The sequence below is a fragment of the Mycobacterium sp. genome, assembly GCF_965229105.1.
GTDB lineage: Bacteria > Actinomycetota > Actinomycetes > Mycobacteriales > Mycobacteriaceae > Mycobacterium.
Window position 1 is genome coordinate 3764715 of sequence record NZ_OZ245858.1, and the last position, 115343, is coordinate 3880057.

Annotated in this window: 87 protein-coding genes and 2 pseudogenes (2 of these 89 cut by a window edge); 51 read left to right on the plus strand and 38 right to left on the minus strand. The window is 62.8% G+C overall.

The annotated features are described in order from the left end of the window. Both ADBZ9O_RS17590 and ADBZ9O_RS17595 read right to left on the minus strand, forming a co-directional pair. Window positions 1–641, minus strand: partial view of a helicase-related protein gene (locus ADBZ9O_RS17590; protein ID WP_526524030.1) — the 5' portion only. It extends 5821 nt beyond the left edge of the window; 641 of the gene's 6462 nt are visible here — the first part of the coding sequence; its start codon is at window positions 639–641; its stop codon lies off the left edge, out of view. Further along, a complete protein-coding gene (locus ADBZ9O_RS17595) occupies window positions 634–5574 on the minus strand; it encodes a RecQ family ATP-dependent DNA helicase (protein ID WP_526524031.1) in 4941 nt (1646 codons plus the stop codon). Before ADBZ9O_RS17595 ends, ADBZ9O_RS17590 begins: the two co-directional genes overlap by 8 nt. Window positions 5575–6320: 746 nt before the next feature. On the opposite strand from ADBZ9O_RS17595, the pseudogene ADBZ9O_RS17600 reads away from it, so the two are divergent. Next, a pseudogene (locus tag ADBZ9O_RS17600) lies at window positions 6321–6481 on the plus strand (integrase core domain-containing protein); the annotation flags it as partial. Between the two features lie 245 nt (window positions 6482–6726). On the opposite strand, the gene ADBZ9O_RS17605 reads toward ADBZ9O_RS17600, so the two are convergent. The 3 genes from ADBZ9O_RS17605 to ADBZ9O_RS17615 all read right to left on the minus strand — a co-directional run bounded on the left by ADBZ9O_RS17605 (window position 6727) and on the right by ADBZ9O_RS17615 (window position 9298). Beyond that, complete coding sequence (locus ADBZ9O_RS17605) at window positions 6727–7149, minus strand: hypothetical protein (RefSeq protein WP_526524033.1); 423 nt, start codon at window positions 7147–7149, stop codon at window positions 6727–6729. Between the two features lie 380 nt (window positions 7150–7529). Beyond that, complete coding sequence (locus ADBZ9O_RS17610; RefSeq protein WP_526524035.1) at window positions 7530–8048, minus strand: hypothetical protein; 519 nt, start codon at window positions 8046–8048, stop codon at window positions 7530–7532. Further along, a complete protein-coding gene (locus ADBZ9O_RS17615; RefSeq protein ID WP_526524036.1) occupies window positions 8045–9298 on the minus strand; it encodes a hypothetical protein in 1254 nt (417 codons plus the stop codon). Before ADBZ9O_RS17615 ends, ADBZ9O_RS17610 begins: the two co-directional genes overlap by 4 nt. A 293-nt stretch (window positions 9299–9591) precedes the next feature. Between ADBZ9O_RS17615 and ADBZ9O_RS17620 the strand changes: the two genes are divergently transcribed. Next, window positions 9592–10035 (plus strand): very short patch repair endonuclease, encoded by a 444-nt coding sequence (locus ADBZ9O_RS17620; protein ID WP_526524038.1) that lies wholly within the window; start codon window positions 9592–9594, stop codon window positions 10033–10035. Here ADBZ9O_RS17620 and ADBZ9O_RS17625 read toward each other — a convergent pair. Beyond that, a complete protein-coding gene (locus ADBZ9O_RS17625) occupies window positions 9984–11096 on the minus strand; it encodes a DNA cytosine methyltransferase (RefSeq protein WP_526524040.1) in 1113 nt (370 codons plus the stop codon). The two genes, ADBZ9O_RS17620 and ADBZ9O_RS17625, sit on opposite strands and share 52 nt — an antisense overlap. Window positions 11097–11306: 210 nt before the next feature. Here ADBZ9O_RS17625 and ADBZ9O_RS17630 point away from each other — a divergent pair, with 210 nt between their 5' ends. The 8 genes from ADBZ9O_RS17630 (at window position 11307) to ADBZ9O_RS17665 (ending at window position 39173) form a co-directional block, all read left to right on the plus strand. After that, window positions 11307–15977 (plus strand): DEAD/DEAH box helicase, encoded by a 4671-nt coding sequence (locus ADBZ9O_RS17630; RefSeq protein ID WP_526524042.1) that lies wholly within the window; start codon window positions 11307–11309, stop codon window positions 15975–15977. 461 nt (window positions 15978–16438) lie between these two features. Then, on the plus strand, window positions 16439–18247 hold the full coding sequence (locus ADBZ9O_RS17635) for a UvrD-helicase domain-containing protein (protein ID WP_526524044.1): 1809 nt from the start codon (window positions 16439–16441) through the stop codon (window positions 18245–18247). 9 nt (window positions 18248–18256) lie between these two features. Further along, window positions 18257–21475 carry a helicase-related protein gene (locus ADBZ9O_RS17640; RefSeq protein ID WP_526524046.1) on the plus strand — a complete coding sequence of 1073 codons (3219 nt, stop codon included), beginning with the start codon at window positions 18257–18259 and terminating at the stop codon, window positions 21473–21475. Further along, window positions 21472–23208 (plus strand): DrmB family protein, encoded by a 1737-nt coding sequence (drmB, locus tag ADBZ9O_RS17645; protein ID WP_526524048.1) that lies wholly within the window; start codon window positions 21472–21474, stop codon window positions 23206–23208. The genes ADBZ9O_RS17640 and drmB overlap by 4 nt, the downstream gene beginning before the upstream one ends. A 356-nt stretch (window positions 23209–23564) precedes the next feature. Then, entirely contained in the window at window positions 23565–26039 is a 2475-nt protein-coding gene (locus ADBZ9O_RS17650) for a DEAD/DEAH box helicase (protein ID WP_526524050.1), read from the plus strand. Next, window positions 26036–30757: an Eco57I restriction-modification methylase domain-containing protein gene (locus tag ADBZ9O_RS17655; RefSeq protein ID WP_526524052.1), complete on the plus strand. Its 4722-nt coding sequence runs from the start codon at window positions 26036–26038 to the stop codon at window positions 30755–30757. Before ADBZ9O_RS17650 ends, ADBZ9O_RS17655 begins: the two co-directional genes overlap by 4 nt. Continuing rightward, window positions 30754–37008 carry a DEAD/DEAH box helicase gene (locus tag ADBZ9O_RS17660; RefSeq protein ID WP_526524054.1) on the plus strand — a complete coding sequence of 2085 codons (6255 nt, stop codon included), beginning with the start codon at window positions 30754–30756 and terminating at the stop codon, window positions 37006–37008. The genes ADBZ9O_RS17655 and ADBZ9O_RS17660 overlap by 4 nt, the downstream gene beginning before the upstream one ends. After that, window positions 37005–39173: a UvrD-helicase domain-containing protein gene (locus ADBZ9O_RS17665; RefSeq protein WP_526524056.1), complete on the plus strand. Its 2169-nt coding sequence runs from the start codon at window positions 37005–37007 to the stop codon at window positions 39171–39173. The genes ADBZ9O_RS17660 and ADBZ9O_RS17665 overlap by 4 nt, the downstream gene beginning before the upstream one ends. On the opposite strand, the gene ADBZ9O_RS17670 is transcribed toward ADBZ9O_RS17665, so the two are convergent. From ADBZ9O_RS17670 to ADBZ9O_RS17710, 9 genes are all read right to left on the minus strand, one after another. Continuing rightward, on the minus strand, window positions 39160–40038 hold the full coding sequence (locus tag ADBZ9O_RS17670) for a hypothetical protein (RefSeq protein WP_526524058.1): 879 nt from the start codon (window positions 40036–40038) through the stop codon (window positions 39160–39162). The two genes, ADBZ9O_RS17665 and ADBZ9O_RS17670, sit on opposite strands and share 14 nt — an antisense overlap. 111 nt (window positions 40039–40149) lie before the next feature. Further along, window positions 40150–41829: a TIGR02391 family protein gene (locus ADBZ9O_RS17675; protein WP_526524060.1), complete on the minus strand. Its 1680-nt coding sequence runs from the start codon at window positions 41827–41829 to the stop codon at window positions 40150–40152. Between the two features lie 135 nt (window positions 41830–41964). Next, on the minus strand, window positions 41965–42186 hold the full coding sequence (locus tag ADBZ9O_RS17680) for a hypothetical protein (RefSeq protein WP_526524062.1): 222 nt from the start codon (window positions 42184–42186) through the stop codon (window positions 41965–41967). A 117-nt stretch (window positions 42187–42303) separates the two neighbouring features. Continuing rightward, window positions 42304–42720, minus strand: coding sequence for a DUF6339 family protein (locus ADBZ9O_RS17685; protein ID WP_526524064.1), 417 nt, complete (start codon window positions 42718–42720; stop codon window positions 42304–42306). Between the two features lie 56 nt (window positions 42721–42776). Further along, window positions 42777–43520 carry a hypothetical protein gene (locus ADBZ9O_RS17690; protein WP_526524066.1) on the minus strand — a complete coding sequence of 248 codons (744 nt, stop codon included), beginning with the start codon at window positions 43518–43520 and terminating at the stop codon, window positions 42777–42779. A 19-nt stretch (window positions 43521–43539) separates the two neighbouring features. Next, window positions 43540–43734, minus strand: coding sequence for a hypothetical protein (locus ADBZ9O_RS17695; protein WP_526524068.1), 195 nt, complete (start codon window positions 43732–43734; stop codon window positions 43540–43542). Next, window positions 43731–45674, minus strand: coding sequence for a hypothetical protein (locus ADBZ9O_RS17700; protein WP_526524070.1), 1944 nt, complete (start codon window positions 45672–45674; stop codon window positions 43731–43733). Before ADBZ9O_RS17700 ends, ADBZ9O_RS17695 begins: the two co-directional genes overlap by 4 nt. Window positions 45675–45726: 52 nt before the next feature. Then, a complete protein-coding gene (locus ADBZ9O_RS17705) occupies window positions 45727–47448 on the minus strand; it encodes a DEAD/DEAH box helicase (RefSeq protein ID WP_526524072.1) in 1722 nt (573 codons plus the stop codon). Between the two features lie 104 nt (window positions 47449–47552). Continuing rightward, window positions 47553–49823 carry a GmrSD restriction endonuclease domain-containing protein gene (locus ADBZ9O_RS17710; RefSeq protein ID WP_526524074.1) on the minus strand — a complete coding sequence of 757 codons (2271 nt, stop codon included), beginning with the start codon at window positions 49821–49823 and terminating at the stop codon, window positions 47553–47555. Window positions 49824–50170: 347 nt separating this feature from the next. Between ADBZ9O_RS17710 and ADBZ9O_RS17715 the strand changes: the two are divergent. Continuing rightward, window positions 50171–51823, plus strand: a pseudogene (locus ADBZ9O_RS17715) (ATP-binding domain-containing protein). Between the two features lie 43 nt (window positions 51824–51866). Here the strand turns inward: ADBZ9O_RS17715 and ADBZ9O_RS17720 are convergent. After that, on the minus strand, window positions 51867–52253 hold the full coding sequence (locus tag ADBZ9O_RS17720; RefSeq protein WP_526524076.1) for a hypothetical protein: 387 nt from the start codon (window positions 52251–52253) through the stop codon (window positions 51867–51869). Between the two features lie 152 nt (window positions 52254–52405). On the opposite strand from ADBZ9O_RS17720, the gene ADBZ9O_RS17725 reads away from it, so the two are divergent. Beyond that, on the plus strand, window positions 52406–52792 hold the full coding sequence (locus ADBZ9O_RS17725) for a hypothetical protein (RefSeq protein ID WP_526524078.1): 387 nt from the start codon (window positions 52406–52408) through the stop codon (window positions 52790–52792). Between the two features lie 62 nt (window positions 52793–52854). Beyond that, window positions 52855–54087: a hypothetical protein gene (locus ADBZ9O_RS17730; protein ID WP_526524080.1), complete on the plus strand. Its 1233-nt coding sequence runs from the start codon at window positions 52855–52857 to the stop codon at window positions 54085–54087. Between the two features lie 33 nt (window positions 54088–54120). Here the strand turns inward: ADBZ9O_RS17730 and ADBZ9O_RS17735 are convergent, their stop codons facing one another. Beyond that, on the minus strand, window positions 54121–55089 hold the full coding sequence (locus ADBZ9O_RS17735) for a metallophosphoesterase (RefSeq protein WP_526524082.1): 969 nt from the start codon (window positions 55087–55089) through the stop codon (window positions 54121–54123). Window positions 55090–55286: 197 nt separating this feature from the next. Between ADBZ9O_RS17735 and ADBZ9O_RS17740 the strand changes: the two genes are divergently transcribed. The 3 genes from ADBZ9O_RS17740 (at window position 55287) to ADBZ9O_RS17750 (ending at window position 58651) form a co-directional block, all read left to right on the plus strand. Continuing rightward, complete coding sequence (locus tag ADBZ9O_RS17740) at window positions 55287–56276, plus strand: hypothetical protein (RefSeq protein ID WP_526524084.1); 990 nt, start codon at window positions 55287–55289, stop codon at window positions 56274–56276. Window positions 56277–56402: 126 nt separating this feature from the next. Continuing rightward, a complete protein-coding gene (locus tag ADBZ9O_RS17745) occupies window positions 56403–57881 on the plus strand; it encodes an amino acid ABC transporter substrate-binding protein/permease (RefSeq protein ID WP_526524086.1) in 1479 nt (492 codons plus the stop codon). Then, window positions 57878–58651: an amino acid ABC transporter ATP-binding protein gene (locus ADBZ9O_RS17750; protein WP_526524088.1), complete on the plus strand. Its 774-nt coding sequence runs from the start codon at window positions 57878–57880 to the stop codon at window positions 58649–58651. The genes ADBZ9O_RS17745 and ADBZ9O_RS17750 overlap by 4 nt, the downstream gene beginning before the upstream one ends. Window positions 58652–58815: 164 nt before the next feature. On the opposite strand, the gene ADBZ9O_RS17755 is transcribed toward ADBZ9O_RS17750, so the two are convergent. The 4 genes from ADBZ9O_RS17755 to ADBZ9O_RS17770 all read right to left on the minus strand — a co-directional run bounded on the left by ADBZ9O_RS17755 (window position 58816) and on the right by ADBZ9O_RS17770 (window position 62854). Beyond that, complete coding sequence (locus tag ADBZ9O_RS17755) at window positions 58816–60258, minus strand: FAD-binding oxidoreductase (RefSeq protein ID WP_526524090.1); 1443 nt, start codon at window positions 60256–60258, stop codon at window positions 58816–58818. A gap of 22 nt (window positions 60259–60280) precedes the next feature. Then, window positions 60281–61495, minus strand: coding sequence for a hypothetical protein (locus tag ADBZ9O_RS17760; protein WP_526524092.1), 1215 nt, complete (start codon window positions 61493–61495; stop codon window positions 60281–60283). Between the two features lie 68 nt (window positions 61496–61563). Further along, complete coding sequence (locus tag ADBZ9O_RS17765) at window positions 61564–61857, minus strand: hypothetical protein (protein ID WP_526524094.1); 294 nt, start codon at window positions 61855–61857, stop codon at window positions 61564–61566. A 70-nt stretch (window positions 61858–61927) separates the two neighbouring features. Further along, window positions 61928–62854 carry a PP2C family protein-serine/threonine phosphatase gene (locus ADBZ9O_RS17770; protein WP_526524096.1) on the minus strand — a complete coding sequence of 309 codons (927 nt, stop codon included), beginning with the start codon at window positions 62852–62854 and terminating at the stop codon, window positions 61928–61930. Between the two features lie 91 nt (window positions 62855–62945). On the opposite strand from ADBZ9O_RS17770, the gene ADBZ9O_RS17775 reads away from it, so the two are divergent. Then, window positions 62946–63422 (plus strand): hypothetical protein, encoded by a 477-nt coding sequence (locus ADBZ9O_RS17775; protein ID WP_526524098.1) that lies wholly within the window; start codon window positions 62946–62948, stop codon window positions 63420–63422. Window positions 63423–63438: 16 nt separating this feature from the next. Then, on the plus strand, window positions 63439–63843 hold the full coding sequence (locus ADBZ9O_RS17780) for a DUF4267 domain-containing protein (RefSeq protein ID WP_526524100.1): 405 nt from the start codon (window positions 63439–63441) through the stop codon (window positions 63841–63843). Here ADBZ9O_RS17780 and ADBZ9O_RS17785 read toward each other — a convergent pair. Beyond that, the gene (locus tag ADBZ9O_RS17785; protein WP_526524102.1) at window positions 63808–64791 is read right to left on the minus strand and encodes a magnesium transporter CorA family protein; all 984 of its coding nucleotides are present in this window, start codon (window positions 64789–64791) and stop codon (window positions 63808–63810) included. The genes ADBZ9O_RS17780 and ADBZ9O_RS17785 overlap by 36 nt on opposite strands. 110 nt (window positions 64792–64901) lie before the next feature. Here ADBZ9O_RS17785 and ADBZ9O_RS17790 point away from each other — a divergent pair, with 110 nt between their 5' ends. Then, window positions 64902–65789 (plus strand): FAD binding domain-containing protein, encoded by an 888-nt coding sequence (locus tag ADBZ9O_RS17790; RefSeq protein WP_526524104.1) that lies wholly within the window; start codon window positions 64902–64904, stop codon window positions 65787–65789. Continuing rightward, complete coding sequence (locus ADBZ9O_RS17795; protein WP_526524106.1) at window positions 65782–66270, plus strand: (2Fe-2S)-binding protein; 489 nt, start codon at window positions 65782–65784, stop codon at window positions 66268–66270. Before ADBZ9O_RS17790 ends, ADBZ9O_RS17795 begins: the two co-directional genes overlap by 8 nt. On the opposite strand, the gene ADBZ9O_RS17800 is transcribed toward ADBZ9O_RS17795, so the two are convergent. Together ADBZ9O_RS17800 and ADBZ9O_RS17805 are read right to left on the minus strand one after the other, a co-directional pair. Then, a complete protein-coding gene (locus ADBZ9O_RS17800; protein ID WP_526524108.1) occupies window positions 66243–66887 on the minus strand; it encodes an SRPBCC family protein in 645 nt (214 codons plus the stop codon). The two genes, ADBZ9O_RS17795 and ADBZ9O_RS17800, sit on opposite strands and share 28 nt — an antisense overlap. Then, complete coding sequence (locus ADBZ9O_RS17805) at window positions 66887–69229, minus strand: xanthine dehydrogenase family protein molybdopterin-binding subunit (RefSeq protein WP_526524110.1); 2343 nt, start codon at window positions 69227–69229, stop codon at window positions 66887–66889. Before ADBZ9O_RS17805 ends, ADBZ9O_RS17800 begins: the two co-directional genes overlap by 1 nt. Before the next feature lie 72 nt (window positions 69230–69301). Between ADBZ9O_RS17805 and ADBZ9O_RS17810 the strand changes: the two genes are divergently transcribed. After that, complete coding sequence (locus tag ADBZ9O_RS17810) at window positions 69302–69760, plus strand: SRPBCC family protein (RefSeq protein ID WP_526524112.1); 459 nt, start codon at window positions 69302–69304, stop codon at window positions 69758–69760. 142 nt (window positions 69761–69902) lie between these two features. Here the strand turns inward: ADBZ9O_RS17810 and ADBZ9O_RS17815 are convergent, their stop codons facing one another. Further along, entirely contained in the window at window positions 69903–70439 is a 537-nt protein-coding gene (locus ADBZ9O_RS17815; RefSeq protein WP_526524114.1) for a TetR/AcrR family transcriptional regulator, read from the minus strand. A 214-nt stretch (window positions 70440–70653) separates the two neighbouring features. Between ADBZ9O_RS17815 and ADBZ9O_RS17820 the strand changes: the two genes are divergently transcribed. The 4 genes from ADBZ9O_RS17820 to ADBZ9O_RS17835 all read left to right on the plus strand — a co-directional run bounded on the left by ADBZ9O_RS17820 (window position 70654) and on the right by ADBZ9O_RS17835 (window position 72867). Further along, window positions 70654–71037 carry an STAS domain-containing protein gene (locus ADBZ9O_RS17820; RefSeq protein WP_526524116.1) on the plus strand — a complete coding sequence of 128 codons (384 nt, stop codon included), beginning with the start codon at window positions 70654–70656 and terminating at the stop codon, window positions 71035–71037. 32 nt (window positions 71038–71069) lie between these two features. Then, a complete protein-coding gene (locus ADBZ9O_RS17825; protein ID WP_526524118.1) occupies window positions 71070–71534 on the plus strand; it encodes an ATP-binding protein in 465 nt (154 codons plus the stop codon). 173 nt (window positions 71535–71707) lie between these two features. Continuing rightward, the gene (locus ADBZ9O_RS17830) at window positions 71708–72409 is read left to right on the plus strand and encodes a dienelactone hydrolase family protein (protein WP_526524120.1); all 702 of its coding nucleotides are present in this window, start codon (window positions 71708–71710) and stop codon (window positions 72407–72409) included. Between the two features lie 104 nt (window positions 72410–72513). Continuing rightward, entirely contained in the window at window positions 72514–72867 is a 354-nt protein-coding gene (locus ADBZ9O_RS17835) for a VOC family protein (RefSeq protein ID WP_526524122.1), read from the plus strand. Between the two features lie 77 nt (window positions 72868–72944). On the opposite strand, the gene ADBZ9O_RS17840 is transcribed toward ADBZ9O_RS17835, so the two are convergent. Together ADBZ9O_RS17840 and ADBZ9O_RS17845 are read right to left on the minus strand one after the other, a co-directional pair. Further along, window positions 72945–73901: an ankyrin repeat domain-containing protein gene (locus ADBZ9O_RS17840; protein WP_526524124.1), complete on the minus strand. Its 957-nt coding sequence runs from the start codon at window positions 73899–73901 to the stop codon at window positions 72945–72947. Window positions 73902–73946: 45 nt separating this feature from the next. Continuing rightward, a complete protein-coding gene (locus tag ADBZ9O_RS17845; protein ID WP_526524126.1) occupies window positions 73947–74597 on the minus strand; it encodes a hypothetical protein in 651 nt (216 codons plus the stop codon). A gap of 60 nt (window positions 74598–74657) precedes the next feature. Here ADBZ9O_RS17845 and ADBZ9O_RS17850 point away from each other — a divergent pair, with 60 nt between their 5' ends. After that, window positions 74658–75539, plus strand: a complete 882-nt coding sequence (locus ADBZ9O_RS17850; RefSeq protein WP_526524128.1) for an SDR family NAD(P)-dependent oxidoreductase — start codon at window positions 74658–74660, stop codon at window positions 75537–75539. 10 nt (window positions 75540–75549) lie between these two features. Continuing rightward, window positions 75550–76869, plus strand: a complete 1320-nt coding sequence (locus tag ADBZ9O_RS17855) for an NAD(P)/FAD-dependent oxidoreductase (RefSeq protein WP_526524130.1) — start codon at window positions 75550–75552, stop codon at window positions 76867–76869. 154 nt (window positions 76870–77023) lie between these two features. Here ADBZ9O_RS17855 and ADBZ9O_RS17860 read toward each other — a convergent pair whose 3' ends face one another. From ADBZ9O_RS17860 to ADBZ9O_RS17870, 3 genes are all read right to left on the minus strand, one after another. Then, complete coding sequence (locus ADBZ9O_RS17860) at window positions 77024–77434, minus strand: hypothetical protein (protein WP_526524132.1); 411 nt, start codon at window positions 77432–77434, stop codon at window positions 77024–77026. 141 nt (window positions 77435–77575) lie between these two features. Beyond that, window positions 77576–79066, minus strand: coding sequence for a serine/threonine-protein kinase (locus ADBZ9O_RS17865; protein WP_526524134.1), 1491 nt, complete (start codon window positions 79064–79066; stop codon window positions 77576–77578). 54 nt (window positions 79067–79120) lie between these two features. After that, entirely contained in the window at window positions 79121–79804 is a 684-nt protein-coding gene (locus ADBZ9O_RS17870; protein WP_526524136.1) for a TetR/AcrR family transcriptional regulator, read from the minus strand. 222 nt (window positions 79805–80026) lie between these two features. Here ADBZ9O_RS17870 and ADBZ9O_RS17875 point away from each other — a divergent pair, with 222 nt between their 5' ends. The 13 genes from ADBZ9O_RS17875 to ADBZ9O_RS17935 are packed head-to-tail and all read left to right on the plus strand — an operon-like array spanning window position 80027 to window position 93771. After that, window positions 80027–82006 (plus strand): dipeptide ABC transporter ATP-binding protein, encoded by a 1980-nt coding sequence (locus tag ADBZ9O_RS17875; protein ID WP_526524138.1) that lies wholly within the window; start codon window positions 80027–80029, stop codon window positions 82004–82006. Next, entirely contained in the window at window positions 82006–82875 is an 870-nt protein-coding gene (locus ADBZ9O_RS17880) for an ABC transporter permease (RefSeq protein WP_526524140.1), read from the plus strand. Before ADBZ9O_RS17875 ends, ADBZ9O_RS17880 begins: the two co-directional genes overlap by 1 nt. An 8-nt stretch (window positions 82876–82883) precedes the next feature. Continuing rightward, window positions 82884–83882: an ABC transporter permease gene (locus tag ADBZ9O_RS17885; RefSeq protein WP_526524142.1), complete on the plus strand. Its 999-nt coding sequence runs from the start codon at window positions 82884–82886 to the stop codon at window positions 83880–83882. Window positions 83883–83926: 44 nt separating this feature from the next. Further along, window positions 83927–84556 carry a cysteine hydrolase family protein gene (locus ADBZ9O_RS17890; protein WP_526524144.1) on the plus strand — a complete coding sequence of 210 codons (630 nt, stop codon included), beginning with the start codon at window positions 83927–83929 and terminating at the stop codon, window positions 84554–84556. Beyond that, window positions 84553–86145, plus strand: coding sequence for an ABC transporter substrate-binding protein (locus tag ADBZ9O_RS17895; RefSeq protein ID WP_526524146.1), 1593 nt, complete (start codon window positions 84553–84555; stop codon window positions 86143–86145). Before ADBZ9O_RS17890 ends, ADBZ9O_RS17895 begins: the two co-directional genes overlap by 4 nt. 2 nt (window positions 86146–86147) lie before the next feature. Then, window positions 86148–86984, plus strand: coding sequence for an N-acyl homoserine lactonase family protein (locus tag ADBZ9O_RS17900; protein ID WP_526524148.1), 837 nt, complete (start codon window positions 86148–86150; stop codon window positions 86982–86984). Further along, window positions 86981–88288, plus strand: coding sequence for an allantoinase AllB (gene allB / locus ADBZ9O_RS17905; RefSeq protein ID WP_526524150.1), 1308 nt, complete (start codon window positions 86981–86983; stop codon window positions 88286–88288). Before ADBZ9O_RS17900 ends, allB begins: the two co-directional genes overlap by 4 nt. Further along, complete coding sequence (locus ADBZ9O_RS17910) at window positions 88285–89037, plus strand: aspartate/glutamate racemase family protein (RefSeq protein WP_526524152.1); 753 nt, start codon at window positions 88285–88287, stop codon at window positions 89035–89037. Before allB ends, ADBZ9O_RS17910 begins: the two co-directional genes overlap by 4 nt. Beyond that, window positions 89034–90068, plus strand: coding sequence for an allantoicase (gene alc, locus ADBZ9O_RS17915; protein ID WP_526524154.1), 1035 nt, complete (start codon window positions 89034–89036; stop codon window positions 90066–90068). Before ADBZ9O_RS17910 ends, alc begins: the two co-directional genes overlap by 4 nt. Beyond that, entirely contained in the window at window positions 90065–90673 is a 609-nt protein-coding gene (locus ADBZ9O_RS17920) for a hypothetical protein (protein WP_526524156.1), read from the plus strand. The genes alc and ADBZ9O_RS17920 overlap by 4 nt, the downstream gene beginning before the upstream one ends. Beyond that, complete coding sequence (locus tag ADBZ9O_RS17925; protein ID WP_526524158.1) at window positions 90670–91707, plus strand: isopenicillin N synthase family dioxygenase; 1038 nt, start codon at window positions 90670–90672, stop codon at window positions 91705–91707. The genes ADBZ9O_RS17920 and ADBZ9O_RS17925 overlap by 4 nt, the downstream gene beginning before the upstream one ends. Before the next feature lie 32 nt (window positions 91708–91739). After that, window positions 91740–92480: an MBL fold metallo-hydrolase gene (locus ADBZ9O_RS17930; protein WP_526524160.1), complete on the plus strand. Its 741-nt coding sequence runs from the start codon at window positions 91740–91742 to the stop codon at window positions 92478–92480. A gap of 10 nt (window positions 92481–92490) precedes the next feature. Then, window positions 92491–93771 (plus strand): DUF222 domain-containing protein, encoded by a 1281-nt coding sequence (locus ADBZ9O_RS17935; RefSeq protein ID WP_526524162.1) that lies wholly within the window; start codon window positions 92491–92493, stop codon window positions 93769–93771. On the opposite strand, the gene malQ is transcribed toward ADBZ9O_RS17935, so the two are convergent. Further along, window positions 93768–95897, minus strand: coding sequence for a 4-alpha-glucanotransferase (malQ, locus tag ADBZ9O_RS17940; RefSeq protein WP_526524164.1), 2130 nt, complete (start codon window positions 95895–95897; stop codon window positions 93768–93770). The genes ADBZ9O_RS17935 and malQ overlap by 4 nt on opposite strands. Window positions 95898–95916: 19 nt before the next feature. Beyond that, window positions 95917–97176, minus strand: coding sequence for a diaminopimelate decarboxylase (gene lysA / locus ADBZ9O_RS17945; RefSeq protein WP_526524166.1), 1260 nt, complete (start codon window positions 97174–97176; stop codon window positions 95917–95919). A 51-nt stretch (window positions 97177–97227) separates the two neighbouring features. Here lysA and ADBZ9O_RS17950 point away from each other — a divergent pair, with 51 nt between their 5' ends. Continuing rightward, the gene (locus ADBZ9O_RS17950) at window positions 97228–98391 is read left to right on the plus strand and encodes an MFS transporter (RefSeq protein ID WP_526524168.1); all 1164 of its coding nucleotides are present in this window, start codon (window positions 97228–97230) and stop codon (window positions 98389–98391) included. On the opposite strand, the gene ADBZ9O_RS17955 is transcribed toward ADBZ9O_RS17950, so the two are convergent. Both ADBZ9O_RS17955 and ADBZ9O_RS17960 read right to left on the minus strand, forming a co-directional pair. Next, window positions 98372–98695, minus strand: coding sequence for a DMT family transporter (locus ADBZ9O_RS17955; protein ID WP_526533254.1), 324 nt, complete (start codon window positions 98693–98695; stop codon window positions 98372–98374). The genes ADBZ9O_RS17950 and ADBZ9O_RS17955 overlap by 20 nt on opposite strands. Continuing rightward, a complete protein-coding gene (locus ADBZ9O_RS17960; protein ID WP_526524170.1) occupies window positions 98695–99042 on the minus strand; it encodes a DMT family transporter in 348 nt (115 codons plus the stop codon). Before ADBZ9O_RS17960 ends, ADBZ9O_RS17955 begins: the two co-directional genes overlap by 1 nt. A gap of 98 nt (window positions 99043–99140) precedes the next feature. Here ADBZ9O_RS17960 and ADBZ9O_RS17965 point away from each other — a divergent pair, with 98 nt between their 5' ends. From ADBZ9O_RS17965 to ADBZ9O_RS17990, 6 genes are all read left to right on the plus strand, one after another. Then, window positions 99141–99758 (plus strand): GIY-YIG nuclease family protein, encoded by a 618-nt coding sequence (locus tag ADBZ9O_RS17965; RefSeq protein WP_526524172.1) that lies wholly within the window; start codon window positions 99141–99143, stop codon window positions 99756–99758. An 81-nt stretch (window positions 99759–99839) separates the two neighbouring features. Further along, window positions 99840–101369 carry a carboxylesterase/lipase family protein gene (locus ADBZ9O_RS17970; protein ID WP_526524174.1) on the plus strand — a complete coding sequence of 510 codons (1530 nt, stop codon included), beginning with the start codon at window positions 99840–99842 and terminating at the stop codon, window positions 101367–101369. A 111-nt stretch (window positions 101370–101480) separates the two neighbouring features. After that, window positions 101481–102350, plus strand: coding sequence for a sterol desaturase family protein (locus ADBZ9O_RS17975; protein WP_526533256.1), 870 nt, complete (start codon window positions 101481–101483; stop codon window positions 102348–102350). A 2-nt stretch (window positions 102351–102352) separates the two neighbouring features. Beyond that, the gene (locus tag ADBZ9O_RS17980) at window positions 102353–103762 is read left to right on the plus strand and encodes an NAD(P)/FAD-dependent oxidoreductase (RefSeq protein WP_526524175.1); all 1410 of its coding nucleotides are present in this window, start codon (window positions 102353–102355) and stop codon (window positions 103760–103762) included. Between the two features lie 83 nt (window positions 103763–103845). Continuing rightward, a complete protein-coding gene (locus tag ADBZ9O_RS17985; RefSeq protein WP_526524177.1) occupies window positions 103846–104466 on the plus strand; it encodes a LysM peptidoglycan-binding domain-containing protein in 621 nt (206 codons plus the stop codon). Window positions 104467–104711: 245 nt separating this feature from the next. Further along, entirely contained in the window at window positions 104712–105386 is a 675-nt protein-coding gene (locus ADBZ9O_RS17990) for an Rv1815 family serine proteinase (protein ID WP_526533258.1), read from the plus strand. A gap of 8 nt (window positions 105387–105394) precedes the next feature. Here the strand turns inward: ADBZ9O_RS17990 and ADBZ9O_RS17995 are convergent, their stop codons facing one another. Continuing rightward, window positions 105395–105835, minus strand: a complete 441-nt coding sequence (locus ADBZ9O_RS17995; protein WP_526524179.1) for a nitroreductase/quinone reductase family protein — start codon at window positions 105833–105835, stop codon at window positions 105395–105397. A gap of 111 nt (window positions 105836–105946) precedes the next feature. Between ADBZ9O_RS17995 and ADBZ9O_RS18000 the strand changes: the two genes are divergently transcribed. Genes ADBZ9O_RS18000 through ADBZ9O_RS18010 form a run of 3 tightly spaced genes read left to right on the plus strand, consistent with a single transcriptional unit; the run spans window position 105947 to window position 108650 of the window. Continuing rightward, window positions 105947–106624, plus strand: coding sequence for a TetR/AcrR family transcriptional regulator (locus ADBZ9O_RS18000; protein ID WP_526524181.1), 678 nt, complete (start codon window positions 105947–105949; stop codon window positions 106622–106624). 44 nt (window positions 106625–106668) lie between these two features. Next, the gene (locus ADBZ9O_RS18005) at window positions 106669–107172 is read left to right on the plus strand and encodes a VOC family protein (protein ID WP_526524183.1); all 504 of its coding nucleotides are present in this window, start codon (window positions 106669–106671) and stop codon (window positions 107170–107172) included. Then, the gene (locus tag ADBZ9O_RS18010; RefSeq protein WP_526524185.1) at window positions 107169–108650 is read left to right on the plus strand and encodes an FAD-binding protein; all 1482 of its coding nucleotides are present in this window, start codon (window positions 107169–107171) and stop codon (window positions 108648–108650) included. Before ADBZ9O_RS18005 ends, ADBZ9O_RS18010 begins: the two co-directional genes overlap by 4 nt. Before the next feature lies 1 nt (window position 108651). Here the strand turns inward: ADBZ9O_RS18010 and ADBZ9O_RS18015 are convergent, their stop codons facing one another. From ADBZ9O_RS18015 to ADBZ9O_RS18025, 3 genes are all read right to left on the minus strand, one after another. Next, window positions 108652–110538: an ABC transporter ATP-binding protein/permease gene (locus ADBZ9O_RS18015; RefSeq protein WP_526524187.1), complete on the minus strand. Its 1887-nt coding sequence runs from the start codon at window positions 110536–110538 to the stop codon at window positions 108652–108654. Window positions 110539–110569: 31 nt separating this feature from the next. Continuing rightward, window positions 110570–112462, minus strand: coding sequence for an ABC transporter ATP-binding protein/permease (locus ADBZ9O_RS18020; RefSeq protein ID WP_526533260.1), 1893 nt, complete (start codon window positions 112460–112462; stop codon window positions 110570–110572). 85 nt (window positions 112463–112547) lie between these two features. Further along, complete coding sequence (locus tag ADBZ9O_RS18025) at window positions 112548–114455, minus strand: ABC transporter ATP-binding protein/permease (protein WP_526524189.1); 1908 nt, start codon at window positions 114453–114455, stop codon at window positions 112548–112550. 159 nt (window positions 114456–114614) lie between these two features. Between ADBZ9O_RS18025 and secA2 the strand changes: the two genes are divergently transcribed. After that, window positions 114615–115343, plus strand: the beginning of a protein-coding gene (gene secA2 / locus ADBZ9O_RS18030; protein WP_526524191.1) for an accessory Sec system translocase SecA2. 1620 nt of this gene lie beyond the right edge of the window; 729 of the gene's 2349 nt are visible here — the first part of the coding sequence; it begins with the start codon at window positions 114615–114617; its stop codon lies beyond the right edge, outside the window.

Consider the following 115343-nt stretch of genomic DNA (forward strand, 5'->3'; position numbering starts at 1 on the left):
GCTCGTCCCCGAAGCCGGGAGAGTACGTGTCGCGCAACCGCTTCTTGGTGCGGCATGCGGTCGACGTTCGCGACGTCGACCGCGAGGAGTTCTTCGAAGTCGTCGAGGGTGGCAAGTTCTTCGCCCTGGAGTCGCAGCTCAACGAGGTCGAGCGTGTCGAAGCCAGCTGCTTTCAGCTGCTCGCCCAGAAGCTTGCGGGCCTCGGAAAGGAACCCAATCGTTCGGTTCTTATCGTCGTTCCAGCGATATTCGTCATCGGTGTGGAACTGGCGGTCGACGGTAGCGCGCCGCTTCATGGCCTTCTGCTTGCTTGTATTTCTGATTATGGTCGGCCTAGGCGGCAGGTTCTCACGGAACTGCGATGCGGTACCTGGCGGGAGCAAATTAAGTCGAAACACGTCGTCGGCTAGTCGAAGTCGGAGCAGCCCGTTCACCTGGCCATAGTCTTGTAAACGTTCGGCAAGGACGTCGCCACTGAGGAGCCGGCTTCGGCCGCTCCACTGGACGCCGAATCGGTCGCCCTCGAGTTCGACCTCGATGGTGGTGCTGTGTTCAGGCAGCCCAAGGCTGGCTCCTTCGAGTTCGGTTAGACCGATCTCACCAGTTTCGAGGAGCTGTTGGGTGATTCGCTTTTCAGTCATTGTGGCCTAGTGGTATTCCGAGGGTTTGCGCACCGATAGGAGTGAGGGTGAGGGACTGGTAGACGCTCAGAGTCTTTTCCCGTTCGACGGTTGTTCGAGCGATGTGTCCGCTGCCGATCAGTTTTGCCAACGCGTCATCCCAGCGTTTGGCGCCGTTACGTACGTGACGGAGTGCGCCGAATTGCGGGCAGCTGAGCACGCCTTGTCCGAGAGGTCGCCCCTGGCCGAGGGATTCATTGCCGAGCACGGCAGCCTTGAGGCTCGACTCTCCGTATCTGCCTTCCCGGTACATCGACGACCATGCCACCGCTTGTAGCACAGTCAGTTCGGCGTTGATGAGGAGTTCTGGATCGGCAACGAGGTGATCGGGTAACGATGACCACGGCACCGGGTCTCCGCCGCAGCGGTCGCACGCCACGATGTCGCGGCTGCGGCAATCCGAGACTTGATCGCCGAAGTGGGAGCCGATTGTCACTCGCCGGCAATCTGTTTCGTTCTCCGCGTAATCGATCATGGCCTTCAGACGGTTGTATTGCCAGGTCTTCCATCGCTTCGCTTCGCTCGCAAGGCGCTGCGCTGGTGCGGTGCGCTCATGAAGATGGACGCGCCGCAGCCTGCGTGAACTTGAGAAGGTAATGAAGCGATCGAGTGTCCAGTCGATGAACTGGCGCTCCACGTCGTCCTGGTTGTACCCGTGTCGATCCTCAAGCTGTTGGAAGTCGACCTGAATCCGGACATTTGGCCGCGCACGGTGGACCTTGTAGAAGATCTCTCGGAATCGTCGGCGTTCCTCTTCGTCCTCGGGTTCGCGAAATCCGACGTCGACGGTCCCGCGAGCCGAGCAATCGAGCTCCTGGCTGAGTACACCCACACGCTCAAGTTGGGCCAAGTGGACGTTCAGTTCGTCGTCATCGATTTGGAGCGAGTCGGCCATCTCTTCGACGTTGAACACACGGCTTTTTCCTCGTTGCGGTGAGTTCCAGAGCACAGCAAGTAGCCGTTGAGCGGTGGCGGCATCGTCGGTCGCGTCGCGCATCTGGATGAGCCGCCGACGGCGGGCGAGATCGCCCTTGGTGTATAGCAACAGGCAATGTCCGGTCATATCAGCACTGCGCGCAGCTCGACCTGACTCTTGTGCGTAGCCGTCGAGTGAGTCGGGAAGGTCGTAGTGAGCAACCCACCCGATATTGGGCTTGTTGATGCCCATACCAAAAGCTTTGGTAGCGACGATGATTCGTGCCGTGTCAGAGTCAAAGTCCTCTTGGACTGCGTCACGCTGCTCGGGAACCATGCCGGCGTGATAGGGGCGAGCCGCATGGCCGGCGCGGCGCAGTAGCGCAGCGACTTCTTCGGCCAGTGCTCTGCGCGTGACGTAGACGATGCCGGGTGTGCTGCCAGACCAGGTGACGAACCGCAATAGTTCTCGCACACGTTCTTTTTCGTCCGAGCATCGGACGACGTGAAATCGCAGGTTGGGTCGGTCGCTGGGCTCGCGCACGATGACCGGGTCCTGCATTTGCAGCGCTGCGGTGATGTCTCGCGCCACTTCTGGGGTGGCGGTGGCCGTCAGCCCAGCGCGGGGCGGTCGGTCATCGAAGGTAGCGACAGACGCGGGTACCTGACGGAACTCGGGGCGGAAATCGTGACCCCACACCGAAACACAATGCGCTTCGTCGACCACCACATGGTTGAGCTGTTGACGGCTCAGTGATCCGCGGAGGACGGGGTCGCGGGCGAGTCGCTCGGGCGACACGTACAACAACCGGACGCGACCCTCGGCAGTATCTCGAAGGATCTCGGTTTGGACGACTCGCGACGTGGTGCCGGTAATTCCCTGCACAGGTCGAATCCCGCGTCGTCCACGGAGGTCATTGACTTGATCTTTGATCAGAGCGACAAGAGGTGAGACGACGACAGTCGCGCGGGCCTCGGGCGCGAGCAACGCCGGCAGTTGGAAGCACAGGGACTTTCCGAAGCCCGTAGGCAGGACCGCGAGGAAGTCCTTTCCCTCGATGAACGCCCGCATCACTTCGAGCTGGCGAGGATGCAGTTGCGTTATGCCAAAGAGCTTTTCGGCAGCTTCCATCAATTTTGCGGTTGGGTCTTCGCCGGGCAGCAATCGCAACGATTCGAGGATCTGGGTGACATCATCGCGGCCGAAGGAAATCGCTGACGAGAGGTCAGGCGCTTCGCCGGTGACAAATTCGATGGCCTGTGTCCACGCGTCGTCACGATCGATCGCTTCGTGAATGCTGGGGTCAGGTAGAGATCCGAGCATCACTCGCTGAGCTTGGGTGGGGGAGTGCAGCCTCCGGTCGCAGATGAAGGCCGCGCCGCGGTCTGATTCCGATCGTATGAGGCGTCCAAACCCTTGGGTGAACTGCATGGCCGTCATGGGCAGTACGTAATCGAGGAAAGGATCGCCTCCGCGTTCGGCGATGGCGCGCTGCCGCGCTGAGGTCAAAGGATCGTCAGGATGTGGGTAGGGTGGCTTTTCGATGAAGAGGTACGAGAGCGTTTCGCCGGGTGCATCGAAACCCTCCCAGTATGAACGTAATCCGTAGAGAACGGTCCCCAGCTCGTTGCGGAAGCGATGCTGGATCTGTGATCGGCCTTGCTCACCCTGCACCATGAGTTCGACGCCACGCTCTGCCAACTCCACGGAGTGCGTCCGCACGCCGGCGGCAACGGATTCCATGCGGTTTCGCGCGGCGAACAGGGTGAGGGTCTTGCCTCCGGACAAAGAAAGGAAGCCAGCTTGGTCGGCTGCCATTTCCTCGCAGAACTCGCGCTGATTCTCTGGGATCGGTATCGGGAGATGATTGGTCAGGATCACCTTCGATTGATTGGCGTAGTCGAACGGTGAGCGAAGCGTCAAACCTCTGAAGATACCGTCGCGTGGTTCCGTATCGACGGCGATACCGAGCCGCGAGGAAAGGTAGTCGAATCGGTGCTGCACCGTGAGGGTGGCGGAGCAGAGAACAGTCGAGTGGGTTCGTTCTACGACCTGTTCAGAGAATTCCGGAAAGACGTGAATCGGGATCCGCTCGTACGTCCACGCCGCGGGATCATCGTCTTCAGTGGCGAGGCGGTAGAGCCACAAGTGGTTGTCCGGTAGATCGTTCAAGGTGTCGAGGAGCGTGATCGCAGTGTCCAACCGTTCGGCGTATCCCCGAAGCCGCTGCTTCTCAGAACCGAGACCGCTTGTCTCGCTGAGCGACTGACGCAGCGCTGATACACCTTTCGCGAGTTGTATCAGTGCATATCTCGTTTTTGCCGCGGCTTGCCGGAGCGCGCGATACTCGGGCCGCCCGGTTACCAATCCCGCTCGTAGCACTGCAGAATCCTGCTTGCCTGAATATTCGTGCAGGTAGGTGACAATTGCGCTCGTGAACACGACTGCGCGAGCTGTCACTTCAACCGCAGCGGTGTTGATGTGGCGGCTCGCATCGGCGATCTTTGGCTCGTGGTTCGACCGGGTTCTGATGCGGCGCATGAGACGGGATCGGCGGCCGAGGACGTTGACGAGGATCTCAAGTTCGATGGCATCGATGCTCTCGGTCCATGCAGCGGTCAAAGTGTCCTCGAGCGCGTGTGCCTCGTCGAACACGATGTCCGTCTTGCCTTGCTCGAGCACATTGCCTGGGGCGTGTCCGCCGTCGCGCTCGACCTTGACCCAACTGGCGATGAGGGCGTGATTGATCGAGACGACCCCCGGGGTCTTATCTAGGCCGCGAAGCTGCTGCATCATCGGGCATACCTTGGCCCACTTGCACTGGGCACGGTCGCATCCGCCTGAGTTGGTGCGTAATCGCGCACGGGTTCGGGCGTAGCGGCCATCTCTGCGTCGTATAGCGTCGTCGGTGACGTCGTCCCACGTGCCGGTCGGCGACGAGGCGAGTGCGCGAATTGCCACCGCGAGAGCAAGAGCAGACGACTCGTGGTCGGCCAGGGCATCTTCGAGTTCGCGGGCACACACATAGTTGCCGACGCCCTGGATCTGCCGAAATGGTGCTCGGAGCAAGCCCTCTTCTTGTAGTCGGGCGGCCTCCTCCCAAAGCTGGCCTTGAAGTGCTTTCGTGGCCGTTGCGACCACGACAGGCTGCTTAGGGCGCGATGCTCGCCCGAGTGCAGGCAGCAAATAAGCCAGAGACTTACCGGTGCCAGTAGGCGCCTCTACTGCCAGACGACCGCCATGGTCGAACACCTCGGCTACCGCATGCGCCATTTCTTGCTGGGCCGGGCGGCTACGAAGACCGCGCCGCTCCTTCAAGTGGGCGAAACCCTCCCGCGTGGCCGACCACGCGTCAGCGGCGCTTGCCCCTGAAGGGTTCAGTAGAGGATCTGCTGCGCGACTGAGGGTTTCAAGATTTGGCGGCTCCGCGAGTTTCGGAAGGATACTGGCGATTGGGCTACTGAACGACTCGAGGACACCGATCGCGAGCGGCCAGCTTGGCTCAGCCATGTCGACTTCGTTCAGTAATGCGCGGGCAATGGCTGCCGTGGCAGTAGCGTCATCCACCGCGCGATGGGCGTGGCCGCGCTCGACGTCGAAGCGCATGGCGAGGTCTGCCAGGGTCCGATTCGGCATCGCGACGTCTACCAGGGTGGCGAGGTGCAAGGTGTCGACGACTGGAGGCAACTTCACGGCAGCGAGGCCGGCGCGACTTGCGACCTTTTCAAGGAACACGGCGTCAAAGGCGACGATGTTGTGGCCGATGACGACCTCGATCGAATCCAGCGCAGCTGCAAGTTGTTGCAATGCCTCGCCGAATGGGACGGCGGTCTCGTTGTCGTCGCCATGAGGCCGTGCGACGCCGTCGGGGAGACGCACCGGGAGATGAGCGATCGTTTGACCATCAAGTCGCACGAGCGCTATTTCCCAGATCAAGTCCTTAGTGACATCGAGGCCGGTGGTCTCGATGTCAAGCACGGCGACACGGTCATTTGGGCACCGCGGACGGTTCGTCGGTCGGAACCAGTCCGGAGCCGACGGATCGTCATCGTCTAACTCGGTTAGGTCGGCGTCGCCAGTGGTGGCCGAAGCGGTGGAGAGACGACCCGCCTCGGTGAGACAGAAGCTGCCTGGAAAACGATCTGGGAGCAGTGCCAGACGGTCGGCCTGCACCACTCTTCCCTCTGACCGGAGCGCGTCAGCGAGATCGTGCGGGTATAAGGGGCCACGCTCTGCGAGCACGCGGTACGCAGCCTCGATCGCGGGCGGCAGCGTCGTATTAGCTGCTGTCATTTACGTAACAGCGGAGCCGCGCTCATGGGCGAGACACAGCAGTAGTTCGCTTGCATACATCCCCCGAACCCTTCGAAACTCATCCCGCAGCGGCGGTGGCCATTGGAACTGGAGGAACCATATGCGGAGGGACTGACAAAGTTAGCCGATTTAGCATTTGACTGCGACAGGTCCTAGCGAAATGGCACGGCAAGGCAGTTGTCAGTCTTGCCGGCGTGGCGTGCTTGTGCCTCAGATCTCTGCACTGGAACAAGAACATCCGCACACGGTCGAGGTCCCTTGCGGCGTGGCACGCCACACAGACTCTGCGCACGCGATGTTGTGCAGACCCGATGCTGGACAGCGGTCCGCTGCCAGCCCCTGCCTGCAGCATGGGGCTGGGGCCGGCGGTCGGATGCGACAGGAGGTGTGCGCCGACGATCGTCACCTCACTCAACTCATGGCGCTTCGACTCGCTGCGCGAACCCGCGTGATCATCGAAGACTGGCGCCGCGATTACAACGCCAACCGGCCTCATTCCGCCCACGGCGAACTCACCCCAGCCGAGTTCGCTCTACCGTGGACCACGACCCGCCAACCCCAAGCCGCATAGCGATTGGACCACCAAACGGGTCCCCCTCAGGTCTGCCCGGCGGGTATTCGTACACTTTTGCTCGGCCGCACAGTGGACTGCCATCACCGTTGAGGTGCCGCCTCCGACGCCGGTCGACCGGGACGTCTACGTAGAGACGCCGGTCTGCCCTGGTTCGCGCTCAGCAACATGAGTCCTGACGCACTTGCCGATGGCACTGGCAGCCGATCCAACGCGATCAGCCGATACCGGTTGCCGGATTTTTCCTAGTCGCAGCTTCCACACATACCGGTGACTGATCGCTCCATCCCACAATCGCAGCGGGTCCCTTCGCGTCGGACATCGCGAGAACGCGGGCCGGGAGGGCGACTTTGATTCAGCGGGTGTTCTACACACCAGGTTCCCTTACGTGAACCGCTCGCTCTACGGTCAGCTTTTTCGCCGGCTACTCGGATAACTTCGTCTTCCGAGTAGAAGCCATTCGTCGCGCCATAGTAGATGTGAAGGTCGCGACCACCATCGCGTCTCGTGGCGATGACATAAGGTTTACCGGGTTGATCGACGAAGCGATACCGTTCAATGCCGACGACCTTCGTGACCTTGCGGATGAACTCGTAATTGCCTAGGGGAATCCCGGCGGCGGACAGTGCTGCGGTGAGTGAGTCCGACACCGGGTCAACAGTAGTCAACGCATGCCTCCTTCTGTTTGAATATTCTTGGTTTTGAGCCCCGATACGGTTGTTACACATGGAGTTGCAGAAAGGCAGTCGTGCTGCATCACTTGCTGCGATGACGAGAGTGGTCGTCGCAGCTCAGCGCTGAGGCATTCGTGCTTGGCGGTTTATCGACCGTCACGGCCGTGGCTGTGGGTTAATTCGAGTTCGCATTCCTTACAGGCTCCCCGCCTTCCCGTACCTGCTCGGCGGCATCGAGCAACGCCGTATGAACGTCATTCACTCCAGTGCCTCCGACAGTGACGGCAGCAGAAGACGCCTTCCACGCGCTGAACACTGCAATCGAAAATCTCGATCTCGGAATTGCAGCGGCGAGAAAGACCGACACCGATACCTCACGTCTTGAGCAGGATTCGTGGGCAAGCGCAGGTCGACGAGTCTCTCGACAAGAATTCGGCGTAGTGCTCAATCGATGCTCTGCACGAGCCAATTCGACGCGCCGTCTCGTGGCCGCCCATATCCCAGACCGCGAGTATCCGAATCTCGTTGAGGCCAGTGATATGAGATGGCATCACCCACTGGTAAGCGGGGTCATAGCTGCCATCGATTCTCAAATTCCAACCCTCGAAGGCGACAGCGAGCAGCCCCTTGTTGATATTGGAACCCGCCCACTGCCATTGCCCCGGTGTGGCTCCAAACTCTTCCAACACTTGTCCGGTTTTGTTCGGATGCGCAGACTCCGGAAGAATCGCGACACAACGCGCTTTGGTGTGAAGTGACATCGCCACGTTCCACTCGACGAGCCGCACTGAGACAGGGTCGCCGGACATACCTGAGACAATCTCACGCACCACCGACAAGAAGTAAGCACCTGCATCGTTGGCTTGGGCTTCAGGGCTGACCACGAAGATCATTCCGAATCACTTTTTGTCGCTTCAACTTTCTCTGTGCGACCCTTTTCTGCGAGGTACTCACCGAAGCGGATCACCCCTTGCCCCGCGGCTCCGACCGCTTTTCGGGCCGAACCGGAAGCGGCGTCGATCGCGGCAGAAGCAGCATCTAACAAGCTGGGAGTGTCGACAGCTTCCCATTCCTCGACTTGATGACGCCGCGCTTCCGCGAAGCGGTCGAGTTCCTCGCGCAACTTGGAGCGCTGTTTCGCGAGTTCCCGGACGGAAAAGAAGCGGAATCCCTCGATTGCCTCTGGCTTTGCGAAGTTGTCGAGTAGCTCTTTCGCGTTGCGATAAAGCTTTCCATCTTCACTTAACTGATGGGCCAGAAGGTTTCGCGCATCATCTATCACGCGTTGAAGGTGTTCGGGCTGCCCGGCCTCAACTCGTGCGAGGCGGAGCCTCTGCCACTGGTAAAGAGAATCTTCCGCGACCACGAGCAAGCTCAGAGTTTCGCCGAGTCGACCGTCGTCGACGGCGTGACGCAACTTCTCCGCTCTTTCCTGAACTGGGAGGTCTGCGTCGAAGGACTCCAGCAACCGGGTGACGTAATTTCGGAGCTGCTCGACGGCGACGTTGAACGCCGGCCCCAGGCTTGCCAGCGCATCCCAGTCTGCGTCCGGGAGCGCACCATGCCTTTCCAGGAAATCCACCGCGCGACGGACTGAAAGGTGGTTGCCGAGTATGTCGCCGGCACGTGAGGCGTCTGCGAGGTGGAGGACAGACTCGACCTTGCCTTCCACACGACGCACCGCTTCCTCGACCTGAGCCATCGCGGCCTTCAGCGCTACCTGCGTGGCGATCAATTGCACAGCCATCATCTGCGGCGGAGCAATTGGCGCCGGCGCCCATTGAAGTTGATCGAGGAACAGGCCGTCTGTCCCTCGGGTCATCATGCGGAAGAAGCCGTCTGTCCCTGGAATCCAATTGCCCACTTTCAGGGCGTTGACACTGTCGGGATGTAGCTGCACAAATCTGCCCGAGTCGGCCAGAAACGCCGCGGCACCTGCCAGAAGTCCCGCTGCATTACTGACCGAAGACGCGTCGACCCCGACGACGCGCATCGACTTGCCTGCGACGACGCTAAGGCGCGACAGATACGAGTCGACGGCGTCGGGATCTCCGCCGATCAGCAGGCCCTCCGAATGCACCGACACCTCTACGTCGTCATCGATCGCACGCGCAGGAAGTCGGCAGCCTTCCTCGTCGCTCATAGATGTCCCCAATCATGTTTCGACCGAGTCTATGCAGAGGAGACGACACCTTCACGTCCGGATCTTCGACCCAAAGCCTCTACCCAAACGTGAATTCGGCACCGCGAATTCGAGATTGCGCCTAAAGCGACGCGCCGTTCGAGTCGCGTGCGAGTCGGCAAAGGACATCAGCCTGCCGTGATCGAGTCGGTGCTGACCGCGAGTGTGCCACTGTGGACGCTGTGATCGAGGAGTTCGCCGCTCGCCCATCGAGTAGCAGGCCGTCCGCCTCCTCGCATTCGGTTCGTTCACGCATGAGCAGGCAACGCCGTCGCGACACTCGTGCCGAGCTTCTCGTCCGACGAATTCTCCATCGACGTGGCATCCGGTACCGCGTGGATGCGAAGCCCGAGTCGGACCTCAGGTGCAAGGCGGACATCGTGTGGAAAGGGCTTCGCCTCGTCGTTTTCATCGACGGGTGCTTCTGGCACGGCTGTCCAGAACACGCGACCAGGCCCAAGTCCAACGAAGAGTGGTGGGCGCAGAAACTCGATGGCAATATTCGACGGGATCGGCGCACCGATGCCGAATTGGCGGTCCGAGGATGGACGGTGCTGCGCTTCTGGGAACACGAGCAGCCAACCGCTGTGGCGGACGCAATCTGCACTCAGCTTGCGGTCCTCCGCAAATCCGCGATTGCCCTCGATCAGTCAGAAGTGCTCACGAGGTCGGCACCTCGTTCTACGGGCTCCGACTGAATAGGGGCGAGTCGCGCCTCGGCCCACGAGGTCTTGACCGTGCGATCTAGCTCTGATCGGTCGAATCGAAGATTGAGGGCCTGTGCCAGCACGTGCACTGCGAGGCGAGGTGGTATCGCGTTACCTATTTGCTGGCCTACGTCATTACCCGACCACGGAAAATCTGACGGAAATGTCTGCAGGACACCGGCTTCGTGATGTGACAGCCGACTCCATCCGCCATTGGCGAGGCGGAGACGATTCCGCATGATCTTGCCCGTGACCGTTGCAGACGGCTCATCGGAGTGGCGCCGCCCTCGATTGCGAGGGTCCCCTCCGCTGCCATAGTTGGAGACGACAGTGAAGCTCGTGTCCCGCATGAGGGCTTGTTTCATCGAAACGCAGGGTTCCAGCCCGAGCACGGTCCGATCAATTTGGCCCTTCTTAAAATTCTGATGAGTGGGGGAAGGGAGGGTGACGTTCGTATCGCCCAGCCGGGCGATCAGGATGGCGCGGCGCCGAGTTTGCGGGACGCCGAATTCTTCGGATCGAAGGATGCCGAGCGCTACCCCATATCCGAACCGCTCGAGTACATCGCCATAGGCCTCCCAAACTGGGAGCACCGCCGGGACCTGCTCGAGGACAATAGCTGAAAACGGGCTCCCCGCCCGGAGTGCAGACAGTGCCCATCTCATCGGTTCGAGGACCAGACCGGTGCGCTCGTCCGAAAACTCACCGATGTAACCCCCGTCTTCGGGGCGATTGGGCATCTCTGTTACGTGACGGATGACGTCATCGAGTGCCCGCCTGCCGGAACCTGCTCCCGCGACTGTGAAGGTCTGACACGGTGGGCCGCCGGTGAGCACCGTTGCCTCGGGAAAGTCAGCGGGCCCATAAGCTCGGACATCGCTGTGCACGGTGTCGAGCCTGGCAGCGGCCCGCGTTGCACAGGCGTTGCCATCTAATTCGATCCCGATAGCGGGAAGTCCGAGCCACGTCGCCCCGACATCGAGTCCGCCAGGACCGGCAAAAAGGTCGATGATCCGCGGCTGACGAGCTGTCGGGGATTGTTCCTGCGGCATGGCAGTGATGCTAGCCGGCGAGTCCGTCAGCGACGATGAGGCACGGCCGTTCGTAGGAAGTCACCGACCTCCAGATTTTGTCGGCGGTGAGTGGTAGAAATCCCGGGTGCGGTTGTTAGTACCGCGAACAGGGGTTTGCTCAAAGTGACTGTGGGGGGCAGAGAAGTGGTATCCAGGGGGTGGGCTGATCCAGATCGTGCTTTGGAAGGATTGGTCGACGAGTTCCGAGATAAGTGCGTTCGGGTCTATAAAGAGGATCCCAACCGGGTCGAGGAAGATGCCGGAAAGGAACGTGGCATCGCTGAGGGCGGATACGGGCGAAAGCAGATCCAAGAGCTGGTCCAGAACGCTGCTGATGCACTGCATGGAGACGCGGGTCGTATCCAGGTGAGCTTGACTGGCGACGCACTTTACGTCGCGAACGAGGGAAAGCCCTTCGAGGATTCGGGTGTTCGGGCCTTGCTATACACCCACCTTTCAAACAAATCCGGCGCCGAGATCGGTCGGTTCGGTCTGGGGTTCAAATCGATCAGCGGTATCTCCGACAGTCCACAGATCTTCAGTCGATCAGTGTCGTTCGAGTTCAGTCGGCAGCAATCGGCCGATCAGCTGTGTAGCGAACTCGAATATCATTATGAGCCAACGGATATCCCTGCACTTCGCCTCGCGTGGCCGCTCAACCCCGCATCGGAATTTCGCGCCGACCCTGTGTTGGCGGACCTCGCTGCGTGGGCGACAACAGTCGTGAAAGTACCGCTCAAACCTGGAGTGGCACAGCAGCTGTCCGAAGAAATCAACGAATTCGACGAGTCGTTCAACCTGTTTGCGCCCCACGTGCGAATCCTCGACCTGACGGACACTGTGGGCGGAACCGAGCGCCACTTCAAAGCGGCGAAAAAGGGAAATCGCGTCACGCTCACCACAGAAGACGGTGACCGTGAGTGGTTGGTGGTGTCCTCTGATCACAAGCCGTCACCTAAGGCGCTGGAATCGGCCGGACATGCAGCTCGTCGCGAATCGGTGACCGTCAGCTGGGCCTTGCCCCTGACCGGGCGGGTCGAGTTGGGGCAGTTGTCGGCCTTCTTTCCCGTCAAATCGGACATCACTTTGAGTGGCCGAGTGAATGCGCCCTGGAAGTTGTCCGACGATCGCATCAACGCGATCGAGTGCATTTTCAATTACGAGATTCTCGCCGACGTGGTGCCGCAGTTGGTCAAGGCAGCACGCAAAGACCTTGTCGCCGACGGAGCGTTGGGCAGGTACATCGATGTCTTGCCGGCTCGCGGCAAGGAGGCGCGCAGCTGGGCTGACAAAGTTTTGAACGAGCCTGTTTTTCAGGCCTTGAGAGATTCTCGCTGTTTGCCAGATTTGGATGGCCAGCTGCGGGCGCCCAGCTCGCTTCTACGCATTCCTGAAGACGCTGCGGATCTCGCGAGTAGGTGGCTGACGATGGCCGGAAACCGCAGTGAGTGGGTCCATCCGGAGTGCACTACCAGCACCGAACGGCGTTCCAAGGTTGATCGTCTTCTGCAGGATGGAGATCGGCTCAAACCTGCAGGAAGAGTGCTTCATTGGCTCCAATCGGTTGTGGCTGACCCGACGCCGGAACAGTCGGCGGCCGCTGTCGAGTTCGCCTCTGAGCTGGTGGTCAAAGGCGGCAACACAGAGATGGACGTCCGCGATTCACGCGTCGTTCTTCTCGAGAACGGGACGTTGGCGCAACCCGCCCGCGGGCGGTGTTTCCTGCGTACAAGTGCGGCTCAGAACGGCACGTCTTTCATTGATGGCGCTGTAGCCACGCGGCCATCGACTGCTGACGCGTTGGAGCATCTCGGCATCACCGCATTCGAGGACGGCGGTGAGATGTTGCAGCTGCTGGCAGAGCTGAGGCGCACCGGCAAAGTCGATTGGGATGAACTGTGGATCGCCATGCGCGGATCCGGTGTCCGGCAAGTCCACGATGCGTTCGAAGAGGTGCTCAAGGGACATGCGGCCAAGGTTGTCCAGGTGCGAAATGGCAACGGCCGCTGGGTACTTCCACATGGATTGTATTTTGCGGGAGACTGCCTCAAGCAGCTGAAGGAGGACGGGGCCTACTTGGTCGATGGAAACTATCATGCCGCCGACCACGAGATTTTGTATCTGCTCGGCGTCAGATCGCGGCCCTCCCGATCAACAGCCCCCGAGAAAGAACGGTGGGTATCGCGCTACCAGAACGAAGTTCGGGATCGCGTCGGCGAAGAACTCGGACTTGGTGTCCAGGCGCGCCAGAACATCGAAATTGACACCATCAATTCAGTTTTGGGGCCACTTGATTGCTTACCCGATCTCAGCGTGACGAATAGAGTCGCGTTGAGCATCGCAATCATCAACGACGTCGAAGTGCCCCGCGTCCGGGTCAGTCATCCGAACGTCACCAAGGCGGCCCGTTTCGTGGCGCCCGAACTCTGGTGGACGCGGCAGTACGGGATGTTACCGACCACGCTGGGGCCAGTGCCCGTCGGCAAAGCGTTCGTCGCGGACGTGCGAAATGTCCCAGAGGGTCTCCTGCCGTCGATCACTCAGGTGGTGCTGAGTCCCGATGCTGAACGTGTATTGAAGCTGAAAAGAGAGATAGCAGAACTCAATCCATCCGATTTCAGGGCGCTGGTGCAGATACACGTCGATCGCAATGACTTTCTGCGTGTTGGCCAGGCCTACGCCTGGTGGTGCTGGACTCACAAAGAGGTCGAACCACCGGACCGCATCTGGGTGTGCAGGAACGGCCAGTGGACGGAAGAGGAGAGGACAAGCGTCGCCGTTGTCCACGGCAAGGCGGGATATGAGGAACTCAGCGAGTTCGGCATTCCCTGCGTGGTGGTCGACAGCATCGACGATGTCCACACGCTGAGCGAGTTGTGGGAGTGTCTCGAGGGTCGGCATCTACCTGTCACCTACTCCTACGAGACGAGTGCAGAGCCCGAGCTGGTCGCTGACGTCTTTCCGGTGTTGGATGCACTCGCCATCTCCGACGACCTGGAAGGTGTAATTCTCCAGAAATGCTTGTCAATCAGCAAGGTCGCTGCGGTACCGGGGCAACCCGCAGTGCAGGTTGCGTGCCTGGCGGGTCGTGAGGCGAACAGAATCCTGGTCACAGGGGCAACGGACAAAGAGGTCTTGAAACAGGCGCTCGGCTGCCTGATCTATGACGATTCTGACCGGACTGTCGACCTTTTGTTGGGCGACATGGAGCGGCTTCGAAATTCGAAACGGGTTCGTGCAATCCGCAACGCAAAGTCGGACGCCGAGCGCCTTTTGATGCTCGCGGGTGAGGAGCGACTGAGAAGCCTGGTCCCAAAGGACGCACTGACTTATCTCGCCAATGATGGCATGACCGAACCGCAAGAGCTCCGGCTCGCGGAGCTCTGCGTGACCATGCTGGGCGTACGAGCACTTGAACGTGCCTGCAAGGTGGATCCTCTCGGATTGCCTGTGACTGCTCCTTCGACCTGGGCGGGGACGTTCAACACTCGAAAGTGGGTGAAAAGTCTGGGTTTCGGCGAAGAGTGGGCCGGGCAGAAGGCTTCTCGCCGCAACAAACCGACGGAGTACGTCGATGGCCCGACCCAGCTCGACGAACTGCACGATTATCAGCAGGTGGTTTCGGGCCGCCTCCGGGCACTCCTCGCAGGCGACGGCCCCCGGCGAGGGATGATCTCGTTGCCGACTGGCGCTGGGAAGACACGAGTTGCAGTTCAGACAATCATCGAGGCGATCCGGGACGGATTGCTCGACGGGTCTGCGGCCGAGCCATCTTTCTCGGGGCCGATTCTGTGGCTCGCTGATGGTGAGGAACTCTGCGAGCAAGCAATTGATACTTGGTCGTATCTCTGGCGCGCACGCGGCCGACAGGACAGTCAACTGATTTTGAGCCGCTTCTGGTCCAGTTACGAAATGGAGGAGGAAGTGGCCGGCGTTCAGGTTGTAGTCGCGACGTGGCAGAAGATTCTCGCTCGTGCCGTCCCTGACGAGTCTTTCGCCTGGCTGGCAGAGGCGCCGATCGTGATCATCGATGAGGCACACGGTGCGTACACCCCCTCGTACACAAAGATCCTCGAATGGCTAGGTCGCGGTACGCGGGAGCGTGACAAGCCTCTGATCGGGCTGACGGCAACCCCTTTTCGCGGGCGCCGAGACAGTGACGAAACACAACGATTGCTTCGTCGCTTCGACGACAACCAGTTGGACGAGGGTGTCTTCGGAGATGTGATCCCTCAGGTCAGGTTGCAACGGGACCGGGTTCTCGCACGTGCGCGACTCGAATTCCTCGGGGGTGCATCGATCGACCTGACGGAGAGGGAACTCGAGGAGTTCCAATCCAACGGCTGGCTATCGAAGAGCGCCGAGCTTCGTCTGGGCCGGGATGAGGACCGCACCAGGACGATCGTCGAATCGGTAATGGGCAAGCCCGAGGACTGGCAGATCGTCGTGTTCGCTGCGTCTGTCGAGAGCGCGAAAACGCTGGCGACTCTACTCACGCTCAATGGCCGTCCGGCTACCTCCATCGACCAAGATACGAATCCCGAAGACCGCCGCGTTGCCATCGAACGTTTCAAATCGGGGGAGTTGAAAATATTGACCAACTACGCCGTACTGTCGCAGGGTTTTGATGCTCCCAAGACGGATGCTGTCTACATCACACGTCCGACCAGCAGTGAGGTCCGCTATCAACAGATGGTCGGCCGAGGGCTGCGCGGGCCGAAAAACGGCGGGACAGAAGAGGTCTTGATCGTCAACATGCTCGACAATATCGTCGAGTTCGGCGACAGCATCGTGTATCAGAGCGTCAAAGACATTGTGGAGTCCGGTCGCCACGAAATGCAGGCAGCATGCTTGGGGTGAAGGCGCAATCTTGTTCGATCGGAGACGTCGCGCCGCTGTCAAGTTCCGTAATCGGTTTCGCCGATGTTCATGACCTGATGCCATGAAAAAGGGATGGCGACCACGACGAACGGTTCTTTGTTCTCTGCCAAGGCATGCGCTTGGTCAAGTAGTACTCCGCGACACGCCGTTAACGCGTGCACGTACTCCGGCGCCGCAGGACAGTCGTCGATGCCGCCGACGGCGCTATGGAATCGGCGAGGTGGTTTCGAGGCCCTACGGCCGGGTTGGACCCGCCGGATCGGGCGTAAGTACTTAGAAGGTGAAGATGGCAATCTCGGGGACAGGGAAAACGCACATGCGGGAGACAGCAGCTTTTGGGGTATCGACGCTAAGAATGACTGACGTCGTTCGTGAAACATGGGCGCCCGACGTGGCGATCGAGCGCCGCCTCAGCAGTGTTCGGACTGCGGAGTACTGACGTGGCAGCTCAAGTAGTCGACCTCAACGACGAGCAACTGGAGGTCGTCGAGGCGCCCGCGGATGCGCGGTTGCTCGTGATCGCCGGCGCAGGCCAGGGAAAGACAGAGGTGGTCGTCAGTCGTATCGACAGTCTGGTTCAGAATGAAGGTCTGACAGCGTCCGAAGAAGTGCTCGTTTTGAGCTTTTCACGTGCTGCCGTGACGGCTGTGCGAACACGCCTCGATATGCGAGATGTGGGCGCAGCGAATGTGCGTACATTCGACTCATTCGCCAGTGTCTTGCTTCTTGACGCCGATATCCCCCTGGAAGGTAGTTTCGAGGCCCGGATCCGACTGGCCACTCGATTGCTCAAGGAAGCAGACGCCGCACCGCACGACGTCGAACTGGTACGCCACGTGGTGATCGACGAGGTTCAAGATCTCGTCGGGGACCGGGCAGACTTCGTGGTTGCAATCTTGAAATGGCTCGATGAGGACGCCGGAATTACTGCACTGGGTGATCCTTTGCAGGGTGTGTACGACTTTCAGCTGGACGACTCACTCAGCAAGACGTCATCCGCAGACGTATTCACTGAGCTCACCGGGACGTTTGGGTGTGAGACCGTAGGCCTGGGGAGGAACTACCGAGCCAGGGGAAAGTTCCCAAAGCAGGTGGTTGTCCTGGGAGACGCTCTCCGTGAGATTGACGACGGTGACTCGGCTGAGGATCTGCTCATCGACCTGGTGCTCGAGTTGCCTTATCGCGGCGAGATCGAGGAATGGTTTGACCTGGTCACCCCCGACAAGGGCAAGAAGTCGGCCGTGCTCTGCACGTCTAACGCCGATGTGCTTCGAGTGTCGCGGTATCTCAACGAGCGCGGCGTTGCGCACGCGGTGCGCCGCCAGGCGCAGGACTTTGGTGCGGCGAAGTGGATAGCGGGCGCGCTCGGACCTCTACCCGGCCCAAAGGAACGAAGGTCGGAGGTCGAGGCTGCGCTAGAGCGGCTGCTGGCGAAGCAGGATGCTGAACAACGGTGGATGGAGCTCAAGGCCGCCGAAGGACGCACCAGTGAGTACGACGCTTTGAATCTCTTGAGGGTGGCCAGTCTGGTCAAGGCCCGAGCGTTGCCCCTTCCATTGACTGAACCGGACCTCAGTTCAGTGATTGTGTCGACTATCCACCGTGCGAAGGGGCTCGAGTTCGACTCGGTTTACGTGGTTGACCCAACCTGGGTGCCCAACGACGAAGACAGGTGGACGAGGGTGCGTCGTGAGTACGTCGCATTGAGTCGCGCTCGTGACGAGATCTTCGTATGTCGCCTCCCACAGCCGAGCTCGATCATCAAGGCCGATCCCAAGTTGTGGGGAAGATTCAAGGAGGAGGCCTGGAGCAAAAAGAAGCGCGGCGCCAGATGGACCAAGGCGTTCGAATTTCAGTACAACGATGTCGAATCGGCCTATCCCGCAGCCTCGATTCAAGTGAACGCCAAAAAGATCCAGAAGACATTGCAGTCGGACGGTCTCATAGGCCTGGCCGTTCAGGCGCAGCTGGACGAAGATCAATCCACTGAAGGCTCCCCGTCCTTTTTGCTGTTCACCGACGACGGGCAACTCCTGGGGCGTACCAGCGCTGATTTTGATCACGCGTTCCAAAAAGCATTCAGTTGGCTGAAGAGCCCTCCGCAGATCATCGACGGCTTGTCCCTCGTCTCGGTTGAGACTGTTGCCGGCGACCCGACAGAGTCGGAGAAGGCGGGCCTCGGAAGCTCAGGGTTTTGGTTGGTGCCAAGGATCACCGGCCTGGCGCGCCCAGATCTGTCCACGACGTAGAAAGCAGCAATGTCGAATCTCACGGAGCAGTACGCCTTTCGCGACAATGTCGTCAATGAACTGATAAACGATCTAGTTGGGCCGGCTGAGGGGCCCGACGAGGTCATCACCGATTTACCACTCGACCGCTACATAGCCGGGGTCCTGTGGCCGGCCGACGATCGGCTGCAGGAGGAGGCGGAGACAGAGCCCGACAGCGCGGAGGCTGAGGAGAATGGAGCAGCAGACAGCCCCATCTCGCAAGCGTTGATGAGATATCCGACCTCGATGGGCATCACATTCTCCGTAGATTTGTCGACGGCAAAGTCAGTCCAGATCGCGATTGATGTGGCGAGGTACATTCCGTCAGTCGATGCAGGGAGTGGCGAAGGAGCCGGCTCAAAGCGTCCATCCAAGTGGCAACAGATTGCAAAGCCGGATTCCTGGCTACGCAGCCCGCAGACGATCGAACCCATCGAATGGGACGTGTCGAAGTCGGGTGCAAGAAAAATTGATGATGTCATCCCCGGGCTCCAGTTGTACGTGTACTCCCGGGTGCCGAAGAATGGCAGAGTCGCTGTGTCGGTGGCACTTCGAAACACCCAAGCGCCGCCGAAAGGCGAATTCCGAGATGCCTACGCCTGGTTCCAGGTTGGACTTGAGGTCACCTCGGTCGAGCAGGCAATCGTCGATCGATCGTCGTACGGGGTGCTCAGCAAGGACGAGGACCTGCGCTCGGCCGCCTTGCTTTATCGCAACGCAAGAGTTTTTGCGATTGGACATGGTTGCGCTGCAACCTGGAACCGCGAATCGACCGCTCAGTCCGTCGAACGCGTGGCGACGACCTTCGTGCCGAGACAAGAGGTGCCGCGAGCCCGTCCCGGCGGTACCAGCTCTGCCGTCGACCTGCGAATGTCTTTTCTGAGCAATGCAACTGACGAAGAGATCGCCGTCAACCTCGGCGCCCTGGTCGCCGAGTACCGCGAGTGGATCGACAACTTGGACACGCAGGTTCACGACGGCAAGGCCGACGTGGACGAAGGCCTCAGGGGTGTCGCTGACGAGCATGTAGCAAGGGCGCGCAACGCAGCTGACAGAATCCAAAAGGGAATCAACCTCCTCGTCGGCGACCCCGACGTCGGCCGGGCCTTTCGCTTGGCGAATGCCGCCATGCAGATGCAACGCGCCAGACAGGACTGGGTCCGTGGGGGAGCGATCGGCGCTGTCGGCGATGGCGCTGACCAAGGCTGGCGCCCATTCCAGATCGCGTACATTCTGCTGAATCTCCCGGGCCTGGCGATCCCGGAACATGAAGATCGGGGCATAGCCGACCTGCTCTGGTTTCCCACGGGCGGTGGCAAGACGGAGGCCTACCTAGGCCTCGTTGCCTTCACGATCCTGCATCGCCGACTCAAGGATCCGAAGGCGCTCGGTGTCGCCGTGATCATGCGATACACCCTGCGTCTCTTGACCATTCAGCAGTTCGAGCGCGCAACCATGCTCCTCTGCTCTCTGGAACGCCTCCGGCTGCGCGAGAATGACCTCGGTGATCGGCCGTTCTCCATCGGCCTGTGGGTCGGCAAGGCGGCAACTCCCAACACACTGGCCGAAGCGCAGAAGTCACTCAATGCCATTGCCGACGGTAAAGAGCTGCAGGAGAAGAACCCGGTTCAGCTGACACAATGTCCTTGGTGCGGAAAAGATCTCAATGAGTCGCACTACTCCGTCACCAAGACGCCCGTGGAGCGCCTCAAGATCGCCTGCGGGAACGCGGAATGCGACTTCCGCGACGGGTTGCCTGCGTACCTGGTCGACCAGGACATCTACCGGGTACGTCCTGAGCTCGTCTTGGGCACTGTCGACAAATTCGCTCAGATGGCCTGGCGTGAAGATGTGCGAAAGCTGTTCGCGCGGGATGGAATCGGTAGCCCGCCCTCGCTCATCATTCAGGACGAACTCCACCTCATCTCGGGGCCGTTGGGATCGATCGTCGGACTCTACGAGACGGCGATCGATGCCGCCTGCGGTCTCGAACTTGGTCCCGAGGGCCCTACTCGGGGTAAACCCAAGGTCATTGCATCCACGGCTACGATTCGTCGCGCCGATCGACAGATCCGGGCTGTATTCAACCGCCGCGCTGAACAGTTCCCGCCGCCGGGTATCGATCCCGATCAGTCGTTCTTCGCCGAACCTGCACCGCGAGACGGATACGGAACTCGCGAGTACGTGGGCGTGATGGCGGCCGGGACCAGCCACGCCACACTCATGGTGCGGGTCTACGCCGCCATCCTCCAGGCGGCGCAAGACATCGCAGGTAGCCCGGAAACTCGGGATCCTTACTGGACGTTGCTCGGATATTTCAACAGCCTTCGTGTACTGGGTAGTGCCAATCTTCAGGTTCAGGGCGACGTCAAGGACCGGTTGCAGCTGGTTGCGCGCCGCAAACAAGCAACAGCACGGGATCTGAGACCGGCGGTTGAGTTGACCAGCCGTGAGCCTTCTGCGAACATCCCACGAATTTTGAAGAGCCTTGAAAGGGATTGCACCTCGGGCGCTGCCAACGACGTGGTGCTCGCCACCAACATGATCTCGGTGGGCGTCGACATCGACAGGCTCGGTTTGATGGCTGTCATGGGGCAGCCTCAGTCGAGCGCTGAGTACATCCAAGCCACCAGCCGCGTTGGTCGCCAACACCCTGGTCTCGTCGTTACCATCTTCAACTCGGCTCGGTCACGCGATAGGTCGCACTACGAGAACTTCATCCCGTATCACCAAGCGCTGTATCGGGCGGTCGAGGCGACGAGTGCTACACCGTTCGCCGCACGCGCCCGCGACCGTGCCCTGCATGGTGTGCTCGTCTCACTCACACGTTTGCTCGTCGACGGGATGTCGGATGACAAGGCGGCTCGTCGCGCGTCCGATGAGTACGACAACATCACCCTCATGGCCGACCTGTTGGCGCGGCGGGCGAAAGAGGTCACGAACGCCGAAGAAGCTGCTGACACCATCAAGCAGCTCGATGAACTCGTTCGGGTGTGGACGGAAGAGGCTGAAGCGCATCCGGATATGCGGTATCAGGACAGCAGCAATTACGACGACTCGCTCCTCGTACCACCAGAGATTGCCATGACCCATGACCTGATCGAGTACTCGCAACGCGAAACCCCCTGGCCGACACTTCAGAGCATGCGTGACGTCGACGCCGAGAGCACGCTCTATCAGATCCCTGCAAGAAAGGTTCCCCGGTGAACACCGCGAAGGCGCGCCGTAGTCAGCTGCTCAGTACCTACGGTGTCGGAGGCTTATTCCCCTCTGAGTCAACAAGTTACATGATCGCAGGCCTGCACGAATGGGATGTCGATCGAGCCGAGCGCGTTCTCGAGCCGCGACTCGCGCGCGCATTGGGGGTGAAGGAATTGAAGTCACCCCCTGCCGGCGGTAAGCGAGACGTGCCGGTCATCCGCTACCCGTACACGCAAGTGTGCCCAAAGTGTCGACGCATAGGCGCATTGTCGGAACTGTCGAAGGACAAGCAAAATGCCGTATGCAAGGTCGACGGTGTTGACCTGAGCCCTTTCAGGTTGATCGGCGCGTGTCAGAGCGGCCACATGAGCGAGTTCCCCGTCTATCAATGGCTTCATAAAGATCAACAAGGCAAGATCAAGAGCGACGAACACGAGATGAAGCTGAACGTGCTCGGGCGGACGTCGTCACTGGGTGACTTGACGCTGAACTGCACCTGCGGCGTCGACGACCGAAGCCTCGAAGGTGCCATCGGAGCCGGCTCACTTGTTGAGTTCGGTAGGTGCCGGGGTCTACGCCCGTGGCTGGGCCTCGATACGCACGAGGACTGCGATCTCTACCCGCGCGTTGTTCAGCGCGGTGCGTCGAACGTCTGGTTTCCCGCAGTTCGTTCGACGATCTCCATTCCGCCCTACTCCGATGGCCTGGCGAAATTCGTCGACAAGAACTGGGAGATGGTCAAGGATCCGGCAGCCGTGATCCCCCCGGTACTCGCCGGACTCTCGGCGATGTCCAAGGGAAGGTATACAGCGGAACAGATCAAGCAGGAGATCGATCGGCGCCGCGGCGAACAGGAAGACGACGAGGAAATCACCGAGGCCAAGCTTCGCGCCGACGAGTACAAAGCCCTCGTCGAAGGACGAGTCGAGGAGGGCCTGGATTCGGACTTCGTCTGTCTGCGCCGTGACGTACCAGAGGGATTTGAATCGCTGATCACCGAAGTGCGAAAAGTGACTCGGTTGCGGGAAGTTCGTGCCCTGCAGGGATTCACGCGGCTGGACGGTGCTCCCGACCCGTCGGGGCCTGTCCAGAAGTTGTGCCCGCTATCGCCCACCCACCTGTACTGGCTTCCGGCCATCGAGGTCATAGGCGAAGGAGTATTCCTAGCGTTTCGAAAGGCGACGGTCGACGAATGGTCCGGACGAGACTTCGCAAGCAAGCGACAGCGAATTCTGCAGAAGGCATCTGATCGTGCTGCAGATGAGTATGGTCGCCCGCGTACAACAGTAGACATCATCAAAGTCGCCATCCACACGTTGTCGCACCTGATCATCGATCAACTGTCTCTGGACGCCGGCTATCCCGCAGCAGCACTACGCGAGCGGCTCTTCGTCGACGATAAGGTCGCAGGACTACTGGTCTACACGGCGAGCTCCGATTCGGCGGGAAGTCTCGGTGGCGTCGCTTCGATGGCCGAGACCGAACACTTGCAGTCCGCTCTCATCGAGGGCCTGCAACGCTTGTCGTGGTGCTCGTCGGATCCGGTGTGCATCGAGTCGACAGGTGCCGGCTCAGACGGGCTGAACCTGGCAGCATGTCACGCGTGCGTGCTGGCGCCAGAGACTTCGTGCGAAATGAACAACTGCTATTTGGACCGGGCCCTGCTCTTCGGGACTCACGATGACGGCGATGAGGAAGAGGGACTATTTCACGGACTCTTCGATCATGCCGACGCCTGAATTTGAAATGCTGCAACTGACGCGAGGACTCGGGCGACATGGCTGAAGTAGCTGCAGGCGAGCGGATCGTCGTCCGCGACGAGGAATGGCTCGTGCGGACCGTTCGCAACACCGAGCGAGACGGTGTGCGCGTCGAGGTAACCGGTGTCAGCTCACTCGTCCGCGACCAGGACGCCGTGTTCTTCGGCTCGCTCGACACCATTGACCGGCTCGACCCGCGGGAAGGCAAGCTCGTCGCCGACGACTCCGCAGGCTTCCGGAGCTCACGCCTATGGCTGGAGTCGATCAGGCGGGGCAGCCCCGTGCCGTCAAGCGAAACGCGGATCACCGTCGGGCACCGCGGATTACTCGACCGCATGGACTATCAGCTACGTCCGGCGTCGCAGGCACTACAGAACCTCAGGCCACGCATTCTCATTGGTGATGCGGTGGGTCTAGGCAAAACGCTTGAAATCGGGATCTTGCTGTCGGAGTTGACTCGTCGCGGCCGTGGCGAACGCATTCTTGTCGTCACCCCGCGTGCGGTCCTCGAGCAGTTTCAACGAGAACTTTGGACGCGCTTCGCGATCCCGCTCATCCGTCTGGACTCCAGTGGCATTCAGAAGGTCCGGCAGACGTTGCCGAGTTCGCGCAACCCCTTCAGCTATTACAAGCGAGTGATCGTCTCGATCGACACTTTGAAGAACCCTGCTCGGTACAAGCATCATCTCAAGAATCAGAAGTGGGACGCGGTCGTGATCGACGAGTGCCACAACCTGATCAACCGAGGCACCCAGAACAACGAACTGGCCAAACTGCTTGCTGCACAGACGGATGCACTGATCCTCGCCAGCGCAACCCCCCACAACGGTAAACCCGAGTCCTTCGCGGAGTTGGTACACCTCCTCGACCCGACTGCCATCGTCGACCGCACCGAGTACGCGGCGAAGGACATCGAGCATCTATACGTGCGTCGCCACCGCAACTCGCCTGACGTGAAGATCGATGTCGCTCATAAATGGAAAGAGCGCCATCAACCAAAGGTAATCGAAGTCGTGCCGACGGCTGCCGAGGCCGAGGTACTTCGGGAACTTGAAGACACGTGGCTGCATCCAAAGGGTGCATCCGTGGTGACGGGTCAGGGTAGGCAGCTGTTTCCGTGGACTCTATTCAAGGCGTTCCTGTCTTCACCAAAAGCGTTGCGGTCGAGCATCGCACGACGACTCACAACCATCGGCGAGTCGTCGGTACCGGAGACCAAGGCGCTTGCGCGGCTCGACGAACTCGCCGAGAAGGCAGATGCGAGTATCCCGTCGAAGCTGGTGACGGTGGTCGACTATCTCAAGAGCATCGGGATCTCGAAGAATTCAGCAACGCGCGTGGTGGTCTTCTCTGAGCGCATCGACACTCTGACATGGCTACAGCAGGAACTTCCCAAAAGACTGAAACTGCCGGCAGGTGCCGTTCGCGCGTTATATGCGACGCTTCCAGACGACGCGGTCCAAGACATTGTGAACGGCTTCGGTCAAGCCTCTTCCGACATCCGAGTCCTCCTGGCATCCGACATGGCGTCCGAGGGTCTCAACCTTCATCACGAGTGCCATCACCTCGTCCACTATGACCTCCCGTGGTCCTTCATCCGGATCCAACAACGCAACGGCCGCATCGACCGATATGGGCAATTGCACGCTCCCGAGATCAGCGCACTTGCGCTTGCCGGCGAGGATGGCGTGACCAGCGACCTGAAGGTCGTCACCAAACTGCTCAAGAAAGAGTACGAGGCCAACCGCGCTCTCGGTGACGCCGGAGTCCTACTCGACCTGCATGACGCGGAACTCGAAGAGCAGGCTGTGTTGAAAGCCATCCGTGGAGGCAAGGACCTCGACGACGTCGTTCCCGAGCCGACCCCTAAGGCCCTCAACCCGTTCGCTGCAATCATGGCGGTGGGAGGTCAGCACGAAGCGGACGCCACCCCGGAGACCGTCGATGAACACTCGCTGTTCGATGACGACGACAACTTCCTCATCGACGAACTCGCGGACGTTGCCGCCGAGATTGGTGAGCAAAAGCTTGACGTTCATCGTGACGCCGACACGGATTTGATCGCGTTTGCGCCGCCACCCGACTTGATCACCCGGTTCAGAGACCTTCCGAGCGATTACATTGCCGAACAGGGCGTTGAGAAGCGGCTCAGACTGACGGGCAGCGCGAAGTACGCACAGTCCAGGCTTGATCGAGCTCAGGCCTTGGAGGACACCGCCTGGCCCGACGTTCATTTCTTGGCGCCGATCCACCCCGTCCTCGATTGGGCCGCCGAACGAGCCGTTGCACGCTTCGGGCGCAACGCAATTCCTGTGTTGAGTGGGGATGTCGACTCGCCTGTCTACCTGACCCAAGCCGTGTGGGCCAACGAGCTCGGCAGACCGGCGATCGCTCATTGGGGTGCCATTCGCGGACTACCGGACCGCCCGGAAGTCGGTGACTTCGACGAAGCGCTCGACGCAGCGGGTATCACCGAAGGTGCCACCAACTCCGGGCTCAGGACTGATGACTACGCCGGCGCGCAATACCAAGTCGCCGCGGCCGTCGATGTCGCCACACAACACCTCCGCGATAAGCGCGATGACATCGAGGCTGACCTTCTGCGGCGGGTCGACAACTATCGGCAGAACCTGCACAACTGGGAGCAAGCTGCGTTGAGCATCGTGGACGATCCAAAGCGTCGAACCGGATCGAAGCTCACCATCGCCGAGACGTCAGATCAATCGCTGGCCCTGATCGACTCCCAGGCCGCCGCCGGAGACCCCTTCGTACGCGTCGTCGCCGTCATCGTTCCAAGAGTGGGTGCATGAACATGTTCGATTCCATCGCGAACGTCAACGACTATCTCTCCGAGCACTGGCTGGCCGAGGTTTTCCCGTCCAAGCTCAAAGACCTGGCCGCGACATGGAAGGAACTCTCCACCAAAGGCAAGGAGACACCGGTTCGCGGACTGGCGGCGCTGAACGGTGCGTACCTGACGGAACTTGGGTCCCTGCCCGAACGAACGCATCAGGAGTTCACGCAACTCGTCACGCAGTCACACCAGACACTGCTGCGCGCAGTCGGTTTCGACGCCACTCCTGTGGCTCTTGAAACCAGTCAGGCTGACACCCCGATCAATGTGCCGTTGTTGGGACGGTTCTCCAGCCCCACGTCGGCGGACGCTCTACATATCCTGCAGGCCGTACCGGTCGATTCGGTCGACGCACTTCTTGGCCACGACGCCCACTTGTTAATTCCCATCACCGTGGGCGTCACAGGTGAGGAAACAGAGACCCTTACAGCGGTGCCGAAGGCGATCACTCAGCTTTTCGTAAGTGATGACCCCCCTCGATATCTATTGGTCGTCGCGGGCTCGGCTGTCCTGGTTACGGATGCTGCCCGATGGTCTGAGGGGCGATACCTCGCCTTCGACGTCGCAACGGCCCTTGACCGCCGTGACGATAAGGCCACTGGGGAGTTAGCGTTTCACGCAGGCCTTTGGTCCGCCGACGTGCTACTGCCGAACGATGACGGCAAGACGACCCTCGACGCCTTCACCGAGGATTCCGAGAAACACGCCGTCGGCGTCAGCGAGGACCTGCGAGAAGGACTGCGCATCTCGATTGAGAAGATCGCGAACGAGGTCCTTGCGCAGCGACGAGCGAGTGGCCAACCGGTAGAAGGCATCCCAGAGCTTCCCCGTGACCTCACTACCCAATCATTGCGTTTCCTCTACCGAATTCTCTTCTTGCTCTTCGCAGAGGCAAGGCCCGAACTTGGGATTCTTCCCGTCGGCGCCCCCGAATATGGCTCGGGCTACGGACTTGACCGACTTCGCGAGATCATCCAGGTGCCACTCACTGGCACATCAGCCGATGGACATCATCTGCATGTGTCCCTGAACCTGCTCTTCCGTCTCGTGAACGACGGACATAACGCCGACACCGCGGACGGTGATGGACTCGTCTTCGAAGCGATGCGCTCTGATCTCTTCGACAGCAAGCGCACGCCGCTGATCGACGAAGCGACGCTCAGCAACCAAGTGCTGCAAGAGGTACTTACGCTGCTGTTGCTGTCAAAGCCCTCGAAGAACAAGAACAGGCAACGCGGCTACATCTCTTACGCGCAGCTAGGCATCAATCAGCTTGGAGCGGTCTACGAGGGGCTGATGGCATACTCCGGCCTCATTGCGCAGGACGACATGGTCGAAGTCGCGCAGGACGGCAACGCCGACCGGGGCTCTTGGTTGGTGCCCTCAACCCGATCCGGCGATTACGACGAAAAAGACTTGGTGTGGCGCGAAGATCGGCTCACCGGCCGCAGGGATATCGTTCGACACTCCAAGGGAAGCTTCGTCTTTCGTCTCAGCGGCCGCGACCGCCAACGGAGCGCCTCCTACTACACGCCAGAAGTCCTCACCAGAACAGTCGTGAAACACGCTTTGGCCGAACTGATCACACCGGACACCAAAGCGCAGGCAATCCTCGCGTACCGCATCTGTGAGCCGGCGCTCGGCAGCGGTGCCTTCCTCAACGAAGCAATAAATCAGCTCGCCGTTGAGTACTTGAGTCGTCGTCAGGATGAGCTAGGTGAGCGGATCGACCCCGAGGCGTACACGACAGAACTGCAGAAGGTGAAGGCCTACATTGCGTTACACCGCGCGTACGGGGTGGACCTCAACTCGACCGCCGTAGAACTGGCGGAGGTGAGTCTCTGGCTCAACGTCATGCACCGGGGACTGCAGGCGCCCTGGTTCGGCCTGCACCTTCGACGGGGTAACTCGCTTATCGGAGCGCGCCGGGCGACGTACGACTTTACGTCGCTCGGCAGGGCCAAGAAGAGTTGGCTCAAGACGCCTCCTGTTGATCGCCCACTGTCCGCAGGCGCAATCGGTGAAGGCGAGATCCACCACTTCCTGCTGCCCGCCGACGGGTGGGGTGCGGTCGCCGACGCGAAGCAGGCAAAGGAGCTCGCGTCCGAACAAACTGCGGCGCTGAAGAAGTGGAGGACGGAGGTGTCTAAGAAACCGTCCGCGAAGCAATTAGACCGTCTTCGAGCGCTCGCTCGCCGCGTAGAGCGCCTATGGGAGTTGACGGTTCGTCGGCTTGAAATCAGCGAGCGAGAGATCTCCCGACAGATCGACGTGTGGGGAGTAGATCTCCCGACTATCGCTGCGGCAGTCACGCGAGAAGAAGTCGAGTCGGAGCTTCTCGACCCAGAGGGGCCATACCTGAGACTACGGCTTGCGATGGACGCGTGGTGCGCACTTTGTTTCTGGCCGATCAACTCGGTCGTTGCTGACGATGCACCCCTAGCGCCAACGCCCCCGTCGATCGACGAATGGATATCGACGCTGGAGGGACTGCTTGGAGCCGCAGGGGTGAAACAGGCCGCAAAAGGCCAAGTGATGTTCCATGAGACGCTCGATAGTTTTGATCAGTTATCCAAGGTCGACGAGCTTGAGCGCGATTTCTTCGGTATGCGGCCAGTTTGGCAGCTGGTCTCAGGCCAGCGGTGGCTGGGAGTTGCTCGAACAATCGCGGAGGAGCAAGGATTCTTCCACTGGGAGTTGGACTTTGGCAATATCTTTCAAAGCGGCGGATTCGATCTGCAGGTAGGAAATCCGCCCTGGGTACGGCCCGATTGGCGCGATGACATTGCGCTTGCGGAATTCGACCCATTCTTTCTGTTGCAAGAGACGCTTCCGGAAAGCATCTTCAATCGTCGACGCGATGAGACTCTCGCATCAGCCTCCATCACCGGCCGTTATCTGAGCGATCTCGCCGCCTGGGCAGGGCTCGCCAGCCAGTTAGGATCGCCTGTCGAACATCCCCTGCTCGCGGGTGTTCGAGTAAACTTCTACACGAACTTTATGGTGGCCACCTGGCGGCATATGGCACAAGATGGTGTAATTGGGCTGATTCATCCTGAAGGGCATTTGTCGGACCCGAAGGCTGGATTATTGCGGGCACAGACTTACAAACGCCTGCGTAGGCACTGGCAGTTCGTCAACGAATTGATGTTGTTCGAAGACGTCGGACACCAGAAGACCTATGGGATACACGTCTATTCAGGGCCGCGATCTATTCAGTTCGTTCAGATGTGTTCATTGCTTAGTCCCGACACCGCGGATCAATCGCTTGTAGTTGATGCGAGTGACGAGATACCTGGAATCCAATATGCTTGGGGGGGATGGGACTTCAGGCCTCATCCATCCAGGGTGACGGTGGTGGATGAGTCTGTATTGGCTCAATGGGCGCTTCTGTTCGACCCCCCCGGAACACCAGCTGAACAGGCACACATAATTCGCCCATTCACCCGCGAGCACTTAGAGATCTTGTCCGTATTTGCCCAGCAGGTACATCGAATGAGCGATTTTCAATATAGATGGACTAGCTTCTGGAATGAAAAGAACGCAAAAAAGGATGGATATATAAAATGGGAAACCAAGTATCCCTCGAGTTGGACTGAAGCGATTCTCCAAGGTCCGCACTTTTCGGTTGCTACTCCTTTTGCGAAGGAACCGAACGAGTTTTGCAAAAGTAAGGGCGACTACTCCGTCTGGAACCTTCTGGAACTGCCGGAAAACGCGATCCCTCGCACAAACTATCAACGCGCATGTGATCGCAAGAGATATGAGGAAGACGCACCACAATGGAATGGTCAACCAGCTACCAGCTATTGGCGCGTTGTGTGGCGCCGGATGACGCAGCCAGTTCTAGAGCGGTCTTTGCAGGCGGCACTTATCCCGCCCGGCCCCGCACATGTTCATACCGTCCATTCGCTTATGGTGTGCGCACGGTCGGGATCACCAAATTCGAGAGAAGCGTCGGATTACTCGCCGCCGCAAGATCTTCGAAATACTGTTCTCACTGCAGGCCTCTGGGCATCCCTGCCGTTTGACTATCTTGTTAAAGTAAGTGGTAAGTCGGACATTCAGGCCGAGCTCGTCGACCGATTCCCCGCCCCCGTCGCTCATGCCGCATGGCCGCACCTGCTTCTACGCGCTCTGCTCTTGAACTGCGTGACGGCCGACTACGCTCCGCTTTGGGGCAGCCTGTTTCAGGCCGAATTCAGCCGAGACACTTGGACGGCGGCATTCGATGCGTACCTGCCCTCATTCGAGGGTCGCGCGAGTTCTTGGGTAATGTCCACGCCCTTGCGGACAGACTTCGAACGTCGGGCGGCGCTCGTAGAGATCGACGCGCTTGCGGCGCTGATGCTTGGTCTTTCTGCGGACCATTTGGCGCTCATGTTCCGTGCTCAGTTCCCGGTATTGAGAAAGTACGAGTATTCAATGTACTTCGATTCGCGGGGCACAAAGATCGCTAAAGACCACCAGGCGAGTGGCGTCGAGCAACAGAAAGAGGATTTCAAGCTTCTCGAATCCTATTTGGGAGGGGGCGATTCGGGCGATCTTCTCAGCCGCTACACGCCGTTCCCGCCAGATGATTCACATGCCGATCCTTGGTTCTACAAACCGGATCGTGAAGCTGAGATGCGGTCGGCCTATGCCGACTTTGAGCAGAGGCTCGCGTCGGCGTGAGTGATCCAACGTTCCCTTCTCTTCTAGCCGAGGAGACGCGGGATTCGATCGTCGAGTACCTGTCGACGACGTTCGCGCTCGCTGATGGTGCGGCGCGAACTGCGCTTGAGGAGTTCCTTCGGGACCCGGAGTCGGGTGTCTTTCGGGGGCCTTACTTGAAGGTGCGGACGCCATACAAGCCGGTCGACGGCACTTGGGTGTCGCCACTGCAATGGATGCCTCAGGGCTTCAGACCTTTTCAACATCAAGCTGAGGCTTTTGATCGGCTCTCGTCTTTGGGCAAGGCAGCGCAACCGACGATCGTCACGACGGGGACAGGGTCAGGCAAGACGGAGTCTTTCTTGGTGCCGTTGCTTGATCACGCACGGCGCGCCACAGCCCGCGGCGAGCGCGGGATCAAGGCGATCATTCTCTACCCAATGAACGCGTTGGTGACGGACCAGGCGCGCCGGCTTGCTGGCTATCTCCACGAAGACCCGGCTTTGGGCGAAGTGACGGCTGGCGTCTACATCGGCGGCGAAGGTAAGCGCAAGTTCTCCAACAAGTATCAGTTGGTCGATCACCGCGAGACCCTGCGACAGAGCCCACCGGACATCTTGCTCACCAACTACAAGATGCTTGACCTCTTGCTGCTCCGCCAAGGCGACAACACTCTGTGGGACAACGCAACTGCATCAATGCAATACGTCGTACTCGACGAGTTTCACACCTATGACGGAGCGCAGGGCACCGACGTCGCAATGCTGATTCGTCGACTCGGCGCCCGCCTCCGGGTCGCCGAAGCTGGCCGGCCGCTAGGCCGTATTACACCCGTCGCTACGTCTGCGACGCTCGGAGGCGGTACTCGGTCGGCAGAGTTACGCCAATTCGCCGAGACCATCTTCGGAAGCGTGTTCGACCAAGATTCTTTGGTCGTCGAGACTGCGCTATCTGCTGGCGAGGTAGTACCAGAGGTCAACTACGAATTGGAAATTCCGTCGGTCGACGACATCCTCGCCGCAGCAGTGCCCGATGCTTCGGTCCCTGGCTCATGGGAGTCGCTGGCATGTGCGGTACTCGAACCGCACGCAGACTCAGACTCCGGCAATGTCATCGACTATCGAAACCCCGTAGCAATCGGTGAAGTTCTTCGGACCCACTTCCTTACCCGCGTGGTCATCGACGCCCTCAAGGATCGGCCACTGAGGCCAGCTGAGGCTGTCGTCCAGATCGCCCAAGCCGGCGTCCTTCCCTGGGGTATGCACAACTCGTCTCGACCAGAAGAAGTGCAGCTGGCTCTGTTGAAGTTCCTCGCGCTGCTGTCGGTCGCCAAAGTCGATGACGGCCAGGGGAACGTACGACCGATGATCAGCGTCCAGGTTCAGCTATGGGTGCGTGAACTGACGCGGATGATCCGCAAGGTGAGCTCGGCACCGGACTTTGCGTGGTGGCATGACGGCCCTGCCGCCATCAATAGCTATCTGCCCGCCGCTCACTGCAGGGTCTGCGGTCGTTCGGGCTGGGTCGCAAACACGACGGAACTTGGTGAGTCTTTGGCCGGCGAATCAGTCGCTGTCTGGCGCAACAGCGCTCGGCCCTCCGCGCGATCCAAGACCAGGGTTCTCCTGCTCGCCAGCGCCGGAGAAGCGAATGTCAAGTACCTCGACGCTGAGACGCTCGAGATCGTCGCGACTGCCGACGATTCGGCCGTGCCGGTTCACGTGACACCCGATGACGACCAAGCGGCAGATCAAGTCTGTCCGTCGTGCGGCGCCCGGAACGCAATCCGATTCATGGGATCGAGTCTGGCCACGCTGGTAAGCGTCGGTCTCACGGGCGAATTCGGATCGACGCTATTGGCTGAGTCGGAGAAGAAAACTCTCGTCTTCACTGATTCAGTCCAGGACGCTGCCCACCGTGCGTCGTTCATCGAAGGCAGAGCCTTCCAGTTCAACTTCCGCTCGAAATTGCTTGGCGCGTCGGGTGGCGAACGCACGTCTTTATCCGAGGCCGCACGCCGTCTGCTCGCGGACACACCCGTCGACGATATCTACCCGATCACCCCACCCGACTTCGTCAGGCGTCTGGGCCTCGACGGAGAGTGGCTGACGGACGACTTTGACGGGCATCTGCAACACGTTCTCAACGACCGCATCTCGTTTCAAACACAACTCGAATTTGGCTTGAACTCCCGAATCGGCCGCACACTCGAACTGACCGGCGCAGTCGCGGTCGACGTCGACGTCGACCTGGACGCCGTCGCGCAGAATACGCGCGAGGCACATCAAATCATGCCGCAGCTGAGCCTGGATTCGGCGCTGGACGTGATCGCCTATCCCACCTGGATTTTCGGGCTCTTGGAGCATTTGCGGGTCAACGGCGGGATCCATCACCCTTGGTTGGCCAGTTACGTTCACGCAGAGGGCAAGCGATGGTCAATCTGGGGCGGTAGCGCCGAAGGGATGCCGAAGTTCCCGTGGGGCCGCCCGGCACCGTCGTTCTACACCACGGGTGCTGCCGCAAAGACTGACTTCCAGTCGTTGAATCCGCGAGGCGAATCCTGGCTCACCGACTGGACCAAGCGCTGCCTTCAGGTCAGCAACGCTGAAGCCAGAGCCCTGTTGGCCGACGTCGTAAGTCTGATGGCCGGCAAGGATATGCCGCTGGAGCAGCGAACAGGCGAAAAGGGTTCCAAGGTCTACGGTTTGACTGCCGACAAGATCATCCTCGACCCAAACGACGTCGTCCGCCTCCAGTGTCCTGTATGTCATCATCTGCAGCCCTCAACGAGCTCGCGGGCACACTTGTGGGACGGCGCGGTCTGTCCGCGAATGAGATGCACCGGTCATCTCCGACCTGTCGATCTGGACCCGACCAACTTCTATCGGACCATGTATCAGAGCCACCGCATCCGGCGCATCGTCAGCCAGGAGCACACTGGTTTGCTAGAGCGGGAGGAGCGGGAAGAGATCGAGGCCCGGTTCAAGTCCAGCCGCTCGCCAGTCGACCCGAACATCCTCGTCTGCACACCCACCTTGGAGTTGGGCATCGACATCGGCGACCTGAGCACCGTCGCGCTGGCCTCGCTGCCGCGCTCAACCGCCAACTATCTGCAGCGCATTGGACGTGCGGGCCGGAGCACAGGCAACGCGTTCATCCTCGCCGCGGTGTCCAGTAGCCCGCGGGACCTTTACTACTTCGCGCAACCCACCCATCTGATCGCCGGCGAGGTGATGCCCCCCGGCGCCTACCTGAACGCGACTGAGCTCTTGCATCGCCAGTACTTCGCGTTCTGTCTCGACCGCCTGGCCGCTGGAGAGGTCCTGCTGGCTCAGCCGATGCCATCCAAGCTCGATGCTGCGCTTGATCGCGGAATGGACGACGGTAAGTGGCTGCGGTCGCTTATCGACGCGGTGACGACGAACGCTGACAATCTGACGGCGAAGTTCCTCGACTTATTCGGCACCCAACTCGGCGCCGACGCCCAGGGACACATGCGTATGTACGCCGCGGAGGGACTGCGCGATGATGCCGCGCGTGTAGCGCTGAAGTGGCAGACCGAAGGTGACGAAATACGCGGGCGCCTCAGCCAACTGGCCAAGGTCATCGCAGATCTGGACAAACACGGGCATCTGGATGATAAACAGGTCGAGGACCGCAAACGATGCGCCGGCGAGTCCAGGGCGCTGGCAGACCAACTGTATGAGCGCGGAAAGCAAGAAACTCTGACCGGTCTCAGCGGAGTCGGTTTGCTGCCGAACTACAATCTGCTCGACGACTCGACGACTCTTGACGTCCATCTCTGGTGGACCTCGAACGAGGGCAAGTCCTCGGAACCGCAGGCACTCGATCTTGCGTACGAGCGCAGCAGCAGAGTCGCACTCACCGAACTCGCGCCTGGTGCTTTTTTCTACGCAGGCGGCAAGCGGGTCGAGATCGACGCCGTTGACGTGGGCCCCGCGACCCAACCTGCGTGGCGACGGACGACGCTATGCCCGTCGTGCGGTTGGGGAAGCACGGACGTGGTGGCGAGTCTCCAGTCGTGTCCAAGATGCCACAACCCGGCAGTCACAGACTCCGGCGCTATTCATAAAGTGCTCGTTCTGCACAAGGTATCGGCAGTTCATCGGCTCGACGACGTTTTGATCGACGATGAGTCTGATGACCGAACGCGCACCTTCTTCAGCACCGTGAGTGGAGTGGACATTGCGCCTTCCGACATCGCGAAAGCGTGGCGGCTGAAGGAGCGAGTGTTCGGCGCTGAGTACGCTCGGTCGGCCAACATACGGACGCTCAACCTCGGTTTGGGTGACGTACTGGGCAACCAGATCGACGTCGCGGGGGAGACCCTGGCCGCCGGCGGGTTCAACACCTGTGCACATTGTGGCGTCGTCGCGCGGCGGGCCGCCGATACCGACGAGGTTCGGCACCGCGGCTTCTGCTCAACTCGTCGCGGTACCGCCGAGCAGTGGGAGAACCTCCTGCTGTCCCACGAGCTTCGCACGCAGGCGGTCCGGCTGTTGCTGCCTGTGTCGATGCTGCACTTCGAGACGACACAGGTGTCCTTCAAAGGCGCTCTGCTACTGGGACTTCGGCGGGACTTCGGTGGGGACCCGCAGCATCTCAACGTGCTTGCGTCCAGCATGAGTGACGGTTCGGTCACGCGGAGATTCCTGGTCTTGCACGACACCGTCCCCGGTGGCACGGGTTATCTCGACCGGTTCGGTGAGCCCGACCGCATGAAGGCAATCCTCGAACTTGCTCGCACTGCATTGCGGGAGTGTCCTTGCCGTACCGAGGGCACAGCCGCGTGTCATCGCTGTCTTTACGGTGTTGTGTCGCCGCGGGAGATGGCGTTTGCGTCGCGGGAGTCGGCGTTGAAACTGCTCGACGATTTCCTCGGGGAGTGGGACGTCGAAGAAATCGCAACAGTCACGGGCATCGACATCGCCCCAGTGCAGCTCAGCGAATTAGAGATGCAGTTTCGCGAGGCGCTCAAGCAACATGTCGCCAACCGACCCGGTTGTTCGGTAGAGACCGCGAACGGATCGACGGGCGAGGAAGTCGATCTGCGGCTCGCTGGACATGACGGTGGGGTCCGGCGATGGCGGATGAGACCGTTGGTAGGGGTCAAGGCGTCAGTATGGACAGAGCCTGACTTCTTACTGACACGTAGTGATGCGCAGGACCTCGATGTCGCGATCTATCTGGACGGGCAGAAGTTCCACGCAAGCCCTGAGAACAACATCACTGACGATGACGCGGTCAAGCGCGATGCTTTGCGACGGGACGGAAAGCGCGTCTGGTCCATAACGTGGGACGATGTGCAGGCATTTGCTTCTGACAAAGTGAAGGCTGCACTGCCTGATCTCGTTCATCAGCAGGTTCAGAACACGGCCAGTGACAGTGTTCAAGACGTCCGCTTGAAGACGTTGTGGCAGAACCCTATCGACATGCTGATCGAGTATCTATCCGACCCGGAATCAGACCTGTGGTCACGAGGGTCGTTCGCAACAGTGCTAGGTCTGGTCAACCCGCCCGGCAAGCATGGCGCGGGTCCGCCGATCCTCACCAGGCCGTCGACGCTGGCTCATGCGCTCCGAGAAAGCTTGGCCGGGACTCCGCCGGATTCCGAGCCGAACGGTGCGTTGATGGTTGTGCCACGTGTGGGCCGGAGCGGTCTCCCGCTTTTCATCTGTGCCGATCCGGCGAATTTCGAACCAACCACTGGAGTGTTGGCCGTCCTGGATGACCGAGATTCTGAGGTCGGTGGGCCGAAACATTCCGCACAGTGGCGTGACTGGCTGCGCTGGTCAAACGTCCTTCAGTTCCTGACGGTGCCGCGGCATGGCGAGTCGATGCCTCTGCGTATGGCTGAAGTCTGGACGAGGAAGTCAGCAGACGCCTTTGGTGGAGTCCATGTTCCGCTGAGCGTGGTGGGGTCCGGCAATGTCGATATCGCATTCGCGATGCCGAGTGAGTGGGAAGAAGTTCTCCAGTATTCGGATAATAGCCTCGCACCTCTTGTGTCCACGCTCGCCCGACAGGGAACGGCGGTGCCTGAACCGGGGATCGAAATCGGCCCGGACAGTTCGGTGTGGCAGATCGAACTCGCCTGGCCCGCAGTCAAAGTTGCGGTGGTGGTCGACGAAGAAGTCGATCGAGAAGCCTGGCTGGAAGCCGAGGGTTGGAAAGTCATTCATGCACAGCAGGCGACAGACGTTGAATCGCTCGCGACCATTCTGAGCGAGCAGGTTGGAGGCCGGATATGAAGACGAAGGTGGAGATCCACGATCTCTTTCAGAACTCGTATGACGAGCTCGATGGGAGCATCAAAAGTCGGGTCCTGAACTTCATCATGAAGCTGCAACAGGACTCCGACGCGACCGGATTGGACTTCAAGCGCCCGAAAGGTGCTGCCGGCAAGCACGTCCGTACCGCACGCGTGACCGACAACTATCGCGCGGTACTTGTCAATGCGGGTGCCGATGACGACAGTGGTCGGCTATATCTCGTGGCAGTCAAGAAGCACGACGACGCCTACAAGTTCGCCGAGACATTGACGCTGCAGGTCAACGGAAAGACCGGCGCTGCAGAGCTATACGACCCGATCGCCCTGGGCGAGGCCATGGACAAAGCGCGAGCAGGGATCCACGCTGGCGGTAGCGCCGACCCATTGATGCCCGCTTCCGTGAGCAAAGCTGACCTCGAGCGCTTCGGTGTGGCATCTGAGGTAGCGGCGGAATTGAAGCAGATCACGACAGAGGACGCTCTGCAGAAGGTCGTCGAAGCGTTGCCTGGTTCGCAAGGCAACGCGGTCCTCGACCTTGCCTTCGGCAAGGACCCTCAGGACGTGTGGAACGACCTTGTCATCGAAGAGCCCGGCCCGATCGACATCGATGACTTTGAGGCAGCGCTCAAACGCCCTCTGTCTCGGCTGAGTTTTACCGCTGTTGAAGGCGATAGCGAAGACGAACTGCGCGCCGTCCTGGAGGGGGAGTTCGCGAAGTGGCGGGTCTGGCTACATCCGTTGCAACGCAAGCTCGCAACTCACGAAGGATGGAACGGGCCCTTTCGCGTCACTGGTGGCGCAGGCACCGGGAAGACAGTCACCGCGATCCACCGCGCTCGATTCCTCGGACGGCGCCTCGACGAGACTGGTGCTGATCCGAAGGTCAAGATCCTGTTCACCACTTTCACCCGCAACCTTGCGCAGACGATTGAGGGGCAACTGATCCAGCTGGCAGGACCGTCCGTCACCAACCGCGTTCACGTCGTCAATCTGGACTCACTGGCCAGAACAGTCGTTGCGGCAACTGATAGCGGCAGGAAGTTTGTGAACTCGTCAAAGGTCGTGTTCGACTATCAACTGGAGCCGCTGTGGCGCACTGCAGCGCAGGCAACAAAAGGCGATTGGGATCCTGGTTTCCTGAGTGATGAGTGGTCGCAGGTTGTCCTAGGTAATGGATTAGCGGATGAAGCTGAGTACCTCAGGGTGGCCCGTAGTGGTCGGTCACAGCGTCTGAGTCGCCCCCAGCGCGCTAATGTATGGCTGGCCATTGAACAGTTCCAGTTACTGATGCGCGCCCAAGGCCAGACAACGTTCACAGAGCTGGCCGCCCGCGCCGCCGCGAACCTCGAATCCGACCCTGCTTTGAGGGACCAGTTCGGATATCGCCATGCAGTGATAGACGAAGCCCAAGACCTTCACCCCGCTCACTGGAAGCTGTTGCGGGCCTTGGTTGCAACGGGCACCGATGACCTGTTCATCGTCGGCGATGCGCACCAGCGGATCTACGGCAAGCCTGCGCCACTATCCCGGTTCGGGATAGAAACTCGTGGCCGGGCACGCCGTCTTACGGTGAATTATCGGACCAGCCGCGAAATTCTTCGGTGGTGCCTACGCATTGCAGACGCAGAGGCCGACGATCTGGATACCTCATCGGACACTCTGGCCGGCGCTCGTTCCGTGTTTGGTGGCCCAGAGCCCGAATCGCTTGGTTTCAAGTCGAAGTCGGACGAGGACAAGGGGATCGTCGGAAAGATCGAGCAGTGGGTTGCCGACGGATATTCACGGTCTGACATCGCAGTTTTCACGTTTGAGAAGAATGACGTTCGTGAGATCTGCGAGTCGCTAGAGGCAGCTGACGTCGCGGCCGCGGTGGTGAACGAGAGCACAAAGGAAGAGAAGCTTGGCGACGTTGTTCGCGTCATGACTATGCATCGCGCCAAGGGCCTGGAGTACCGCGGAGTATTGATGGCCCGTTTGGGCTCGAAGTCGTTTCCGCCCCACTACTTACAGCATAAGCAGGGCGACGAGCGCGAGCAGGAAGAAAAGAAGCTGCTCCGGGTGCTTTACGTGGCGGGGTCGCGAGCCCGCGAGCGACTCGCGCTTTTCTGGACTGGCGATCTCTCGCCGTTACTCAGCCGGGAATAGGTCCGACGTCCTTGCCGGACTTGACGTTCTTGAGCCGTCCTCCGTGGACTGCGGCCGCAAGGTCAATGTCGTCGTCGGTGATCCGGCCCTTGCGCTTAATCAGCTTGCCGGTACCGGTCTCAAGGTCGATCGCGTAGAAGACCCACAATGAGTATGCGGTTGCATGGGTTGCCGCATAAGCGATTTCCCCGCTGGACAGCTTTAAGCGAGGTTCCACGTCCTCAGTAGCCTTCACCGCTATGTGGTGCTTTTGGCCATCAGCTTGGCGAATGATAAGTGAGAAGTACTGGCCCGCCGGTGCACGAAAGATTGTGGCCGAGGGCCATTGTGCCTTGGCTTCCCACGTCGCGAGCGCGATCCCTAATTCGTAGAGGCTGTCCGTGGTGCTCTCCCCGGGGCCGGATGAGGATGTCTGTCGAGATGTCTTTAGGGCGACCTTCATGGTTGATTGTTCATCAAGTCCGGCAACGGCCAGGATCTCGTCGAAGGCGGTCTGATCGATTGTGCGCACACCGGTCCGGAAGTGCAGGCCAACGTCCTTCGGAAGCCGTCCGTTCGCACCCGGTTCTAGATACCGTCCGTCTTGTTTGAAGGGCACATTCGCGCGAAAAGTTCGATAGCTTGTGATCTTGCACCGCATCCGTCCGTCATCGGTGGGCGTTATCGCTCCGACGATACCGATACCGAAATAATGCGGAACCTGAATGCCGCCAGCTGCAGGCCGTTTGCCTCGGTAGTAGACGAAGGACTCACCAGGCTGCACGAGTTTCTGATATTTCTTCGGGAATTCGTAGCTTGCCCCAAGCCGGTCATCATAAGTGATAGCGGCGGCGCTTCGTTCATTTTGTACAAGCACGAGGGGCATACGGACTCCTGATTTTCGCCAATTAGCATTCAAGTCGTAGAGCCGCTATCTGGCTTGTTCTAGCGTTATTGAATGCTCAAGTAATTTTCAATGCTTGAGCGCAGTTCGTCGTTATGAAGAAAATGTAGAGTCTGCGAGTCGTCGTCGCAGATGCGACATCAAGCTTAACGCGTCTAAACAGTCCTCATGGCTGATGACCCCTAGCTTTTTGATAGTCGTCATTGGCTCGTGAGACAATGGGTTTCGGAACGCACTCCAAATGGCCTTTGCCAGCTCTCGTTGGCCATTCTCAAGGTTCTTGGCTGATTCGCCCGAGATGGTGGGATCGCCTCGGCGAAACCCATCGGTGAAGTGCAATCGTCCCGGTTCGGGGCCGAGTGCCTTGCCGAACAGCTGCGCCTCGCTTTCATCGGGGAGCTTCGCGGCAGCACGCAGGTCGGCGACATACTGTTTACACGCTTCGATAAGCGCTTGATGGTAATCGCCTTCTTTGAAATATTGTTCACAGGCTGCCTGGATATCGGGGTGGAGGTGGCGCCATACCAAGTCCGCGTACGGCGGCGCTATGTCCTTCAAGTTTCTGACGGCCCGGCCTCGGTCCTCGTCGCTCATATCGGTGTCGTCTGACTCGATGATGTCGATCAGATCCCTCAACGGCTTCTTTTCGGGACCAAGCATTGTGTCAACCCATTCGTCGGAGTCCACCCCCGTCTCCTCCTCGATCTGATCCTTCTTCTTGCCAGCACGAAGCTGCCGCCGGATCTGAGCAATTTCCTCGACCATGCGCCTCAAAAGCGCACGAATTTCTGCTGCGTCGACCTGCTCCCAGTTGATCGCGCGCCGATCAGTAGCAACGACATCGGGCTTAATGGCGTCCAAGCTGTCTACCGACACGTGTCCGGTGAGGTAGGCATACGCATAACTGGAGTCGGATGCGCCAAAGAACTCGGGTTCATTCGCGAGGCGGCCGTTCGCGTACACAGCGATGCCGCGCATGTGAGTGGGCAACGGCTTTTCGGCGGCGATTACTATGCCGCCAGCACCGACCTCTGCGAGTTCGGTTGAAGTGCCCGGAAGATCGGTTGGGATGGCCCACCTGAATTCAGTCGCAACTGAAGCCATTCGCACCTCGCGTGTGACCGGATGCCTAGAGCCGTCGCGGCCGAACGCTACCAGTGTTAGATCGCTGTCACTGTATTGGAAGAGCCGGGAAAGACTTGCTGCGAGGTCGCTGGCAGAGATATCGCTCGAACGCGTCAGATTGGACACCGTCACAGAGGTTCCATGTTCTTCTGCCTCGGCAGGTTCAACGACGGTGACTGGTTCATAATCACCATCTTTGGTATCGAGCAGGTCCTTCCAGCTCATCGTCACGGCGAGGCGTTCTGTGCTTCCCTGACGGGTAGTCGTGACGGTGATTTTGTGACCGATGCCGAATAATGCGAGTTTCCCCAGACCTTTCTTGCCGGATACTGTTCGCATACCGCTCTCAGACTTGGCGGTTGGCAAATTTCCCCGGCGGTTTCGGCCAATTCGAAGGTATTTATCCCGTACGTCGTCGCTGGACATGCCATGTCCGTCGTCCTCGACAACGATCAACTGGTCTTCCCCGCTACCTCTTATTCGTACGCTGATCACGTTAGCGTCAGCGTCGTATGCGTTGGCAACAAGTTCGGCTACGGCGTTCGGGAGGCGCGAATACATGTTTGACCCGAGGTGCTCAATCGTGTGCGGGTCGAACTTCAGGACAAGGCCCTTGTTGGTCGTATCCGACTCTGTCGCGTCGCTCATAATGGATACAGGCTAGTGCGAATGGCAGGTGGTGCCAGTGCTTGCGCGGGTGCGTCGCAAAACTGGGCGCCGCGTAACAGCGTGGCGTGGCCACACGGGCTGGAAACGAGCGGCATGCGAAGTCCTATACAGCGGTCAATCGAAACCTGCGTAGGTCCAGCCTCGGCCGACCACCCTGTCGCCGCCAGCTTTTGAATCGGCCGTAGTGTCGGCGGCAGGAGGCCCAGCAGGTAGGTCGTCCCAAGCCTGTGGAGCGACGAAATCCTCAGTCACCCATGCGTTGTAAGCATCCAGATCGTCATTTTGGTATCCGGTTTCAACCTCCGGGGGAGAGCCGACGGTCGCGAGATTCAGCACGCGCGCAAGGCTGTTTACCTGCTGTGAGCTTGGCGAATTGGACTCCCCAAACCGCTCGACGATGGCCAGCGCGAGCGATCGACACCGGACCACGGGTCGGTGCAGGTAGCTGTTCGGCTAATCCTGGAAGATGAAAGCACGTTCGACCGAGCGGTAGTCGCCTCCGTCGCGAAACACCTCTGCGCCCCACCAGAGTCGCGCAAAGGCTTGTTTGTGAATCGGTCCCCACCAGCGGTCATTAGCGACGTCGCCGGCGCGGTCGCTCCACCGCCACTCTAGGTACCACGGGTACCACGGGTACCGCATCGCCACCCATTGCCAAATGCCCTTTTCGGCTGCTTCTCCCCGAAATAGTCTGAGCGCGAAGTGAACTCGCGGTGCCAGCCACCGGTCGCTTGCAGCGCGATCGGTCCACTCACCGTCGTGTTGGCGGTTGCGCGCGGACAGCATCAGGGCGTCCAAGGCATACAACGATGGCGGGGCCCCATCGCGGCGCTCGCGGTCCACCGCCACTTCCTGCAGATCCGAAACCATCGATAATCGCTTGCCGCTGCGTGGAGTCCAGTTTGCGGGGGATTCTGCTCAATCGATCAGACACGCTTGGCCTCCTCGCAGATTCGCGCGACTGTCGAAGACAATGAGGTCATCCGATCCAATGCCAAGTCGACGTTCGCCCAGAAAGATGCACTGGCCGCGGTGCCCGGCGGTAGATCGGCGATCGCCCCATACAGGTCCTCAACCGTCTCGGTATCCGGCAGCTCTGCTGCGACTGCCTCACAGATGTCTCTGAGCACACGCCCCGTTGGACCGTCGGGAGGGCCGCCGAATTCGTCGGCGGTGATCTGTTCAACCGCGGCGCGGAACAGCGCATTGGCCGCGTAGCGGGCGATCAACGCGCCGAGCATGTCGCGGTGGCGGCGACGCTCCAGTTTTGTGCTGTTGGAGAGTATGAGGAGCTGCAGGCCGTCGATGCCTTTGTTCAGATAGAGCACTGGAGGGTTAGCAGAGACGTCGACATAGGCATGTCCCTCTACGTGTCGACGCGCCTCGATCGGTGCATCGGGGTCCGCGAAGTCGATCCAAATCGTCCGCAACGGCGGAACACCGGGCTTGTCCGGCGCCTCGGACTTGTCGACCACGAGTCCCCAGGGAACGCTCGAGCCGACGACGCGGAGGCGGCCCTCATAGTCACCGACAATTTCTGCGGTCAGCAATGCTTTGCCGGAGAGCGCCGTTCGTGGAATTGTCAGCGTGCCGCTGAACCCGAGTGTCGACCGATCTTCGGTGGCATGCAGTGGGTACGAACGGCGTAGCTGTGTCGCAGTACAGGCCACGAGGACATATGCCCGTAGATCAGCGAGTCCTTTCGGGCGGCTCGTTGGTCGACACTTCCACTGTGAGTTCGGCGGAACTCCAGCTGTCGTCGAACGCGTCGACACGAAAGTGGTCGCCGTTGATTTCCAACGCTCCGGCGGAGCCGTCGAGATCCACGTTCGTGACAATGCATTCCCACGACTCCTGGTATGAGGGCCAGGCGAATCTGGTCATTCGGCACCCCGAGAAGAGGCGTCGATCGCGGGTGCCACATCGGCATGGGCCAATCGGACGTCGATCGCCGACTCTGATGCGGGTATGGGCAGCTCACGCACGCTGGTGGCCCGCACAGTTGTGCTCAGAATTCGTCCGCGCGGCTTACTCCGCAGGATTACAGTGCGGCGCTCGTGGACTTCTGCGGTGTCGTCAACGTCGAACGAGTCCCACTCGACGTCGACATGTCCGCCGTCGAGGCCCACGAATGCGAGCTTTGGGACCAGGGCCCAGCCCTCGGGTCGGTTCTTTGCGCGAATGTCGAACATCAACTCCCACGCTCCGTCGACAACCCGAGCCTGCTGGATGCGGATGTCCGGTTTGCGAGGGGCAGATGCACCGCGTCCACCCGTACCCGAATCGCCGCGGAGAAAGCCGAGGTTGTCGAAAATTGCTTTCGGTGGTTGGTCCTCAGTGACGGGCGGGGCTCCGAACAAACTGAATAGTTGCTCCACGACAGCGGTTTCGATGTTCCGCAGGTTCGGTACCCACGGAGCTCGGTAGTGTGCCGTGAGGTTGGCTTGTGAAGTCTTGTTGCGTCCACTTCGTGGAATCCATTGATCGTGCGCAGGCGGTTCCGCGAACCGGAGGAAGTCGTCGGCACGCGTTTCGTCAAGAGATGGGTTGCCAGGCCTGATTGCGCCACCCGTCAACAGGAAGGCGTGGAAGGTCCGGCCTTCGAAGACCTTGTCGATGGTCTGAACCACCATTTCTGGCTTACGGAACAGGCAAACCTTGTTCTCCAACGAATCTCGTTGATCATCCGACAGAGTCACCACCAGTTTCGCCACATGTTCGAACGCTGGATGCTGCTCATCGGTATCGGTCCGTTTGGATATTTGGATCGGCACGTCTCGGACGACCACATCGCCGGGTTTGTCGAGGCTCTGGTCTACGTTGCCCGTGTCGAACTTTCGAAGGGCGTTCGTCAATTCGGTGAACTGCAGTGCTGGGTCAACGGTGTGCTCGTAGATAACACGATCGCCATCGATCACTTCGACTCTGACGCGGACACGTTCGCGGGTGAGCAGTGGCCAGAACTCTTCTTCGATGGCGTTGCCCAGACTCTTCGCGAACTGGCGGACCTCGTTGATATCGCCCAACCCCTTATCTGGTTCATCGGGGTCGTAGAAGCCGACCAGAAGTGCGGAGGTGCCCGGCCGGTCGTCCTCACGAGTCAGTCGCAGCGCCTCGATCAACTGGCGGTCATCCCATGCGGAAGCGATATCGCCATCGCGCTCTGCTACGCCGAAGAAGCCTCGGCCTTGAAAGCTGGTCGAATCCATCTGATGTACAACACCCTGATTCACACCGATCAACCGATTCCGCCAGTTCCCGTCAACGGCGTCCGTGGGATCGAGCGTGGAGTTGAACAGAACGGTCTGTAGCCGCGAAAAGCGCCAATAGACAGCCTTTCCCAGTCCAAAAGAGCCACCTGAAGCACGGTCCTTGCCGCTGTAGAGGTCGAGGCGACACAGCTTGATGAAGTTCCCGTAGACCGAGGGGTCGCCTTCGGCGAACTCAGGCCCTGTCAAGCCCCGGGCGCCGTAGTCGGCAATGCGCAACAAGGTCAGCGACTCGGCTGACTCCAATGCCCTCAACCCAGACTGCAGCTGGCCGGCACTCACTGCCCCCGTCGCCGCATCTGCCATCGCTGTCAGGTGGGGTTTGAGGTCAGAGTCCCACCGTATTGCATCTTGAAACTCTCGAAGGGAATCACCCGAGAGCACGATGAACGAATAGACAAGGTCCGCGCGTGGACCGTCGACTCGAGCATCGTTACTGTTCTGGGCGCTCTCCCTCGCGAGCGAGGAAAGGCCGGCGTTGACCGTCCACTGGTTGGCATTGCCATAGTTCGCATAATTGCGGCTCTGCTGTTCCCAGCGCCAGGTGACGGTCAAAGCGTTCCTCCGAAAGGGTATGTCGAGTTTGAGGTCTTGGACTGTCTACAGGTCACTGGGCGTAGCGCATCTCTTGTTCCAGGACTTTGTAATTGATCGTTGCGGGCCGATTGCGCCATCGGATGTTGTCGTCGACGTCGATGACAAGGCATTTCTTGGTCCCACCGAACTCTGGACCTCTCATGCCTCGACCTACCATCTGTTCGTAGAGGATCGGACTGGCAGTTGGCCGGGCTACGACAACGCATCGGACGCTCGGCGCATCGAACCCGGTTGTCAGAACGCCGTAGTTGCAGAGCACCGATAAATTGTTGCTGCGGAACCGCTCAATGGTTGCTCGCCGGGTCGCCGGTCTAGTTGTCCCGAGGACACATGCGGCAGTCCGACCACCGCGCTGCAGGAGGCTCGTAATCGCCTGTGCATGTTGAACGGAGCAGGCGAAAACGAGGACCGGCCAATCTGGATCCAGTTCAAGAAGACGTTCGATCAGACGTCGATTTCTGGTGTGCTCCTCACCAAGTCTTCGAAGGATATCCGGATGCAGGTCCTCGAAATCTTCGAAGTACTTGTCATGGGTATCGTTGGCAGACAGTTCAATTCGTTCGGCGCTGTAGTCAAGACTTTCGTAGTCGATCCTCGCAAGGACACCTTGACCTCTCAAGGTTTGTACGGGATCTTCACCAAGGCTGGGGACGTTGAGAATCTGATTGTGAAACCTACGGCGCAGCCGTCTTGTTTCCTCGTCGCTGTTCCGTCGTGGTGTCGCTGTGAGTCCGATCAAAGCCGTCTCTGCGCTTTTCAAGCGGAAGTTGAAGCCGAGAGCAGTAAGAACGGTGCCATAACTGGGCGCAAGTGCGCGATGTGCTTCATCTATCACCACGGCACCGCATTTCTCGCCGAGAATTTGAAGGTCTTCCGGTGTCAGATCGCTGCCCTCACCCTGTGCCGCTGTATGAAGCTTTTGGACGCTTGCCACCACCGCACCGCATTCCCAGGGGACAGCGTTCTTGATGCCCCACAGGCGACCGATGGTGAGAGTCTCTCGGAACGACATGTCACCATGGCCCAAGTCGAACCACACTTCTCGAAGTGCTTGTACCGCTTGCTCGCACAGTTCATCGCTCTGCGCAACCCAGAGAATGATCGGACGATCTGTCCGCGACTGTCTCCACGACAGGAGAGCTTGAACGGCCGTTCGGGTCTTTCCGGCGCCCGTGGGAAGCGTCAGGATCGCCCTGTTCTCGTCGCTCGGGCCGTGGAGTACCGCAAGAAGTTGTTCGAAGAGTTCTTGCTGGAAGTCGGCCAAGGGCGGGAGTTTCACGCAAGGTTCGACATCGAGCGTATCGGGAAGTGCCGCTTCGCTTTTCCATCCTGCGAATGCGAGCGGCATCCGAACTGTCATCACGAAGTACGTTGCCCAAGATTTACCTGGATGCCACTTGCGCTGGGCGACCGCGTTGACTTTCGAGCGATCACCGCCTCTGCCTCGGGTCGTCGAAGGATATTCGTGCAGCTTCGACAGGGTGCGGGCATCGCTTTTGCTCGTGATGATCCTGCGGAGTTCACGGTCGGCGAGAAGATCTGTACCGGCGAGTTCGACGAGCAGGTCAACCACACTGTCGTCCGGGAGGCGAAGCGTCTTGGGGGGAGTCGTCTCCCTTTCGGCGGCCGCAACGATCCACTCGATAGATCGGCCTCGACTGTCGCTGGAGAAACGTGCGAGCGCTGCTCTGGCTTCTTGCGGCGACAAAGTTCGACGGAGAAAACGCGTCATCAGGCGCTGGTCCCTAGAACTCACATCGCCTGGGAACGCTGCTTCATCCAACGGTGATGCCTTTCTCGCGCTCGGGTGAAGACTGCTTGTGTGGCCGGCTGCCTCTAGCCCCAGTGTCCTTCGCGGTACTCGAACAAGTCGTCCCCGTGGTACTGCTTCGTCGCATTGCCTGTACGCACCCAGAACTCCTCTGCGCCGCCCGGTGCTCCCTTCGCAGGCTTAGCGAAGACCGGTTTACCCGACGCTGCGACAGCAACCACGCAAATGTGTTGGCTACGAACAGATTCGAACCGGATACGTACCGTCATAGCAGTTGCGACCGAAAGATTCGTGTCCAAAAGCTGTCTCAAAAAGAGTTCATAGCCGTCGGCGTTGCCCTTGGCGCCCAGCGTGCTGAAGTCGCTGTCGAGGCCGAGGATTTGGCCTTCGTCATCAACGCCGATGAGTAGTGTGCCTCCCTCCGCATTGAGGAAACCGCACACCGTCTTCACCACAACGTGCTCGAGTTTCGGATCGGGCTGCTGTGTATGGAGATTCCAGCGCGCTGTCGACTTGAACTCTGTGGTCTGGGATTCGCCGGCGCTGATGACATCTTCGATTGTTGCGTCCAGTGGTGCTTCTGTGGCTCCCCATAGCGTCACGAAGCCCTCGCGCACAACCTTGGCGATCAGTGAGCGGCGTCTGTCGAGGAAGGTCGAATAATCAAGCTGCTCCCAGCCGACCGGCAAAGCATGGAGATGTACCTGCCGCTTGAGGCGATTGGCGGGCACCGTGGCTGCCATCGTGGGCCAGTACTGGCCCGGCCCTTTGTCGCTGATCGATGCATTCTCGGCCCAGTCCAGGAACGCCATGTTGGCGATGGCGTTGACCTGCCGAGTACTTGTCACGCCGCTTGTGGCCAGATATCTTTTCGGAAACAGGTGATGTCGTTCCATCGATCTGGGTGCAACGGTCGAGGGTTCGAGCAGCTGTCTGACCTTGACATCGCTGAAAAGCACTTCTGCATCCAGCAGATTGAGCGCTGCGAGGTAGGCGAACAGCGCGGGTGAACGTGGCGACGAGGTGTCGAGCCGGTTCGGCAGGGAGATCTCCCAATAGTCGTTCGTGAAGTTCGCCGCGACGATGCGGTCCAATTCCGCAACGAAGGCTCGGCCATCGCCCTCGGCCATGTCGTTGATTCTCCCGAGGTCAGATTCCAGCTGAGATTCCGGCGACGACGAGTAACGGCCGGTTGTGTGAGCCATGAAAAACCATCGACTGATCACCGGACGAAGAGACTGGAGATCGAGGCCGAAATCAAAGCGCCCGATGAGCCAGAGGGCATAGCTGAACAGCAATGCGTTGTTCGAAGTGATCATCCGACGATGTCGGAACCCCGCGGTGTACAGGCATTTGAGGAATTCGTGCCAGTTCGTCAGATCGAGGACCTTCTCTTGGGCGGCGGAGAGGATGCCGAACTGTTCAATGCGCCGGTCGGCGCTGACAGCGCCCGTGTCAAGATCCTTTCCGCGAAGGATGCTGTAGACGAACTGCAACCGAGCGCGGCGAAAAGCGAATGCCACTCCGACTCGGAGCATCTGATCGGGACTGGGCTCGATATAGGGATTCCGCGGGTTGGCGCCCGTTGTCGCGGTATCGACCGCTGCGCGACTGAAGGCCTCGAGCTCGCGACGGCCCTTTTCCCAGTGCACCGACATCAATGTCAGGATGAAGTCCGCTTGGTTGAGCTTCACACCCTCAGAGTTGATCCGGACGAAGATCTCGGCGACTTGCTCTTCGTCTGCGGTCTTGTCGAGCTCGATCACCTGAAATCGAAAGGCGTCGAGATCGTGGACTCTGTTGATGTGGTCTTCCAAGAGATCTTCTTCGGCCTCCGATAGACCACCGTCTCGGATTTCGTTGAGTTGCTTCAGGAATTGACGAACTGTCGGCCTGTAACCCTCGGTCCATAGCGCCGTGATGTCCGGGATGAACTCAGGATCACGCTCGATCGCGGCGTCAGTGACCTCGAATGTCTCATCGGAGGGTCGAAAGGCGATGCGGATGCGCTTCTGGTCGAAAGTCTTCGTCAGGACGTGCTCGCCGGTGAGCACAGCATAAAGAGAGGTGAGGCGCTGCTGACCATCGACGATCAAGAGCCTCGGTGACCCGGTTTCGCTCTCGCCGATCTTCCTGGTCCCAGCGTCAACACCGGTCTCCCACAGCATGATCGTGCCTATCGGATATCCGCGGTACATCGAATCGAACAAGTCGCGAGCCTTGGCTGATGACCAGACAAACGGACGCTGGATGTCAGGAAGTGCTATCCGACCGGCGCCAATGTCGAGAACCAAATGTGCGAGCGTATAACCGGTATCTCGATAGAGCGTGGGCAATCTGATTCCTCCACAGTGAGGCCGCCCGCAGGACGCGGACTTTGAACCGCTGACGTATGTCGCCTGACATCCGTCAGGTATGACCTTGACGACTGTAACTCCACCGTCCGATTGGACGCTGTACATGGGGGCACAACGCCGGTCCAGGCGACGATTCAACCAATAGTCCAACGGGTGTTTTCCGGCCTCGATCGGCAGTCTTGCGCACCGCTTGGGGTCAATTTGCGCGGCGCTTTCGGAGTACCAGGCAGGCATCGGCGAAAGGGCCGGGTGCGCCAGCTAGCATTCGGCAAGTTCCGATGCGCGGGGGGAACTGACACGCACTGCAGGCCAGGGGAAACAGCACCATGAGCATTACACCCAACGAGCGCCCACGTCTCAATGCCTCTGAGCGCAGCACCTACCAGGCGTTGATCGACCAGCTCGAACCCAACGATCTCGTCGTGCCGGGTCAACGCGTGACCGATCACCTCAAAGACCACGAGGTCGACTTCATCGTTGCGATCGACAACGCCGGCATCGTGTGCCTGGAGGTCAAGGGTGGCGAGGTATGGCATGACGGCGAAGGCTGGCGCCAGATCCGTGGCGGACGAGAGCGCAAAATCGAACCGGTGCGCCAAGCCCGCGAAGCCTGCTACGCGTTGCGCGACTTCGTCGAGAAGGATCCGCGGTGGACACAAGGCAGGCTGCGCTGGGATCACGTCATCGTATTGCCGAACACGGAATTGCCTACTGACTTCGACCTTCCCGAGTGCCCACGCTGGAAAGTTATAGACCGTCAGGATCTTCGGGATCTGGTCTCAAAGCTTCGTCATGTGTAGGTGCGTCAGGAACTTGACCGGCCGTTGCTAACTCGCGAGGGCATCGAGCAGCTGACAGTTGCGTTGAGTGGCAGAGGGTTACCTCAGCGAGACGTGGTGTCGCGTGCCCTGGCCAATGAGGACGCCGCCGACGCGCTGACGCAGCACCAGTCGGTCATCCTCGACGCCACACGCTTGCTGAACAGAGTCGAAGTTCGCGGCGGTGCAGGCAGCGGCAAGACGTTCCTTGCGATGGAGCAGGCTCGCCGCCTGGCGCAACGCGGCGAAAGGGTCGCGCTGGTCTGCTACTCCCACGGCCTGGCGTCCTACCTCGAACGCATCGCGGCGACCTGGCCGCGCCGTCAACGACCCGCCTACGTCGGGGAGTTCCACGCGCTCGGTGTCCAATGGGGGGCGCCCGAAGGTCCTGATGAGTCCTTACGCAACGACGATACTGTCAAGTTTTGGGAGCACGACCTGCCGCTCCAGATGGCCGATCTGGCAGCACAACTGGTGCCCGGTCAACGCTTCGACGCGGTGGTCGTCGATGAAGCCCAGGATTTCGCCGACGCGTGGTGGGACCCCCTGCTGGCGGCTTTACGTGATGTAGACGACGGCGGCCTGTACGTGTTCAGCGACGAAGGCCAGCGCGTTTTCAACCGACACGGTTCACCGCCGGTACCGCTCGTCCCACTGATCCTCGATCACAACCTGCGGAACACGCGCCAGATTGCCAATGCATTCCAACCCCTCGTCGATCACCCGATGCGCTTTCTCGGCGGCGAGGGGCCTGCGGTGCGCTTCGTTCCATGTGGCCGCGACGATGCGATGAATGTGGGAGATGATCAGATAGACCTCCTACTCGACGAGGGTTGGCGGCCAGAGGATCTCGCCCTGCTGACCACGGGTAGCCGTCATCCTGAGCAAACCGAACGTCAGCGCGATGGCCATAGCGCCTACTGGGACTCGTTCTGGGATGCCGACCAGGTGTTCTACGGCCATGTGCTCGGCTTCAAAGGCTTGGAACGGCGCTGCGTCGTCTTGGTGGTCAACGACAGCGGCAAATTCGAGCGATCACGTGAACGCCTCTACGTCGGATTATCAAGGGCGCGTGATCAACTCGTCGTCTGCGGAGATCCCGACTTCATTGAGGAGGTTGGCGGCCCTGACCTTGCGCACCGACTCACCGCGTCGCAATGAATTCCGGTGACGAAACTACCGAGGCGCGTCAATGTGTGCAGGTCTAACCTTCAAACCGCGGCCCGAACGTATCGTCACGCGGCAGCGCCTGGGGCTGACTGCGCCTCGCGATTTCCTCGCTGATCCCGCCGTCGATGTAGTGCATCAGCTTGGCACCATCGGGCCCGTATATACCGCGGTCGTCACCGTGCAGCACCCAGTTGTGCTGTTCGTCGGCGCGCGCAGCAATGGCCGCATTGGCTCGTGCTTTGGCCGCCGCATTGGCCTGGTTGCCCCGGATCAGCTCGCCAATCGCGTAGACCGCCGCCGCGACAGCCAGCGCTCCGACGATCCACCAGATGTACTTGATCACCAGACCGATAACGAACAGCATCCCGATCACCGCGGGCAGACCGCCGCCGTCGTTCGATCGACCCCTTCGTCGACTCATGTCTTCCCCCTCAAGAATCAATTGGGGGATTGTGTCAACGGGCACCGACAAGAACGGCCACCGACAAGTACGCACGGTTCGAAAGGCTCTGTCGGTGGCTTGGATTAGAGTGCGCTCTGCTGCGAGACAGTCTCGACACAGGGGGAGTCGTCATGGTCCGATACGTCATTCCTGCTGCACTGCTGGCGTTGGTTGTCGCGGGGTGCGGCAGCGGCGAGAGTCGCCCGCCGTCATCGACGAAACAGTCGACACGGGCGTCGTCGACATCGGTCGAGCCACCGGCAGCGCCGGAACAGTCTTGGACCATGCCAGATCTTCGCGGGCAGAACCTGCAATCCGCTCAAGACGCCATCCAGGCGTTGACTGACGGCAAGGTCTTCTTCTCCAGCTCGACCGACCTGACCGGGCAAGGACGACGCCAGGTCCTCGACCGCAACTGGCAGGTCTGCACTTCGACCCCTGCTCCGGGTGAGACGTTCGCGAAGGGAACCGCCATCGACTTCGGCGTCGTGCGCGTGGATGTCGAATCCTGCCCGTGATTGAACTGCACCGCTGAGTTCCTATCCATATTGAAGCCGCAAGGGGTCCGATTTTGACTGCAGTGAAAAGTGTTTCGCGGTTCGAAAGCGCGCATGAGTTCCGCGATGACGACGCCGGTTACCTGACCTGGCTCGCCGACCATCCCGATGGGTACGTCATCAACATCGGGCGCGGCCACAGTGCGGCCGAAGCGAAAGTGCACCACGCAGGTTGCTGGACAATCAACGGGAAGAACCCTCGCGGGGGTGTGTGGACCGGACCATACGTGAAGGTATGCGCGGAACATTTGGTCGACCTGGAGCAGTGGGCGGCCGACCAGGTGGGCCAGTCGCTTCCGCCGTGCGGGACCTGCCGCCCTGTGCACGGTGGCGCGAAACGCACATCAACCAAGCCGGCCGAGCAGGCGACGGCGGCTCCTGTGCCTCCGGGCCGTTGCGAGATCCACGGACCGGCAGCGGAGAGGTCGGTGGTCGAAGCGTGGACTGATGACTACATCCGCTTTGAACGCCTACCGGCCTGGCAGCAGCAGCTGCGGACCGAGATCCGCGGCCGTTGCCGACAACTAGTACCGACGGCGAGCCAGGTGCTGCACGCCGCGTACTTCGGTTCTAAGCTTCCCAACGCCGACATCGAGAACGTCTTGCTCTACAACATTGACTCGTTCAGAGTCGCCGGCCGCAACGGCATCCGCTTCGAACACGGCGCCGCTGTACCGCCGTCGCCCGACGGTGGCGATTATCCGTTCTGCTATCGCTATGCGCTCGCGCCGCGATCAGGCAGCTTTGTGGATTGGCGAGTGGGTCGAACATTGGCGACGTTCGACTGGGCCGATCTGGGCGCGTTCGCAGGCGGCAAGAAGCTGGCACAGGTGTGGCTGGCGCTCGCCCGGGGCGACGCCACAGTGTTCGAGCCGGCTGCGTCTGAGACTCCGTTCGCCGTCAGGGTTCAGATTCGTCCGCCGCTGGGCTATCAGCCTGTGTGGGGCGGACTGGTGAAGGGGATCTTCGACGGGGTGATCTCCGCGTTCCAGGCGCATTCTGATCCGGTAGTCCTGCCAGAAGTCGTTGCGCGGCTTGCGAAATATCTCCCGGGAGATTCCGTCGAGATCTCTCGGCACCTGCTCGATCAACGCCGGGCCGTGCTGGGGGTCGTGCCGAGGCTTGTCTACCCCTACCGCGAAGGAGTGAAGTGGGATCCCTCGGACCACCTCTGCGTTGCCGGCGAATTGCTCTCCGCTGAACCGGTAGATCGACGCTGGGCGATCAAGGGTGACCTCGTGGCGCTCACCCGCTAGCCGCGCGCATACGCCGTACGTTCTATCTAGCGGTCAGCCCGCGACACCGAAGTAGTGATCCTCTTGGATTTCGCTCTCGCCGTCCCATCGGTAGGCGACGAGGTCGCCGCCCTTGACTGCGCTGAAATCGACACACGCCGTGCGCTCAGTGAAGTCAAAACCCCTTACTGGCAGGCCCGTACGCCAATAGTGCCCATAGAACGCGGGAACTTCACCGCGGTAGGTGAATGAACTCGCGGACGAATCTGGGGTGACGACCTGCGAGAGCTCCGGATACGGCTCGCCGCCTTCCGTCATGAAGTTGCCATCCATGACGACAAGGTCTTGTACCGTACTGGCGTCTTCTCTCCACCAGGCGACCCTTGCACTGTCGCGGACGTGGCCGTCCTTATCGCGATACGCAGGTAACCCAAACTCCGGCAAGCCAATTTCCGGTCCCTTGAGCAACACTTCGATCGCGTCATACAGCTGATCTCCTTTGCGTGTTGCGCGGGCGAACAGGTCAGCTGAGCTGAAGCGATTTGATCCCAGCGCCGTCTCGACCACGCGCATCGACGGTTCGTGCCAACACGCGTGCACGACCCGAATACCCCCTAAATCGAGCCATAGCGGCATCGATCTGAACCACTCGAGGTAGCCGGTGCGAACGTCTCCGGTGACCTGATCGAGAAAAGCCTGATGCTGTTTGTTGTTCTTATCGCTGTGCGATCGGAGGTACTCGCCGCTGCGGTCAGGGTCGGGAGTGCCGTACGCAATCGCGTTGAATTCATGGTTGCCCATGACGATTTGGGCAGTTCCGCAGTCGACCATCCGCTTGACGAGGTCCAGCACTAGGAGCTGCTCTCCTCCTCGGTCGACGAGGTCACCGACAAAAATGACCTGCCGATGAGGATGCGAATACGCGCCAATCGCGACGTCCTCTCGATAGCCGAGAGCAGTAAGCAGATCTGTCAGCGCTGAAGCGCAGCCGTGAACGTCACCGATGATGTCGTAACCCGTCACGCTTGTATCCTCCCATCCGGGTTGGATCGTTCCGTCGAGTGCTTAAAAATACGTCGACAGCGTGGGGCAGCGAGGTGGCCACCTGGCGATGATCACTAGACCTCTGGACCAGTTCGAAATCGATGTCGGACCCTCGGCGCATACTCCCTTTCATCGGCGCACGAAGGAACTGCGCCACAGGTCAATAGGGGAGAGCGATGGGCAACAGAGCGAACATCGTCGTCGTCGAGAATCACGATTGGCAGCTCTACTACTCGCACTGGGCGGGCTGTCGAATGGTGGATGCGCTCATTGGGGGCCCCGAACCGGCGCTGCGATATGTGCGGTCGTTGCGGCACTGCTCCAAGAGTGAGTGGACGGACCCGCTGTGGGCTGACGGCGGAGCGGTGATTGACCTCGACCGACGCAGGCTGCTGTTCTTCGGTGAGGAACTCATGGTCGAGATGCCGATACGCCGAGCCCTGATGACGGTGCTCGCCGAGCTGTGGCCTGGTTTCGAGGTTGGCTGGGCATATGACGGAACGACCGAAATCGCCGGGTACGTCGGAGCCACGCTGCGCGAAGACCCTTGGGACAGAAAACCGACGATACGACTAGCACCAGACCGGAACGAGTTGTGCCACTTGGTTTCCGTCGTCGACGCCGCAGGAGAGCTGCGTATGTGGCCGTTGTGCTGGCACCTCAGTAAAGCCTGGCTCGGACCGGAACTGTTGCACGCGTTGCCCGGCCGCGGGGTGAAGAAGCTGGCGCTCAACATGATTCCGGAGGGCGGCGTGCATATCGACGTAAAAGCGAGAACTGTCGGGGCGTGGCAGACCGCGGACACCATGGGTATTTTCCAGGCGCTGCCGCAGCTGTGGAGCGGTTGGCAGACCGAATGCTGGGAGGACCGCTACGAGGAGCAGGTGGCCCGCTGCAACGGTTCCTTACGGGTGCCGGCTCTCGATCTCGCTGAGGGCATCCGCGTAGCGCAGGAGCACATCCGAACCCGGGTGTTCCAGAGTTTTGCCGACAGCCCAGCTGGACACATTGTGGCGCTGGCGGAACTATTGGCACCGGTTGGGCCCGGCATGGTGGTAAGTGAGGACGCCACCATCCAAGACCCGACACGACCACGGCATGTGGAGTGGGCGCGGTTCGTCAACGCATGCGACGTATTCCGATTGAACCCAGCACGGACAGCCTGATTCGGAACGGGCCGTAGCACCTCGATGTGGATCCGTGACGGCTCCGTCATTCACCCAATAACCGGCGCGACTCGTGCCGCGGTACTAGCGTGGTTCATTCTCTGCACGCCACGAAGGGAGTCACGGATGCCAGCCGAATGGTCACGGCACGCCAGTCGGACACGAGCACGAAGATTCCCGCACCGGCTGACGGTATTGCTTACCGCGCTGCTGGTGAGCCTCATCGGCTCCGGAATCGTCGCCCCCGGGACCGCATCGGCAGCCGGCGAGAACTACGTCATCGCCACCGATACGACCTTCGCCCCCTTCGAATTCCAGGATGCGCAAGGCAATTTCGTCGGTATCGACATGGACCTGATCAGGGAGATCGGCAAGGACCAGGGCTTCACGGTCGACATCAAGCCGCTGGGCTTCGATGCGGCCCTGCAGGCGGTGCAGGCCAACCAGGTTGACGGCGTCATCGCGGGCATGTCGATCACCGACAAGCGCAAAGAAGTGTTCGACTTCTCCGATCCGTACTTCGAGTCCGGCGTGCAGATGGCGGTGCTGGCCTCCAATAACGACGTCAAGTCCTACGATGACCTGCGCGGCAAGCGGGTCGCCGTCAAGAACGGCACCGAGGGCGCCACGTTCGCCGAGTCGATCAAGGACAAGTACGGCTTCGACATCGTCTCCTTCGCCGATTCGGCATCGATGTACGACGAAGTGCGTACAGGCAATTCCGTGGGCGTCTTCGATGACTATCCAGTGCTGGCCTATGGGATCGCCCAGGGCAACGGCCTGAAAACGGTTACGCCCAAAGAGAAGGGCTCCAGCTACGGGTTCGCGGTCAACAAGGGCCAAAACGCCGAGCTGCTGACCAAGTTCAACACCGGTCTGAAGAACCTGCGCGAGTCGGGACGCTACGACGAGATCATCAGCGGCTATCTCGGCGAAGCCGCGACCACCGCCGATAATTCGTTCTTCGGCCTGTTGAAGAGCACGTTCCCGATCCTGCTCGAAGGCCTGAAGATGACCATCATCTTGACGGTCATCTCGATCGCGATCGCGCTGCTACTGGGCATCATCTTCGGGCTGTTCAGGGTGTCCCGGTCGATCTGGTTGCGCGCTATCGGCACCACGTTCGTCGACATCTTCCGTGGCACACCACTGCTGGTACAAGCGTTCTTCATCTACTTCGGCATCCCGTCGGCGCTCGGATTCCAGATGTCAGCGTTGACGGCGGGCATCATTACGCTCTCGCTTAACGCCGGCGCTTACATGACCGAGATCGTCCGCGGCGGCATCCAGTCGGTCGATAAGGGCCAGATGGAAGCCGCGCGCAGCCTGGGTATCGGCTACCTGCCGACGATGCGGAAAGTTATTCTGCCGCAGGCCATCCGCACGATGATTCCGTCCTATATCAACCAGTTCGTGATCACCTTGAAGGACACGTCGATCCTGTCGGTGATCGGTATTGCCGAGCTGACACAGACCGGGCGAATCATCATCGCCAGAAACTTCCAGTCGTTCAACATGTGGCTGATCATCGGCATCATCTACTTCGTCGTCATCATGGCGCTGACCAAGCTGTCGGACCGTCTCGAGAAAAGGATGGTGAAATGACCGATCTCATTCCTGAGGCGGCGGCGGCCGAACCCAAAGGCGCCGTGAAGATTCGGATCGAAGACCTGAAAAAGTCGTTCGGCGAACTGGTGGTGCTCAACGGTATCGACGCCACAATCAGTGCGGGTGAAGTGGTCTGTGTCATCGGGCCGTCGGGTTCGGGTAAGTCGACATTCCTGCGGTGCCTGAACAAGCTGGAGGACATTACCGCCGGAAAGGTGACGGTCGACGAGTTCGATCTGACCGATAAGAAGGTTGATCTGGACCAGGTACGCCAGCACATCGGAATGGTGTTTCAGCACTTCAACCTGTTTCCCCACATGTCGGTGATCGATAACGTCACCCTCGCTCCGTTGCTGACCAAGAAGCTGGACAAGGCAGCAGCAGAGAAGAAGGCATTGGCTCTGCTCGATCAGGTCGGCCTGGCCGAGAAGGCACACGTGAAACCGTCGACGCTATCGGGCGGGCAGAAGCAGCGCGTCGCGATTGCCCGTGCCCTGGCGATGAATCCGTCGATCATGCTGTTCGACGAGGCCACCAGCGCGCTGGATCCCGAGATGGTTGGCGACGTTCTCGAAGTGCTGCGCGAGTTGGCCCTCGGCGGGATGACGATGGTGGTGGTGACGCACGAGATGGGCTTCGCGCGGGAGGTGGCATCCCGGGTGTTGTTCATGGACGGCGGGAAGATCGTCGAGGACGCACCCCCCGCTGAGCTCTTCGATAACCCCAAACACCCACGGCTGCAGGAGTTTCTTTCGAAGGTGCTCTAGGTCAGGGCGCGGCGGCCTGAATCGGAGAGTGTGGGCTGATTCGACCATCGGAGCTCGCGTAGAAGACGAAGTCTGCGGCGGGTGGGTGACAAGACTGGCGGGCGTCATCAATTGATGACGCGCTGGGGAGTTACTAGTGCCCCGACTTTTGCGGACGGGGAGGGTCAACTGAACCCGTCGACCATCAACGTGGCCGGATCGTAGCGTTGACGGATACTCGCCAACCGACCTGCATTGTCACCGAAATATCGAGTGGCCGAGGTTCCTGGTTCCAGGTAATTCACATACCCACCAACCGAATTCGCGCCCAACGTCGCGTGCGCAGCCCCCAGCCACTCCGACCCGGCAGGCTCCGAGGACTCGGTGTACCACTGCACGGTTGCCGCCTGTCGCCGCCACGGAAACGCCGAATCTCCCGGCGCGACATCCTGCACAGCTCCGCTCAGGGATTCCACCACCGCGGTCGCCGCGCCCGCCGACGCGGGCCAGGCTGACATCGCCGCGACGATCCCTTCCGCAGCCGCCTCCGTCATCTCACCGACGATGTCCGACCCCGCTGTGAATGCCCGTGGCCGCACCGCATCAGCACCGCCGCTGAAATAGTCGACGAAGGCCATATGGCTCAGCGTTCGGGTCGAATTGGTCAGCGGCTGAGCACCTATCGCCGCGGCCAAGTCACCCGCCAGTGACGGCCCCGAGCCTGGGGGAGTCGCCAGGATGACGCTGCACCGCCAGCCCGAATCCGCCGTGACATTGACCATGCCCCACACGGCCCGATCCGCGGCGGCAAGCCACTGAGACCACCCATGAATCACCTGGGCGGTCGCCGGCTTGGGGAACGTCAGCGTCACCACGTCCCGGTCGCCGGTCTCGAACGTCCGGAACGTAAACGACGTCGCAACAGCGATATTCGCCCCACCACCGCGCAGCGCCCAGAACAGATCAGCCTCGCTATCGGCCGACGCCGTGACGCTCGAGCCAGACGGCAGCACCACCGATACCGATTCCAACGCATCACAGGTCAGGCCATGTTGACGAGCCTCAGCACCCAGCCCGCCACCCAGCGTCAACCCCGCCACACCCACAGAAGGGCAGCTGCCCGTTGGAATGGACCGTCCGTACGGGGCAAGCGCAGCCTGCACCGACATCAGATTGGCTGCGGCTGACACCGTCGCCAACCCGGACGCGGCATCGAACACCACACCGCCGGGCAGTTGCCGCAGGTCCAACACCAGCGCACCATCGGCGGCGGAGGCACCGACATACGAGTGCCCACCGCTGCGAGCAGTCACCTTCAGACCACTGGACGCGGCGAAGGCCAACGCCTTCTGCACATCCGACGGCGAGTGCACGACCACCACGGCGGCGGGTGTCGACGAGGCGAAGCGGGTGTTGAAAAGGCCCTTCGCCGAGCCGAAGTCACCAGCAGACGGTAGGACGACGCCGCCGTCCAACGACGAGCTCAGGGCGGCCCAGTCCGGCGGCCCACTCACCTGAGATGGGGGAGCCGACGACGCTGTCGCCCGGCACCCACTCAACAGCACACCGGCAGCCGCGGCACCGAGTGCACCGCGGACGAAGGTCTGTCGGGAGATGTTGCGCGGCACGGCTCATTTCACCACGCCGGCCCTATCGCTGGCCCGCATACGCCAGGGTGGTAAACACGCCACCGCCGTTGACCGACGGCCCGAGAAGAACGGTTGCGGTATTGGTGGCCGGGTCGTAGTCGAGTGTTGACTCGCCTCGCTCGCAGCCGAGGTTCGCTTGCAGGACAAGGTGGTCGCCGTCGACGCCGACAACCTTCACGCTGCCCTCGGTGCCAGGGACGTCGATTTTCGATGTCGAGCCGTCGGGGTTGAGTTTGGCCAGGTAGACCGTCCCGCAGCCGGATGCGGCCTGGACAAATGTCCCTGCCGGCAGCTTCCATGCGTTGAGATCGGCCAGATCGGGGCTTCCGCTCCCGTCGTTCAGCGCGGTCAGCGCGGTGGCTGCGCTGCCGTCGACGGGCACCAACCACAACCGGCTTGCGTAGCTCTCGCTGTCGACATTGCAGGAGGCCAGGACGGTCGAAGCGTCCCACCACCGCACCGGATTGCAGTTCTTCTGGCCGGGGACCGACAGCGAATCGCCGACGGTGCCGTCGTTACCCATCAGGACCAGACCTGCGCTGGTGCCCAGCACAAGCCGGGTCCCGTCGGGCGTGGAGAGATACGAACCGCTGAAGGTGCTGTCGAGCTGGTCGACGGGATAGGCCAGTTGAAGATTGCCGGCCAGGTCGTACCGTTCGAGCGTCGCGGGGCCAGCATCGGCCGGCGAATTGGTCCACAACAACGCCTTACCATCGGGCAGCGTGAAGCGCGTGTCACCGGCCTTGAGAGCGACCGGGGTCTGCGTGCCGGTGTGCAAGTCGACGAGCAACGTCGTGGTGTGGTCGGCATTGGTGCCGGTGCCCCAGTCGTAAAACAGCGCCTTGCTACCGTCGCCCGACCAATCTTCTAAGTAGGGCGCGGCCGCGTCGCCCGGCGGCGGGAACGTCGTGAGCGGGTAGCGGCCCCCCTTCGGATTGACCAGGTACAGGGTGGTCGCCACGGTGGTCGTCGCCTCATACCCGTCCCTGGCGACGGCCGGGCTCCACGTGGCCAACAACCAGCCCGGCCCGACGTCGGACCACGGCACCGTGTCGGGGGCGGCCTCTTCGCCCAACCCCACCAAGCTCGCGGCTTTCGCGGCTGCGGACAAAGAGGTGACGCCCGCCGGAGTCGTGGCGTGCTCCGCCGTTGATCCCGTCGTACAACCGGCCAGCAGCATCCCTGCCAGGGCGGTAACCAATGCAGCATTCTTCATGACGACCCCCGTCGCTCCGATCCGAGCATGACGGATCAGGTGGCGGGACGGCGCTGATTGAACCGATCTCAGGCGATCTTCCTGCTGAACTGGCGATGGATCTGTTGCTTGGATACGCCAAGCAGTCTTCCGATCTCGCCCCACGAATATCCGGCCGTACGGGCTTCGCGGATGGCGGTTTCATATCGCTCGCGGGCACTGGCGAGATTGTCGCGGGCAAGCGCGAGTTCGCGCCGGCATGCGTTGGTGAAGATTTCGGCGACCACGGGATCGGGGACGGGTGGGCCCAGCGGCTCGTGAGCCTCCAACTCCCGCTCGAACTCTTCGATCGCGCGGCGGAGATCATCGGGCAGATCCGTCATAGGCGAAGTATGCGGCGGGTGGGTGACAAGGCTGGGGCACGTCATCAATTGATGACGCGGTGGGGAGTTACTAGTGCCCGGATTGTGCAGCCGCGGGCGCGATCGGGATGACCGCGACGGTGATGTTGTCGTTGCCGCCGGCGGCCAGGGCATATTCGGTGAGGGCGCGTGCCGCCGCGGCGGCGTCGGCGCCGGTGACGAAGCTGGCCAGGTCGGCGGCGTCGGGCAGATAGTTCCACAGCCCGTCGCTGCAGAGCAGCAGTGCGCCGGGGCCCTCCGCGACGATGGTCTGCACGCTGGTATCCGCCCACGGCGCGGCGTCGTTATCGGCGCCCAACCACCGGGTGATGGTGTGCGCACCACGCTGCACGGCGGGCGAATCGGCGGCGGCGCCCGCGGCAATGAGTTCCTGCGCGACGGAGTCGTCGACGGTCAGCTGCTGCGGCGTCGCGGGCGGGTCCGGCAGCCAGTACACCCGGCTGTCACCGACATTGCCGACCGTAATCTGCACGGCCCCATCATCATTCGCCAGCACCAGCGCCGACGTGTAGGTGCACGACGGCGCGATCGCCAGGTCGGGGCCGGTGTCCTGATCCCTGGCCGCCTGCGCCGCGGCGGCGAGACCGGCGAACACCGCCGCACGTGGCGATGGCGATCGGACGAGCGCGACGAGCATGGCCTCGACACCGGCCACCGAGGCGGCGGTGGCCGCCCGGTCGGCGTCAGCCGAGCTGGACACCCCGTCACAGACGGCGACGACGATCGCGCTGCCCAATATGGCGGCCGCTGCAGCATCCTCGTTACGGTCATGTTCGAGCCCGCGGTCGGTGATCAGTGCGACCGGCCCCAACTGGGCCTCGTCGCGGTCCGGCCTGTCGGGGGTGTCGACGGCCCGCGGGATGGCGACCCGGCTGGCCTGCGACAGCGCCGCGCCGCAGATGTCGCAGCACCGGTCGGAGTCCGTGACGGGGGCGGAACACTGTGGGCAGGCGGTCATGGCACTCATATTCTCGTCTTGGGAGCGAACCCCGAATGAGGTTGCGCGATAGTAACCTCCCACACCGCAGGTGAGGTTCTAGGATCCCGAGATGAGTGTCCGCGACCTCTTCAACCGCACCAAGGTGCCGATGCAGCTACGAGCCCAGCTCGAATCCGAAGGGCTGGTCTACCTGGCCGAGAAGGTCGGTGTCAGCCTGCGATTCAGCGGTTCGGTACCCGGCCTGTTCTCCGCTGCGAGCGGCAACCGCGGAAACGGCATGCTGGCCATCACCCGCAAACGGCTCTACGCCACCTTCCCGTCGGCCCCGCGGTTGGACGGACCGACGATCGACCAACGCTGGGACGCCGAGAGCGGCGGGCCGGCGAAAGTCACCCTGTCCGCGGACGGGGTACGGCTGGACCTCGACGTTGGCCGTGTCGACCCCCGCTTCCACGGGGAGCTGTCGCTGCAGTATCGGCAGCCGCTGACCGAGGACGTACTGGCTCAGGTTCCGGTGCAGTCGCTGGCCTTTATTGTCGCTCCCGAGTATGTGTTTCACATTCTGGGCGTGCGAGCCAAGAACTGACCCTAGGCTGCCAGCCATGTCGATCGACCGTGCCGCGCTCGTCGCGGGCAGTATTCGCCTTGCCTCTGGCATCCAGTTCCTCATCGACCCCGTCCGGGCCAACCGGTTGTGGGGTGCGACGGACGTGCCGCAGGGCACCCACCGACTCCTGCTGTATTCGATGGGTTACCGCGACGCGTTGATCGGCGGTCTGCTCGCGAGCGCGGCGCTGCGCGGGAAGAACACCCGCGGCTGGTTCCTCGCCTCCGGTGGGGCCGACGCGGCGGACCTGCTCGGCGGGTTGAGCGTGCACCACGACCTGAAGCGGTCCGAGCAGCTCATCGGCCTCGGCGGTGCGGCCGTGGGTATCGGCGTCGGGCTCTGGGGCGCGACGCGGCGGGGCACGTCAGAAAAAGCCGCGGCGCTTGGCCCAGAGCAGTAGCACCGTCGCCAGCGCCACCATGACCAGCACGGAGATGAAGATCGCCTGCCACTGAGTGTCCTGATTGACGATCAGGTTCATGCCGAGAACCGAGGACACCGCGGTGACCGGGGCGGTGACGGCCGCGATCATCGCGAGCCGTTCGGCAGCGACCGTCATCTTTGTGGTGGTTCGCGCCTGGTAGAACTCGATCGCCCCCTGCAGATAGGCCTTCTGGCTGTCGGCCATCACCGAGAGCCGCTGGAAACGGTCGACGATATCCTCCAGCAGCGCGTGGGTATCACCTTCGCCGAAGGCACCGATGGTGACCATCCGGCCCATCACCTCACGATTGGTCGCGGCCATGGTGCTGATGGTGAGCAGGCCGTGCCGGACCCAGAACAACTCGTCCAGGAACGGTTCGGGATTGCCGAGATGACCCCCGGAAACGCGCTGTTCGAGCTGCCACACCTCCTGGGTCAGCTCGGTGAGATAGCCGCGCATCCGGGTCACCAAAGCCTTGTTCACCGCATGGGATAGCTCGAAAGCATTGGCGGGCTTGAACTTTCCCTTGTTGAGCCGCCGCAGCACGGCCTCCACTTCGACCATCGCCGCGGATTGATCGACCGCGGGATTGACGGGGCCGTGCACGGTCACCAGGTACCGCTCACCGATGAACTGGTCGAGCTCGACGTAGTGCACGTGACCCCTGGTCCCGGGCTGGGGGGCGAACTGCACCAGAAACAGGTGATCGTCGTAGCGATGCACTTTCGGTACGTGATTACGTTTCGCCGCATCGTGAATGGCGAGCTCGTGGAACCCGAACGTCGCGGTCAGGATGTCCTCGGCTTGCTCGTCCCAGACTGGCACGTCCACCCAGAGCAGCCCGTCGGCTCGGGCCAGCAGTGCAGTGAGGTCGGCCGCGTCGTGCTGCTCGACTCCCGCGGGGGTGATGAAACGGACGTCCAAGTCGGCCTCCTGCGTTCGTGATCGCCGAGCAGCGTACAACCGTTGGCTGATCGCGGCCCCGAGACGAAACGCGTGCTCTAAACTGAGCGAGTGCACAGCATAGGTCTCACATGAAGGCAGCCCCCTTCGCCTACCACCGCCCCGACACCGTCGACGAAATCACCGAAACGCTCGCCTACTACGGCGACGACGGCAAGATCCTGGCCGGCGGACAGAGCCTGGCCGCGCTTTTGGCCATGCGGTTGACCCATTTCGAGAACCTCATCGATATCTCCACGGTCGCCGAACTCAAGGGTGTCCAGATCCGTGACAACACCGTCTGGGTCAAGGCGGCCACCACCCATTCCGCGGTGGGCCGAGACGCCGCTATCGCCGGCGCGGTACCGCTGCTGACGCGCGTCACGCCCCATATCGGGCATTTTCAGATCCGCAACCGCGGCACCCTGGGCGGCGCCGTCGCGCACGGAGATCCGGCGGGGGAGTTCCCGACCGTCGCCCTGACCCTGGACGCCGAGATCGAGGCGGCATCCTCGGCGGGTACTCGGCGGATACCGGCGAGTGACTTCTTCACCGGGCTATGGGAGACGTCGCTGGCACCCGGTGAGGTCCTGACCGCCGTCGGCTTCCCGATCTGGGGTGCGCGCAGCGGTTTCGGCTTCCACGAATTCGCCCGGCGCCACGGTGATTTCGCGATCGCCGGCGCGACGGTGGCGGTCCAGATCGACGCCGAGGACCGGGTCACCCGCTGCGGTATCGGGTTGCTGGGTCTGGGGTCGACGCCGCTGCGCGGCACCCCGGCCGAAACCGCAGTGCTCGGCCGCACTGTCGCCGAGATCGACGCGGGTGAGATCGGTGCCCTGGCGATGAGCGAACTCGCCGAGGTGCCCAGTGATCTGCAGGGTTCGGCCACATACCGTAAACGGGTCGGCGCGGCGATGGTTGCCCGCGCGCTGAGCGATGCCGTCACCGAAGCACAAGGAGGGGCGACTGATGCATGAGCTGCCGATCGACATGACCGTCAACGGCCGACCGTTTGAGGGGGCGGTTGAACCGAGGATGACGCTGGCCGATTTCCTGCGTGAGCGCTGCGGCCTGACCGGCACCCACCTGGGCTGCGAGCACGGGGCGTGCGGCGCGTGCACGGTGCTGCTCAACGGTGACGCCGTGCGGTCGTGCCTGATCTTCGCGGTGCAGGCGCACGGCACGGAGATCGACACCGTCGAGGGTGTGGCATCACCCGACGGTGAGCTGTCGGCTGTGCAGGCCGCCATGCGTGACTGTCACGGCCTCCAATGCGGTTTCTGTACACCGGGATTCGTCATGTCGATCACGGCGCTATTGCGCGATAACCCGCAGCCCACCGACACCGAGATCCGCGAGGGCCTGTCCGGGAACTTCTGCCGGTGCACCGGGTATCAGGGAATTGTCGACGCGGTGCACCAGGCCGCCGGTCAGTTGGCGGGTAACAGCACCACGTAGTGCTTACGAGGTCCGGCCAGCAGGCGGCCGACGATGAGCCCGACGATCAGGCCGCCGACCACCGGTAGCGCCCGCTTCGCCAGGGGAGCGGCGATAACCGACAGCAGGTTCAGATCGACTGCGGCGGCCTCCTCGGGGGCCGTCGCAGGCGCGCTGAAAGTGGCGGTGGCAGTGGTGCTTTGCAGATCAGCTTCCAGGCGCTGGGCGAACTGACCGATCAGCTTGCTCGACACATCGGCCAGCACCCCCCGGCCGAACTGGGCCGCCTTTCCGGAGATGGTCAGGTCGGTGGTCAACAAACAGGTCGTCGCGTCCCCCTCGTCTTTGAGTTCGAGCGTGACCACCGCGGCGGCGTTGCCCTGGCCGCGGGTCTCCTTGCCGAGGGCTTTGATGACCGCTCGCCGTGCTGCGGCGTCCTTCTCCTGGAACGACGCCTCACCCTGGTAGGCCACCGAGATCGGTCCGACCTTGACCTTGACCGCGCCGGTGAACTCGTCGCCGTCCACGCTGAGCAGTTGCGCGCCGGGTATGCACGGCGCGATCCGCTCGACGTCGGTCAGCACCTCCCAGGCCTGGGTGATCGGCACCGGAACCCGAAATTCATTGACCAACTGCACTATTGCTGTTCCTTCTGCTGTTGCTGGGCCGCCTCGATAAGGCCGATGATCGTCGATGGACTGGCTGGCAGCTGGGTCACGGTGACACCCAGCGGGGCCAGCGCGTCGTTGATGGCATTGATGACGGCCGGCGTCGAACCGATCGCGCCGCCCTCGCCAGCACCCTTGTAGCCGCCGACGCCGGGACCCGGGATTTCGACGTGACCGAATTCGATCGGCGGCACCTCGCTGGCGGTCGGCAATAGATAGTCGACGAACGTCGAGGACAACGGATTACCGTCGGCGTCATACGCCAGCGATTCCAGCAGCGCGCCGCCGATGCCCTGCACAGTGCCGCCGGCCACCTGACCCTCGACCACGTTGGGGTTGATCATCGGGCCGACATCCTCGCTGACGATGTAACGGGTCAGCGTGACCTGGCCGGTGTCGATATCCACCTCGCAGGTACAGGCGTGAGTGGCGTTGGCCCAGTGGATCATCGAGGTGGGCGGTGACGCGAACCGTGCCGTCGACTCCAACAGTGCCGAGGTCCCCGGCGGCAACTGCTGCGGCTCATAGTGGGCGCGGTACGCCAGATCGGCGAAGCTGACCGACTTCTCGGGATCGTCTTTCACCGAAGCTCTGGACCCCCACAGCTCGATATCGCCGGACTCCACGCCGAGGCGGGCGGCGGCCATCGCGATGAGCTGTTTGCGCAGGATCATGCCGGCCTCGTTGACAGCGCCCGCAGTCATCGGGGCACTGCGGCTGCCCTGGGTGCCCGCGCCGTACGGGGTGACGGCGGTATCGCCCTGGATGGTGGACACGTCGTCGATATCGGCGCCCAGCACGTCCGCGGTCAGCTGCACGACCGTCGTCTCCAGGCTGTTCCCCGACGAGCCACCGTTGACGTAAACGTTGATCTTGCCGGTCGGCTCCATCCGCATGGTGCAGCCCTCGGTGGCCAGGTGGCCGGTCGCGGCGCCGGTGGGTTCGATATAGGCCGAGAAGCCCAGGCCGAGGTAGCGGCCCTGGGCCAGCGCCTCGGCCTGTTCCTTCCGAAAACCCTCGTGGTCAAGGATTTTCACGGCCTGTTCGAAGGTGTCCGCGGGCGCGACATGGTCATAGGGCATGCCGTTGGGGTTGACGAACGGCATCTCGTCACCGCGCAGGATGTTGATCCGTCGCAGCTCGACGGGATCCATGCCCATCTGGCGCGCGGCGATATCGAGCAGGATCTCCCGCGACAGTGTCTCGTACTGCCACGGCCCGCGATAGGCATGCAGCCCAGCGGTATTGGAGAACACCGTCTGATAGGCGAAGCTCGCCTTCGGGACTCGGTAGGGCCCGGGGAAGAACATGCCGATGGCCGCGGTGGTCAACACCGGGTACGGCGTGGGGTAGGCGCCGATGTCCTGCACGAAGTCGATATCGGCGGCCAGGATCTTGCCGTCGTCGTCGAAGGCCATCCGGACGTTGCCGTCGACGTGGCGGGACTGCCCGGCCGACATCAGGTTCTCGCGGCGGTCCTCGATCCACTTCAGCGCGCCGGGCACCTTGCGGGCGGCCAACATGATGCACATGTCTTCGCGCATCGGGACAACCTTCTGGCCGAAGCCACCGCCGGTGTCCCGCATAATCACCCGGACCTTCTGCGCGGACAGGCCGAGCAGTCGGGCGCAGAACGCGCGCAGTTCGTGCGGTGTCTGGGTGGAGGCCCACAGGGTGAGCTCACCGGAGGACTTCTCCCATTCGACGACCAGACCGCGGGTTTCGATCGGCACCGGCACATACATCTGCTGGTAGACGTGGGCGTGCGCGACGTGCGCGGCGGCGGCGAAGAGCTCCTCATCCGGCGGCATCCCGGCCAACCCGCCGGCGACGTTGTCCGGATAGGCCTCGTGCACGCTGACGCCGGCGGTGGCGGCTTTGGTGAAATCCGCCAGTGCGGGCAGCGGCTCGTAGTCGACGTCAATGCGTTCCAGGGCGTCCTCGGCGAGGTAGCGGCTCTCGGCGATCACCAAGGCGATCGGATCGCCGACGAACTTGACCTCCCCTTCGGCCAGCGGCGGACGCGGGGTGTCGGCGACGTCCCTGCCGGTGACGGCGTGCCAGGCCTCTTTGGCCTCAGGGTTGAGATCGGCTGCGGTCAGCACCGCATGCACACCGGGCATCGCCAGCGCCTTGCTGGCGTCGATGCCGTTGAGTTTCGCCCTGGCGTACTGGCTGCGCAGGAAGCAGGCGTGCCACATACCGGGCCGCATGATGTCGTCGACGAAGGTGCCGTGGCCGGTCAACAGCCGGGTGTCCTCGATCCGCGGCATCCGGGTACCTGCGTAGCGAGCGGTGACCGTCTCCGTCATGTGGTGATCTCCCATCCGTCGACCGCAGCAATGCTAAGCGATCGCACAGCAGCACAGTACTAGGTTGAACGCGTGAGCCTGTGGATCGCCGTCACCGAACGCACCGTTGCCGACACCGTGCCCGCCGCACCTGCCGATGTCCGGGCCTTCTACCTCGACCTCGACAACATCAAGGCGGTGCACCCGCTGGTGGTGGCGGTGGAGACGGTCTCCCGATCAGAGACGCCGATGGGTTATGTGCAGACCTACCGCGTGCGCGACCGGATCCCGCTCGGCCCGCTGACGCTGCCGATCACCTACGAGGCCACCTTGACCGTGCCCGTCACCGGTGATGTGCTGGCCGATTCCCGGCAGTTCCCGCAGGTCCGACTGCATACCGTGGTGTCGTTCGAACCCGCGGGGACCGGCGGGACCGAGGTGACCGAACGGATGCGGATCAGTGCGCCGCGACCGTTGTTCACCACGACGGTGCGCCAGGCAGTGGCGGCGCATCGGGCGATGCTGGCGGGTATTCGCGACCGGTTCAGCTGACAGGTTGTGCCGTTGGGCGCCGGAAGGCCCGGGAGGCCGGTGCGAATTGCCCGCATCTGAGCGAAAGGCGATGGGGTGGCTGCGTCGGATTCGCTCAGATGCGGGCAGAAAGCACCCTGACTCGGCGCGGTGACGGCGGGCGCTACCGGTCGCGCAGGCCCACCGCGTGGCGGAGCTGGGCGAGAAACTGGTCGGCGTCGTCGCTGCGTACGACGTAATGCGCGACCGCCACCCGTACCGCGGCTGCCGCCGCCACCGAACCCTTGGCCCCCGGGATCAGCTGTTCGAGCCGCGCCCGCATGGTCGGGATCACCACCGCGAGCCGCCCGATCACATGTCCCGGTTCGATATCGATCATCCGCACACCCGAATAGGACTGCTGGTAGTCGACAATAAATTGCAATGCGGCGTCGAGCCTTTCCGCACCGCGCAAGCCCGCGGTTTTGGCGTTGATACCGCTGTCGAACATATGCGTCTCCCAGTGACCGAACGCGTCGAGGAGTTCTTTTTTGGACCCGAACCAGCGGTAGAGCGTCGGCCGCGATACGCCGGCCTGCAGCGCGACGTCAGACAGGCTCAGCTTCGTCGTCCCGCTCCGGCCGAGAACCTCCGCGGTGGCGGCCAGGATTCGTTCGCGGGTGGAGGGATCGGTATCGCTCCCGGAACCAGGCTCAAGCACATTGCCAGCTTTACAGACCCGCCGCCGAGTGTCACTCGGTTGGCGAAACGACTGGCGGAGCCGTCGCGGTGCTGCGGGCGGAATCGTTCGCCCGGGGTATCTGGGATAGCCTTGCAATAGCGCAATTAGTAGTCCTTGCCGGGTTCAGCAACAGCCTTGTGAGTAGGACGCATGTCGCCGGTCAGTCCGGTTGACGTGCAATGAGAGGTGAATCTTGACTGAGCAATCTGATGTCGCCAACGGAGCTGCCAATTCGGCCGCGTGTGTCATCGGTGAAGAGTGGTTCGGTCGCGTCGCAATTCTGGCCGTTTCCGGTGTCGTCGACATGTTGACCGCCCCCACTCTGGAGGATGCGATCAGCACGGCGCTCGGCAAGACGCCCACGGCACTTGTCATTGATTTGACCGACGTGGAGTTCCTTGCATCGGCAGGGATGGGCGTCTTGGTCGGTGCCCATGACCAGGCATCGCCGGAGGTCAAGTTCGCGGTGGTGGCCGACGGACCGGTGACAAGTCGGCCGCTGAAGCTGGTCGGTATCGCCGATATTGTCAGCCTGTATGCGACCCGTGACGAAGCCTTGTCCGCCTTGGGTGCATAAACCACAGCTGACGGGGTAGCCCCCTAGCTGTTATGAGACATTCCCAGCTCCCCGCAGCAGCCCGTTTTGAGTGGGTGATCGACACCGACCCGTATTCGGTGTCCCAGACGCGGAAAGACTTGGGACATTGGCTGCAGTGCCAGTGTGATCTGGATTCGGTGCGCCAGAACGATGTCGTGCTCGCTGTGTACGAAGCGCTGGCCAACGCCGCTGAGTACGCGTACCTCTCGGCCGACACACCCGGTCCCATCACCCTGACCGCCGAACATGATCCCGCCCACTTGGCCTTGACGCTCATCGTCGCTGACCGGGGTCGGTGGCGAGAAAATACTCCTGCGCAGCGGATGCGTACGGGTGGGCGCGGCATACCACTGATTCAGTTATTGGCCGACAGCGCCAGCATCGACACCTCGAAGCGCGGCACGACCGTCCGGATGGTCTTCGAGGATGTGTCGAACCCCTCGAAGCGCAACGGCGCCAAGGTAACGTCGCACTAGAACCACAAAACCGCCGGCACATCAGTGCCGGCGGCCAGGGTGTCGGTGCCTGCGTGCGCCTCTCGGCAAGTGGTCGCTCGTGGCGACTGAGGTTGGTACCCGGGGCATGCGAGACACCGACGAGTAATTTAACCACGTTGTGCGACGCAGTATTCCGTCGAAAGGCGCCCGGTATGCCCGAAATCACGTTCGCCGCCCCTGCGGGTCCGCTGCCCGGATATCAGGCCGAACCGGCGGGCTCTGGGCCATGGCCGGGTGTCGTCGTCGTCCATGACGCATTCGGCCTGACAGGAGATGTCAAACGCATCTCTGACCGGTTGGCCGCGGCCGGCTATCTGACGGTGGCGCCCGCGCTGTATCGGCGCGGGAACCGGGCGCGCTGTGTTGTCAGCACGTTTCGTACATTGGCGTCCGGTTCGGGCGCGGCGATCGACGATATCGTCGCCGCCCGCGACCATGTCGCTGCGGATCCACGCTGCAGCGGCAAGGTGGGCATCATCGGCTTCTGTATGGGCGGCGGCTTCGCGCTGCAACTCGCACCCGGCGGCGCCTTCGACGCGGCGGCCCCCAATTACGGAAACTGGCCCAAGGACACCGATCGGCTACGGCAGTCCTGCCCGACGGTCGCCAGTTACGGGGCCAAGGACCGAATGCTGCCGGGTGCGGCGGCCAAGCTGGAGCGAATCCTCACCGAGGGTGACGTTGCGCATGACGTCAAGGAGTATCCGGGCGTCGGTCACTCGTTCATGAACGATTTCGGCACCCCGGCACCGCTCCAATTCATCGTCAATGCAGCCGGATTCCTGTATTCCGAGCCGGAGGCCGAGGATGCCTGGCGGCGCATCCTGGCCTTCTTCGGCGAGCACCTGGCCTGACCTGACTTTCGTTCAACACGTGCCGGGCGCCTCGTCCTGCACCAGGTCGGCGCGAGTTCAGTACAGTTCTGTGCGGCGAAGTGACGTTGCCTGAGGAGGCACCTGTGAGCGACCATGAAGTCAAGATGATCATCCTGTCGACCGACGACCTGGACGAGTCGATCCGGTTCTACAGCGAGAACCTGGGAATGACACTGAAGTTCCGTGACGGAGCTCATTTTGCCGCACTCGACGGGGGACCGGTGACACTCGCGTTGGCGACCGCCGTGGACCACCCCATCCCCGGTCAGGTTGTCGTCGGGATCAAGACCGCTGATGTCGACGCGGCAGCCAAAGCCATCGAAGCCAGCGGCGGCGGCATCGTCAAGGGGCCCTATGACGATGCCCACGAACGCCGCGCGGTTGTCTACGACAACAAGGGCAACGGCTTGGTGTTCTATAGCCCGTTGGCGCGATAGCGAAGCCGGGTCCGCGGCATTCCCGTTGTCCCGCAAAATGTTTGGAACAGCTCACCTGCGGCCAACGTCTCACATGCCTACCGCAGCGCGGCTTGCACCGCCGCGTCGCCGACGCCGGCGGCCAACCGGTGGTGGTGATCGGTTACCTCGGCCCCGCCCACCCGAAGGATCTCCGCGACGGCGGCGACGTCGGCCGCTCGATACCCGGCGAAGCGCGAGCCGACCACCCACCAGGACAGCAGCGAATCCAGCCCGCGTGCCGCATCGGCGCCCAGTTCGACCAGTGCCGCGACCGTCGCGGGCAGCACCCGCCGGGCTGCGGTGTCGATCGGCTGCGCGCCGTCGAACATCACGGCATCGACTTCAGCACCGGCGGCCACGAGGGCACGGACCAGATCCGGGTCGTCGATATCCTCACCGACCACATGCAGGGGCGTCGCGCCGTCGGAATCCCGCACTGATGGATCCACCCCTCGTCGCAGTGCATGGCGCAGCGCCGCGCTGCGCCCGCGCCGGGCGATCTCGTGCATGATCGTGGTGAATATCGTTCCCCGTGCCGTCAATTCGATCCGCCGCTCGGGATCTGCGCCCGCGTCGATCAACGTGACCGGGGTGAGCGTCGAGAGCGAGCGCACCGCGTACCACAGGGGGGACGCGCCGCAGCGGTCGAGCGGGTCGGGGTCGATCCCGGTGGCCAGCAACCCGGCCAGGGTGGAGCTGCCTAGCCGCGCCCGGTCGAACAGATCCGCCACGGCGGGCGGTAGAGGTTCGATCCACGCGGGCGGCTCGACATCGAGGGCGTCGATGACGCGCAGGACGCCGTCGCGTTTATCGCCGAGGTCATACCAGGGCCATGGCCCGGCGCCTCTGGCGATGAAATCGTCGACGGAAACTCGGGATTCCGAGGTGAAGGTGCTGCCGTCGTCGTCGTAGCTCGTCACAAAGACCAGGGCGTCTCCCTCGCGCGCTACCGCCCTGTCCAGGGACACCGCCACGCTCGACCAGCCGTCCTGGTATCGCGTGAGCTCGACCACCTCTCTATCATCGCGGTGGCGGCCGGAAATCTGGTGAACGACCCGCTATTTCCTTCGCTGTCCGACGATCTCACCCAGGAGGTCTTCCAGGTGTGCGCGGGTGATCTCCACGCGCCACTGTGGCAGTACAGCGCGCACCCGCAACAACTCCGGCTCGAATTCGACATCGGTCAGTGCCAGGCCGTGGGGAAGCGGCGGCAGATTCACCCGGTACGCGGGCGTTCGGGCCGGCAGTCGCCAGCGCCGGCCGAACGTCAGCGCTCGCGCCGTGACCGACAGCGCCGCCCCGTCGAGAGCGGCGTCAACCTCCAGGTGTCCGATCGTCGGGCGACGGGCCCAGTGCAGTCGGGCCACGCCGTCGGCGCCGACCCGCCCGGTCAGCCGGGGCGCCACCAGCAGGAACAGATGCTGAAGCGCGGAGGTCGGTACGTCAAGAGATATCTCGACCGGCGCCGCTACGATCTGGCCCGCGGGGGTCAGCCGCACATTGTGTAAGACCACGGTGGCCCGTTCGAATGTGCTTGTCTGCCAAGTGATATCCGTCGCGTGCAGGCGCACGTCAGACAGGGCGCCGACGGCGAGGCGGCGGATGTCGAGCCGCGATTCGACATCGGTGACCGTCATGGCGATATCGCCGGAATCCAGCCGCAGGGTCAAAGCGCGGCCGACGACCAACCGACGGATCGTCAGGAGCATGCCCACCCCAATTCCCGCAATGGCACTATGCCAATCTAAGTCCAACGGTGAGGGAGTGACGTGACGGATCAGCTTTTGGCAGGTCGCGGGGCTGTGGTGGTCGGGGGCAGTCGCGGGGTCGGTCGCGCGGTCGCCACGCTGCTGGCCGACCTCGGCGCGGGGGTGGTGGTCAACGGCCGCGATGATGCCGCGGTTGCCGAGACGGTCTCGGCCATCACCGCCGCAGGGCAACGCAGTACCGGGTTTGCGGGCTCACCGACCGATGAGGCGACGGCCCATGCCCTGATCAACGCGTGCGTCGATACCTATGACCGCATCGACATCCTGGTGAACTGCGCGGGTATCCCGGAACCTGCCGGGTCCTCGATCCTGACGGTGACGACCGAGGACTTCCTGGAACTGCTGGACAGCCACCTGATGACCGCATTCCACACCTGCCGCGCGGCGGCACCGCTGATGGTCGCTCAGGGGTCCGGGGCCATCGTCAACACCAGCTCGTTCGCCTTCCTCGGCGATTACGGCGGCACGGGTTACCCGGCGGGTAAAGGCGCCGTCAACGGCTTGACGATGGCGATCGCCGCCGAACTCAAAGAGCACGGTGTGCGTGCCAACGTCGTCTGCCCGGGGGCCAAGACCCGGTTGTCGACGGGACCGGATTTCGAGGAGCAGATGGCGGATCTCAATCGTCGTGGACTCCTTGACGACGTGTCGACCCAAGGTGCCCTCGATGCCCCGCCGCCGGAGTATGTCGCGCCGCTCTACGCCTACCTGGTCAGCGATCTCGCTGCCGAGGTGACCGGGCAGATTCTCATCGGCGCAGGAGGTTTCGTCGGCCGCTTCGAGAAGCCGACACCGGGATTCCTCGGCTACCGAGACCACCACGACGCGCCACCGTGGACCCTGTCCGAGCTGCACGCGATGATCGCCGGCGGGCCTCCGTAGACTCACCACGATGACATCTGTGGTGATCGTCGGCAGCGGTTTCACCGGTTTCGAATGTGCCCGCCAGCTGGCCCGCATACTGCGCACACACGGTATCGCTGCCCACGGCATCGAGATCACCATCATCTCGCCGACCGACTATCTGCTCTACACCCCGCTGCTGCCCGATGTGGCCGGCGGCCTGGTCGACGCACGGTTCGTCACCATCCCGTTGGCGGGCACCCTGACCGGTGTACGAGCCCTGCGGGGCCGTGTCGAGGGTGTCGATTTCGATGCGCGCACAGTCGAATTCGTCGACCCCGAGAAGCGGACGCATACGGTGTCGTGGGATCGCTTGGTGCTGACCCCCGGCTCGGTCACCCGGCTGGCCGACGTGCCGGGCCTGGCCACCCACGCTCGTGGCCTGAAGTCCACCGCCGAAGCCCTCTACCTGCGCGACCATTTCCTCGAGCAGCTGGAGTTGGCGTGTCTCGACGATGACGAGGCCCAAGCCCAGGCGCGCCGCACCGTGGTGGTGGTCGGGGCCTCCTATTCCGGTACCGAGCTCACCGTGCAATTGCGTGCGCTGGCCGACGCGGCGGCGGCCCAGATGGGATTCGCCGCCGACACTGTCGAATTCGTGCTGCTGGACCTGGCGGAGCAGGTGATGCCGGAAGTGGGCCAGAAGCTCGGCGATGCGGCGTCACGGATCCTGCGGGAACGTGGTGTCGACCTGCGGTTGGGTGTGAGCCTTTCCGAAGTGCATGCCGATCATGTAGTGCTGACTGATAATTCACGTGTCGATACGCATACGGTCGCCTGGGTGACCGGTGTGACGGCCGCTCCGCTGATCCAGGCGCTCGGCTTGCCGACCGTGAAAGGCAGGCTCACCGTCGGGCCGGATTTGGCGGTACCTGCTCACCCCGGGGTATTCGCCGCAGGGGACGCCGCTGCGGTACCCGACCTGACCCAGCCGGGCCAGATCACCCCGCCGACCGCTCAGCACGCCACCCGGCAGGGAAAAGTGTTGGCCCGCAACGTCGCCGCCAGCCTCGGCTTCGGCACGGCCAAAGACTACCGACACCGCAACATGGGTTTGGTGGTCGATCTGGGTCCGCGGCACGCCGTGGCGAATCCGCTGAACATCCAACTCAAGGGCTACCCGGCCAAGGTCGTCGCCCGCGCGTATCACCTGTATGCCATCCCGCGGCTGGTGAACCGGTGGGCGGTCTCGCTGGCCTATCTGACCGATGTCTTCTTCGCGCGCTCCGTGGTCTCGATCGGCCTGTCGACGCAGAGCAACGCGAAATTCTCTGCCAGCGAGGGCATCCCGCTACCCGACGCCGACTGATCGACGTCAGAGATAGCCGATGCGGCCGGCGATGAACCGCACCCGCTAGCTGTTGTGGAAGTAGACCACTGCCGTGCCAGCGGAACAGGTCCATCAGTATCGAGGATGCCCGGGGATCCAATGCAGATGCGACGCCGAGACGTCCAAGGGCCTGTCAGCCGACGGGGACCGGGGTCACTGTGACGGTGCCTGCGCCAGGCGTCGGGCGGTTGGGATCGGCGGCCGCACCGGAGGTGGGTACCGAGCCACCCGGGGGCACCAACGAATGGGTATTGGGCGCCTCAGGCATCTCTTGGCCGGGTGCCAGGCTGCAATCCAGAAACAACCACTGCTTTCCATTGCTCAGCGACTTCTGCTGGCTGACGATGCACTGCGTCTGTGGCAACTTGCCGGCGATACTGCCGCCGAAGACGTACCCATAGCCCTGCATTTTCAGGATGGAGACGGCTTTGCCGTAGGTCTGGCTGCGCACATCCGGGGGATTCGCGCTGGCGTTCGCAGCACCGATCACGGCCATCGCGACCGCGGCACTGAGTCCACCGCCCATGAGTACGAGCTTCTTCAAGGCAAAACCTCCGTATGTATCTGCAGTGTGAAGATATCCCAGATGTGACACCTGTGAAACTTCTGACCTATCGCCACGGGTTGGCAAAACGTTTCACACCACTGGTGAACGCCCAGCTCAGAGCATTTTCGATGGTTCCGACTAGGGCGCGGTACCGTGCAAAACCTCTTCGGCGCAGCGCAGTCTGCTGTGCCCGGTCTGCTCCATACAGATCCGCAAGGGTGATTCGTTCTCTGACGGCAGCGGAGCCACCGGCGACGACGTGACCACCGGGTTGACGATCTCGCCTGGCGTCAGCGACCACAGATAACGGCTGGTGTACTGCAGGTTGGCGCAATAGGCCGTCGCGCCGTCGGCGGTGACCCCGGTGGCACCCGCTTCGGCGCAGTCGGCACCGATATTGGCCGTCGCTGCGGCAGTCGTCGTGGGCGTCTGGGTTTCCGTCTCGGTCACGGTGTCGGTATCGGTGGTAGCCGTCGTCGGAGCAGTGGTGGACAGTGTGGTGGCCGGCGGTGGGGGAGCCGAGGTGGTGGGCGTTGTCGTGGTTGATGTGGAGGCGGTGGTCGATTTCGTTGCGGTGGTCGACTCCTCATTGCCCGCGAACTGACCGATCGCGAAGGCCACCGCGGCAACCAACAGGATCGCCAGTACCACCGGCACGACGATCGCGGGCCGCAACCACTTGGGCGTCTTGGGCGCGGCCCCTTGGTGCGCGGCCCGGTGCGAGTGGGTGACGTGGGTGGTCGGTGACAGCCGCGTCTCGTCGACCGCACCGGTGAGCAGGCCGCCGGTCGGCAACCCGACCTGATGGCTCAGGGCGCGGGCGAAATCCGCGCACCGGACGAACCGGTCCGTCGGGTCCTTGGACAGTGCCTTGGTCAAAGCCTCGTCCAGGTGACCCAACTCAGGGTGATGGGTGCTGAGTTTGGGCGGCTGAGCACTGAGGTGCTGGCTGATCACCACCGCCGGATTCGAATGCGCAAAGGGCGGGGAGCCGGTCAGGAGGTGGTAGGCGGTGGCGGCCAGCGCGTACTGATCGGCGCGCCCGTCCAGCGATAACCCCATCAGCTGTTCAGGCGCCGCATACGACACCGTGCCGACCGTCATATTCGTCGCGGTCAACCCGCTGGTGTCATCGTCGCGGCGGGCAATCCCAAAGTCCGCCAACAGAATTCGCTCCTCGCCCGATCCTGGGGTGGAGATCAGGATGTTGGCGGGCTTCACATCGCGGTGCAGCAGATGGCGGTCATGCGCGTAGTCCAATGCATCGGCCACCGCATTGACGATGGTGATGACCTCGGCGGGCGGGAGACCGGCGGGATGGTCGCGCAGCAGGTCGGCAGCGTCGGTGCCCTCGACGTAGTCCATCGCGATCCACAGCTGACCGTCGTACTCGCCACGGTCGTGCACACCGACGATATGCGGGTTCCACAGTCCGGCGGCCAAATCCGCCTCACGCTCGAAGCGCTCCCGGAACTCGGCGTCGGTCGTTACAGCGGCCGGCAGCACCTTGAGCGCATCTTGGCGCGGCAGGCGGGGGTGCGCGGCCAGGTACACCTCACCCATTCCCCCGGCGCCCAGGAGTCGGATGATGGTGTAACCAGCAAAGGTGGCACCTTCGGCCAGCGGCATGACGGGCATCCTACAAGCGCACACCGCAGGTCAGCGCCGGCTCGGCGGTCGGTGTCAACCGACGGGAACGGCCAGGGCGCGATCGGTCGCCGCCTGGAGTGCGGGGATGGCGTCGGTGGGCACCCCGAGCACGCGCATGCACGCATCGGCGATATGTCCCGGCAGCGTCGAGCGTTGCCGGTCCGGATGTGCGGCCCTGATGTTCACCAGCGACTCGACCAGCCGGAACGGCAGGTCCGCGGCATCGTCACTGATCACACCGGCGCCTGGCTGCGCGGCCACTGTGGCCCGGCTCAGCTCCAGATAGTGCAGCCGTAACCGTTCGCGTTCGGCCCAGAACTCGGCCAGGCGCGCTTCCCGCAGCTCGGGCATCAAATAGAGGGCGCCCAGGTTCCACCGGCCGTTGAGCAGCTGCGCACCGTCGAACGCCGCGAGTGCGTGCAGCTTCTCGGCGGCGGTCAACGCCGGATCGGTCGCCGCCAGCTGCGCGACGAAATCCAGCGTCGGGGTCACGGTCTGGTGCAGCAACGCCGACAGGATGTCATCTTTGGTCTTGAAGTAGTGGTAGAGCGACGCCTGGCGCACCCCGACCGCTTCGGCAATTCCCCTGGTTGAGGTGCTGGTATAGCCGCGGGTGGTGAACAGTTCGGCCGCGGCATCCAGTATTTCGTCCCTGGCGCTGATCCCCGGACGTCGCCGGGTGGTCAGCCGCGGCCGGCCGGCCCGAGTCGTCGCCACCATCACATCGTGGCGCAGAAGTGCCAGGAAAAGGAGCCTCCGGCGTTTCTGTCACACGACAGAAACACGGGAGACACATCAGTTACGACAACGCAGTGTTTGGTTACTCCAGCGACACCCACGACGGCTGTCGAATGTGAAAACTGTCAATTGACAGGCTGATGGCTCATCGTTGCGCCCCACTGACCTGCCTATCAAACGAGTCGTCGGAGAAGGATTGGCATGGCGATAGGACTCGGGCTCTCCGAAGTCGACGCGCAGCGACGCTCCCCGAACACAGACGGGGATCCCGTCGCCAGCGTGGGCGATCTGTCTGTGACGTTCCAGCGCAACGGTAAGAACGTCCACGCCCTGCGTGGGGTCTCGCTGTCGATCGCGCCGGGGGAGATCCTCGGCCTGGTCGGCGAGTCCGGCTCCGGGAAGAGCGTTCTCGGCTTCAGCATGCTCGGGCTGTTGCCCGCACACACCGATATCCGCGGCACCGTCCGAGTCGCCGGTTCGGACATGGTCAAGGGCGAACCCAAGGCGCTGCGCAAGGTTCGGCGCCTCGATCTCGGCGCCATCTTCCAGGACCCGATGACATCGCTGAACCCGACGATGCGGATCGGCAAGCAGGTCGAAGAGGCCGCGGGCAGCGAGGACGAAGCCCTGCGCCTGCTGACCGCCGTCGGCATCCCCGATCCCAAACGCCGCCTGCGGGCATATCCGCACGAACTGTCCGGAGGTCTGCGCCAACGCGTGATGATCGCGATCGCCATCGCCGGCGACCCCGAGCTGATCATCGCCGACGAACCCACCACCGCACTCGATGTCACAGTGCAGGCGCAGGTGCTTCGCCTGCTGGCCCGGCTGCGCGACGAGATCGGGTGCAGCATCGTGCTGATCACCCACGATCTTGGCGTGGCGGCGCAGATCTCGGATCGCATCGCCGTGTTGTACGCCGGCCGGATCGCCGAAATCGGGCCGACGGCAGAGGTTCTCACCGCACCTGGGCACCCGTACACGATTGGGTTGCTGCGTTCGCGTCTCACGCTGGAGACCTCGCGCGATCACCGGCTGGCCGCGTTGGCCGGCACCGTGCCGAGCCCGGTCGCACCACTGCCCGGATGCGCCTTCGAGCCGCGCTGTCTGTTGTCGACACCCGAATGCACGGCCAGCCCGCCGGATCCCATCGCGATCGCGGCGAACCGGGTCAGCGCCTGCATCCTGCCTGCCGATGAAGTGAGTGCCGAACTGGGTTCTCGGTCGACGAACACCGTCGAGCAGTTCCCGTCGACCACCGTGCATGCCGAGGATGAGAAGCCCGCCATCGCCGTCCGCGATGTCACCAAGACGTTCAACGTGGGCCGCCGCGGCAAACTGCATGCGCTACGCGGGGTTTCGCTATCGGTGGCGCAAGGGGAATCCGTTGCCCTGGTCGGCGAGAGCGGGTCGGGCAAGTCCACTCTGTTGCGGGTGATCGCCGATCTGGAGAAGGCGACGACGGGTTCGGTCGTGATGGCCGGTGAGGTCGGCCCGCAGATGGTGTTCCAGGATGCCGGCGCCTCCCTGACCCCATGGCTGTCGGTGGGCGAGCTGATCACCGAGCGTCTGCGGCACACGAAGATGTCGCGCAGCCAACGCAACGACGCCGTCGCCGAGGTGCTGGAGCGCGTCGGGCTGCCGCTGGATATCACCAAATCCCGCGCCGGGCAGCTCTCCGGTGGTCAGCGCCAACGGGTTTCACTGGCCAGAGCCACCGTTGTTCCGCCGTCGGTGCTGCTCTGTGACGAACCGACGTCGGCTCTGGATGTCTCCCTGGCCGCGTCGGTGCTCAACCTGATCGGCGATCTGCGCCGCACCCTGGATATGTCGGTGGTTTTCGTCACCCACGACCTGTCGGTGGCTCGCGTGGTGGCCGACCGGGTGGCCGTCATGTACCTAGGGCGGATCGTCGAGATCGGCCCTGCCGACGACGTGATCGCCCGCCCTACGCACCCCTACACCCAAGCCCTGGTGGACTCGATCCCCGATCTCGGCCGCGAAACCCGGGTGCTGGCAGGTGAACCCGCCAGCGCGCTGACGCCGCCGCCGGGGTGCGCGTTCAACCCGCGGTGCCCGATCGCGATCGACACGTGCGCCGACAGCCAGTTGGACGTGCGACTGGAAGGTGTACCCGGCCATCCCCACCAGGTGGCCTGTATCGAACGGAAGGCGAGCTGATGGCCATTGCGCTCCCCGCCCCCAGCCTGTTGCAGAGCAGACAGCGTCGCCTGCTGGCGTTGCCGAAATCCCGCGCCAATATGCTGAACTGGGCCGGTTTCTCGTTGCTGATCCTGGTCACCCTGATCGCCGTCGCTGTCCCGATCCTGTCGCCGCACGACCCGCTGATCCCGGCGGGAATGCCGCTGCAGGCCCCAGGTAAGAACGGTTTCCTGCTCGGCACCGACAGCATCGGTCGCGATATCTTCAGCCGCGTCCTCTACGGGGTACGCTCCAGCTGGTTCGCCGCACTGGTGGTCGTTGCCGTCGGCGTGCTGATCGGTGGCGTCGTCGGACTGATCGCCGGTGCCACCGGCGGCTGGGTCGACGCCGTGCTGATGCGGATCACCGACGGATTCCTGTCCCTGCCTGCGCCGGTGCTGGCCATCGCGGTGGTGGCCGCCCTCGGACCCGGCTTCCTGCACACCCTGATCGCGGTGTCCATCGTCTGGTGGCCGTTCTATGCCCGGTTGGTCCGCGGCGAGGTGGCCCGGCTGGCGGCCCGACCCCATATCGAGGCCGCCAAGCTGGCCGGGGTGGGGCGGTTGCGACTGATCGCGCGGCACCTGCTGCCCGGCGCGGTGCCCAATACGTTGGTGGCAGCGAGCCTCGATATCGGCACGCTGATCCTGACGCTGGCCGCATTGTCCTTCCTCGGACTCGGTCAGTCAGCTCCCGCTCCCGAGCTGGGTGCCGACGCCGCCAGGAACCTGAGCTACTTCCTGCAGCAGTGGTGGATTCCGGTGATGCCCGGTCTCGGCGTGCTGGTTCTGGCGTTGGTCGGCAATATCGCCGGTGACAGCCTTCGCAACCTGATGAAGACGAGTTGAGGGGCGATATGAAGAAGTTCATTGCCTCCCGGCTCGGTGCCCTGGTCGTCATTCTGATTGCGCTCACCGCGGTGATGTTTGTGCTGCAACATATTTCGCCGCTTGACCCGGTGAAGGCGCAGATGGGCGCGCAGGCATCGCAGCAAGCGGTGGCCGCCCGGCGCGAAGCGCTCGGTCTGAACGACCCCATCCTGACCCAGTTCTGGCACTATCTGACCGGCGCGGTGCAGGGCAACTTCGGCACGTCATACCGCACCCGGCACGCGGTGGCCTCTGATCTTGGCGACTTCTTTCCGGCCACACTGGAATTGGCGATGTACGGCATCGTCATCGCACTGTTGCTGGCCGTGCTGCTGGCGTTCAGCACCACGCTGAAATGGCGAGGTTCGGCGGCACTGCGCGCGGTGCTGTTCACCGGTGCGTCGGCCCCGATGTTTCTGCTGGGCATCCTCGGGCTGATCATCTTCTACCAAAAACTGGGCTGGGTACCGGCCAACGGGCGCGTCAGCGTGCCCAATCCGCCGACCGGTCCTACCGGGCTGCTCACCGTCGACGGCTTGATCCACGGCAGGTTCGATGTCGTCGGCTCGGCCCTGCACCACCTGATGCTGCCCGCATTCGTCATTGCACTCGGGCCGGCGGTGGCGATCGGCCGGGTGCTGCGATCGAGTCTGCTGACCGACGCCGACAGTGACTACGCGAGAACCGCACGGGCCAAGGGGCTTTCCGAAGGCAACATCATGGCTCGCCACATCCTGCGCAACTGCATCGGCGCGTCGCTGTCGATGACCGGGCTGCAGGTCGGCTTGATGTTCTCCGGTGTGCTGGTAGTCGAGCAGGTCTTCGGCTGGCCGGGGATCGGCCAGTACATCGCCCAGAGCATCCCGGTCGCGGACTTCCCGGCAATCGCCGGGGTGACATTGCTGCTCGGAGCGCTCTACGTCTTCATCAACACCGTCGTGGATCTGCTGCAAGCAGCGGCCGATCCGCGCATCGCCGCCACCTGACTTACTTTCCCGCAATGCTTTTCGATAACCAAGAAGGAGACTCGGTGCCAGTTCAACCCATGATCGTGGGTAACCCCGTACTCGTCGTCGTCGACATGCAGCAAGCCGACGCCATGACACCCGAAGAGGCGGGTATCCCGCTGATGCCGGGTCACGCCGAGCGCGTGAAAATCGCCGAAGAGCTGGTGGCAGCTGCCCGCGCCGCCGGGGTTCCAGTGGTGTTCTTCCAGGAAGTGCACCGGCCCAGCGGCATCGACTTCGGCCGCGAGCTGGACGGCACCGAGGGTGTGCACTGTGTCGAAGGCCATGTGGGCACCGCCCTGGAACCGACGCTGCTGCCGCTGCCCGATGAGTTTCATATCGTCAAACGGCGCTACTCCGGTTTCATCGGAACGGAATTCGACATCGTGCTGCGCGGACTACAGGCCTCGACGCTGATCCTGATCGGCGGGCTGACCGACGTCTGCGTGCACTACACCTTCGCCGACGCCCACCAGCGCGACTACTACGTGCGGGTGGTGACCGACTGCGTCGGCGGCTCATCGCAGGCCCGCCACGACGCGTCGCTGGACGCGATGGAGTACCTGCAGGCCGGCGCCAACCGCACCAGCGAAGAAATCCTGGCCGCATTCGCCGCAATGACCGCCCCCGTACTCGAAGGAGCCACACGATGACCCACTCACCCCGCCGCAAAGGTCTCGCGGCGCTGGCCGCAGGTGCGGCCGTGATGCTCACCCTCGCCGGTTGTGGAGGCGGATCGGATTCCGGCGGCGGCACCCCCAATGCAGCGCCCACCGACAAGACGTTGCATGTGTCGTTCCTGCAGGATCCGGGCCAGCCACCAGACCCGGATATCTTCTACGCCGGCCAGGGCCTGCTGCTGACCACGAACCTCTATGAGGGCCTGCTGCAGTACAAGGGTGGCACCGCGACACCGGAGATCGAACCATTGCTGGCCACGGAGTGGACCAAGTCACCGGATAACAAGGTGTTCACGTTCAAACTGCGCGATGGCGTGAAGTTCCATGACGGCACCCCGTTCACCTCCGATGCGGTCAAGGCGTCGTTCGACCGACGACTGGCGGTCAATCAGGGCCCGGCCTACATGGTCGCCGATGTCGAGTCGGTCACCACCCAGGGACCACTCGATGTGACCATCACCCTGAAGGCGCCGAACTCGGCGTTCCTGGATTACATTGCCGCGCCCTACGGTCCGCGGATGATGAGCCCGGAAGGCCTGAAGAAGAATGCCGGCACCGATAACGCCGAGAACTACCTGACCACCCACGACCTGGGCACCGGGCCGTACACGCTGACCGACGCACAGGTCGGTTCGCACTACGGGATGGCCGCGTTCGGCGACTACTGGGGCGACAAACCGTATTTCGAGACCATCGACATCCCGGTGATCACCGATGCGTCGGCGCAGCAGTTGCAGTTCAACAATGGCCAGATCGCGGCGATCCTGCACGACCTGCCGTCCTCGGCGGTGGAGTCCTACCTCAACGACAGCAAGTACTCGCATTACTCGCTGCCGACGATGATGTCGAACTTCGTCTACGTCAACCCGCACAAGGGGATGATGACCGATCAAGCCAACCGGATGGCAGTGCTGCAGGCGATCGATGTCGACGCGCTGGTGAAGCAGACCTACTTCGGCCGCGGCAAGGTGGCCGACCAGGTGTATCCGGCGAACATGATGGCGCCGGAATTCGCCAAGCAGGACATCACCCACGATCCGTCCAAGTTGACGGCACTGGCCGCCACGTTGCCCGCGGACCAGAAGGAAATCACCGTCGGCTACGACTCCAGTGCACCGGACAGCCAGTTGATCTCCAACCTGATTCAGACCCAGCTGGCGTCCGCGGGGATCACGGCGAAGGTGCAGAGCTACCCGACGTCGGAAATCTTCGGCTGGGTCGGCACCGACGCCCAGTCGGCTCCCGAGATCTACACGGGTACCGGCTGGCCGGATGCACCGTCGCCCTACACCTGGGGTCATATCTCCTGGGACCCCGGCGCAGGCCTGAACTACATGGGCTGCACGTCGCCGCCGATCACCACCGCATTGGCCGAAGGGCTGGTTACCGGTGCACCAGAACCATTCTCGACGGCAGCCATCGAGGCGGCCAAGACAGGGTGCTGGTTGAATATCGCCAACGTCGATGACTTCGTGGTAGCTCAGCCGTGGCTCAAGGGTGTCGAAGAAGCCCACGTCGTCACGAACCCGAACTCGTTGCGGCTCTTCAAGCTGTCGGCCTGACGATGAACCTGCTGCGCTCTGACGGGAAGGTCCGGCGGATCATCCTGCTCACCCTCGGGTGGGAGGAACTGCCGAAATCGGTATCGGTCTATGGTGCGGCCCCCGAGCTCCGGTTACGTGAACCGGTGCCCGGGGTGCTGCTCCAAACCGATGGCGGCTGGATGCTTCTGGACACCGGGTTCAACACCGCACTGGTGCGGGACCCGGCCCTGGCCAGGCGGTTCTACCCGACAGTGGAGTACCGCCCGGTGCTACCTGGGCCGGGGGAGCCGATTGAGGAATCGTTGGCCGAGATCGGGGTGGATATCGACGATATCCACGCCGTCGCGCTGAGCCACCTGCATCACGATCATGCCGGCGGGGTGAAGCTGTTCGCGGGCAAGGTGCCGGTGCATGCTCAGCGGCGCGAGCTCGAGTACGGGTTGGCCAATCACCCTGAGCCCGAACGTCATGCGATTGCCCGGATCGATTTCGACGACCCGAGGATCGACTGGCAACTGGCCGACGGTGAGGCGGAGATCGCTCCTGGGATCACCGCCATCCCCACCTACGGTCACACCGTGGGCCATCAGAGCTTCATGGTGGAACTCGACGCATCGGTAGGAGGTGGGGGGTTCGTGTTTGCGTTCGACGCGGCGGACCTGACCGAGAACATCGAGCACGAACTGCCGATCGGCGGTTACATCGACGTCGATCCCCAAGAGACGGTGGAGCCGATCCGCAAGCTCAAACGCCTCGCCGCCGAGAAGGGATATCAACTGATACCGGGGCACGACCCGCATGTCTGGCCGGAGATGACCAAGCACTTTCATGACCGCTTTAGTCCGGACCACCATTGACCCTGCTAGACACCGTGATCCGCGCCGAGCGCGCGGTGATCGATGGTGAAATCTGTTCGGCGGCGGTAGGTATCGTCGGCGGCGCGATCGGGGTGATCGGTCCGGTCGGCGCGCAATACCGGGCGCGCCACGAGGTGGTGCTGCCGTCGACGGTGGTGCTGATGCCGGGCCTGGTCGACAGCCACGTCCACATCAATGAGCCGGGCACCGACTGGGAAGGCTTTGCCAGTGCCACCTCGGCCGCCGCCGCCGCAGGTATCACCACCCTGGTGGATATGCCGCTGGATTGCGATCCGGTGACCACCAGTGCCGAGGCGTTGGCCATCAAACAGGCAGCGGCGCAGGGCAAGTGCCGCGTCTCCGTCGAGTACTGGGGCGGGGTGGTGCCAGATAACGTCGACAGGCTCGCCGAACTGGCGGAGGCCGGCGTACTCGGCTTCAAATGCTTCCTGGCCGATTCCGGAAACCCCAACTTCCCGGCATTGACGCCCGATGACTTTTATCGGGCGATGACCCGGATCGCCGAACTGGACTCGGTGCTGCTGGTGCATGCCGAAAGTGGTCACACCGTCGCGCAAAGCCCTGCCCCGCAAGGCCGCTCATATTCGTCGTTTCTGCGGTCCCGGCCCGACGCGGTGGAGACCGACGCCGTCGAGTTGGTGATCGAGGCCGCCCGTGCCACCGGGGCCCGCGTCCATATCGTCCACGTGTCCAGCGCCAGAGTGCTGCCGTTGATCGCGGCGGCCAAACGGGAGGGGCTCGCGATCACCGCCGAAACCTGTCCGCACTACCTGACTTTTGCCGCCGACGATATCCCCGACGGCGCCACCGAGTACGCGGCCTCTCCGCCGATCCGCCGCGGTGACAACCGCCAGCAGCTATGGACCGGTCTGGCCACCGGCGTATTGGACATGGTGGTCTCGGATCATTCGCCGTGCGCCCCGGAACTCAAGGGCGACGGCGATTTCGGTCGCGTCTTCGGCGGGATCAGCTCGCTGCAGGTCGGACCCCGGGCGGTGTGGACGCGGGCCAGGATGCGCGGTTTCACCCTGGCCGATGTGTGCCGCTGGATGGCCGCCGCCCCGGCTGCGCTGGCCGGGCTGACGGATCGGGGTCGTATCGCGGTGGGTACCCGCGCAGATTTCTGCTTCTTCGATCCCGATGCGGAGGCTGTGGTGCGGGCCGATGCGTTGAATCACCGCCATCCCATCACCCCCTATGACGGGGTCACGGTGCGCGGTCACGTGATCGCCACCTGGATCGCTGGACTGCCGATCGTCGACGGATTGGGGCAGACAGCATGAAGATCCTGATCCTGAACCCGAACACGTCGACGACGATGACCGACGAGATTGCCGTAGCGGCTCGGCTTGCGGCATTGCCGGGTACTGAGATCACGGTGACGGCACCGGCATTCGGATCCGCAGCCATCGACTCGGCGGCCGAAAGCTATCTCTGCGCGGTGGGTGTGATGGATACCGTCGCCAGGATGCAGGCCGCGGGCACCTTCGATTTCGACGCGGTGATCCTGGCCGGATTCGGTGAGCACGGCAAGGACGCGCTACAGGAAATGCTGTCGGTACCGGTCTTCGATATCGCCGAATGTGCCGCACACATCGCGCATCTGGTGGGTCGGCGGTTCTCGGTGGTCACCACCCTGGCCCGGTCAATCGCACCGATCGAGGATCGCCTGGCGTTGGCCGGCCTGGCCGCGCACTGTGCGTCGATACGGGCCTGCGGTTGGGGTACCGCCGAAGTCGACGCCGACCCAGATGCGGCGGTGGACGCCATTGTCGCCGAGGCTGCTGTGGCGATCAGTCAGGATGGCGCCGATGTGATCGTGCTGGGCTGCGCGGGGATGGCCGGGGTGACCGCGGCGATCTCGACGAAGCTCGGTGTCCCAGCGATCGATGGGGTTGCGGCGGCGGTGGGTTTGGCTCAGACCGTCGTCAACCTGGGGCTGAGCACCAGCAAGGCCGGCGTGTACGCGCCGGGACCAACGAATCCGCGAACCTACTGGCCGCTGTCGAGCGCACTGGGATTGGACCTATGACCGGACACCACGACTGCATCGACCTGGCTGGCCGAGGCCTCGGCGGCAGCGTCATCGCGGCCAGCGACGAATCGTTCGGAATCAAAGAGCGGCTGATCGACCCGAGCGAACCGGCGTTCGTGCCGGGCACCTTTGACCTGCGCGGTGAGGTGGTCGACGGCTGGGAAACACGGCGCCATGCCGGAACTGCCGGGGACTGGGCTGTCATCCGGCTCGGTGTGCCAGGCCGGGTCCGCGCGGTCGACGTCGACACCCGGTACTTCACCGGTAACCATCCCACCGGCTACCGCCTCGACGGGGCGGTGCTCGATCCCGGCGCTGATCCGCTCGAACCGCGTGTCGAATGGTTCCCGTTGGTCGGTGCGACGACATTGAAACCGGACTCGCACAACATCATCGGCGTCTCCGAGACCAGAAGAATCACCCATATCCGGTTGCGACTGGACACCGACGGGGGAGTCGCACGGTTACGGGTGTACGGCGAAGCGGTGCCTGACCCGGCGCTGTGGGCGGATGTCACGATGGAGGTCTCCGGCGTCGAACAGGGCGGACGGGTCGTGTGGTCCAGCGACGGCTTCTACTCCGATGCCCGCGCGTTGATCGCACCGGACCGGCCCAGAAACATGGGCGACGGGTGGGAGGCCCGTCGCAGGCGCGATATCGGCCCGGATACCCATGACGCCGTGACCATCGCGTTCGCAGTGCCGTCGGATCTGCAACGCCTCGAGATCGATACCAGCTGCTATGTCTTCAACGCCTCGCGCGAAGTGTCGGTGCTGGGCAGCCGCGCCCGCCCCGTGGACGGATCTGCCTGGTGGTCAGTGCCTTTCGATGTCCCGGTACTGTCGCGCACGTCGCTGACGGCCGACACCCGCCGGGTCTTCGTCCTGGACAGCGCTGACGCCACCGGGATCACCGCACTACGGATTCAGGCCTACCCTGACGGTGGCATCGCGCGGGTCCGCGCCCTTGGCCGCCCTAGCTCGGACGGGCTGGCCGAACTTCACTCCCGCTGGGCGGCGTCGCTATGACCCGCAGCGCCGAGGTACGGATGACCGAATGCCGGGGACTGTGGCGGCGATCGCTGTTGATCAATGCCGACGGTTCCCGCGATGACAGCGCCGATGTGCGTTGGCTGCAAGGTATTACCGCGTTCGTCGACCTGCGGCAGACCGACCGGGACGGTTTCGCCGGGCGCCTGCGCCAGACCGCAGACATGTTCACCTGGGCCCGTTTCGCTGGACTGCATCCCGAGACATCCCCAGACGAAGGCCGGATGAGCTGGTCGGGTGACACGTTGATCGAGGTCGGCGTGCACGCCGATTACGTCGAACACTGGGTCCTCGACGAGAGCGTCACTGCCGAACCGTGCTGGGCTCTGGGCCTGAGCACGGCAGCCGGAGACGAAGCGCTGCTGCTCCGCGTCGGCGGTCTGTTCGGTTGGGCCGAGCGCGTCGGGACGGCAGTGGAGATCGCGTTGGGCACCGCGGATTCGTGGGTGATCACCGACTCGTCCTTGGCGCACCGGGTGGGAACACAACTTGAACCGCGCCGCGATGGCGGCGAACTCATTGTGGTGGGCGCCGCCTGCCAGCACTGGCAGATCAAAGACAGCGAAGGAAGCGTGACATTGTGAGTGGAGCAACATCTTTCACCTCGGTACCGGTCATCGACATCACGGATCTGAGTTCACCGAACCTGGCCGATCGGCACCGCGTCGCCGCCGACATCGGCCAGGCCGCCCGCGATGTGGGGTTCTTCTACATCCGCGGCGCCGATCTCGACGAGGCGCTGTTGACCGGCCTGCTGGACGCGGCCAAGGAATTCTTTGCGCTGCCGATTGAAGAGAAGATGCGGTCCTATATCGGGCTGTCGCGGTGCCACCGCGGTTATGTGCCCTACGGCGAAGAAGGGTTAAGCGGTGACGTGCCCGACCTCAAAGAGGCCTTCGACACCGCACTCGATCTGCCGGCCGATGATCCCGACTATCTGGCGGGCAATCCCATGCTCGGCCCGAACACCTGGCCGGACATCCCCGGCTTTGCCGAACGTGTGACGGCGTACTACAACGCCATCCTCGCCGTCGGTGATCAGTTGCTGTGGGCATTCGCGGTGGCACTTGGCGAAGATCCGGACACGTTTGCGCAGTACGCCACCAAGACGCCGAGCCAGCTACGGCTGGTGCACTACCCCTATAACCCGGACGCGGTGGATTCCCTTGGTATCGGCGCGCACACCGACTTCGAGTGCTTCACCTTGTTGAAGCCGACAGCTCCGGGTCTGGAGGTGATGAACGGCGCAGGAGAGTGGATCGACGTCCCGCCCATTCCCGGCACCGTCGTCGTCAACGTCGGGGATATGTTGGAAATCTGGACCAACGGCGCGTTCGTCGCCACGTCGCATCGAGTGCGCAAGGTCAAAGAAGAGCGGTTCTCGTTTCCGCTGTTCTTCAACGTTGACTATTACACCGAGGTCAAGCCGTTGCCGCAGTTTGCTTCTCGGGATGGCAAGGATCGGCCTACGCTGCGGGCCGGCGAGCACTTGTTCGCGCAGACCGCCCAGGCGTTCGCCTACCTACGCACCCGGCTCGAAAGTGGCGATCTGACACTGCCTGAGGGTTCGGTGGAATTGAATTCGTTCGGACAGCAGGCGATTCACGCGGGTAATTAATCGCTGGTGCTCGGGCGGGATAGCGTGGGCGCATGTCGCGTCCTGACCTGCTGCAGTTGGCTTCGTCGCTCTACCGACTTCGGATACCCGGCGGTCCCGCTCATCTGCTCAACAGCTACCTGTGGGTCGACGATCACGGTGTGACACTGATCGATACGGGCTGGCCGGACAGCGCTGGATTGATGCTGGAAGCACTGGCCGTGCTGGGAAAACAGCGGCACGACGTCACGAGGATCGTGCTCACCCACTTTCACGAGGACCACGCCGGTTCGGCAGCAGAGATCGCCAGCTGGTCGCCGGCTCAGGTGATTGCCGGTGACGGCGACGCGGCCTATGTGCGGGGCGCAGATCGAGGCCCGCTGGCAGTGTTGACACGCCGGGAGCAGTCCATTCACGCCGGTGCCAGTGAGCCGCCTCATGGTCCGCCGTGCCGGGTGGACCTGGTTGTGGGCGACGGTGACATTCTTGATTTTGCCGGGGGCGCAACCGTTCTGGAGGTACCTGGACATACGCCCGGCAGCATTGCGCTATATCTGCCCGAGGTCGATGCGGTCCTGACGGGCGATGCGGTGGCTGAATTCAACGGTCAGGTGATCCTCGGTGTCTTCAACGTTGATCGACTGGCTGCCACCCGCTCGCTGTCCAAGATTGCGGCAACGGGCGCGCAGATCGCTGGGTTTGGACATGGGGAAGCGGTGCTGCACGACGCCAGTGCGCGCATCGCGTCGGCCATCGATGCCTTCGCCGATGAAAATGTCGGTGGGTCAATCTAGTATCGCACGTATGTTCGAATCATTGTTGGATGTCGATCCTGACGCGGACGAAGCTGCGTTGATCGACCGGATCGCGGAGTTGGAGACGCTCAAGTCGGCGGCTGCGGCGGGTCAGGCCCGATTATCGGTCGCGTTCGCCAGGGCCCGGCGTGCTCGGGAAGAGGCGGCCGGGATGGCGGCCGCGCGTCGCGGGCGTGGGGTGGCCTCGGAGATCGCGCTGGCCCGACGGGAGTCACCGAACCAGGGTGGCCGACTCTTGGGCTTGGCTCAGGTGCTGGTGGCGGAGATGCCACACACATTGGCGGCGTTGGCAACTGGGGTGCTATCGGAATGGCGGGCCACCCTGCTGGTGCGGGAATCGACCTGTCTGACGCTGGAAGATCGCCGCACCCTCGATGTGGAGATGTGCGCTGATCCGACGCGGCTGGCCGGGTGGGGCAATGCCCGCATCGCGGCCGAGGCCAAGGCGATCGCCTATCGGTTGGATCCCCACGCGGTTGTCGACCGCGCGAGAAAAGCCGAAACCGAACGCTGCGTAACCATCCGCCCCGCCCCGGACACCATGACCTACTTGAGCGCACTGTTGCCGATGGCTCAAGGCGTCTCGGTGTATGCGGCGTTGAAGCGAGCCGCCGACAGTTGCGGTGACGGCCGGTCGCGGGGCCAGGTGATGGCCGACACCCTGGTGGAGCGGGCCACCGGGCGCAGTGTGGCGTCGGCGACGCCGATCGCGGTCAACCTCGGGATATCTGATGACACTCTGCTCGGTGGACACGCCCCGGCACTGGTCGACGGCTACGGCCCGGTGCCGGCAGGGATCGCCCGCGATCTGGTCAACGCCGCCCTCGATGATGACACCTCCCGGGCCACGTTGCGCCGGCTGTATGTGAAGCCGGCGACGGGCACCCTGGTGACGATGGACGCGAAGTCGCGGATCTTCCCCAAGGGCCTGGCGAAGTTCATCGGCATCCGCGACCAACGGTGTCGAACCCCATACTGCGATGCGCCCATCCGCCATATCGATCACGCGACACCGGCTGCCGAGTTCGGGCCTACCAGTGCGCTCAACGGTGAGGGGTTATGCGAAGCGTGCAACTACGCCAAACAGGCCGCCGGCTGGCATGTCCTCACCCACACCGACGAAAATGGTTCGCATACAGCTGAATTCACCACGCCGACTGGTGCCAGTTATCAGTCGACGGCCCCGCCGGTGCCCAAACCGATGGTGATCACCATCAGCGAGTTCGAAGCCCAGACCGGGGTCTGGATCGCGCGGGAACTGGCCGCCTAGACCTCGGGTGTGGTCACCGCGCGCATGGCCTCACTCAACTCGGCGGCGCGGGGGTCGTCGAAGAGCGCCTCCAGTGATACCGGTTTGCCGTTGGGACCGGTTAGCGGCACACGCCAATTCGGATACTCGTTGGTGGTACCCGGCTGGTTCTGGGCGCGGCGGTCACCGACGGCGTCGGTAAGGGCAACGGCCAGCAGCCGGGACGGGGTTCGCCCGAGGTAGCGGTAGAGCGCCAGGATGACCTGTTCGGTGGAGGCTTCGTCAGGCAGCAGTCCCACCCGGTGCAGTTCGGCCAGCCACGCCGCCTGCTCCTGGTGGTCCTCGGCGATCTCCTCGTCCACCGGGCGGGTCAACAAGCCGAGCGCATCACGGAGCCGGATGTGTTCGCCCGCAAGGTATCCGGCCGTCGGTGGCAGGTCATGAGTGGTGACCGAGGACAGGCAGTACTCGCGCCAACTGGCCGCGTCCAACGGGCCGCCGGCCTCGTCGCGCTCGAACCACAGGATCGAGGTGCCGAGTATCCCGCGCGCCCGCAGATAGTCGCGCACCCATGGTTCGACAGTTCCGAGGTCCTCGCCGACGATCACTGCGCCGGCACGGTGTGCCTCCAACGCCACGATGCCGATCATCGCGTCATGGTCGTAGCGCACATAGGTGCCCTCGGTGGGCAACGCGCCCTTGGGAATCCACCACAACCGGAACAACCCGATGATGTGGTCGATCCGCACCCCACCGGCATGACGCAGCACCGCCTGGATCAGGGTGCGGAACGGCAGATACTCGCGTTCCTCGAGCTGATCGGGTCGCCACGGCGGTTGCGACCAGTTCTGTCCGAGCTGGTTGTAATCGTCGGGCGGGGCACCCGCGGTGACGCCGAGTGCCAGCACATCCTGCAGGGCCCAGGCGTCGGCGCCGTTGGGGTGCACGCCGACCGCCAAATCGTGCATGATGCCCAGCGACATCCCGGCCCGGACGGCGGCCGACTGGGCGGCGGCCAGCTGTTCGTCAAGCTGCCACTGCAGCCAACGGTGGAAATCCACTGAGGTGGCATGCGTTTCGACAAACTCGGCGACGCCGTCGCCGGTCGGGTGCTGTAGCTCGGACGGCCATTGGTGCCAGTCGCTACCGTAGCGCTCGGCCAGCGCGCACCAGGTGGCGAAATGGTCGAGCTCAGCTCCCTCGCGGGCCCGGAATGCCTGGTAGGCCAGCTCGCGGCCCGCCGATCGGCCGACCCGGTGCACCATGCGCAGCGCCTTGCGTTTGGCGGCCCACACCGCATCACGGTCGATCGAATCGATTTTGCGGGCGTGTTTGCGGATGTCATCGCGAAGCGCGGCTATCCGGCTACGTCCCCGCAGATCCGCGTATTCGGGGATGGCCTCGACCCGCAGATACAGCGGGTTGACGAACCGCCGCGATGTGGGCAGGTACGGCGACGGTTCCATCGGGCTGGTCGGCGCGGCCGCATGCAGTGGATTGACCAAGACGTAGCCCGCACCGTGCCGGGATCCCGACCAGACTGCCAGGTCGCTGAGATCGGTCAGGTCGCCCACGCCCCAGGACCGCTTCGAACGCACACTGTAGAGCTGGGTGGCCATACCCCAGGTGCGGCGATTGCCCATCCTGGCGGGCAACCCCAGCCAGGCGGGCGTCATGATCAGCGCAGTGCTGGTCTCGGTATCGCCGCTGCGCAGATGCACCCGGTGATAGCCCAACGGGAGATCGGCGGGCAGTGCGAAGGTGGCCTCACCGACCAACCTGCCATCCAAATCGTAAGGGGGAGTGAAGTTATCGAGCTGGCGAACCCCGGACCGGACCGTACCGTCTTCGAGCCGTACCCAGATGTGCGCGGCGTCGCCATGGGTGACATGCACCCAGAAGGACACCTCGGTACCGGCCCGGCCCACGATCGTGGGCGGCAACGCTTTCGACCAGTGCCGGCGATCGTGGTCCACCAACGCCGCCGCACATTCGTCGGCGCTACCCGCGGTGATCCCGAGGGCGCCGAGCACCGCCGTCAACGTGTGCTCGGGAACGGACACGGCGCGGCCGGTCCAGTCGTAGTACTCGGTAGCCACCCCGCAGCGGTGCGCGAGTTCGGCCAGCGTCTGATCGAGATCGGTCATAGCGCAATCTTGCTTTGTTTCACGCCGTTACGTCGCGCGACAACAGGTCCGCCCAGGTATCGCGGCGTACCACCAGGCGTGCGGAGCCGTCGGAGACGAACACCACAGGGATTCGCCGCGCGCCGTTGTACTGGTTGGACATGGTGTAGCAGTAGGCGCCCGTCACCGGAACTGCCAACAGATCACCGACAGTAGGGTCCTGCAGCGGCACGCCAGAGATCAGCTGGTCACCGGATTCGCAGTGCCGGCCGACGACGCTGACCTGCTCGCCGCCGCCGACCCGGTTGACGATGGTCGCCTCGAATCGCTGCCCGTACAGCGACACCTCGAGGTTGTCGCCCATGCCGCCGTCCACCGCGACATGGGTGATCGCCCCGTGCTTGACGGTGGTGACGCGATACACCGTGCACGCCGCGGCGGCGACCATGCTGCGGCCGGGTTCGACGATGATGCGACTCCCGTCGGGGAGCACAGCGCGGGCGCGGGCCACCATGGCGTCGGCGTAGGCGTCCAGATCCGGGGGATGCTCGTCGTAGGTGTACCGCACGCCGAGGCCACCGCCGAGGTCGTAGGTGTCGAACGTGCCCAGTTTGGCGATGGGCTCCACCGCCGCCGCCAACTGCTCGGTGTTCAGCAGCTGCGACCCGACATGGGTGTGCACCCCGTCGCAGCGCAGCACGCTGCTGCGCTCAATCCTGGCGATCGCCTCGCGGGCATCGTCGGGTGACAGCCCGAATTTCGATCCGGCATGACCGGTGGCCACCGCCGCGTGGGTGCTCGCCTCGACGCCGGGGATGACCCGCACCAGGCAGGCCTGCTGGGTTCCGCGGGGCACCAATCGTTCCAGCCGGTCGATATCGTCGAAGTTGTCCACCACGATCAGGCCGACACCGCTGCGCACCGCCAGTTCGATGTCCTCGTCGGTCTTGGCGTTACCGTGCATCACCATCCGGGCGGCGTCGGCCCCACCGGACAGTGCGGTGATGATCTCGCCTGCGCCGGCCACGTCAAGGTGCAAACCCTCTTCGCTCATCAGTCGCTGAACGGCGGTGCAGGGGAACGATTTCGACGCGAACGCCACATCGGCTCGGGGCCAGCGGCTGCGGAAGGCCGCCAGATAATCGCGGGCCCGTTGGCGCAGTGCGGCCTCGGCCACCACCATCACCGGCGTACCGAACTCCGCGGCGAGGTCGTCGAGTCGTGCGCCACCGACGACCACGGTGCCGTCATCGTCGAGTCGGCTGCCCGGCGGGAACAGGCCGAGCACATCAGCGGTCATCGTCTCCCTTACTGTGACGCGGTGCCGTCCACTCGCGATAGGAGAGCCCGGATGGCGGTGGCAGCACTCTTTTTGACGAATGGCGCCATCTTCGCGAACATGCTGCCACGTTATCCAGAGATCAAAGCCGATCTGGGCCTGTCCAACACCGGCTTCGGACTGGCAGTCGCGGGGTTCTCCGCCGGGGCACTGCTTTCCGGGCTGACCGCGGGCGCCTTGATCCGGCGGTTCGGTTCGGCGCGGGTGGCGGTGCTCAGCACCATGATCGTCGCGGGTTTCACGTTCATCGCCGCCGCCGCGCCAACGCCGATCGCGTTCGGCATTGCGCTGTTCGTCGCAGGCGCGGCCGACTCGGTCACCGACGTGGCGCAGAACGCGCACGGTCTGCGGGTGCAACGGCGCTACGGCCGGTCGATCATCAATTCGCTGCACGCACTGTGGTCGGTCGGGGCGATTCTCGGCGGGCTGATGGGGGCGGCGGCGATCGTGCTCGACATTTCCCCGGCGGCCCAACTGGCCGCATCCGGTCTGCTGTTCTCTTTCATCTGCATGATCAGCTTCCGCTTCCTGTTGCCCGGGCCTGACCACACCGAGGCCGATGCTTCGCGCCCCGTCTCCGACGGGCGCGCGCCGGGACCGGTGCTGGCCTACGCGTTACTGGCGGCGCTGGCGGTCTTCTCCATCGCGGGGTCCGCCGTCGAGGATGCGGGCAATTCATGGGCCACCATCTACTTGCGGGACAGCGTGGGAGCGTCCGCCGAGACAGCGCCGTTCGGCTATATCGCGATGGTCAGTTGCATGTTCGTCGGACGTTTGGTCGGCGATCGACTGGTCGACCGGTTCGGTGTGCGCGGAGTCTCGGCGGCCGGCGGGGCACTGATAACGGTGGGAATGGCTGCCGCTTTAGCGTTCCCGTCGACGGTGGGCACGGTCGCCGGTTTCGCCGCCGCCGGCCTCGGCGTCGCCACCGTCGCGCCAGCGGCTTTTCAGGCCGCGGACGACGTGCCGGGACTGCGCCCCGGCACGGGTCTGACGGTGGTGACATGGCTGTCGCGAGTGGGCTTTCTGGTCGCGCCCGCGCTGGTGGGCGCCGTTGCCGATGTGACGAGCTTGCGCGTCGGTCTGCTGATCGTGCCCGTGTCCGGGGTGGTCATCATGGTCTTCGCGTCGGTGTTGCGCGGCGCACGCCGGGGGGTCAGCGCACCGAACCCATGAACTCGATGGTCACCACACCGGCGATGATGAAGCCGATCCCGAGCGTCATCATCGGGGTGAGCGGCTCGGCGAACAGCACCTTGCCCAGGAGCGCGACCAGGGCGACCCCGCAGGCGGACCACACGCCGTAGGCGATGCCGACCGGCATACCCAGCGATAGCGACGCCGACAGCAGCGCGAACGACGTGAGGTAGCCGACGACGACGGGGATCAGCCAGATCTTCTTGCGGAACCCGTCGGACGCTCGCAAGGACAAGGTGGCGGCCACCTCGACGAGAATCGCCCCGGCCAACAGCAGCCACATCATGGCGTCACGGTGTCTGCCCTGGCTGCCCGCTGTGACCCGAATTGCACCAGCAGAACCCCGATGACGATGAAGCCGATGCCGACCACGATGGGCGGGGTGAACGGGTCGCCGAAGATGACCGCGGCCAGAACGGCGGTCAGCGCTGTCCCGCACGCACCCCAGATGCCGTAGGTGACCCCGATCGGCATACCGGCCCGCAACACCAGGGTGAGCAGCACGAACGACAGCAGATATCCGACGATGACCAGGATGAGCCAGGCGGGATGATCCTGGAATGCGCGCAGTGCCAGGATGCCGGTCACCTCGGTGACGATGGCACCGGCCAGTAGCCCCCACTTCCGCACGCCAACTCCTTTGTCGGCGGTCAGGATATCGCTGGCGGTTAGGCTTCCTGGCAAGGTGCTCTGGACTCGGATGCCCTGCACGATCATCGGAGGGGTACATGTCCAAGGGACACAGAGCCGGCAAGCTTGCGGGATTCGTTGCGGCGCGGCCGTTTACGCACGATGAGGTGTTCAGCGAACCGTGCCCGGTGCCCGATGAGCCGGGTGCCTTCGGCTGGTGGTTCCGCACGGTGCCCGCCGCCATCGACGCCTCGGGGTGTCAGCGACGCGACGGTCTGACCCTGCTCTACGTCGGGATCGCCCCTACGCCGCCGCCGGCGAACGGTAAGCGACCCATCAGCCAGGATCTGCGTAAGCGCATCAAATATCACTTCGGCGGTACCGGGGCGAGCGCGGAAGGATCGACCCTGCGCAAATCGCTTGGCGTGCTCCTCAAAGATGAGCTGGAGATCGAATTGCGCCGGATCGGATCCGGTGAGCGGCAGACCTTCGCCGGGGGTGAGCCTGTGCTCACCGGTTGGATGGCCGAGCACACCGCCGTGTCGTGGGTGCTGCACCCCGAACCGTGGCAGTTCGAAGACACCCTGATTCACAGCTTCGATCTGCCGCTGAATCTGCAGGGCAACGACCACAACCAGTTCGTGCCCGAACTGAAGCGGCTGCGGCGTCAGGCGGCAATCAATGCCAACAAACAGCGGGTGCTCAAAGAGTGGTGACCTGCGCCACCGTGCGGTTTGGGATCCCTACCGATCGGTAACGTGGCGGTATTGGGTTGCGTACGAATAGGAGGTTCGGCTGTGACTGCAGATCCGAATACCACGGCTGGAAATGCAATCGTCGAGACCGTTTCCGGTGCCGTCCGAGGCAGCGATGACGGCCTGGTCACGGTCTGGAAAGGCATCCGCTACGCGGCGCCGCCGGTCGGTGAGCTGAGATGGCGTGCACCGGTGGCACCGCAGCCGTGGACCGAACCCGCCGACGCCACCGCGTTCGGGCCGATCAGCCCCCAGCCGAAAAGCCCCATCCCACTCGGTCAGGGCACCCGGACCTCCGAGGACTGCTTGTTCCTCAACGTCTGGGCCCCCTCGAACGCCACGGCCGGCCAGGCAAAACCCGTGCTGGTGTGGGTGCACGGCGGTGCCTATATCTTCGGCGCCGGTAGCCAACCGTTGTACGACGGACGCGCACTGGCCGCCAGCGGTGACGTTGTCGTGGTCACCCTGAACTACCGGATGGGCGCATTCGGCTTCCTCGATCTCAGCGGTACCGAATCCGGTGGTCAACAGTTCGACACCAACCTGGGTTTGCGGGATGTCCTGTTCGCGCTGCAGTGGGTGCGCGACAACATCGCGGCCTTCGGTGGAGACCCGGCGCAGGTCACGTTGTTCGGTGAATCCGCAGGTGCAGCCATCATCACCACATTGCTCACCGCACCCGCCGCGGCCGGCTTGTTCTCCCGAGCCATCGCGCAGAGCTCGCCGGCCACCTCGGTCTATGACAGCGCCCGCGCGCTGACTGTCGCCGAGTTGGTGCTGGACCGGCTCGGCGTCAGCGCAGCCGACGCCAGGTCCGTTCCGGTGCAGGACCTCGTCGATGCGTCCGCCTACGTCTTCGACCACGTACCCAACAACACTCCCGGCACGCTGGCGTTCGCACCGACAGTCGACGGCGACCTGGTGCCGGACTATCCGGTGAAGCTGGCTCGGGAGGGACGATCGCATCCGGTTCCATTGATCATCGGCACCAACCGCGATGAGGCGGCGCTGTTCCGGTGGATGAAATCACCGCTGATGCCCATCGCGCCGGAAACGATCCGCGCGATGTTCGAAGGGATCGCCGCCGAGCAACCGGGTCTGCAGATACCGTCGGAGGCACAGATCGGGTCGGCGTACGCGGGTGTCAAAACCAAGGCCCGCGGGTTACACGTGGCTCGTGACGTGGGCTTCCGGATGCCCACCGTGTGGTTCGCCGAAGGGCATGCCGCGGTGGCCCCGGTGTATCTGTACCGCTTCGACTGGACCACCCCGATGCTTCGATTGCTGCGCCTCGGAGCCGCCCACGCCACCGAATTACCTTATGTCTGGGGCAATTTGGTGATGGGCACCAAGGACATCACGTTCAAGCTGGGTGGGCTCAAGCCGGGCACTGCGGTCAGCAGGCGGATGCAGGCGCGCTGGCTCGACTTCGCCAAGGGCGGTGCGCCCTGGTCCGGGTACACAGCGGAGGACCGCTCGACGCTGGTGATCGACAAGGACGACGACGTGGCGCAGGACCTCGACCGCGAGATCCGGGCGGCCTGGGGCGAGGAGATCCTCAGCTTCCGGTAGCCGGTTACTGGGTGCGGGCCGGGCGATAACGTCGCTCATCGTTGCACCGCGGTTAAACTGCCCCAGGAGGTGTCTGTTGTGCTCGACTTTCTGGCAGTGTTGCCCGCCCAGATGCGCGACCCTGTGCTGTTTGCGGTGCCGTTCTTCCTGCTGTTGCTGATCCTGGAATGGACTGCGGCCCGCAAGCTGGAAGACCTCACCCGGGGCAGTTACCAACGGCGCGACGCCTGGGCCAGCATCACGATGGGGCTGGTGTCGGTAGCCACCACCGCGGGCTGGAAACTGCTCGCACTGCTCGGTTATGCGGCCATTTATGCCTACCTGGCACCGTGGCACCTCTCGGCGACCCGGTGGTACACCTGGGTGATCGCGATCGTCGGCGTCGACCTGCTCTTCTACCTCTATCACCGGATCGCGCACCGGGTTCGGTTGATCTGGGCGACACACCAAGCCCACCATTCCAGCCAGTACTTCAATTTCGCCACCGCGCTACGCCAGAAGTGGAACAACAGCGGAGAGATCCTGATGTGGATTCCGTTGCCGCTGTTGGGTATTCCGCCGTGGATGGTCTTTTTGGCCTTCTCGATCAACCTGATCTACCAGTTCTGGGTACATACCGAGCGGATCGACAAGCTTTGGCGGCCTTTCGAATTCGTCTTCAACACGCCGTCGCACCACCGCGTGCACCACGGGATGGATCAGCCATATCTGGATAAGAACTACGGCGGCATCTTCATCCTGTGGGATCGACTGTTCGGGACGTTCGCCGCCGAGACCTTCCGTCCGCATTACGGGCTGACCAAGCCGGTCAACACCTTCAACGTCTGGACCCTGCAGACCCACGAATATGTGGCCATCGCCCGCGACGTGCGGACCGCAGCCCGGCTGCGCGACCGGCTGGGCTTCATCTTCGGTCCACCGGGATGGACGCCCCGTCAGATAGCGGCTTCAGAGCAGCCGGCGCACACGTATTCTCGCTAACTGTGGACACCGTCTTCGACCGCCATGTCGACCCTGACCTGATCGAGCGATCGCTGGCGAACACCGCGTTCGGCTCGATGTGGCTTGATATCCCTCGCCCGGAGTATCCGCGGCTCAGCGCACCCGTGCGGTGCGACCTGCTGGTGGTGGGCGCAGGGTATGCGGGACTGTGGACCGCCCTGCACGCCGCGCAACGCAATCCTGGTTCGCGCATCACGCTGATCGATGCCGAACGGGTCGGCTGGGCGGCGTCGGGACGAAACGGCGGGTTCGTCGAAGCCAGCCTGACCCACGGCGCCGCGAACGGACAGGCGCGCTGGCCCGACGAACTCGCCGAACTCGACGCGCTGGGCCTGGCGAACCTCGACGGTATGCAGGCCGATATCAACGACCTCGGGCTCGACGTCGAGTGGCAGCGCAGCGGGATGCTCGCGGTGGCCACCGAACCGCATCAGGTGCCGTGGCTGGTCGAAGCCGCCGAGGCCGGGGAGGGGCGCTTCCTCGACGCCGCACAGACACGTGCCGAGGTCGATTCGCCGACCTATCTCGGCGGCCTGTTCAGCCAGGACACCTGTGCGATCGTCAACCCGGCGAAGCTCGCGCTTGAGCTGTCGCGGGCCTGTCGCGAGGCCGGCGTCGACATCTACGAACACGCCAAAGCCACCGAGGTGACGGCGGGTACAACCGGGATTCATGTCAGCACGGCGGGTGGCGGCGGTATCACGGCCGACCGCGTCGTGCTGGCCACCAATGTCTTCCCGAGCCTGTTGAAGCGCAACAGTCTGCACACCGTGCCCGTCTATGACTATGTGCTGGCGACCGAACCGCTGACCGAGACGCAGCTGGACCGCATCGGCTGGCGCGGCCGACAAGGCGTCGGGGATTCGGCCAACCAGTTCCACTACTACCGGCTCTCGGCCGATAACCGGATCGTCTGGGGTGGCTATGACGCCATTTACCATTTCGGCCGCAAGGTCAACCCTGCCTACGAGGACCGGCCCGCGAGTTACCGCCGCCTGGCCGCGCACTTCTTCCTGACGTTCCCACAACTGCGCGACGTACGGTTCAGTCATCGCTGGGCCGGCGCCATCGACACCAACACCCGGTTTTGCGCGCACTGGGGTTTGGCGCATGACGGCAGGGTCGCCTACGTCAACGGTTTCACCGGGCTGGGCGTTGGGGCGGCCCGCTTCGCCGCTGATGTCTGCCTTGATCTGCTCGACGGTCAGCCCACTGAACGGACCCGGCTGGAAATGGTGCGCAAGAAACCACTGCCTTTTCCGCCTGAGCCGTTGGCCAGCATCGGAATTCAGGCCACCCGGTGGTCACTGGATCGCTCCGATCACACCGCGGGGCACCGCAACATACTCCTGAAAACACTCGATAAGCTAGGGCTCGGTTTCGACTCGTAAGACCTCAGCAGAAAGCGTCCTGCGGCACAGTCAGATCAGTACGCTCGGCCCTGTTTCGGGAAAATCCGATGAGAGGGGTCGACATGTCAGACACGCTCGGGCAAGGACAGAAGCTCGATAAAGGGGGCTCGCTGACCTCCGCCAACGGCGCCTACACCCTGACGCTGCAGGACGACGGCAATCTGGTGCTGGCCGCGCGTGGTCAGGTGGTCTGGGCGAGTTCCACCAACGGCCAGGATGTGCAGCGCGCCGAGGTGCAGGAGGACGGCAACTTCGTCTTGTACACCGCCGACAAACCGGTGTGGCATACCGACACCAAGGGCAAGAAGAACGTGAAGCTGGTGCTTCAGGACGACCGCAATCTGGTGCTGTACGCCGCGGACGGGCCCGCCTGGTCGACAAAGACCGAGACCGACGCACCACCGCCGCCGGAACCGGCCGCTCCCGAGGCGCCACCAGCACCCGAGGCTGCACCCGCTGCGGCCGAAGAGCCAATCGCACCTGCACCGGAAGCGGCCCCGCCACCACCCCCGCCACCGCCGCCGGCACCGCGTACCTACACCGTGGCCTCCGGAGACACGCTCTGGGCGATCTCCGAGCGCTTCTACGGTGACGGCAGCAAGTATCAGCGCATCGCCGACGCCAGTGGAGTCGCCAATCCGGACCTGATTCACCCGGGTCAGGTGCTGACGATTCCCGATTAAATCTCCCTCACCACGGCGGCCCGGTCGAGATGACTGGGCCGCCTTTTCGTGCGGCGAGGGAGGCAGTGATGGCTTATAACTGAGTTTGGTAACGATCCGGGCACGACACGCCGATAGCTCAGTTACACCGTTACTGCGGCTGGGTCACGATCCGGCCATCATCGATCGGAGCTGCCGTGCGCCGTACTTTCCCGCGGTCCTTGACTGTGACCCTCGCGGCTGTGGCGTCGGCATTAACTCTCTCGATGTCCCTGCTGACCGCGTCGGCGCATGCCGATCCCGGCATCGTCGTCTCGCCGGGGATGGAGATCCTGCAGGACACCAACATCTGCACCCTGGGCTACGTCGATCCCACCCTGCGGGTGGCGTTCACCGCCGGGCATTGCCGCGGGCAGGGTCCGGTGACCGACACCCACGGCAATGTGATCGGCAATATGGCGGTGTTCCGCGATAACACCCCCGACGGTGCAACGGTGACGACAGATCAGGTGATCGCCGACTACGAGGCCATCGTGCTGGCCGACAACGTCTCGGTGAACAACATCCTGCCCGGCGGTCGGCCGCTGGAATCACAGCCCGGCCGGGTGGCCCAGCTGGGCGAGCCGGTGTGCCACTTCGGAGTGATGACGGGCGAGAGCTGCGGCACCATCGAGCGGGTCAACAACGGCTGGTTCACCATGACCAACGGTGTGGTCAGCCAAAAGGGCGATTCCGGTGGGCCCGTCTACGTGCTCGACGGTGGGCGTGCGGTCGTGATCGGCCTGTTCAACTGCACGTGGGGCGCGTTCCCGGCGGCGGTGTCGTGGCAGGCGACCGGCGATCAGATTCGCGAGGACGTCGACTCGGCCGGTACTGCTGGCGGTGACGTGGCGAGCAATGTGGCCATCAACTACAAGGCGCAACTGCTCGGCGCGCACTGAGGAACGGGCTACCCGCCCAACGCGAACACCGGGATGGTCGGTGCGACGGCGGTCATCTCGGCGGGCGTTGATTCACGCGTGAGGCCGCCGACGTGGCCTTTGACTTCCCAAAACCACCGATCGAGATAGACCTTCAGCAGCGGGGCTTTGGCGTCGTCGGATACCTCGGCGATCCGGATGCGACGGGAACGCCACCGCGGTCCCAGCTCAACTTCGCCTGCCGCTCTGGCATTTCGGGCCCACTGCGTATTGCCCCGCGGTGAGACCAGGTAGTCGACGCCGTCGACGGTCATCAGGTTGACCACAACCCCGCGCATCTCGCCGGTCTTGCGTCCGCGCACCCGCAACGCGTGGCTGCCCATGATGCTGACGCCGGCCTCGGCGAGCCAGCGGATCACGGCGTTCGCGGCTCGGGCCGTCAGATTCGGTTCGTCATAGCGCACGGTCATGGGGTCTCCTTCGTCGTATCGGATAACGAGAGCACTGCTCTCTATTGCCAGACTGCCACAGGGTCCGCGAATATTCAAGAGCAGTGCTCTCTTTTGTGTCACACTGGTCCGATGGGTAAACGGCAGGACACCCGCGAGCGGGTAGAAGCGCAGATCGTCGAACTGGGTCGTCGGCATCTGGTGACCGAAGGTGCCGCCGGGCTGTCGCTACGGGCGATCGCCCGCGAGCTCGGCATGGTGTCATCGGCGGTCTACCGCTACGTCGCCAGCCGCGATGACCTCCTGACTCTGCTGCTGATCGACGCCTATTCCGAACTCGCCGATGCCGTCGACGCCGCGTGCGCCGCTGCCGGCGACTGGCGCCAAGAACTCGCCGCCATGGCGCAGGCCGCCCGCCAGTGGGCGCTGCACCAGCCGGCGAGCTGGGCATTGTTGTACGGCAGTCCCGTTCCTGGCTACCAGGCTCCTGCCGAGCGCACCGTCGGACCGGGCACCCGGGTGGTCGGCGCGCTGTTCGGGGTCATCGCCAAGGGCATCGCCGACGGTGCCATATCTGTGACCAATGTGCCTGTCTCGCAACCACTTTCGGGAGATTTTGAAAAATTGCGCGACGAGTTCGGTTTCACCGGCGACGATCGCACCGTTGCCAAGGGGTTCGCGCTGTGGGCGGGTCTGGTCGGCGCGATCAGCCTGGAGGTCTTCGGTCAGTATGGTGCGGACACCTTGACCGAACCAGGAGCTGTCTTCGATCTGCAGGTCGACATGCTGTTGGACATGTTGCAAAACTAGAACCTGTTTCAATTCGCCACCCGGCTGGGCTATTCTGCGAAGCGATGAGCGCACCTGTCCAGACTGCTGTCCAGATCGCCTGGGTGACAGCCGACCTCGATGCCACCGAGGCGGCCCTCACCGGTCTGATGGGCGTCAAGAAGTGGATCAGGATGCCCGCGGTGCACTTCGCGCCTGATACCTGCACCTACCGCGGTCAACCCGCCGATTTCGTCGCGAACATCTCCCTGAGTTACCTCGGTGACATGCAGCTGGAGCTGATTGAACCGGTGAGCGGCGAGAGCATCTACAGCGACTTTCTGCGCGATAACAGCCGCGGCGGGTTACATCACATCTGCGTCGAGGCGCCCAACCCGGCTGCTTTCGACAGCGCGTTGGTGGCCGCGACGGCCCGCGGCGCCGACATCGTCTGCCAGGGCGTGATGCCGGGCGGGATGCGGTTCGCCTATGCATCTGAGCCCGCAGCGGGCGTGCCGTACCTCGAGATCGCCCACGTTCCCGACGAGATCCGATCCTTCTTCGACTACATCAAGCAGGAGCAGCAATGAGCACCGAGATTCCGCCCACCACCAACGCGGCCGATATTGCGTCATGGACCGAAGAGGTCGACGTTTTGGTGATCGGCTTCGGCATCGCCGGCGGCTGTGCGGCAGTCAGCGCCGCGGCGGCCGGTGCCAAGGTGCTGGTTCTTGAGCGCGCCGCCGCCGCCGGCGGCACGTCGGCGATGGCGGGCGGACATTTCTACCTCGGCGGTGGTACCGCGGTACAAGAGGCGACGGGGCATTCCGACAGCGCCGACGAGATGTACAAGTACCTGGTGTCGCAGTCCCGCGAACCCGAGCACGACAAGATCCGGGCCTACTGCGACGGCAGCGTCGAACACTTCAACTGGCTCGAAGATCTGGGTTTCGAGTTCGAGCGCACCTACTACCCGGGAAAGGTCGTCGTGCCCCCGGGCACCGAGGGCCTGTCATACACCGGCAACGAAAAGGTCTGGCCGTTCATCGAACAGGCCAAGCCCGCACCCCGCGGGCATTCCGTTCCGGTGCCAGGGGAACTGGGTGGCGCATCGATGGTGATCGACCTGCTGGTGAAACGGGCCGCCGATCTCGGCGTGCAGTTCCGCTACGAGACCGGGGCGACGGGGTTGATCACCGACGGTGACGCGGTCGTCGGAGTCAACTGGAAACAGTTCACCGAGACCGGTGCGATCAAGGCGAAAGCCGTCATCATCGCCGCAGGCGGGTTCGCGATGAACGCCGAAATGGTCGAGGAGTACACGCCAGCGCTTGGCCAACCGCGCAAGACCAAGCATCACGGGCTGGTGGCGCCCTACATTCTGGGCAACCCGCATGATGACGGCCTCGGAATCCGGATGGGTGTGTCTGCCGGCGGGGTGGCGCTGAACCTGGACCAGCTGTTCATCACCGCTGCCGCCTACCCGCCGGAGATCCTGCTGACCGGTGTGATCGTGAACAAAGACGGCAAACGGTTCGTCGCCGAGGACTCCTACCATTCCCGCACCTCGGCCTTCGTGCTGGAGCAGCCCGATCAGGCGGCATATCTGATCGTCGATGAGGCGCATATGCAGATGCCCGAGATGCCGCTGATCAAGTTCATCGATGGTTATGAAACCGTCGCCGAAGTGGAAGCGGCACTGGGCATTCCCGAGGGCAACCTGGCGGCCACCCTGGACCGCTACAACGAATACGCCGCGAAGGGCGAAGATCCCGACTTCCACAAACAGTCGGATTACATTGCGGCGCAAGACACCGGACCATTTGCGGCCTTCGACCTGTCCCTGGGGGTGGCGATGTACTCCGGTTTCACCATGGGTGGGCTGGCGGTATCGATCGACGGGGAAGTGCAGCGCGCCGACGGCAGCGTCATCCCCGGCCTGTACGCGGCCGGTGCATGCGCATCGAATGTCGCCCAAGACGGCAAAGGGTATGCCAGCGGAACCCAGCTGGGTGAGGGTTCATTCTTCGGTCGCCGCGCGGGTACGCATGCGGCCGAGCATCTTTGAGCTAACTGAGACGCCACCCGCCGCCGCCGATGAGCTCGAGCCTGCGGTTGTGATGCTGTTCGACGGTGCTGCGGTGGCTGACGCTGACCACCACACACTCGGGTAGCTCGGTACGCAGCAGTCGGTACAGGGCGAACTCCTGACCTTCATCCAGCGCGGAGGTCGCCTCGTCCAGAAAGGCCGCCTTCGGGCGCACCAACAGCAGCCGGGCGAAGGCGATGCGTTGCTGCTCGCCGGGGGAGAGCACCTTGGCCCAATCCTGGGTTTCGTCTAGCCGACTGTCAAGGTTCTCCAACGCCACCTTGCGCAGCGCGAAGCGGATCGCATCGTCGTCGAGACCGCCGGGCGGAATCGGGTAGGACACCACCGCCCGCAGCTCACCCAATGGGACATAAGGCATTTGGGACAGGAACATGGTTTCGTTCTGCTCGCCGGGGGAGCGTAGCGTGCCCGAGGCGAACGGCCACAATTGCGCAAGGCTGCGTAGCAGCGTGGTCTTACCGGCGCCGGAGCTACCAGTGATCACCAGCGCATCGCCGGGAACCAGCTGCATCTCCAGTCGGTCGATCAGCTGCACCCCGGCCGGCGTACGCACTTCGACGGCGTCGAGCTCGACCGTGCCGTCGGTGCTCGCCACCCCAGTCACCGACGGCAGCGCCCGTGCCTCGGTATTGGCCGTCATCAACCCATCGAGCCGGTCGATGGTCGCGCGGTAGCTGGCGAACGAGTCGTACACGCTACGAAAGAAGGACAGCGAATCATGCACTTGGCCAAAGGCGCTCGATGACTGGGTGACATCACCATAGGAAATCTGACCGGCGAAAAGGCGCGGCGCCTGGATGATCAGCGGTAGCGGGTTGATGATCTGGCTCAGCGTCTGATTCCAACCGAAGAACGCCAGGGTGCGCCGGACGAAGGCCCGATAGTTCGCGATGATTTCGGCGAACCGGGTGGCCAGCATGCCGCGCTCGGCAGCCTCTCCGCGGTAGAAGCCGACCGCCTCCGCGGCGTCACGTAACCGGACCAGCGCGTACCGGAACGCGGCGTTGGTCAGCTCGTTGCGGAAACTGAGTCGGATCAGGGGGCGCCCGATCCAGAACGCGATCACCGTCGCGAACAGCACGTAGAGCAGTGCGCACCAGAACAGTGCCTTGGGAACGGTCACCCCGAACAAGGTCAACGGACCGGACAGGTTCCACAGGATCGGAGTGAACGCCACCGCCGACACCACCGAATTCACCGCGCCGAACAACAATGTGGTCGACGTTCCGACGGTCGGTGTGTTGGTCTCGGGGCCGGTGCCCGTGGTGAAAATATCGATGTCCTGCTGGATGCGCTGGTCGGGATTGTCGATGATGTCGCTGACAAAGCGGCCCCGGTAGTAGGCCGTCTGGTCCAGCCAGTCGCCCGTGAGCCGGTCGGTCAGCCAGATCCGCCAGCGGATGATGAACCGCTGCATCAGATAGATATCGAGCATGGACCTGGCGATGTAGAACGTGGCCAGTGCCGCGAACGTCAGGATTGCCACCCAGAAACCGCGGATGCCGGAATCCCGGACGGCATCGTTACCGGCACCCGCCCCGGCGATTGCCGTCTGCAGAGACGAGCCCTGATCGTTGTAGTAATAACTGACCAGGACGTCGGTCCGCACCGAGAGCATCACCGACAACAGGAGCAATGCCAGCAGCGCCCACACCGGAATGCTTTCCCGCCCAAGGAAATACGGACCGGTGATGCGCCAGTACTTGCGACCCCAGGTGGTGAATCTCGCCAGCAGCACAAGGACGAGCAGGACGCAGACCGCCGCGATCAGCCAGGCCTTGCCGACCCACCACAACGAGGCGACGATCTCGTTGCTCCAGTCCAGCGATGGCTTATACATCTCCATGCCGGGAAGTTACCCCGACCCGCTAGGGCCGTTAGACAGAGACGTCGCTGAGGTCCCATTCGCCGCCGCCCAGCAGCGTCAGCTCCTTGGTGTGATGCTGGTCGACGGAACGGCGGTGACTCACGCTGACCAGGATGGTGTTCGGCAGCCGATCACGGACGAGCTGGTACACCAGCATCTCCAGGCCTTCGTCGAGCGCGGACGTCGACTCGTCGAGGAAAACGGCCTTGGGTTTGGTCAACAGGATGCGGGCAAACGCGATGCGCTGCTGCTCACCAGGGGAGAGCACCTTGGCCCAGTCCTGCACTTCATCGAGACGGCCCACGAGATGCGGCAGCGCGACCAGGCCGAGCACGTCGACGATTTCGTCGTCGGCGAGCGTGCCCTCCTCGCACGGATAGGACACGACGGCGCGCAGGTCACCGAGTGGCACATAGGGCATCTGGGAAAGGAACATCGTCTCGTTGGGGCCGCACGGGCGGGTCAGGGTGCCCGAGGTGAACGGCCACAATTCGGCCAGGCTGCGCAGCAACGTGGTCTTACCGCTGCCGGACTGACCCTTCACCACCAGGGTGTCGCCGATCTCCAAACGCATGTTCAGCGGGTTGACGAGCTGTTTGCCGTCGGGGGTGCGGACCTCGACTTGATTGAGTTCGACGGTGCCGTCCATGCAGGCCGCGGTGGTCACCGCGGGCAGTGCCCGGCCTTCTTCGTTGGCGATCACCAGGCCGTGCAGACGCACGATGGCGGCCCGGTAGCCGGCGAAGGAGTCGTAGGCGTTACGGAAGAAGGACAACCCGTCCTGGATGCTGCCGAACGCGGATGCGGTCTGGCTCATGGCGCCGAGTTTGATTTCGCCGGCGAAGAACCGCGGGAACTGCAGGACATACGGCAGCGGCACGATGATCTGCGACAGCGACAGGTTCCAGCCGTAGAACCCCATCATCCGGTTCACATACTTCTTGTAGTTGGCGACGACGGGCACGAACAGTTTCCGCAAGCCGGTGCGTTCGGCGATCTCACCCCGATAGAACGCGACTGCCTCGGAGGCGTCTTTCAACCGGACCAGGGCGTACCGGAACGCGGCGTTGAATTTCTCGTTGTCAAAGGCCAGCCAGATGATGGGCTTACCGATCCAGAACGCGATAACGGTCGCGAACAGGACGTAGCCGATGCCGATCCAGAACATCGCCTTGGGCAGGGTGACACCGAACAGTGTCAGCGGCCCCGACAGACTCCACAGAATCGCGGTGAACGAAATCATCGAGGCAATGGCGTCGACCGCCCCGAATATCAGTGTCGCGCCGGTGGTGTTGTTCGGGGTGTTGGGCAGCGGCCCCACGCCCGCGGTGAAGATATCGACGTCGTACTGGATGCGCTGGTCGGGGTTGTCGATGGTGTCGTCGATGAAGCGGGACCGGTAGTAGGCCTTACCGTCGAGCCAGTCGCCGGTCAGCCGATCCGTCAGCCAGGCGCGCCAGCGCAGCATGAACCGCTGCATCAGGAACAGATCGAGCATCACCCGGCTGACGTAGATGGTGGCCAGGATCGAGAAGATGCCGATGGAGAACCAGAAGCCCTGCTTGCCAGACTCTTTGACCGCGTCGTCGCCGTTGGCCAGGCCTGCAGCGACACTCTGGAAGCTGGTCATCATGTCGTTGCCCTGGTAGCTGAGCAGCACGCTCAACCGAACACCACCGATGACGAACAACAGCAACAGCGCCAGCCAGAGCCAGATCAGGATGCTGTCGCGGCCTCTGAAGTAGGCCCCGGTCACGTACCAGAATTGGCGACCCCACACGGTGAAGCGACCGATCAGCCACAGGATGAGCAACGTGGCGACTGCTGCAATCGCCCAGCCCTTCGCGATCCACCACAAAGAAGCGAAGAGTTCGTTGCTCCAATCCAGTGTGGGGGTCCACATATCGCTCTGATCCATCCGGGCAAGGTACCTTGAAACTGTTTGACCTTGCCTTCCGGATCGCTTACAGCGTTATGACCATGAAGGCTCACGGGGAAGTGAATCGGCCCAGGCGCCATTCGCCATCACCGACGAGCTCCAGATGGCGGGTATGGAACTGATGCACGGTGCTCCGATGACTCACGCTGATCACCATGGTGTCCGGCAGTTCGGCGCGGATCAGCCCGTAAAGCATCAGCTCCAAGCCCTCGTCCAGAGCCGACGTGGATTCGTCGAGGAAGACCGCGGCGGGCCGGGCCAGAAGGATCCGGGCGAAGGCGATGCGCTGCTGCTCACCGACAGATAAGGCCTTGGCCCAATCCCGGACTTCGCCCAGCCGGATGATCAGATGCGATAGCGCCACCTTGGCCAGGGCCTGCTGGATGGCGCGATCGTCGGCGGCCCCGGGTGCCAACGGATAAGCCGCCACTGTGCGCAGATCGCCAAGGGGCAAATACGGCAGCTGCGGCACGAACATGGCCCCGACCCGGCCGGCCGGCAGCCGGATCTCACCTGTGGCATAGGGCCACAATCCGGCCAGGCTCTGCAGCAGTACGGTTTTGCCGATCCCTGACGGCCCGCTGATCAGCAGCGACGCCCCCGCAGCCAGCTGGAAGTGCAGGGCGCGCACCAGCGGCCGACCGCCGGGCGTGCGGACGTCGACACCGTCGACCACCAAGGTGTCATCGGGTGACGTCACCGCGTCGACACCGCCGAACGCCCGTGCCCGGATGTTCTCATCGACCAGGCCGTCCAACCGGATGATCGCGGCCCGGTAGCTCGCGAACTGGTCGTAGGCATTGCGGAAAAACGACAGCGAATCGTGGATGGCGCTGAACGCGGTGGACGACTGCCAGACACCGCCGAAGGAGATCTGCTGCGCGAACAGTCCCTGCGCCTGCACGATCCAGGGCAGGGGGTTGATGGCCTGGCTGACCGACAAGTTCCACGACGTGAAGAGCATCATCCGGTTGAGCCAGCGCCGGTAGTTGTCCATCACCGAGGTGAGCCGACCGGTGAGCTGGCCGCGTTCGGAATCTTCGCCGCGGTACAGCCCGATCGCGGCGCCGGCCTCACGCAGCCGCACCAGCGCGTACCGAAAGCCGGCGTTGCGCAGTTCGTTGAGGTAGCTCAGCGCGATCAGCGGCCGCCCGATCACGAAGGCCACCACGGTGGCCACCAGCACGTAGACGATGACAATCCAGAACAGGGCGTGCGGCACGGTCACGCCGGCGACGGTCAGTGGCTGCGAGAGCCGCCACAGGATCGCGCCGAATGAGAACACCGATACGACGGCCTCGACGGCGCCGAACAACAATGTCTGCCCCGAGTTGAAGGCGGGGTTATTCGGTTCGCCGCCAACACCGGTGGTGAAGATGTCGATGTCCTGCTGAATGCGCTGATCCGGGTTATCGATCGGCGCAGCGGAAAACTGCGAACGGAAATACGCGAAATCGCCGAGCCAGTCATCGATGAGCCTGGCGCTCAACCAGATTCGCCAACGCATGATGAAGCGCTGGGTCACATACATATCGACCAACAGGCGCACGACGTAGCAGCCGGCCAGGATGGCGAAGACCACCAGCGTCGACCAGAATCCGGCGATCCCGCTGGCTCGCGCCGCTTCGGTGTCCGATCCGGCCCCGGAGAACGCGACCTGCAACGCGGTGAACAGGTCGTTGGTGTAGTAGCTGAGCAGCACACTGATCCGCACCGCGAGGATCGCCGAGAACAACAACGCCGCGAGCAGCGCCCACACGACCAGGCTCGGCCTGCCGCGGAAATAGTCACCCGTGATCCGCCAGAACTGGCGGCCCCATTCGGTGGTCCGCACGATCAGGGCCAGCACGATGAGCACACCCACCGCGGTGATCGCAAAGGTCTGCAACACCCAGACGGTCGAGTCGACGAACTCGTGGCTCCAGTCGATCGACGGTGCGAACGTCGTGGTGTCCATGCGGGTTCAGCCGAAAGTCGCCGTGAGATGGGTCAACAAGGCAGGCTCGGCCAGCTCGATGGCGGCACTCAGACCGAAGGGACCGGCTCCGGCGATGAGCACCTCGACGTCAGACACCGGGTGATTATTACCACCCACGGCGCCGCGTACCGTGAACCTGTGGCCAAGCCCCCTACCAAGACTCCCACCGCGAAATCCGGTCGCCTGAGCGGCCGCTTCTGGAAACTGCTCGGCGCCAGCACCGAGAAGGACCAGACGCGGTCCATGACCGAAGTGCGCGACTCGGCCGATTTCGACGATAAGGCCGCCGAACTCGACGACGAGCAGCTCCGCAAGGCCGCACAGCTGCTGAACCTCGAAGACCTGGCCGACGCCAGCGATATCCCGCAGTTCCTGGCCATCGCCAGGGAAGCCGCCGACCGTGCCACCGGCCTACGCCCCTTTGATGTCCAGCTGCAAGGTGCGCTGCGCATGCTGGCCGGCGATATCGTCGAAATGGCTACCGGTGAGGGCAAGACCCTCGCGGGTGCGATCGCCGCCGCGGGGTACGCCATCGCCGGCCGCAGCGTGCACGTCATCTCGGTCAACGACTACCTGGCCCGACGCGATGCCCAGTGGATGGGTCCGCTGCTGGAAGCGATGGGCCTGACGGTCGGCTGGATCACCGCCGATTCCACCGCCGCAGATCGCCGCGCCGCCTATCAATGCGATGTCACCTACGCCTCGGTCAACGAGATCGGGTTCGACGTCCTGCGTGATCAGCTGGTCACCGATGTCGACGATCTGGTCTCCCCGAACCCCGACGTGGCGCTGATCGACGAGGCCGACTCGGTGCTGGTCGATGAGGCCCTGGTCCCGCTGGTGCTCGCCGGTACGACCCACCGTGAG

Bases quoted from the DNA above. Each gene is read 5' to 3' on its own strand.
- ADBZ9O_RS17610 (WP_526524035.1), bottom strand. From the start codon at position 8,048: ATGATCTTCGTGGTCAGCCCTGAAGCCCAAGCCAACGATGCAGGTGCT.
- ADBZ9O_RS17615 (WP_526524036.1), bottom strand. From the start codon at position 9,298: ATGAGCGACGAGGAAGGCTGCCGACTTCCTGCGCGTGCGATCGATGAC.
- ADBZ9O_RS17620 (WP_526524038.1), top strand. From the start codon at position 9,592: ATGAGCAGGCAACGCCGTCGCGACACTCGTGCCGAGCTTCTCGTCCGA.
- ADBZ9O_RS17625 (WP_526524040.1), bottom strand. From the start codon at position 11,096: ATGCCGCAGGAACAATCCCCGACAGCTCGTCAGCCGCGGATCATCGAC.
- ADBZ9O_RS17640 (WP_526524046.1), top strand. From the start codon at position 18,257: ATGTCGAATCTCACGGAGCAGTACGCCTTTCGCGACAATGTCGTCAAT.
- ADBZ9O_RS17650 (WP_526524050.1), top strand. From the start codon at position 23,565: ATGGACTATCAGCTACGTCCGGCGTCGCAGGCACTACAGAACCTCAGG.
- ADBZ9O_RS17655 (WP_526524052.1), top strand. From the start codon at position 26,036: ATGAACATGTTCGATTCCATCGCGAACGTCAACGACTATCTCTCCGAG.
- ADBZ9O_RS17665 (WP_526524056.1), top strand. From the start codon at position 37,005: ATGAAGACGAAGGTGGAGATCCACGATCTCTTTCAGAACTCGTATGAC.
- ADBZ9O_RS17670 (WP_526524058.1), bottom strand. From the start codon at position 40,038: ATGCCCCTCGTGCTTGTACAAAATGAACGAAGCGCCGCCGCTATCACT.
- ADBZ9O_RS17675 (WP_526524060.1), bottom strand. From the start codon at position 41,829: ATGAGCGACGCGACAGAGTCGGATACGACCAACAAGGGCCTTGTCCTG.
- ADBZ9O_RS17685 (WP_526524064.1), bottom strand. From the start codon at position 42,720: ATGGTTTCGGATCTGCAGGAAGTGGCGGTGGACCGCGAGCGCCGCGAT.
- ADBZ9O_RS17695 (WP_526524068.1), bottom strand. From the start codon at position 43,734: ATGACCAGATTCGCCTGGCCCTCATACCAGGAGTCGTGGGAATGCATT.
- ADBZ9O_RS17705 (WP_526524072.1), bottom strand. From the start codon at position 47,448: ATGACGCGTTTTCTCCGTCGAACTTTGTCGCCGCAAGAAGCCAGAGCA.
- ADBZ9O_RS17720 (WP_526524076.1), bottom strand. From the start codon at position 52,253: ATGAGTCGACGAAGGGGTCGATCGAACGACGGCGGCGGTCTGCCCGCG.
- ADBZ9O_RS17725 (WP_526524078.1), top strand. From the start codon at position 52,406: ATGGTCCGATACGTCATTCCTGCTGCACTGCTGGCGTTGGTTGTCGCG.
- ADBZ9O_RS17740 (WP_526524084.1), top strand. From the start codon at position 55,287: ATGGGCAACAGAGCGAACATCGTCGTCGTCGAGAATCACGATTGGCAG.
- ADBZ9O_RS17745 (WP_526524086.1), top strand. From the start codon at position 56,403: ATGCCAGCCGAATGGTCACGGCACGCCAGTCGGACACGAGCACGAAGA.
- ADBZ9O_RS17750 (WP_526524088.1), top strand. From the start codon at position 57,878: ATGACCGATCTCATTCCTGAGGCGGCGGCGGCCGAACCCAAAGGCGCC.
- ADBZ9O_RS17760 (WP_526524092.1), bottom strand. From the start codon at position 61,495: ATGAAGAATGCTGCATTGGTTACCGCCCTGGCAGGGATGCTGCTGGCC.
- ADBZ9O_RS17765 (WP_526524094.1), bottom strand. From the start codon at position 61,857: ATGACGGATCTGCCCGATGATCTCCGCCGCGCGATCGAAGAGTTCGAG.
- ADBZ9O_RS17770 (WP_526524096.1), bottom strand. From the start codon at position 62,854: ATGACCGCCTGCCCACAGTGTTCCGCCCCCGTCACGGACTCCGACCGG.
- ADBZ9O_RS17775 (WP_526524098.1), top strand. From the start codon at position 62,946: ATGAGTGTCCGCGACCTCTTCAACCGCACCAAGGTGCCGATGCAGCTA.
- ADBZ9O_RS17780 (WP_526524100.1), top strand. From the start codon at position 63,439: ATGTCGATCGACCGTGCCGCGCTCGTCGCGGGCAGTATTCGCCTTGCC.
- ADBZ9O_RS17790 (WP_526524104.1), top strand. From the start codon at position 64,902: ATGAAGGCAGCCCCCTTCGCCTACCACCGCCCCGACACCGTCGACGAA.
- ADBZ9O_RS17795 (WP_526524106.1), top strand. From the start codon at position 65,782: ATGCATGAGCTGCCGATCGACATGACCGTCAACGGCCGACCGTTTGAG.
- ADBZ9O_RS17805 (WP_526524110.1), bottom strand. From the start codon at position 69,229: ATGACGGAGACGGTCACCGCTCGCTACGCAGGTACCCGGATGCCGCGG.
- ADBZ9O_RS17825 (WP_526524118.1), top strand. From the start codon at position 71,070: ATGAGACATTCCCAGCTCCCCGCAGCAGCCCGTTTTGAGTGGGTGATC.
- ADBZ9O_RS17830 (WP_526524120.1), top strand. From the start codon at position 71,708: ATGCCCGAAATCACGTTCGCCGCCCCTGCGGGTCCGCTGCCCGGATAT.
- ADBZ9O_RS17845 (WP_526524126.1), bottom strand. From the start codon at position 74,597: ATGCTCCTGACGATCCGTCGGTTGGTCGTCGGCCGCGCTTTGACCCTG.
- ADBZ9O_RS17855 (WP_526524130.1), top strand. From the start codon at position 75,550: ATGACATCTGTGGTGATCGTCGGCAGCGGTTTCACCGGTTTCGAATGT.
- ADBZ9O_RS17865 (WP_526524134.1), bottom strand. From the start codon at position 79,066: ATGCCGCTGGCCGAAGGTGCCACCTTTGCTGGTTACACCATCATCCGA.
- ADBZ9O_RS17875 (WP_526524138.1), top strand. From the start codon at position 80,027: ATGGCGATAGGACTCGGGCTCTCCGAAGTCGACGCGCAGCGACGCTCC.
- ADBZ9O_RS17880 (WP_526524140.1), top strand. From the start codon at position 82,006: ATGGCCATTGCGCTCCCCGCCCCCAGCCTGTTGCAGAGCAGACAGCGT.
- ADBZ9O_RS17885 (WP_526524142.1), top strand. From the start codon at position 82,884: ATGAAGAAGTTCATTGCCTCCCGGCTCGGTGCCCTGGTCGTCATTCTG.
- ADBZ9O_RS17895 (WP_526524146.1), top strand. From the start codon at position 84,553: ATGACCCACTCACCCCGCCGCAAAGGTCTCGCGGCGCTGGCCGCAGGT.
- ADBZ9O_RS17900 (WP_526524148.1), top strand. From the start codon at position 86,148: ATGAACCTGCTGCGCTCTGACGGGAAGGTCCGGCGGATCATCCTGCTC.
- ADBZ9O_RS17910 (WP_526524152.1), top strand. From the start codon at position 88,285: ATGAAGATCCTGATCCTGAACCCGAACACGTCGACGACGATGACCGAC.
- alc (WP_526524154.1), top strand. From the start codon at position 89,034: ATGACCGGACACCACGACTGCATCGACCTGGCTGGCCGAGGCCTCGGC.
- ADBZ9O_RS17920 (WP_526524156.1), top strand. From the start codon at position 90,065: ATGACCCGCAGCGCCGAGGTACGGATGACCGAATGCCGGGGACTGTGG.
- ADBZ9O_RS17930 (WP_526524160.1), top strand. From the start codon at position 91,740: ATGTCGCGTCCTGACCTGCTGCAGTTGGCTTCGTCGCTCTACCGACTT.
- ADBZ9O_RS17935 (WP_526524162.1), top strand. From the start codon at position 92,491: ATGTTCGAATCATTGTTGGATGTCGATCCTGACGCGGACGAAGCTGCG.
- malQ (WP_526524164.1), bottom strand. From the start codon at position 95,897: ATGACCGATCTCGATCAGACGCTGGCCGAACTCGCGCACCGCTGCGGG.
- lysA (WP_526524166.1), bottom strand. From the start codon at position 97,176: ATGACCGCTGATGTGCTCGGCCTGTTCCCGCCGGGCAGCCGACTCGAC.
- ADBZ9O_RS17950 (WP_526524168.1), top strand. From the start codon at position 97,228: ATGGCGGTGGCAGCACTCTTTTTGACGAATGGCGCCATCTTCGCGAAC.
- ADBZ9O_RS17955 (WP_526533254.1), bottom strand. From the start codon at position 98,695: ATGTGGCTGCTGTTGGCCGGGGCGATTCTCGTCGAGGTGGCCGCCACC.
- ADBZ9O_RS17965 (WP_526524172.1), top strand. From the start codon at position 99,141: ATGTCCAAGGGACACAGAGCCGGCAAGCTTGCGGGATTCGTTGCGGCG.
- ADBZ9O_RS17975 (WP_526533256.1), top strand. From the start codon at position 101,481: ATGCGCGACCCTGTGCTGTTTGCGGTGCCGTTCTTCCTGCTGTTGCTG.
- ADBZ9O_RS17985 (WP_526524177.1), top strand. From the start codon at position 103,846: ATGTCAGACACGCTCGGGCAAGGACAGAAGCTCGATAAAGGGGGCTCG.
- ADBZ9O_RS17990 (WP_526533258.1), top strand. From the start codon at position 104,712: ATGTCCCTGCTGACCGCGTCGGCGCATGCCGATCCCGGCATCGTCGTC.
- ADBZ9O_RS17995 (WP_526524179.1), bottom strand. From the start codon at position 105,835: ATGACCGTGCGCTATGACGAACCGAATCTGACGGCCCGAGCCGCGAAC.
- ADBZ9O_RS18000 (WP_526524181.1), top strand. From the start codon at position 105,947: ATGGGTAAACGGCAGGACACCCGCGAGCGGGTAGAAGCGCAGATCGTC.
- ADBZ9O_RS18005 (WP_526524183.1), top strand. From the start codon at position 106,669: ATGAGCGCACCTGTCCAGACTGCTGTCCAGATCGCCTGGGTGACAGCC.
- ADBZ9O_RS18010 (WP_526524185.1), top strand. From the start codon at position 107,169: ATGAGCACCGAGATTCCGCCCACCACCAACGCGGCCGATATTGCGTCA.
- ADBZ9O_RS18015 (WP_526524187.1), bottom strand. From the start codon at position 110,538: ATGGAGATGTATAAGCCATCGCTGGACTGGAGCAACGAGATCGTCGCC.
- ADBZ9O_RS18020 (WP_526533260.1), bottom strand. From the start codon at position 112,462: ATGTGGACCCCCACACTGGATTGGAGCAACGAACTCTTCGCTTCTTTG.
- ADBZ9O_RS18025 (WP_526524189.1), bottom strand. From the start codon at position 114,455: ATGGACACCACGACGTTCGCACCGTCGATCGACTGGAGCCACGAGTTC.